Below are 100,220 nucleotides of genomic sequence, written 5' to 3'. Positions count from 1 at the left end.
CCCTTGCCCCGGGCCCGGCACATCAACCGTTTATTTGATGGAGAAATTCGACATGGCAACTGCGAAGAAAGCTCCCGCCAAAAAGGCGGCAGCGAAGAAGGCCCCGGCCAAGAAGGTCGCTCCGGCGAAGAAGGCAGCCCCGGCCAAGAAGGCCGCACCTGCGAAGAAGGCAGCCCCCGCGAAGAAGGCGGCTCCGGCGAAAAAGGCCGCTCCGGCCAAGAAGGTCGCCGCGAAGAAGGCCGCTCCGGCGAAGAAGGCGGCTGCCAAGGCCGCCAAGCCGAAGACCAAGCGCACGCCCAACGCCGCCTTCATGAAGGCCATGACGCCCAGCCCCGTGCTGGCCGCCGTGATCGGCGACAAGCCGCTGCCGCGCACCGAAGTGACCAAGAAGGTCTGGGACTACATCAAGAAGAACAAGCTGCAAGACGCAGAGAACAAGCGCATGATCAACGCCGACGCCAAGCTGAAGGAACTCTTCAAGAAGGACCAGGTGTCGATGTTCGAGATGACCAAGCTGATCAGCGCCCAGTTGAAGTAAGTCCTCGAGACCCTCTCTCAAAAGCCCGACGGTTCGCCGCCGGGCTTTTTTCTTGGGGAGCCCCCCCGTCCTGCAGAGGCCCGCCCTGCGTGCCCTTCCAGCACCTTCCAGGCGATCTTCGACCCCCTCGCCACCCGACCCATGTTGCGCTACCACACCGTCCCCGTCACCGCCTTCCAGCAGAACTGCTCCATCGTCTGGTGCGACGAGACCCGGCGTGCCGCCGTCATCGACCCCGGCGGCGACCTGCCGCGCCTGCTCGCCGAGGTGCAGCGCCTCGGCCTGGCCCTGGAGCAGATCTGGCTCACCCACGCCCACATCGACCACGCCGGCGGCACTGCGCAACTGGCGCGCGAGCACGGCCTGCCGATCGTCGGACCGCACCCGGGCGACCAGTTCTGGATCGACGCTCTGCCGCAGCAGAGCGCGATGTTCGGCTTCCCTGCGAGCGAGACCTTCACCCCGACACGCTGGCTGCACGACGGCGACAGAGTGAGCATCGGCCGCTGCACGCTGCAGGTCCGCCACTGCCCGGGCCACACGCCCGGCCACGTGGTGTTCTTCTCGCCGGAGGCGCGCCGCGCCTTCGTCGGCGACGTGCTGTTCGCCGGCAGCATCGGCCGCACGGACTTTCCCGGCGGCAACCACCAGGACCTGCTCGACGCCATCGCGCAGCGCCTCTGGCCCATGGGCAATGACGTGGTCTTCATCCCCGGGCATGGGCCCGAGAGCAGCTTCGGCGAGGAGCGCAAGACCAATCCCTATGTGCGTGGCACCTGACGGATCGATGGCGCGGCCGGCGCGACGACCTCGCCCTGCGGAACAATTTCACGCTTGGCGCCTTGCGATCGTTCTCTCGAGCGGAACAGATCTGGTTACATTGGTCGCATAAGAGGTCGGAGAGGACCACCACAGGTCAAGCACAGCGAGTCGCTGGGAAGCCCCTCGGACGCCCTTCATGGAGCGCCCGAGGGGCTTTCCTGTGCCTCTGTGCAGCGTCTCTCCGGTCGACGGACCACCCAACGGAGAGAGCGCGATGAGACAAACAAGACGGACCCGTCGTTATGCATGGCCGGCCCTCGCGGCCAGCCTGGCACTGCTGCAGGCCTGCGGCGGTGGCGGAGGCGGCGGCGATGACGGAGGCGGCACGGCGCAGACGGTCGCCCTGTCCGGCGTGGTGGCCGACGGCCCGCTGCAGGGCGCGACGGTCTGCTACGACCTCGACGACAACGGCGCCTGCGATGCCGGCGAGCCCACCTCGGACAGCACCGACGTCAACGGCCAGTACCAGCTGCAGGTGCCCGCCGGCGAGGCGGGCAAGCACGCCGTCATTGCACAGGTACCGGCCACCGCGGTGGACCAGGACGACGGCCAGCCGGTCGGCGTGGCCCTGACGCTGAAGGCGCCGGCCAGCGGCAGCAGCACCGTGTTCATCAGCCCGCTCACGACGCTGGTGCAGGACATCGTCGAGGACGACCCAGAGCAGGACGTGGCAGCCGCGGCCGCCCTGGTGCAGGAGCAGCTGGGCCTCGCCGCCTCGCCGCTCGCCAACTTCGTCGCCAGCGGCGATGCCGAGTCGGCCCAGCTCGCCAAGGTGGTGTTCACGGTGAGCAAGGCCATCACGCTGGTGGCCCAGGACGCCGAGCTGGACGCGGAGCAGACCCGGGCACTGGTCTCGGTCACCCTGCACAACCACCTCACGCAACTGCCCGTGCTGGCGGATGCGGCCACGGGCAGCACGGCGGCCGCGGTGGCAGCCGAAGTCTCGCAGGCCGTGCTCGAGCAGCAGCAACTGACCGCCGACACCGCGGCAGCCCAGGCCGACGCCGCGGTGAAGACCGAGCAAGCCCAGCCCGACGAGCCCTCGACGGCGCCGCTGCCTTCGGTCACGCTGCGCAGCTTCTTCTATGCCAACGCGGAAAACTACGACTACCGGGTGTTCGACAGCAGTGACGGCGCGACGGACGCGGACGGCGTCCGGTATGTGCACGAGATCCGCCACAGCGTGCGCAACGGCCAGGCCATCCCCTTCCAGCGCAACCAGGCCTATTGGGACGGCTCGCAGTGGTATGCCTGCCCCTCCAACGGCTACCACGTGATCGCGGCCACCAACAGCACCGCCTCCGGCAGCACCTCGGCCTATTGCCGCGGCTACAAGGACAGCAGCAAGAGCAGCGCGGTGGACATCGGCGGCCGCAAGATGGCCGACGTGGTGCGCGAGATCCGCGCCTACCCCTTCATGGACGGCCTGACGTCCTATGCCAACTGGGGACCGCAGCCTGAACTGCTGGGCGAGGCCGTGTTCCCGCAAGGCGCCCAGCTGGCGTACCGGCAGGTGACCCGCATCGCGTCGCCCGACGCCATCGCGCTGGCCGACAAGGTGCGCGTGCCCCCGGCCGGCGGAGCGGCACCGGCCTTCAGCGACTGGATGTTCGCCGCCAGCCTGGAGCAGATGATCAGCCGCTACCCGGCCGACTTCGGCGGCGCGGCGGTGAGCGGGCGCACCACCCTGCAAGTGGCCAACTACTTTCTCCCGACGGCCAGCCCTGGCTTTACGACCGAAGTGCGCCTTCGTGTCGGCTTCGATGCCGCCGGCTCCAAGGCCCGCTTCTTCACGTGCAAGGTCGAGGCGAGCACCGGCAACACGGCCGGCTGCGAGCCGCTCCTGGACACCACCTACACGGTGGCCGAACAGGGCGACGCCAAGGTGCTGCGCTTCGCGGCCCAGCCGAGCGAGATCCCGGCCAAGCGCGGCATCTACCGTCAGTTCGTGGAGCGTGACGGCACGGTCTTCTATGGCTTCCGGGATGCCGTCGGCGTGAGCTACCAGCAACGCCTCAACGACGTCGCCTGGGCGGCGCTGCGCGAGCAACTCGGCATCCCCGCCCACAGCCTGCCCAGCGCCCCGCCGGCACTGCAGCCCGACGTGGTGCTGCGTCGCTTGCAGTACACCGACGCCAACAACTACTTCGTGCGGCTTCTGAGCACCGACGACGTCACCCGGAGCGACGGCTACAAGGTGATGTCCGAGCAGCGCATCCAGCTGCTCAACGGCACCCAGGTCGTGCCGGCGCGCCGCTGGTTCTGGACCGGCACCGAGTGGTACGACTGCCCGCAGACCGGGGAGACGGTGCGCTTCAAGGCCGAGCCGGTGCGCGAATCCATCTACTGCAAGGCGCTGGTCGAGAACGCGAGCGCACCGGTACGCGTAGGCATCGCCGGCCGCACCCTGGCCGACATCGTGCGGGAGATCCAGCTCTACCCGGGCCGCGACGGCAGCTTCGCCTACGTCGGCTGGGGACCCTCGGTGAGCGCTTTCCCGGCGCTGGCGACCACCGTCTTCCCGCCCGGCTCGACGCTCAGCTACCACACCAACTGGGTCGTGGCCAAGGCGGACGGCTACGACACGCTGGAGCCGAACCGCCTGCGCGTGCCGCCGGCGGACGCCGCCACGGTGCCCTTCAACAACTGGCCCTATGCCGAAAACCTGGCGCAGGTCAGCGGCGCCTACCGCGGCGACTTCGACGGGGCCGGGGTGAGCGGCTTGAACACCCAGGGGGTGTACAGCTACAACCTGGCAACGCCGCCGGCCCCGGAGTACACCACGCAGATCCGCATCCGCGTGGCCTTCGACAGCAGCACGCAGCGCGCACGTTTCTACCGCTGCAACCAGAGCGCAAGCACCTTGTCGACGGTGAACTGCTCGGCGCAGCTGCTGGAGACCACCTACAGCATCGACACGCGCGGGGATGCGCAGGTGCTGCGCTTCGCGGCCCAGCCGGCCGAGCTGACCAACGCCAGCTTCATCCGCATCTTCGTCGCGCGCGGCGGCGCCGCGTACCTGGGCAGCAATGACACGTCGGAGCGACGCCATAGCGTGCGTCTCAACGGCGTTGCCTGGGAGGCGCTGCGCGGCGTGCTCGGGATCCCCGACCCGAGCTGAACACAGGACCGGCCGGCGAGGTGCGGCCCGTTCCTCCGCAAAACAACAGCCCGCATCCGCGGGCTGTTTTTCATCCTGGCGGACGGGGGCCGGGGCCGCGGCGGTCCTCAGGAAGCCACGTCGAAGCGCCGCGGCGGCTTCTCCGCGCGCTCGTAGAGCGGCAGCACGCGCGGCAGGTTGCGCTCGATGTCGCGGATGCGGGTGCTGCCGGCCGGGTGGGTGGACAGGAACTGCGGCGGGGCGCCCTTGCTGGCCTCCATCATCTTCTGCCACAAGGTGACACCCGCGCGCGGGTTGTAGCCGGCGCGCGCCGCGATGTCCATGCCGACCAGGTCGCTCTCGGACTCGTCCTCGCGGCTGAACTTCAGCGTCAGCAGCTGCCCGCCCATGTTGAGCAGGGTGTCGCCGGTGTTGCCCAGGCCCAGGATGCTGCTCAGCAGCCCGGCGCCGATGCGCGTGGCCGCCGTCTTGCCCATGCGCTCACGCGCGTGCTCGCGCAGCGCGTGGGCGATCTCGTGGCCCATGATCTGCGCCACCTCGTCGTCGCTGAGCTTGAGCTGCTGCAGGATCCCGCTGTAGAAGGCGATCTTGCCGCCCGGCATGCAGAAGGCATTGATCTGCTTGGAGCCGATCAGGTTGACTTCCCACTTCCACTGCTTGGCGCGCGGATTCCACTCGTCGGTCAGCGGGATCAGCCGCTTGGCGATCTCGCGCAGGCGCACCACCTGCGGGTGGTTGTCGGGCCCGAGCGCCTTTTGCGCGCGGGCCTGCTGCATCATCTCGGCGTACTGCTGGGACGCCGCGGCCTCGACCTGCTCGGCCGGCACCAGCTTGGAGAAGGACGACTGCTTGCCGACGTCCACCCCCTCCTGGGCCAGCGCCGGCAGCGCAGCGCTCGCACCGGCGGCGAGCAGCGCGCCGGTGAAGAGGCGCCGGCCCGGACGCGCGGGGCCCGCTGCAGCGGCGCCGTGGTTCAGCGCGGCCCACCCGGCGCACAGCGCGCAGTGGTGCATGGCTTCGAATTTCATGGCGGATCAGACCTCCTGACTGTCTTGTTGTTCCAACATGCGTCGCACCTGCGGCAACAGCAGGTAAGCCGGAAAGGACAGCCAGAAGGTCAGGAAGAAGTAGGCGGCAAAGCCCATCTCCTGCGCTCCGATGCCGCCGGCCCAGCCTGCCACTGCACGCGAGAAGGCGAAGATCGACGAGAGGATCGCATATTCCGTCGTGGCCCGGGCCCGCTGGGTCAGCGCCATCAGGAAGGCAAGGAAGGCGCCCGTGCCCAGCCCGGCCGTGAAGCTTTCGAGCGCGCTGGCCCCGTACACCGACAGATCGGCTGCGTTGAACGAGCTCAGCGATCTGCCTGCCAGCGCGAGCAAGGCACCGCCTTGTTCCAGCCAGCCGGCCGGGCCAACGGCACCGGCCGCCTGCCACCAGGCCGAGAACTCGCCCGCCAGGCTCGCGCTCGGCCCCAGCCCCTGGGCCGCCATGCGGTCCACCTGCCAGGCGGCCAGCGCGTAGCCGAGGTTGGAGGCGGCCTGCCACAGCCCCAGCACCCACAGCCCACGGAAGATGCCGACACGGTCGACATACCAGCCCCCCAGCAGGCCCCCGGCGATCGACAGCACCAGCCCGACCATCACGCTGACCAGGCCGATCTGCTGGTTGGAGAAGCCCGCGTCGACCCAGAAGGGCTTGACCATGAAACCCATCGCCGCGTCGCCCAGCTTGAACAGCAGGACGAACGCCAGCATCGCCAGCATGCCGCGGCGCGCCAGCAGCCCGACCCAGGCGCCGAACACCGGGCCTTCGCGCATCAGCGAGGCGCGCGGGCCCTGCGCGGCCTTCACCATCAGCCCGGCACCCAGAAACATCAGCGACACCGGGATCGCGCCGCGGAACCACCAGGCCTTGCCCACCTCCAGCAGCCCGTTCCAGCCGAAGGCCTGGGCCAGCGGCGGCAGCGCCGGCCACAGCAGACCGATCAGCACCAGCGCCAGCGCAAGCAGCCACAGGGGCTGCTCCTTCAGGAGCCGCAGCTCGCGCCCGACGCCGCCGCCCTCGGGCCGCTCGCGCACCGCCTCGCGCGGCGCCGCCAGCACCGCGAGGCCGTTGAGCAGGAACACGCTGCCGCCCAGCACATAGGCGGGACTCCAGCCGAACCAGCCGGAGACCATCAGCACCGCGCCGGCCGTCAACATGCCGACACGGTAGAAGCCGATGCGAAAGCCGTTGGCGAGGCCGTATTCGTGTTTGTCCAGCAGCTCGATGGTGTAGCCGTCGGTGGCGATGTCGTTGGTGGCCGAGAGCATCGTGAACAGGCCGATCGCGACCCACACCCAGGGGCCGAAACCGAGGCTGCCGGCGAACAGCCACATCACCAGCGCCATGCCGAAGTTGGCCGCCGCGATCCACCAGCGGTGGTTGCGCGTCCAGTCGATGGCGGGCGCCCACAGGAACTTGACGGTCCAGGCCAGCCCGAGCAGGCTCAGCAGCCCGATGTCGGCCAGCTCCACACCCTGCTGGCGGAAGTAGACCGGGAAGATGTCGTAGAAGATGCCGAGCGGCAGCCCCTCGGAGAAGTAGAGCAGCGCGACCCAGAACAGCTTGCGCTTGTAGACGGGGGTCGCCGGAGCACGCAGGGCAGGGTCGGTGGCGGTCTCGGTCATGCCGGCATTCTAGGGAGGCGCCCGCGGCCGGCGCGCGCCGCCTGCCTCAAGGCCGCTGCCGGTTGACCAGCCAGATCCCCGAGGCCACGCCGCCGAGCGCCAGCAGCAGCTGGGGCGTGATCGCCTCCTCCAGCAGCAGCCAGCCGAACAGCAGGCCGAACAAGGGCGTCAGGAAGGTGAAGGACGACAGCCGGGTCGCCGGGTAGTGGCGCACCAGCCAGAACCAGCCGAGATAGCTGGCGAAGGCCACCACCACCGACTGGAAGAACATCGAGGCCCAGAGCGCCGGCCCGGTCTGGGCCGGCCAGGGCTCGCCGCGCACCCAGGCCACCGCCGCCAAGGCGACGGCCGACACGGCCAGCTGGTAGAACAAGGTCTTCTCCGGCGGCGCCACGCTCAGGCGGGTGGCGCGTATGGTCAGCGTCGTGGCGCCCCACAGCAGCGCCCCCAGCACCGACAACAGATCGCCGATCCAGCGTTGGCCCTCGGCCGAGGCGCCGCTCAGCCCCTCGCTGAAGGCCAGCACGACGGCGGCGAAGCCCAGCACCAGCCCGCCCACCTGCGCCGGCGAAAGCCGCTCGGCGTGCGTGATGAAGGGCATGCCGGCCGCCACCACGAAGGGCGCCAGGTAGACCAGCACCACCAGCCGGGAGGCGTCGGTGTAGCCCAACCCGACGTAGATGCAGACGAACTCGGCCGCAAACAGCAGACCCGCGAGCAGGCCGCCGGGCAAGGTGCCGTCGCGCCGCCACAGCGGCGTGCCGCGGCTGGCGGCCCAGCCCCACACGAGCAGGGCGGCGATGGCGGAGCGCAGGGCCGCCTGGGTGATCGGGGGCATCAGGGGCAGGGTGGATTTGGCAACGATCTGCTGCAGGCCCCAGAGGACACAGCAGACCAGCAGAAGCGCGACGGCGCGGCTGTCGAGGTGGGTACGGCGTTCGGTCATCCGCGCGATTCTGCCCGGGGCACGGCGCACTTGCAGGCGTCCCCTCCGCGGCGGATGCCGCGCTCGCGCGGCCTTGCGACTTTCGACCCCGTGCCATTCAGCGCGTCTTCAGCATGGAACCCGTGCCGCCCCTGCGCTCAGCCCCTCACCCAACGCACCAGTTCCTGCGCCGGCAGGGTGCCGCTGCTGCGGCGACGCTCCTGGCCGCCCTCGAAAAGCAGCAGGGTGGGGATGCTGCGTATCCCGAGGCGCGCCGCGATGCGCGGGTTGTCGTCGCTGTTGAGCTTGGCGAGCAGGGCCTGCCCCTTCAGCTCGCGCGCGGCCTGCTCGAACTGCGGCGCCATCGCCCGGCAGGGGCCACACCAGGGGGCCCAGACGTCGACCAGCACCGGCAGCTCGGTCCGGCCGACCACGGCGTCGAAGCTGGCATCGCTCACGGTGACCGGGGCGTCGGGCAGCAAGCCTTGCTTGCAGCGCCCGCACACCGGGTCGTCGCGCAGGCGCTCGGCCGGCACGCGGTTTGGGGTCTGGCAATGGCAGCAGGCGATCAGCATGGTCCGTCCTCGTTGCGGGCATCAGCGCCGCAAGTGGCGGCAGGGGGGCCGCGCTTCAAGTCGGACAGCGCCTACACGCGCGGCGCGCCGCTACAGCGGCAGCTCGGTGAAATAGCGCCCGCCGTGGTAGATCAGCGGCGTGGCGTCGTCGCGGCGGCTGCAGTGCTCGACCTCGCCGACGAAGATGACGTGGTCGCCCTCCTCGTAGCGGCTGCGGTTGAAACACTCGAACACCGCGGCCGCCCCGGCCAGCACCGGCGCACCGGCCACCCCCTCCGAAAAGGAGACGCCGGCGAAGCGGTCGACGTTCTTGGCCGCGAAACGCTCGGCCAGCGCCATCTGGTCGGACGCCAGGATGTTGATCGCGTAGTGGGTGCCGGCCGAAAACACGGCCATCGAGCCGGCGCGCTGCGACAGGCTCCACAGCACCAGCGGCGGATCGAGCGAGACCGAATTGAAGGAGTTGGCGGTCAGCCCTATCAGGCCGCCCTGCACGTCGCGCGCCGTCACCACGGTGACGCCGGTGGCGAACATGCCGAGCGCCCGGCGGAACTGCAGCGAGGAGAAGCTGGGCGCGGCGGCCCGGAGGGGGGAGGTCACGGCGGAAAGCGAGTGGTGGTACCCGCATTATTCCCAATCCGCCGGTGACCTGCTGCCAGGGCGTCCCTCCGGCGCGGCGGGCGGCGCCCGGGCTCACGGCTGCGCGCGGCGCTCCATGTCCACGTCGATATAGCGCCAGAACTCGCGCATGAAGGGGTGGCGGCGGTAACCGATCACCCAGGGATGGGCCAGGTCGGTGGCGATGCGGTGCACGTGCACCTTGTAGGGCATGTAGGCGATGAGCAACTTCTTGGCCTGGTCCATCAGGGCCAGGCGCTGCTCGCCGTCGGGCAGCACCATCTGCTGCTCGAAGAGCCGGTTGAAGGCCGGCAGGTCGAAGCGGGCATGGTTGCCCGAGCCCTTGTTGGGACCGTAGCCGCTGGCGAGGAAATCCTCGCCGTCGGGCACCGTCGCGCTGAAGCCCACGCTCCACATCATCAGCTTGCCGGCGCGCGACATCTTGAGCTGCTCGGGCCACTGGGCCACCTTGAAGACGATGCGCACGCCGATGGCGTCCATGTTCTTTTTCCACAGCTCGTTGAACTCGCGCGCCAGCAGGTCGCTGCCGGTGCCCATCTCCAGCACCAGCGGACGGCCGTCGGGCAGGTCGCGCCAGCCGTCGCCGTTCTTGTCGACATAGCCGTACATGTCGAGCAGGGCCTTGGCGCGCGGGCGGCTGAATTCGCTGTTCTCGCTGCGGAAGTCGGGGTCGTAGCCGTAGGTCAAGGGCGGGATGATGGACTGCGCCACGGTCGCCTGCCCGCGCCGTGCGACCCGGATCTCCTCCTCGGTGTTGAAGGCCAGCGCGATGGCGCGCCGCAGCGCCACCTTCTCGGGCGTGTAGCCGCCCACCACCGGGTGCTCCATCTGGAAGTAGCTGAGCGTGACGTCGGAGGCGGCGCGGCGCTCCATGCGGATGCCCCGCCTGGCCAGGTTGGCCGCGAGCTCGCCATTGGGCGCCGCGATGTTGGCGAACTCCAGCGGCACCCCCGTCAGGTCGACCTCCGCGTTCAGGAAGGCCAGCCAGAGCGGCTGCGACTCGGTGATCACGGAGATCTCGACCCGGTCGAGCATGGGCAGCTTGCGCCCCTTGAGCCGGGCCAGGATCTCCTGGCCGCGGGTGTCGTCCGGGGGCGGCTCGCCGTCGAAGACCTCGTCGCGGAAGTTGGGGTTGCGCTCCAGCACCATGCGCGAGGAGCGCCGCCATTCCACCAGGCGGAAGGGCCCGGTACCGACCGGGTGGGCCATGATGTTGTCGCCGTAGGCCTCCACCACCTCGCGCGCCACCGCGCCCAGGATGCTGGAGTCGGTCAGCGCCAGATGGAAGCGCGGCGACGGGTCGACCAGCTGGATGCGGAAGGTGTAGCGGTCCAGCGCCTTCAGGCCCTCGACCTCGGTGTCGTAAGGGAAGGGCTTGTTCTCCTTGACGACCTGCTCGCGCAGCTCGTTCATGCCCACCAGCTTGGACCCTTCCAGCGCGTAGAGGCTGGGGCTCTTCCAGCGCGGGTCGTAGATGCGCTTGATCGAGTACACGTAGTCCTCGGCGGTCAGCTCGCGCCGCCGGCCCTTGAAGGCCGGGTCGTCGGCGAAATAGATGCCGGGGCGGATGCGGAAGGTGAAGGTCCGGAAGTCGGCCGAAATCTCCGGCAGCGAGGCGGCGGTGTTGGGACGCAGCTTGGCCGGACGCGCCAGGTAGTCGTAGGTCAACGGCGCGTCGAAGATGTGGCCGGTCACCGCGCGGGAGTAGGTGTCGGAGACCTGGGCCGGGTCGAAGCCGGTCTCGGCCACCCCGAACACATAGCGCAGCACCTTGGGCGCGGCGGCCGCCGCTGGCTGGGATGGCGCGGCTTGCGCTCCCGGCACCGCGGCGCCGAGCGCCGCCAGCGCCACCACAAACAGGCAGACCCGCCGCCGCAGGCCGCCCTCAAAACGGATTCGTTCACCCATGCACGTCTCTCCGGAACGTTGTCCGCCGCAGAGTCTACGTCGTCGGCTGGCGCGCCGGCGATCGGGTGGAATAGACTCCCAGGGCTTCATCTCGGAGTACGAGGAGCGAAGTCGGTATGACGGCGTATGTCTTGCGGCGCCTTTGGCAGATGATCCCCACCCTGGCGGGGGTCGTGCTGCTGGTGTTTTTCCTGTTCAAGTTTTTCGGCGGCGACCCGGCCGAGATCCTGGCCGGCCTGGCGGCGCGGCCCGAGCAGATCGCGGCGATCCGCCAGCAGCTGGGCCTGGACCGCCCGTTGCTGGAGCAGCTGTGGATCTTCGTGCGCCAGGCGGCCAGTTTCGACTGGGGCCGCAGCTGGGCCACCAACGAGGCCGTGTCCTCGCTGTTCGCGAGCCGCCTGCCGGCCACGCTGACGGTGATGCTGCCCATCCTGGTGCTGGAGGTGTTGCTCGCCACCCCGCTGGCGCTGGCCGTGGCGGCCGTGCGCGGCAGCCTGACGGACCGGGCCATCATGGTGCTGACCACCGTCGCGCTGTCGATCTCCTTCCTGGTCTATGTCATCGTGGGGCAGTGGCTGTTCGCCTTCAAGCTCGGCTGGTTCCCGGTGCAGGGCTGGACCGACAGCGTGGCGACCAATCTGCTCACCTATGCCCCGCTGCCGGTGCTGCTGGCCGTGGTGGTGTCGCTGGCACCCCAGACCCGGCTGTACCGCAGCTTTTTCCTCGACGAGATCGGTCACGACTACGTGCGCACCGCGCGGGCCAAGGGTCTGAGCGAGCGCGCCGTGCTGCTGCGCCACGTGCTGCGCAACGCGATGATCCCGATCCTGACCAACATCGGCGCCGGCCTGCCGGGGGTTTTCGTCGGCTCCTTCCTGATCGAAGTGTTCTTCTCCATCCCGGGCCTGGGGCGGGAGGTGCTGCTCGCCGTGAATCGCAGCGACTACCCGGTGATCCAGGCCGTCACGATCTATCTCGCGGTGCTGACGATGTTGATCAACCTGCTGACCGACCTGCTCTACCAGTGGGCCGACCCCCGGGTGGTGCTGAAGTGAGGGCCGGTCGCGATGCGTGAAGGCGTGTGGTTGCTGGCCTGGCGGCGCTTCCGCCGGGACCGCGTGGGCCTGGTCGCGCTGGCCGTCGTGCTGGCCTTCCTGCTCCTGGTGGTGCTGGCCGCGCTCGGCCTGGCGGCCAAGGACTGGCAGCGTGAGGTCGGCGTGCCCTATGCACCGCCCACCTGGCTGGGCACCGACGCGGCCCCGACCGTGCAGCCGGCGCAGCGCCCCCCGGCGGGGCCGGTCGCCGACCTGTCGGACATCGACCCGCTCGCGCCGCGTTACAAGGAATGGGCCGAGCGCGCGGCGCGGCTGGAGACCAGCGAGCCCGACCGCCTGGCCACCTTGCCGATGGGCGGCGACAAGCTGGGCCGGGACGTCCTGACCAAGGCGATCAAGGGGGCCCAGGTCTCGATCCTGGTCGGCGTGCTGGCGGCGCTGGTCGCCACCGCGATCGGCACGCTGCTCGGCGCGCTGGCGGGATTTTTCGGCGGGCGTACCGGCGACCTGCTGGAGTGGGTCTACAACGTCTTCACCTCGATTCCCGGCATCCTGCTGATCTTCGCCTTCGCCGCGGTGCTGGGCCGTGGCGTCACGACGGTGGTGATGATCCTCGGCCTGACCGGCTGGACCGGCGTCTACCGCCAGGTGCGCGCCGAGTTCATCAAGCACGCGGTGCGCGACTACGTGCGCGCCGCCCAGGCGATAGGCGCAAGCCGGCTGTCGCGCATGTTCCGCCACATCCTGCCCAACGTCAGCCACGTGATCCTGGTGCAGCTGTCCATCCTGGTGGTCGGCTTCATCAAGGCCGAGGTGATCCTGTCCTATCTCGGGCTCGGCGTGCCGGTGGACCAGGTCTCCTGGGGCATCCTGCTGGGCGAGGCACAAAGCGAGCTGATCCTCGGCTACTGGTGGCAGCTGTTCGCCGCGACGCTGTTCATGGCGGTGTTCGTCACCGCGTTTTCGCTGATGACCGACGCGCTGCGCGATGCGCTCGATCCCAGGCTGAGGGGGTTGGAATGAGCCGGCAAGACAGGCCGGGAGCACCGCTGCTCCTGGACATCCAGGACCTGCAGGTGTCCTTCCGCACCGGCCGCGAGCGCGGCCAGGTGCAACGCACGACCGCGGTGCAGGGCGTGAGCCTGCAGATCCCCGACAACACCACGGTCGCCCTGGTGGGCGAGTCGGGGTCGGGCAAGAGCGTCACGGCGATGTCGGTGCTCAAGCTGCTGCCCGACAACGCCGAGCGCAGCGGGCGCGTGCTGTTCGAGGGTCGCGACCTGCTGCAGGCCGGCCCGGCCGAACTGCGGGCCTTGCGTGGCCGGCAGATCGCCTGCGTGTTCCAGGAGCCGATGACCTCGCTCAACCCGGTCTTCACGGTCGGGCAGCAGATCGCCGAGCCGCTGCGCCTGCACCTCGGCCTGGGCCGGCGCGAGGCCTGGGCCAAGGCGGAGCACCTGCTCGCCGAGGTAGGCCTGAACGAGCCGCGCCGCCGTCTGTCGGCCTATCCGCACCAGCTCTCGGGCGGCCAGCAGCAGCGCGTGATGATTGCGATGGCGCTGTCCTGCGAGCCGCGCCTGCTGATCGCCGACGAGCCGACCACTGCGCTGGACGTGACGGTGCAGCGGCAGATCCTGGAGCTGCTGGCGCGGCTCAAGGAACAGCACCGCATGAGCATGCTGTTCATCAGCCACGACCTGGGGGTGGTGGGCGAGATCGCCGACGAGGTGGTCGTGATGCGCCACGGCAGGGTGCGCGAACACGGGCCGGCAAGGCAGGTTCTCGGGGCGCCCCGCGACGCCTACACCCGTGCCTTGCTGGGCTGCCGGCCGCGCCTGGAGTCGCCGCCGGTGCGGCTCATGACGGTCGAGGATGTGCCGGGTGCCGCCCGGCCCGAGCCCCGGGCCACCGCGCCTGCCGCGGCCAAGGACCCGGAGGCGCCGGTCGTGCTCGAAGTGACGGCGCTCGCCAAGAGTTTCTGGCTGCGCCACGGCGTGTTCGGCCGACGCGAGTTCAAGGCGGTGCAGGGGGTCGACTTCCGGCTCAGGCGCGGCCACACCCTGGGCATCGTCGGCGAGTCGGGATCGGGCAAGAGCACCCTGGCGCTGACCTTGCTGCGGCTGCACCAGCCCGCCAGCGGACCGGTGGCCGGCAGCGCGCTGTGCCGCGACGAACACGGCGCCCGCGACCTGCTGCGCCTGACCGAGGCCCAGTGGCAGCCGATGCGCCGCCGCCTGCAGATCGTGTTCCAGAACCCCTACGCCTCGCTCAACCCGCGCTTCACGGTGGGCCAGACGCTGCTGGAGCCGCTGCAGATCCACACCGTCGGCAGCTCGGCGGCCGAGCGCGAGGCACGCGCGCGCTCGCTGCTGGACAAGGTCGGCCTGCCGGCCGGCGCCTTCGACAAATACCCGCACGAATTTTCCGGGGGCCAGCGCCAACGCATCGCGATCGCGCGCTGCCTGACGCTGGAGCCCGAGGTGCTGGTGCTCGACGAGGCAGTCTCGGCCCTCGACGTCTCGGTCCAGGCCCAGGTCCTCAACCTGCTCAAGGACCTGCAGGACGAGCTGGGTCTGGCCTACCTTTTCGTCAGCCACGATCTGGCGGTGGTGCGTTTCATGGCCGACGACGTGCTCGTGATGAAGGATGGCCGTGTGGTCGAGCAGGCCGGCGCGGCCGAACTGCTGGCGGCTCCGAAGGAGGAGTACACGCGACGCCTGCTGGCGGCCGTGCCGCGTCTGCCCGCCCACGCTGTCGTCTGAGGCAGGCGGCAGCAGCCCGCCTGCCTTGCAATTTCGCACGTTCGTGCTAAATTGGTCACATGGAAGCAAAAACCGGCCGCAGTGAACTCACCCGCGCGGCCATCCTCGACACGGCCTTGCTGATGGCGGCCAACGACGGGCTGGAGAGCCTGACGATAGGCGAGGTGGCGAAGCGGCTGGGCATGTCCAAGAGTGGCGTGTTCTCACGCGTCGGCTCGCGCGAGGCCTTGCAGCGCGCGGTGATCGAAGAATACGACAGGCGTTTCCTGCAGGACGTCTTCGTGCCGGCGATGCGCGAGCCGCGCGGCCTGCCGCGGCTGAACGCCATCATGCGGCTGTGGCTGCAGCGCGCCCGGGAAGTGGAGATGCGCACCGGGTGCATCTATTGTGCCGGGGCCTTCGAGTTCGACGACCGCGAGGGCCCGCTGCGCGACCTGCTGCTCGACGGCGTAACCCGCTGGCGCGCCACCCTCAGGCGCACCGCGCTGCAGGCGGTGGACGCCGGGCATCTGCGCCCCGACACCGACGTCGAGCAACTCGTGTTCGAGATGGACGGGCTGTTCATCGCGCTGATGCGCGACGCGCGCTTTCTGCGCGACCCGCGCGCCGCCGATCGCGCCTGGGCCTCCTACCTGCGCCTCATCAGTACCTACCGCCCGGCGCGGGACGCCCGCGAAGAGGGCTGAGGCGGGACCGCCCGCAGCCACCCGGCCGTGTTTCGCCGACCAGCTTCGCACGATCGTGCTAAAAGAAGGTCGTCGTGGAAAAGACCTCTTGCTGGTGCTGCTGGCCGGGGCCGAGGCACCGGCGTCTGCCGAAGGACCGGGAGGTGGTGCGGCAGGTGGCCGACTTCCTGGCCGTCGGCTGAGCACGCAGCACTCAGAACCACCAGGTCAGCACGAAGATGCCGATCATCACGAAGCTCAGCACCAGCTTGACGAGCGTGCCGAACAGCAGGCCCACCCAGGTGGCGAGGCCCACGTGAGCGGCGCGCACGCTATCGCGGCGGGCCAGGTATTCGCCCGCCATCGCGCCCAGCAGCGGCATGAACAGCAGCCCGACGAAACCCGTGAAGATGCCCGCCACCGTACCGAGGGCCGCCCCCACCATGGCCTGCGGACTGGCCCCGACACGCTTGGCGCCCAGCAAGGCGGCGACGAAATCGGTCAGCCAGGCCAGCAGCGCGAGCGCGGCCACCACGCCGACCGAGAGCAGCGAGACGCGCTCGAAGCCATCGATCCAGGCGCCCAGCACGATGCCGCCCAGCACCAGCAGGGTTCCGGGCAGCACCGGCAGCACCGTGCCCGCCACGCCCAGGGCCATCAGGCTCACGCTCAAGACCCACCACAGGGTGGGTGTCGCCAGCTGGCCGAGTTCCATCATCGTGCGCTCCTTCCAGGATGGCAGACAGATGGGGCGCCCCGCCGCACTTTCCAGGCCGCACCTGCCGCCGCTTGTCGGCTGCTGGCCCCGCGGGACCGCCGCGACTTGACAGAAGATGCCCGCCTTCCTGATGCCGCGCTGACGAATCCCGCCACTGGTGTAACGAAATGCCTGGGGTTGTAAGTCCTCTTTCAATGAAAACAAGGAAATACGGCCGATCCGGTTACCAGATCGGAGGTGGCATGGAAGATGCGCTGTTTGAGGCATCGTCACGGCATACGGCCTACACCATGTCCCAACCCGCATCCAAAAAGCGTTTCGGCTCGCTGTCGCTGGCAGGCGAAATGGCACGCCGGAGCCGCGCCCAGGCGCCCGCCGTCCCGCAGCCGATGCGGGGCCGGGGTGGCTGGTCGTCGCTGATCAGGCTGACGCCCTGCAACGAGGAATCCGGCCGACGCAGCCCCTGGCCTTCGCTGGCCCGCTTGTGCCGCAAGCCCAGCGCGGCGCCGGCCTTCCTGTGTACCGATTTCGCGCCCAGCCAGTGGTTCAAGCCCTGACCTGAGCCGACCCAGACAACCGAACTCAGAGAACGCCACCCTCAGCCCAGCCCGAGACCACGTCATGAGACCCGTTGCCGCCTCCGCCATCGCATCGACCGTGCTTGCCCAACATGCCGTCGCGCAGCGAGAAGCTGCGCGTCCAGCCGCAGCATCCGAGCATGGCGCGGACGCGGCCCCCGTGTCGGGCAGCCTGCGGCAGTACCAGGTGCTGCAGTCGCGCAGCGAGCCCGCTCAGCGCACGCTGGCGTTCAAGATGCGCTGAGCGCGGAGCCAGGATCTGAAGTCGGAGCAAGGTTCAACACCACGCGAGATGCACTGAAGCATCCACACGAATTTGCAGCGGGCCGCCGCAAAGGCGCCCGCGCATGCCGAGCCCATACCCAGAGCTTGCAACATCTGGGACGTCGAGGGAGAAGAGGGTAGCGGCCGGGGTTAGAGAGAGAGCGAGAGGACCCCGGCCGCCGACCCCATCTCGGCACCATACGCGCCGCCGAACCGCCGGCGAACGCCCACTTCCCTTCCCTTTGCGTGAAGCTGCGCGCCGTCCCGTCGACGGCACCGTCCACCACGCCCCCTTCGCGCCTCCACCGCCTGGCTCGGCCGCCTCCGGCCCTTCCTGGGTGCCGAACTTGCTCCGCGGCACTACACTGCCGCCGCCGCCCATCGGGCGGCCCGGACCTACAACGAGGAGCTTCCATGAGCTTGTTCCCGCGCTGGCGCGAGAAAACCGAGGGTATCGTCGCGCCCGACGAACGCCTGCCCTGGCCCCAGACCATCGCGATGGGGGTGCAGCACGTCATCGCGATGTTCGGCGCCACGGTGCTGGCGCCGCTGCTGATGGGCTTCGATCCGAATGTCGCCATCCTGATGAGCGGCATCGGCACGCTGATCTTCTTTTTTGTCGTCGGCGGCCGCGTGCCCAGCTACCTCGGCTCCAGTTTCGCCTTCATCGGCGTCGTCATCACCGCCAGCGGCTACGCGGGCCAGGGGCCCAACCCCAACCTCGGCACGGCGCTCGGCGGCATCATCGCCTGCGGCGCGCTCTACACCGTGGTCGGCTTGCTGGTCAGTGCCACCGGCACGCGCTGGATCGAGGCTTACATGCCCCCGGTGGTCACCGGCGCCGTGGTGGCGGTGATCGGCCTGAACCTCGCCTCGGTGCCGATCAAGAACATGGCGCCGACCTCCTTCGACACCTGGATGCAGGCCATCACCTTCTTGTGTGTCGGTGCGGTGGCCGTGTTCACGCGCGGCATGCTGCAGCGCCTGCTGATCCTGGTCGGCCTGATCCTCGCGTCGCTGGTCCATGCGGTGCTGACCAACGGCCTGGGCCTCGGCCAGCCCATCGACCTCGGGAAGGTTGCCGCCGCCCCCTGGTTCGGCCTGCCCGGCTTCGCAAGCCCGGCGTTCGACCCCCGGGCGATGCTGTTGATCGCCCCGGTCGCGGTGATCCTGGTCGCCGAGAACCTGGGCCACATCAAGGCGGTCAGCGCGATGACCGGCCAGGACCTGGACCGCTACATGGGCCGCGCCTTCATCGGCGACGGTATCGCGACCATGGTCTCGGGCGCCGCGGGGGGCACGGGCGTCACCACCTATGCCGAGAACATCGGCGTGATGGCCGCGACCAAGATCTACTCGACCGCGGTGTTTGTCGTGGCGGCGCTGATCGCCGTGCTGCTCGGCTTCAGCCCCAAGTTCGGCGCCCTGATCCAGACCGTGCCGCTGGCCGTGATGGGCGGCGTCTCGATCGTGGTGTTCGGCCTGATCGCGGTGGCCGGCGCGAAGATCTGGGTCGACAACCGGGTCGACTTCTCGGACAACACCAACCTGATCGTGGCCGCGGTCACGCTGATCCTGGGCACCGGCGACTTCACCTTGCAGCTGGGCCAGTTCAAGCTGGGCGGCATCGGCACGGCCACCTTCGGCGCCATCGCGCTGTACGCGCTGCTGAAGCGTCGGTGAGTGTTCGCACCCCGCTGGGCGAGTACGCCCAGCGACCCTCCGAGAGGGCTGAGGCCCGCGGCTCCGTCAGTCCCTGCGGACTGACGGACGGGCCGAAGCGGCCGAGCTCTGCGAGGCCGTGGACCGGGCCTGGCTTGGGGCGGCCCGGGGAGATGAAGCACCCCGCTGGCCGGGTACGGCCAGCGGCCGCAGTGAGGAGGTTCAATCCTCGCGCGGCCTCACCCAGCGCTGCAAGGTCGCGTACAAGCGGCCCAGGTCGATGGGCTTGGCGACGAAGTCGTTCATGCCGACCGCCCGGGTGCGCTCCTGCTCGCTGACCAGTGCGGCCGCGGTCAGCGCGATGATGGGCAGGCGGCGCGCGTCCCAGCGCCGCCGCAGCGCCTGGGTGGCCTCGTAGCCGCTCATGCCCGGCATGTGCACGTCCATCAGCACCGCGTCGAAAGCGCCGCCACGGCGCTCGACCAGCTCGAGCGCCTCCTGGCCGTTGTGCGCCTGCTCCACCTGCACCCCCCACTGCTCCAGCATGCCGACGGCGATCAGCATGTTGACCGGGTTGTCCTCCACCACCAGCACGCGCACCCCCTGCAGGCTGCCGGGCACGGGCGCGGGCGTCGCGACGACGGCATCGGCCGGGTCGGCGGCCGGCAGCGGCAGCTCGGCCCAGAAGCAGCTGCCGGCGCCCGGCCGGCTGTCCACCCCGACGCCGCCCCCCATCAGCTGCGCCAGCTGGCGGCAGATCGACAAGCCCAGCCCGGTCCCGCCGAAGCGCCGCGAGATCGACTCGTCGGCCTGGGTGAAGGGCTCGAACAGGCGCTCCTGCACCTGCGCTGCGATGCCCGGGCCGCTGTCGCGCACCGCCAGCAGCACCGCGCCCGACGGACTGCGCCTGGCCTCGATCGCCACCTGCCCTTCGGCGGTGAACTTGAGCGCGTTGGCGGTGAAGTTGCCGACGATCTGCTGCACCCGCACCGGGTCGCCCATCACGTAGGACGGCAGATCGGCGGCGATCTCCAGCTCCAGCGCCAGGCCGCGCTGCTGGGCCAGCTCGACATAGGAGCTGTGCAAGGTGCGCAGCAGCGCCGGCAGGTCGAAGGCGATGGTCTCGAGGTGCACCCGGCCGGCTTCGATCTTCGACAGGTCGAGGATGTCGGAAATGATGGCAGACAGTGTCTGGGCGCTGTCGACGATACGGCGCAGGTAGTCGTCGCGGCGCGCCGCCTCGATGCCGGGCGCGAGGGCCAGCTGCGCCAGCCCGAGCACGCCGTGCAGCGGGGTGCGGATCTCGTGGCTCATGTTGGCCAGGAAGGCGCTCTTGGCATGGTTGGCCGCCTCGGCCTGTTCCTTGGCGGCCGCCAGGTCGCTCGCGACGCGGCGCTGCTCGGTGATGTCCTCGACGATCCAGATCGTCGGCCCGCGGCCGCTGTCCCCCTCGTCGACCAGGCGGGCCCGGCTGCGGGCCCAGAAACGCGAGCCGTCGCGGCGGAACATCTCCCACTCGAAATCGGCCTGCTCGCCGCGCTCCAGCACCGCCCGGGTGCGCGCCGAGACCTTCTCGAACTCCTCGTCGGAGGGCCAGATCTCGCGCACGCGGTGTCCCACCAGGCTGCCGGGCAGCCAGCCCAGCATCTCCTCGAAGCGCCGGTTGGCCTGGTGGAAGCAGCCGCGCTGCACCAGCGCGATGCCCACCGAGGCGTTGTCGAGGATGGCCTTGTACTCGGCTCGCGAGCGCTCGCGCTCGGTGACGTCGCGCGCCAGCACCAGCAGGTAGCGCGCGCCCTCGACTTCGAACATCGCGCCCGATATCTGCATCCAGACCGGGTCGCCATGACGGTCCGCATACGGGATCAGCATGTCGCGCACCGTGCCCTTGCTGCGTATCTCGGCCAGGAAACGGTCGCGCTGCAGCTGGGTGCGCAGCAGGCCCAGCTCGAGCACGGTGCGGCCGACCGCCTCCTCGGCGCTATAGCCGGTGGCCCGCGTGAAGCCGGGGTTGACCATCACGTAGCGGCCGGTTTCCGGGTCGGTCACGGTGATGACGTCCGGACTGGAGGAGAACAGGCTGGACAGCATCGCCTCCGAGCGCAGCAGCGCGGTCTCGGCCTCGCGCTTCTCGGTGGTGTCGAGGAAGATCGATTCGACGGCGGGGCCGTCCGGCCCGTCCACCCGCGAGGCCGTCGCCGCCACCGCGACCTTGCGGCCGTCGGGGCGCACGATGACGTGGTCCGCCAGCGGCAGGTTCTTGCCGGGCGGCAGCGCGGCGAGCTCCTGCAGGCGCAGCCGGCCGAGTTCGCGCGACGGCTCGTCGTAGAGCGCGAACAGCTCCAGATCCTGCATCGCGGCCGGGCCCGCGAAGCCGAACAACCGCGCGGCCGCCTCGTTGGCCGTGACGATGCGGCCGTGGCGGTGGATGATCAGGGCCGACGGCGAGCGCGCGAACAGGTTGCGGTAGCGGCTTTCGCTGGCTACCAGCGCGCGCTGGGCCTCGCGCTGGGCGGTGATGTCGTGGCCCACACCCCAATAGCCGCGGAAGCCGCCGCGGTCGTCGAACACCGGCTCGCCGCTGAGCGACAGCCACAACAGCCGGCCCCCGCCGCCGCGCGCGCTGACGACCAGCCCGCGGAACGGCCGGTGTGCCTGCAGCTCGGCCCGGTGCGGCGCCCACATCAGCTCGTCGCCCGGGGCGACACCGCCGATTTCCCAGCAGCGCCTGCCCAGGAAGGACAGGGCCGACAGCCCGTCGAGCCGGGCGAAGGAGTCGGAGAGGTAGGTGAAGCGGAACGCCTCGTCCTGCTCCCAGTACCAGTCGGCAGCCAGCCCGAGCAGGGCCCGGAAGCGGACCTGCTGTGCGCCGGCCTGACGCAGGGCACGGCGCGCGACGACCTCCAGCGCCCAGGCGAATCCCAGCCCGCAGCCGAGCACCAGGCTCTGGGTGATGACCCGGTTGCGCCAGGACTGGGCCACCGCCGAGCCGACCCCCGGCAGCACCCCGCTGCGCTCCAACTGGGCCAGCACGCCGATGACGACCAGCCCCACCAGGGTCAGCCCCGCGGCGACGCGCACGCCCAGCATCAGCCCGGCCAGCACCACCAGCAGGCTCATCATGCCCAGCGAAGGTGTGTGCACACCCTGCCCGGTGGCGACCGCGGCGGTCACCAGCACGCCCATGATCGCCAGCAGCGAGGCGGCCATGCGCCAGGTCGGACGGGCGCCGCGCGCCAGCAGGCCGGTGCCGAACACCGCGGTCGCAACCAGTCCGGCGGCCATCACGGCCAGCCGCTGCGGCGCCGCCATGCCGTCGTAGAGCGCGGCCACGATGGCGGTCGCGAACAGGCAGAGCAGGCAGCCGGTGGCAAAAAAATAGCGCGCCACATCCGCGTCGACGGCGGAAGAGGGCAGCGATTCAAAACGGCGCTGGCTGCTCACGGGGCGGGGAGGAAAGGCCGCCGGACGGCCTTCCTGCTGCAGGACAAGCGGCGATTCTAGGGAGACGGCCGGCTTGCGGGGCCCGCGTCAAACCCTAGGACCACCGTGCAGATAGCACACTCGTGCGCGAGCTGCAGCGCCGCGCGCGGCGGCCTGATGCAGCATCGGGCTGTTGTGCGGCCGCCCGGCGCGGGAACACCGGCCTGCCTAGCATTGCTGCCAGGCGACCGGGCTCACGGCCCGGGAAGTCCCGTTTCGGCGACCGGCGCCAAGCCCTCACACCTCACTTCTCAGGACCTGTCATGCCTGCCTTGTTCGACCCCATCCGCGTCGGCGACATCGAGCTCGCGACCCGCCTCGTGATGGCGCCGCTGACGCGCAATCGCGCCGGCGCCGGCCAGACCCCCACCGAACTCACGGTGGAGTACTACCGCCAGCGCGCCAACCCCGCCGATGGCGCCGGCCTCATCATCACCGAGGCCACGCAGATCTCGCCGATGGGCCAGGGTTACCTCGACACCCCCGGGATCCACAGCCCGGAGCAGGTCGCGGCCTGGAAGAAGGTGACCGATGCGGTGCATGCCGAGGGCGGCAAGATCATCGTGCAGCTGTGGCATGTGGGACGCATCTCACACGTCTCGCTGCTGCCGGGCGGGCAGGCTCCGGTGGCGCCTTCGGCCATCCCGGCCAAGACCAAGACCTTCACGCGCCAGGGCTTCGAGCCGGTGTCCGCACCGCGCGCGCTGGCCCTCGAGGAACTGCCGGGCATCGTCGAGGACTACCGGCGCGCGGCGCGCCTGGCGCTGCAGGCGGGTTTCGACGGCGTCGAGGTGCACGGCGCCAACGGCTACCTGCTGGACCAGTTCCTGCGCGACGGCAGCAACCATCGCACCGACGCCTATGGCGGCAGCATCGAGAACCGCGCGCGACTGCTGCTGGAGGTGATGCGTGCCGTGACCGCGGAGATCGGCAGCGGCCGCACCGGGCTGCGGCTGTCGCCGGTGACGCCGTCCAACGACGCCCACGACAGCAATCCCCAGCCCCTGTTCAACCACGTGGTGGAGCAGCTCGCGCCCCTGAAGCTGATGTACCTGCATGTCATCGAAGGCCAGACCGGCGGCCCGCGCGACCTCGGCGACCAGGGCGTGCGCTTCGACTACGAGCAGCTGCGCCAGCGCTTCAAGGGCGCGTGGATGGTCAACAACGGCTACGACCGCCAGATGGCGCTGGACGCGGTGGCACAGGGCGGCGCCGACCTGGTCGCGATCGGCCGGCCCTTCATCAGCAACCCGGACCTGGGGCGGCGCCTGCGCGAGGACGCGCCGCTGAACGTGCTCGACGCCAAGACGCTCTACGGCGGCGGCGCCGAGGGCTACACCGACTACCCGGCGCTGGAAACGGCCGCCGGCTGAGGCGGCGTCAGCCTCAGGCCCATCCACTCGCCCCAGGGGTGGGCCTGCAGCGTCTCGAAACCGAAACGACGGTAGAAGGCGATGGCGCGCGGATTGAGCGCCGACACGCCGAGATGCAGGCCCGGCACGCCGCGCTCGCGCAGCGCGGCGACAAAACGCTCCATCAGCCGACGGCCCAGCCCGTGGCCCTGGCCGCGCGGCAACAGGTCGATGTGGAGGTGGGCCGGGTGGCTGCCGAGGAAGGGCAGCTCCAGCGGGGCACCGGCGTGAATGCGGCGCACCACGTGGGCGCTGTCGCTGTCGTCCTCGGGGTCGGGCAGCGGGTAGCGGCGCCGCAGCGGCGGCCACCACAGGCGCTCGCAGCGCGCCGCGAAGGCCTCGCTGTCCCCCGTGCCCAGCACATAACCGCACACGCCCTCGCCGTCCTCGGCGACGAACACCAGCTCGGGTTCCAGCGCTGCGTAGGGACCGGCATACACCTCGCCGAGCAGGCGCGGATCGGCATAGCGCGCGCTCGCATCGGCGCCGTGGTCGCCGGTGCGCAGGCAGATCGCGTACAGCGCGTCCAGCTCTTCAGAGTTCTCGGGGCGATAGGGGCGGATGACAGTGCTCATGGTCGCAAAGCGAGATGTCGAGGCGCCAGCGAGGGCCGGGCCCCGATCTTAGGACGGGCACCGCCGTTTCAGCGGCAGCAGCCTTGCAACACCTGCCCATCGGGCAGCGACACCACCGCCGAGTGCGTGAACGGCAGGCCGGGGAAGGCGGCCAGGTCCTCGCCGGCGTCGCGGCAGGTCGCCTCGGTCACCACCGCCACCAGCGGCGCCACGCTGCGCCCCGCAGCCTGGCGCCACACCGAGACCGGTGGCCGGGCCGCGCCGGCACGCCGCCACTGCCCCTGCAGGGCCTGGGCCGGGCGCCCCGGCAGGCGAGCTTCACCGGCGGCATCGCCGAGGCGCAGCGACCAGCGCGGCCAGTCCCCACCACAGCTCAGGCCCGCCTCGACCGGGGCGCCGTCCCCTCGTGCGGGCGCCAGCGCCAGTCGCAAGGGCGCGGCCCGACGCAGGGCGCTGCCCGGGGTGCGGGCCTCGGCGGCATAGAGCAGACGTCCCTGGCGCGTCAGCCGTGCCACCACGGTGTAGTTCAGCCGCGCATCGATGCGGTCGCTTTCGTAGCTCAGCACGAGGCGGGGCAGCGCGCGTCCCGGCAAGGCGGTCCGGCGTCGCGCCACCACTTGCGCGGGGGTTCCCGCGCGGGCCGGCTCCAGCAGCTGCAGCGCCAGCTCGTCGCCGGGGCGCAGCGCCGGCCGCTGGCGGGCCGCCAGCGCCACCGGCAAGCGGGTCAACGGCCCGCCCTCCGACTCGCCCAGCAGCGAGAACAGCTGCTGCAGACGCTGCGGCGGCTGCGCCAGCGCGGCCCGCATCACCTCCAGCGTCTGGGCATCGGTCGAACCCTCCGGATAAGGGCGCCCTTCGGGCACCGCGCCGAGATAGACGTGCGTGGCGGTGCTGGCCAGCACCTGGGCCGCCGGCCGTGGGCCGGTCGACGCTGCCGCGCGCGGCAGCACGGCCAGCAGCAGCAGCGGCTGGCTGCGCAGCTCGCTCGACTGCGGCTGGTATTCCACGACATGGATCAGTTCGGCGCCGCTGTAGAGCAAGCCGGCGTCCTCGCCGCGCAGGGCATGCACGGCATAGCGCGCGGGCAGCCAGCTGGCGGGCAGCGCCAGGCGCAGCCGGGTGGGACGGTCGATCACCAGGCGCTGTGGCACGCCCTCGCCCTGGCAGGCCAGCGTCGCTGCGCCCTCCTGCTCCAGCCAGGCCGATGCCCCGCGGGTGCGCAGGCGCAGCCGGGCGTCCCCATAGCTCGCGCCCTCCGCCGGATCGCTCACCCCGGCCGCTGCGGGCAGCTCGAACACCCGGTCGTCGCGGCCCAGCCAGGCGCGTGAGGGTGTGCCGGCATGGTCGAAGCTCGCGACCAGGCGCGAGCCGTCCGCGCAGCGCCAGGCCATGCGCCAGGACGGCAGCTGCGGATCGCTCGCCGCGTGCGCGCGGCCGGCCAGCGCGCACGCGGCGAGCAGACAGACGGACCATCTCGGGAGGTGTCTCAACAAGGGCTCCGGCAGAAGGGCGAGGCGCGCACTTTCCGGCAAATTCCGCGCCACCGCAAGACACGGCCGGCCGGGACGGCCGCTTTACCAGGACAGCTGGCGCCGCGGCGCCCCCCGGCTCTGCCAGAGATAGGCGCGCCAGCCGCCCCAGGCGGTGATGTCCTCGGCGCCGTCCACGGCCCAGGCCTCGCACACCACCGCATGCACGGTGCGGCCGTCCTCCAGCTCCACCGAGCCCAGGCCCAGCGGCGGCACGATGCCGGCCAGGAAGGCGCCGACCTCGCGCAGGGGCATCTCGTAGACCTCGACCTCGATCGGTGCCCCGTCGGCGACGCGCGTCAGCCCGGGACCGACCGCCGGGCCGTCGCCCAGCGCATAGAGCCGGTAGCGCGGCGCGGTGCGGGTCTGCAGCAGCAGGCGGCAGCGCCGCTCCGCGAGCTGGTGGTGCAGCGGCATGCCCGCGAGGTGGGCGCCGGCCACGGCGAGCGCCAGTACCGGCTCCGCCTCCAGCGACTCCCCCAGGCACAGCTCGGACAGCTCGGCACGCCCCTGGGCGAAGCCCAGCGGCAGCCCGAGCGAGGCCTGCCAGCGGGCCCCCAGCTGGGCCAGCAAGGCGTCGGAGCCGCCGGGGCCGACAAAGCTGACGCCATAGGGCAGGCCGGCCATCGTGAAGCCCGCCGGCACCGACAGCACCGCCATGCCCAGCAGGTTGGCAAAACCGCAATAGCGGCCCAGCTCGCGCTCGACCGCGAGCGGCGCGGCCTGTGCCGCGGCCAGCGTCGGCAGGGTGGACGCACTCGGCAGCATCAGCACGTCGACCTCCTGCCACACGGCCTGGGCACGCTGCGCCAGCTCACTACGCCGGTACTGGGCGCGAAACACCGCCGCCGCGTCGAAACGGCGCGCCGCCTCGACCAGCTGGCGCACCGCCGGGTCGAGCGCCTCCGGCTCGCGCTCGACCAGCGCTTGCAGGGCCGCGTAGCGCTCTGCCAGCCAGGGGCCGTCGAGCAGCAGCTGCGCCGTCTCGTAGTGCGGCTGCAGGTCCACCTGCTTGACCAGCGCGCCGAGGTCGCGCAGGTCTTCCAGGGCCCGCTCGAAGGCGGCGGCATACACGGTGTCGACCGGGTCCGCCAGCCGGCGCGGCACCCCGACACGCACCGGCTGCGGCAGGCGTCCCAGGCCGGGCGGGCTGGCCGGGGCCACCGCCTCGCCCTCGTTGCCTTCGATGACCTTGAGAACGCGGGTGGTGTCGCGCACGCTGAGCGCGAACACCGAGATGCCGTCCAGGCTGCGGCACGAGGGCACCAGCCCGCGCGTGCTGAGGCGCCCAGGGGTGGGCTTGAAGCTGACGATGTTGTTGAAGCCGGCCGGCACGCCGCCTCCGCCGGCCGGATCGGCCCCCAGTGCGAAAGCCGCCAGCCCGCGCGTGACCACCGAGGCCGAGCCGGCGCTTGCGCCGCCGCACACGCGCTCGGGATCGAAGCTGTTCGGGACGGCGCCGTGCGGACTCCGGGTGCCGGTGGCACCGGCGGCAAACTGGTCGAGATTGGTCTTGCCCAGCAGCACCGCGCCGGCGCGGACCAGCGGATGCACGACCGCGGCGCTGCGCGCCGCGATGCGGCTGGCCGCCGGGCAGCCGGCGGTCGTCGGCAGTCCTTGCACATCGAAGCTGTCGTCCACCACGAAGGGCACGCCGTACAGCGGCAGGGCACGCGGGTCGATGGGATCCAGCGCGCTCAGCTGCGCCTCCATCGTCACCTCGTCGCACCGCAGGATCCAGGCCGGATCGCCGGCCGGGCAGCGGCCTCGCAGCACCGCCATCACCTCACGAGGCGCCAAGGCCCCGCTGCGGTAAGAGGCCAGCAGCTCGCCGATGGTGCGCGGCAGAAGGATCATGCTCGACTCCGGTGTGGCGCCCGGCGGCCGGTGCGCTGGCACGGTGCAGGCACCAGCGCGGCGTGTCCCGCTCCGCACGGACACCGGGATCCATGCATATCCCGGACCATGAAGGGCCGGTTCGCGCTGGCTGCCGCCCGCCAGGCAAAACGCCTGCGCGCTCTGCGCACCGGCATGCCGTCGGCCCGGGGTAGCCCGGGTGGTGGCAGCGGGCCGGGGTGTCCACACTGGGATTTCACAAGGAGATGCTTGCGATGCAGTCGATTTCGAGAAGAGCCCTGCTGGCCCTGCCGCTGGCGCTCGCCGCCGCTCCCGGATGGTCGCTGGCACAGGCGGCCTGGCCGTCCAGGCCGGTGCGTATCGTCGTGCCCTTCGCGCCGGGTGGTACCACCGACATTCTGGCCCGCGCCCTCGCGCCCGAGCTCAGCAAGGCGCTGGGCCAGCCCGTGGTGGTGGAGAACAAGGCGGGTGCCGGCGGCAATCTGGGCGCGGCGGAGGTGGCTCGCGCGCCCAACGACGGCCACACGCTGTTGATGGGCACCGTGGGCACCCACGGCATCAACCAGTCGCTCTATCCCAAGCTGCCCTACGAGCCGGTGAAAGACTTCGCGCCGGTCACCCTGGTGGCCGCCGTGCCCAATGTGCTGGTGTTCAACCCGGCCAAGGCGCAGGCCTTGGGCATCCGCGGCGTGTCGGACCTGATCCGCTATGCGCGCGCCAACCCCGGCAAGCTCAACATGGCCTCCAGCGGCAACGGCACCTCCATCCACCTGGCCGGCGAGCTGTTCAAGAGCCAGACCGGCAGCTACATGGTGCACTTCCCCTACCGCGGCTCGGGCCCGGCGCTGATGGACCTGATCGGCGGCAACGTGGACTTGATGTTCGACAACCTGCCGTCAGCGATGCCGCACATCAGGGCCGGCAAGCTGAAGGCGCTGGCCGTCACGAGCGCACAGCGCTCGGAAGCGCTGCCGGACCTGCCGACGATCGCCGAAGCGGGACCGGTGAAGGGCTACGAGGCGACCTCCTGGTTCGGCCTGCTGGCGCCGGCCGGCACGCCGGCCGCGGTGGTCGAGCGCCTGCAGCAGGAGACCGCGCGGGCGCTCGGCGCTGCGGCCCTCAAGGAGCGCCTGCTGTCGCAGGGGGCGGTGCCGAGCGGCATGCCGCCCGCGGACTTCGCGAAGCTGATCGCGAGCGAGACGCGCAAATGGGCCGAGGTCGTGAAGGCCTCGGGAGCCAAGGTCGATTGACCTGCAGGGCCGCCCTCCCGGGAGGCCCGGGGAGCGCTGCGCTCAGCTCGCCTTCGCCAGGCCCAGCGACTCGATCAGGGCCTTTTCCTTCTTGAAGGTGTCGGCGGCGAACTTGCTGTACTGCGAGGAGCTCATGTACATCAGCTCCTGGTCGTACTTGGCCAGCGCTTCCTTGTGGTTGGGCATCTCCATGCCCTTCTTGAAGGCGTCGTGCAGGGTCTTGACCAGCTTGGGGTCCATGCCCTTGGGCGCGCCCAGGCCATAAGGCGAGGCCTGCACGATGTTGTAGCCCAGCTCCTTGAGCGTGGGCGCGTCCGGGAAGGTCGGCAGGCGCTGGGCGCCCCAGGTGTTGAGCACCTTGAGCTTGCCGGCGGCGACGTGGGGAGCGAAGCCGGTGGAATCGGCCGCCGACATGATCTCGCCGCTGAGGATGGCCTGCATCAGGTGCGAGCTGCCGCGGTAGGGCACGTGGTTGAGCTGGATGCCGGCCTTGCGCGCGATGTCCTCCATCGTCAGGTGGGGGCTGGTCAGCATGCCGGTGGAGCCGTAGGTCAGGCGCCCCGGGTTGGCCTTGGCCCAGGCGACGAAGTGGGTCCAGCTCTGCAGCGGCGAGTTGGCCGGCACCACGACGCCGAAGGAGTAGCCGGTGATGCAGAGCAGGTAGGTGATGTCCTTGACCGGATCCCAGGTGATCTTGGTCGTGTACGGCAGGCGGAACACGCCGAGCGGGATCTGCGCCAGCGTGTAGCCGTCGGGCTGCGCAGTCTGCAGCGCCGTCGCCGGCAGGGTGCCGCCGCCGCCAGGGCGGTTCTCGACAACGACGGTCTGACCGAGGATCTTGCCAACGTTCTCGGCCAGCACGCGCATCGTGATGTCGGTGGGGCCGCCCGCGGGGAAGGCGATCATCAGCTTGATGGGCTGGCTCGGGAAGGCCTGCGCCCGGGCCGCGCCCGGCACGCCCAGGGAAACCGCGGAAGCGCCCAGCGCCTTGAGGATTTGTCGACGTTGCATGAGATGGAACCTTGTCCAGTGATCGAGTTGGGACCGAGGATCGCAGCCCGGCGTGCCCGACGACACCCGGATTTCACCTGAGCTTTTGTCGCTCTAGCGTCAATAGCGCACGATTTGTTCCATTACGCAGCACGCAACACGGCATGAGCGTCGTGTGCAGCCTCCAAAAAGCGTGCTTCATCCAGTTCGGCCAGGGTCGCGCTGGCCCGCACTGCAGCATCGACGGCCTCGGGCGCACGCAGCAGGTAGTGCGCCACCGCGGACAGTGCGCACAGCGGCCGCGCTCCGGGCTTGTCGGGCCACTCGCCGCCCGACTGCACCACGACGTGGTAGCGCACACAGGTGACCGCGGCCGGCGCCAGGGTCCAGGTGTCGCAGAGCGCCGCGCCCAGGGCATCGTGGCTGACACCGAAGGCCTGCATCTCCTGCAGCACCAGCAGGTCGTCGCTGGGAGCGTTTTTCATCATCGCGCCGTACTTCTCGGGCGCATGTTTGTACATCACCGCCTTGCCGCACTCCTCGAACAGGCCGGCGGAGTGGGCCGCGAAGGTCTGCATGCCGAGGCGCCGGGCCATCAGCGCCATCAGCATGCCGCGGCGGTTGGCGCGGAACCACAGCGCGTCGAGCTCGGGCGAGGCGGGGAAGACCGAGCGCAGACCCATCTCGTAGGTGATCGCGGCCACCTCGCTGGTGCCCAGGTACTGCAGCGCCTGCTGCACCGTGCGCACCGGCTGGCGCAGGCCGTAGATCGGCGAGTTGAGCGCCTTCAGCACCGCCGCCGCGAGCGCCATGTCGCCCTCGATGAGGCTGGCCAGGGCCCGGTAGTCCACCTCCTCCTCGGCCAGCAGCAGCGAAAGCTGCACCAGCACCTGGGGCTGGGCCGGGAGATCGATGTTCAGCGAGCGCAGGGTCGGATCGACGGGCATGGCGGCAAAACGGCAAGGCCGGTGGTGATGCGTCGGAGCATGTTAGCGCCCGTCCAGCCAAGCGGCCACGATGGCCCGGGTGCGCTCGTCGGCGGGATACAGCTGCTCGACGTGCAGCGACGCGGCCGTGATGTCCTGCGGCGCGACGAAACGCGCGCTGGATGCGAAAAAGTTGAGCCGCTCGCGGCTCAGCGCCGAGCGCCAGCGGGTCACGAACACCGGCGCGCCGGGCAGGGGCAGCAGCGGCGCCGCCGCCGCCGCGTCGGGCGCCGCCTCGGGCGGCTCAGGCGGCTCCTCGGGTTCCGCGACGCGCCGCTTGCGCCGGCGCAGGCGCGCCTGCAGGGTTTCCAGGGCCTCCAGCCGGGGCTGCAGCGCCGGCTCCTGCGGCAGCTCACGCGAGAGACGCTGGTGCAGCCCGGCCAGCACCTCGTCACGGTTGATGAGGCGCTGGTAAAGGCCGTCGGCGGCCAGCGTGACATCGAGCAGGTTGAGCTCGCCGCCCGAGTCGTACTGCTCGACCAGTGCGTCGCTGCCGCTGAGGCGGCGCAGCAGCGCCGACATGCCGCGGTTGAACAGGAGCACGTTCCAGGCCGAGTCCAGCACCATGGCCGGGCGCGGCTCGTGGGCCGTCAACAGGTAGAGCAGCGCCTCGCGCAGCGTCTGCATGTTGTGGCCTTCGAGCGGCGTGTTGGGGTAGTGGGCCTCGTGGCCGGCCTGCACCAGCAGCTCGTTGCGCTGCGCCAGCGGCACGTCCAGGACATCGAGCAGCGCGCGCAGCACCGCGGCCTCGGGCCGGGCGCGCCCGGTCTCGAACAGGCTGAGCTGGCGGGCCGCAACGCCGGCCCGGGCGGCCAGCGCCTGCTGGCTCAGCCGGCGCGCCTGGCGCAGCGCCTTGAGGCGCGCGCCGAAGGCCGCAGCCGACGCCGACACGTCGGCGATCAAGGTCTCACTCACGCTGCCGGGCCCGCTTCACCGGGGTTGCGGCGCCGGAACATGCCCCAGCCCTCCATCTGCAGCACCACGTCCTCGCGGCCGTCGCGGCGCCTGGCGATCGCCTCCCACTGGCTGCGGATCAGGCCCACATGCGGCTTGCTGTTCATCGGGCGGCTTTCGAGGATGGTCATGCGCACGCGCAGCACGTCACCGGGGTAGACCGGCTTGAGCCACTGCAGCTTCTCCAGCCCCGGCGAGCCCAGCGAAGCGGAGTCGAGCAGGTAGGCGTCGCACATCATGCGCATCACCATCGCGCAGGTGTGCCAGCCGCTGGCGGCCAGGCCGCCGAACAGCGAGGCACGCGCCGCGTCTTCGTCGAGGTGGAAGGGCTGGGGATCGAACTCGCTCGCGAACCGGATCACGTCGTCCTTGTTCACGAGGGTGCCGCCGAACTCGCGGACGGAACCGGCGGCAAAGTCTTCCCAGTAGTAGGTGGGAGTGGGGGCTGCGGTCATGGCAGGCGGGTGGGATGAAGAAGGGCCGAATGGTATAGCGGGCACTGCCGCCTTGCAGGGCGCCGAATCAGGCAGCCGCGCCGTCCCCCAGGCGTTGTTGCTGCTCGCCGAGCCGGTCCGGCTCGACCGGGGTGGCGCGCGCCAGCGCCATCCAGATGCCGAAGGGCAGGCGGCCGTCGGGAAAGGCCGGGCGCTTCGGCGCGGCACGCAGCAATTCCAGCGGCCCTTCGAAGCGCTCGCCGTGCGCGACCAGGACGCCGCATTCCGGCGGGATCTCCTCCGGCTGCGCAATGCCGGCGGCGATCACGTAGTAGCACTCCCGGCACAGCGACAGGTAGGCGGCGCGCTTGGCGGGCCGGCGCAGGTCGGCCAGCAGGTCCGAGCGCCGCACCTTGATCTCGTGCACGACGGGCTCGAGGTAGGCCTCGACGCTGGTGTGGCGGACCGAGTAGACGTCGGGCCGCGCGATGCACCAGCGACCCGGCGCGGCGGCGTCGCAAGGCGGCGCTTCCAGCCCGGGCATCAGCGGCAGCGGCTCCGGCGGCGCCAGATCGACTGCATCGCTCTCGACCCGTGCGCGCAGCGCCAGGCCCCGCCACGCCAGCCGCCCGTCACGCGCCAGCTGCTGCGCGACCCGCTCGACCAGCGCTTCGTGGGCGTCGTAGGCGGCGCGATTGCCTTGCAGGGCCCGGGCCAGCACTTCCAGCCCCGCCTGCGTGAGTCGCAGCCATTCGCGCCCGCCCGGGGCCGGCATGCGCTCCAGCAGGCCGGCCGCGAGCAGCTCGACCTCGACGGCATCCAAGCAGGGCCAGCCGGCGGAGCGGTAGATCTCGCGCAGGCGGCGATAGTGCAGCCGGGTCAGCACGGGGGCGGCGAGGGGAGGAATCGGGGCGTCGGCCATGGATCGCGCACGGTGGAACAGCAGACAACAGGCAGGGGGCTGGCAGGGCGGGCGCGCACAGGCGGGTACACGATCTGCTCTGGCAGCGGAGTGTGTGTCACCCACGAATCGACCAACAACCATGAATGCCATCGATCTTCTCACCAAGCAGCACCGCGAGCTGGAAGCGCGCCTGAAATCCTGGGGCGAAGCCGGGGACGACGCCGCGCGCAAGCGCATCTTCGCGGAGGTGGCCGACCATCTGACCGTGCATGTGACGGCCGAGGAACAGGTGTTCTACCCGGCCGTGAAGGCCCAGCGCACCGAGGACATCCTGCTGGAGTCGCTGGAAGAGCATCTGTCGCTCAAGCGCCTGCTCGCCGACCTGATGGCGCTGCAGCCCGGCGATGCCACCTTCGAGCCCAAGTTCAAGGTGCTCAAGGAGCAGACCGAGCACCACCACGAAGAAGAGGAAGAGCACCTTTTCCCCAAGGTGAAGCAGCTGCTGCCGCCCGGCGAGCTGGAGCGGCTGGGCCAGGAAATGGCGCAGCTGCAATTGAAACTGCGCCGCGAGGGCGAGCCGCGCGAGGCCGTCACCGAGCAGACCGACAAGGCTGCGCCGCTCTGAGCGACGCAGCCTGAGGAACCTCGCGCAGCGAGAGGGCGCACCAATGACGCCTCACCAGACGTGCCGGCGCCGCAGCGGCCCGCTCGCCACCCAGGCGAGCGCCGCCAGCCCGGCCACCACCACGGCGCCGGTGCTCTTGGGATGCAGCATGGCCTTGGTATAGAGGCTGGGGCGCACGACCTGCCCGGGATGGTCGCCACGCACGCGGCCGCCGCCGCCCGGCTCGTAGAGTGCGCCCTGGCGGTGCTGGGCCGCCTCGTCGCGCAGCTGCGCCTTGACCAGCAGCTTGCGGCCGATCCAGTCCAACAGGCCCGGCACGTGGTTGCTGGCGCTGCCCATCATCTTGCTGGCGCTGCCAATGAACAGGTCGCGGCGCGGATGCTCGGCCGCATAGAGGATCGCCTCAGCCACGTCCTCCGGCCGGTAGACCGGCGGCGGCAGCCTGGGCTCGTGGTCGGTGTAATTCTTGGCGTGCTCGGTGAAAGGCGTGCCGATGCCGGCCGGCTTGATCAAGGTCACCGAGATCGGCGCCCCTTCCTCCTCCAGCTCCATGCGCAGGCTGTCGGTGAAGCCCTTCACGGCGTGCTTGCTGGCGCTGTACATGCCCTGCAGCGGGATGGCCCGGTCCGAGGCCATGCTGCCGAGGTTGATGATGGCGCCGCCCTTGTCGCGCAAATGGGCCGCCGCGATGGTCGAGCCGTAGACCACGCCCCAGAAGTTGGTTTCGAAGAGCCGTTGGTGGTCGCGGTCGCGCACGTCCTCCAGCTTGCCCCAGATGGACACGCCGGCGTTGTTGACCCAGGTGTCGAAGCCGCCGAAGTTCTCGATCGCGGTATCGGCCGCCAGCTGCAGGTCCTCGCGCCGGCCGACGTCGGCCACGACGTACATCGCCTGCCCGCCTTCGTCGACGATCTGCCGGGTGGCCGCGGCAAGGCCGCTCTCGTCGCGTGCCACGAGCAGCACCCGGGCCCCCCGCCGCGCGGCCATCTGCGCGGTGGCGAGGCCGATGCCGCTGGAGGCGCCGGTGACGACAAGGGTCTGCTGGTGCAGCGGTTTCAGCGTCCTGGACATGAATCGTTCTCCCGAGAAGTAGGGCGCGCCGCGACAAGGGCGCGCCTGCCAGCCAGGTCGGCAACCAATGTGCCGGTCGGCGCCTGGCCGACAGCGCGGGTTGCTGGAACGCCACTGTTTTCGGGAATGGATCGTGCTTCGAGCCTGCCTCGCCTCGTCCGGCCCTACGCGAGTCCGCCATGCCCACCCTGTCCGCCAGCAGCTCCAGCGCCTCCGCCTCCGCCTCCGCCTCCACGCCGCCCTTGCCGGTGCCCGGGCCCGCGTCGCGGGACGCGGCGGTGCCGGCCGACACGCTGGCGGCCCTGATCAACCTCGCCGGGCGACAGCGCATGCTGTCGCAGCGCCTGGTGCTGCAGGCGCTGCTGGCCTCGATGGGACGTGAGCTGGCGCTCGCCGCGGCGCGCGAGGCACTGGCCTTGTTTGCCGACAGCCACACCACCCTGGTGCATGGCAAGGGGCGCCTGCCAGGCGCGCACTTCGCCGAGGTGCGTGAGGCCTATTTCGGCGCGGCCGGTGGCGATGGGCGCATCCGGGAGTTCATCTCGCTGGCCGAGCAGACGCTGCAGGCCCTGGAGTCCGGCGCTTCGCAGTCGGCTACGTTGCTGCAGGCCCTGATCGGCTCGGCCGGCGCGGTGCTGCCGCTGTTGAACCAGATCACCCAGATCTACGAGTCCGAGTCGCGCCGCTGCGCCGAGCATCTCAAGCGCCAGCTGCTGGCGCTGATGGGCGACATCAAGTCGGTCGCGAAGCAAGCCCGCATGGTCGCCTTCAATGCCCAGGTGCTGGCGGCGCGCTCGGGCGATTCAGGTCGGGAGTTCGCGGTCGTCGCGAAGGAGCTGACCCAGGTCACCGGCGAGATCGACGAACTGGCCGAGGTGGCGCTGCGCGTGTCGGGCGACTGAGCGGGCACTCACTCGACCACCTGCACGCCCTTCCAGAATGCGACCCGGCCCTTGATCTGCGCGGCGGCTTCCTTGGGCTCCGGGTAGTACCAGACCGCGTCGGGATTGGCGTCGCCGTTCACGAGCAGGTTGTAGTAGTGGGCGGTGCCCTTCCACGAACAGCTCGTGCGCAGGTTGCTGGGCATCAGGTAGTCGCGCTTGACGCTGTTCTCGGGGAAGTAGTGGTTGCCTTCCACCAGCACGATGTCATCGCTCTCGGCGATCACGGTGTTGTTCCAGATGGCCTTCATGGCGGGTCCTTGTCAGTGGGCTGAAGTCTGCCTATGTTAGGTGCCCGGCAGCTTAGGGATGGTGCGGCGGCGGCGCCGCCCCTTAAGCTCGCGGCGCGCCGGGCGAGCTTGCCGGCGCGTGGAGCATCCCCATGAGCAGTCCTTTTGTCGCCGGCAGCCGCGGCCCCCTGGGCGGGGAGTCGCACCGGCCCATCGTCGACACCGGCACCGTCAACCGCCAGCAGAACAGGCCGCCCGGGCCGTCGTGCAGCGCCTCGCCGCTGTTCTCGCTGACCGCCCACATGCTGCTGGGCGGCGTCCACGTCGTGATGGACGAGTATGCGCAGGAGATCTTCGACCTCTGGTTCAGCGGCAAGGCGCTCGGGGACGTCGTGATCGACAACGACAAGTGGGCCAACTACATGCGGGCCGACCCCGGCCTGGAACGGCACATCGTCAACACCCTCAGGACGCACGCCTGCGCCGACGAGGTGCGCGGCCCGCTCGATGCCGGCCAGAGCCGCCACGAAGGCGTCTTCAGCCTCGGCACGCAGGCCGAAGTGGGCGACAGCTACGGCGGCTACGCGACCGGCTATGCGGTGCTGCACGGCTCCAACAAGACGGTCGGCGGCTTCCAGATCAGCGGGCGTTTCAGCGCCGAGCGGGCCGGCCCGGCCGGCTCGCCCTACACGGTCGCCTACAGCGAGCTGGCCTATGTCTTCAACGACCTGGTCGACATCAACAAGAAGTACAAGGCCGACGTGCAGTTCGGCGTGCTCGCGGCGAATATGGCGCGCTGCCTGGGCGGGCTGCCGCCGCGCGACTTCACGCTGCGCATCAAGTGGCGCGACAAGGCGACGCGGCGCGTGAGCATCGGCGGGCCGGGATTCCTGCCGGAATTCCGGAAGCTGTAGGCAGGGACTCGCCGGCCCGGCAGCAAAGGCGTGGCGCTCGCGCGACAATAGCGGGTTCGCGCGGCGCTGCCGCCCGCCTCCCGCACCGGGGAGCGGCCTGCCGCGCGAGCCGGGAGCCGCGCGTGTTTTATCAAGTCAAGGAAATCTTCTACACCCTGCAGGGCGAGGGCGCCAATGCCGGCCGCCCCGCCGTCTTCTGCCGCTTCACGGGCTGCAATCTCTGGAGCGGCCGCGAGGCCGACCGGGCGCAGGCCGTGTGCCGCTTCTGCGACACCGACTTCGTCGGCACCGACGGCACGCTCGGCGGAAAGTATGCCGACGCCAAGCAGCTGGCCGCCACGGTGGCCGGCCAGTGGGGCGGCAGCGGGGGCCGGCGCCTGGTCGTGCTGACGGGGGGCGAGCCGCTGCTGCAGGTCGACCGCGCACTGATCGACGCGCTGCACGCCGAGCAGTTCGAGATCGCGGTCGAGACCAACGGCAGCATCGCGGCGCCCGAGGGCCTGGACTGGATCTGCGTCAGCCCCAAGGCCGGCGCGCCGCTGAAACAGACGCGCGGGCAGGAGCTGAAGGTCGTGGTGCCCCAGCCCGGGCTGGACCTGCAGGCGCTCGCGACGCTGGACTTCGAGCACCGCTTCGTGCAGGCGATGGACGGCCCGGAGGTCGCCGCGAACACGCGCTGGGCCATCGAGCACTGCCTGCAGGACCCGCGCTGGCGCCTCAGCGTGCAGACGCACAAGGTGCTGAACATCCGTTGAAGACGATGAACTACGAACTGACCCAGCGCTTCTACTTCGAAGCCGCCCACACGCTGGAACGCCGCATCGAGACGGAGTCGAGCCGGCGCATTCACGGCCACACCTACCTCGCGGAGGTGGCGGTGCGGGGCACCGCCGAGCCGGACAGCGGCATGGTGATGGACCTGGGCCACCTGCGTGCCGCCATTGCACGGGTGCGCGACGCGCTCGACCACCGCTTCCTGGACGAAGTGCCGGGCCTGGGGCGCGCCACGCTCGAAGGCCTGTGCGGCTACATCGCCGCGGCGCTGCGCGAGGAGGTGCCGGCGCTGGCCTGGGTCAAGGTCTCGCGCGAAGCCTCGGGCGACGCCTGCAAGCTGACACTCTGAAGCAGAGCTTGCCGCTCCAACCGGGCTTCCCCGGAAGGGCGGGAACGCGGCGTGCTGGTTGTGCCACAGCACAGAAGCCCGCTGCCCGCCCATGCCCGCCCTGCCTGCGCTCGAACATCTGCTGGTCGTCTCGCCCCACCTCGACGACGGCGTCTTTTCCTGCGGGCAGCTGCTGGCGGCACATCCCGGCAGCACGGTGCTGACGGTGTTTGCCGGCGCGCCGGCCGACGAGGCGCTGCGCACCGAGTGGGACCAGCGCTGTGGCTTCGCCAACAGCTGCGAAGCCGTCGCCGCGCGCCATCAGGAAGACCGCGAGGCGCTGGCCGTGCTGGGCGCGCGGCCGGTCTGGTTGAGCTTTCTCGACAGCCAGTACCTGGCCACGCCGGACCCCGAGGAGATCGCCAGCGCCTTGCTCGCCTGCCTCGATGCCCTGCCGTGCGACGCGGTGGTGGTGCCCATGGGGCTGTTCCATTCCGACCACACCCTGGTGCACGAGGCCTGCATGGCCGCCGCGCAGGCGCGTCCCGAGCGGCTGTGGCTGGCGTACGAGGACGCGCTGTACCGGCGCATGCCCGGACTGCTGCAGCAGCGCCTGCTCGCGCTGGCCAAAGCCGGCATCTGCGCCACGCCGGCCTTCCCCGGCGTGCCCGGCGCGCTGGCCGACAAGCAGCGCGCCGTGATGGCCTATGCCAGCCAGCTGCGCGCCTTCGGGCCGCACGGCTACGCCGACGTCCTGGCCGAGGAGCACTACTGGCACCTGGCGCCCTCCGACGCGCGGTCGATCCGGCCCCGGCCGCAGCGTGCGACCGCCTCCACCGCCCGTGCCCGGGTTGCCGACCGTGCCCTGTGACCCGCGCATCAGCCTGGTGGTACTGAGCCACAACCGCTGCGCCGAACTGCTGCGCACGCTGGAACGCCTCAGCGCCCTGCCCGAGCAGTTGCCCGTCATCGTGGTCGACAACGGCTCCCGGGACGGCACCGCCGCAGAGGTGGCGCGCCATTTCCCGCGGGTGCAGCTGGTGCGCAACGCCGAGAACCTCGGCGCGGCAGGCCGCAATGCGGGCGTCGAACGGGTGCGCACCCCCTATGTGGCTTTCTGCGACGACGACTGCTGGTGGACGCCAGGTGCGCTGCGGCATGCCGCCGACCTGCTGGACACGCATCCGCGTGTCGGCGCGCTTGCGGCGCGGGTGCTGGTGGGGCCGCAGGAGCGCGAGGACCCGACCTGCCAGCTGATGGCCGGCAGCCCGCTGGATGCGCGCGGCCTGCCGGGGCCGGCGCTGATCGGCTTCATGGCGGGTGCCGTCGTGATGCGCACCGACGCCTTCCGGGCGGCCGGCGGCTACCTGCCGCGGCTGTTCATCGGTTGCGAGGAGCGGCTGCTGGGACTGGACCTCGCCGCGCAGGGCTGGCGCATGAGCTACGTGCCCGAGCTGGTCTGCCACCACCACCCCTCGGCACAGCGCGACAGCGCCAGGCGCCGCGTGCTGAACGCCCGCAACACGCTGTGGATCGCCTGGCTGCGCCTGCCCTGGCGCAGCCTGGTGTACGAAACGCGGCGGGTCTGGCGTGAAGCCGCCGGCCAGGGCCTGCTGGCGCCCCTGCTGCGCGAGGCCCTGCCGGGCTTGCCCTGGGCGCTGCGGCACCGCAGCGTGCTGCCGCCCGAAGTGGAGGCGATGCGCCGCGCGGTGCTCGGCGGCCCGTCGCCACGCCGCCGCAAGCCCCCCTTGCCGGCCCGCGCCTGAGCCGGTCGTCCCCCGGAGAGGCCATGCCCCGACATCCTTCGCCCCAGCCGACGCCGCGCGCCGTCCCGCAGCCGGTCCCCGACGACCGCGCGAATGCCGTGCTGCCGCGGGCTGAGGCGGAAGACGGGCCGGAGCCCGCCGGCAACGTCGTCGGTCCGCCGCCCCAGCCGCCGCGGGTGCGGCTGCTCGGCCGCTCCGCGTCCGCGTTGCGCGCCTTGGCCGAGCAGGCCGCCGGCTGCCGCGAATGCCCGCTGGGCTTCATCGGCACGCAGACGGTGTGGGGCGAGGGCCGCGGGCCGGCCCGGCTGATGCTCGTCGGCGAGCAGCCGGGCGACCAGGAGGACCAGGCCGGCCGCCCCTTCGTCGGACCGGCCGGCCGGCTGCTGGACCGTGCCCTCGAAGAGCTCGGCTGGGACCGCGAGCAGCTCTACATCACCAATGCGGTGAAGCACTTCAAGTACGAGATGCGGGGCAAGCGACGGCTCCACAAGACGCCGGCGCAGAAGGAGGTGGCCGCCTGCCACCACTGGCTGGAGAGCGAGATCGAACGGGTCAGGCCCGAGGGCCTGGTGGCGCTCGGCGCCACCGCGGCGCGCTCGCTGCTGGCGCGCGCCGTGCCGGTGATGGCCGAGCGGGGCCACTGGATGCCGCGCGCCGACGGCCGGCCGGTGCTCATCACCCTGCACCCTTCGGCGCTGTTGCGGCTGCGCCCGCCCGAGCGCGAGGCCGCCTATGGCCTCTGGTTGGAAGACCTGCGGCTGGCAGCGCAGCTGATGGGCTAAGGCTGCCTGCCCGGCAGCTGCGCGAGCAGTCGTTCCAGCGTTTCCGGATCCACCGGCTTGACCATGTGGAAGTCGAAGCCCGCCTCCCGCGAGCGGCGCTTGTCTTCCTCCTGGCCCCAGCCGGTCATCGCGATCAGCACGGGGCGGTCGCCGCCGGGCTGGGCACGGATGCGGCGGCAGGCCTCGAAGCCGTTGACGCGCGGCAGGCCGAGGTCGAGCAGGATCACGTCGGGCGGCTCGGCCGCCGCGCTGGCCACTGCCGCCTCGCCGTCGTGCACGCAGACGCTGCGGTGGCCCATCAGCTCCAGCATCAGGGCCAGGCTGACCGCCGCATCGTGGTTGTCGTCAACCACCAACACGCGGTAGCTCGCGCCTGTCGCGCCCGGCTGGGTGTCCGCCACGATCGGCGGCACGGCGACGCCGTCGCCGGCCAGCGGCAGGCGCACCCGGAACTCGCTGCCCCGCCCGCGCCCCTCGCTGCGTGCCTCGACGGTGCCCTCGTGCAGAGCGACCAGGCCGCGCACCAGGCTGAGCCCGATGCCCAGACCCGGCTGGTCCGACCCGGGCAGCTGCTCGCCCTGGGTGTAGATCTCGAACAGGTGCGGCAGCAGCTCGGGCGGAATGCCCATGCCGTTGTCGCGCACGCTGATCGTCACCTCGGACTCGTGGCGCTCGACCAGCAGCCCGATCAGGCCGCCGGCCGGCGTGTACTTGGCGCTGTTGATGAGCAGGTTGGACACCACCTGGGCCAGGCGCGTGCGGTCGGCGAACAGGAACAGCGGGGTGGCGAGGTAGTGCAACTCCAGCCGGTGCTGCGCCGCTTCGATCTGCGGGCGGCTCGCCTCGACCGCGTCGCGCAGCACCTGGGCCAGCTCGACACGCTCGCGGCGCAACTCGATCTTGCCGCGCGTGATGCGCGAGAGGTCGAGCAGGTCGTCGATGAGCCGCACCATGTGGCCCATCTGGCGCTCCATCATGTCGCAGGCCTGGTTCGCCACCTCGGCGTTGCCGGGGGCCAGCCGCATGATGTGCAGCCCGTTGCGGATGGGTGCCAAGGGGTTGCGCAGCTCGTGCGAGAGCATCGCCAGGAACTCGTTCTTGTTGCGGTCGGCCTCGCGCAGCAAGGCCTCGGCGCGCTTGCGCTCGGTGATGTCGACCAGCACGTTGACCGCGCCGCACAGCACGCCTTGCTCGTCGTGGAAGGGGTTGGCGTGGGCCAGTGCGGTCCAGCGGCTGCCATCCTCCCGCTCGATCAGGATTTCCATGCCGTTGAACTCGCGCTGCTCGCGCAGGGCGCGCGCCATCCAGCAATCGGCGTGGGAGATCGGCGTGCCGTCCTGGCTGAAGAGCCGGAAGGAGCCGCAGTAGCGGTCGGCTGCGTCGTTGAGGCTCGGTGCCCGGCCCCACAGCCGCAAGGCCCGGTCGTTGTAGTGGGTGATCAGGCCCTCGGCGTCACAGGCATAGGCGGCGGCGGGAAGGCGGTCGAGCAGCCAGCGCATCTCTGGCGAGCCGGGCAGCGGCGGAGCGTGCCTGGCGGCGGCCAGCGCGCCGGCAGGCGCAAGGTAGCGGGTGGTGGACATGATGCAGGCCTGCCGGAGTGAGACGGAGATCAACACATCATGCGCCGCCTGGCGGATGGAACTGTATCCGAACCTCGCATTTCTGCGCCGAGCCCCAGCCGGCCTCAGATGCCTCACACGTGAACGAGACCGTTCACAAGCCGGGGCCGGCGCCGGAGAAGCTTTAGCATGCGCACAGAAGGGATGCCATGGACACGATAGACCACATCACCGAAGCCTGGCGCTTCGCCGCCAACGCCCATGTCGGGCAGACCGTGCCCGGCACCGAGCTGCCCTACCTGCTGCACCTCGGGCTGGTGGTGGCCGAGCTGTCGGAGGCGCTGGCGGCCGATCCCGTCCTGGACCGGCGCCTGGCCCTGTGCATCGCGCTGCTGCACGACACGCTGGAAGATACCGGCACCACCTACAGCCAGGTGCTGGAGCTGTTCGGCGAGCCGGTCGCCGCCGGCGTGCTCGCGCTGACGAAAAACCAGGCCCTGCCCAAGGCCGAGCGCATGCCCGACAGCCTGCAGCGCATCCGCCAGCAGCCGCGCGAGGTCTGGGTCGTGAAGCTGGCCGACCGCAGCGCCAACATGTCGGGCCCGCCCAGCTTCTGGTCCGAGGACAGGCGCCGCGCCTACCGCCAGGAAGCGGTGCGCATCGCCGACGAGCTCGGCGCCGCCTCGCCCCTGCTGGAGCGACGGCTGCGCGAGCGCATCCGGCTCTACCCGAACCACCTTTGACGCTTCGCGAGCGATCGAGCCGGGCTGGACTCGACCGTATCCGGCATGCCGGCTGCTGAGAGGCGGCATGGCCCGATCTCCGTCCCCGATGCCCGTGGCGCAAGCCGGCCGCCAGGGCGAGCTGTTCGGCGCGCCGGCGGCCTTGCCCGCCGGGCTCGTCTACCAGCCCGACTTCCTGACCGCTGCGCAGGAAGCCGACCTGCTCCGGATCCTGGCGGAACTGCCGCTGGCACCTGCCCGCTACAAGGGCTACACCGCGCGCCGCCGGGTCCTCAGCTTCGGCAGCCGCTACGACTTCGACGACAACCGCCTGCAGCCCGGCCTGCCGCTGCCCGACAGCCTGCTGCCGCTGCGCGCCCAAGTGGCGGCCTGGCGCCGGGTGGCACCGGAGGATTTCACCAACGTGCTGGTGGCGTCCTATGCGCCCGGCACGCCGCTGGGCTGGCACCGTGACGTGCCCGACTTCGAGATGGTGGTGGGTGTCTCGCTGGGCGGCTGGTGCGAGATGCGCTTGCGTCGCTATCCGCCGGCCGAGCCGCGCCACCGGGACAGCTGGACGCTGGAGCTGGCGCCGCGCTCGGCCTATGTGCTGGAAGGCGAAGCCCGCTGGGGCTGGCAGCACAGCGTGGCGCCGACCCCGGCGCTGCGCTACTCGGTCACCTTCCGCACCGCCGCCGCGGGCCGGCGGCGGCCGCCGGCCTGAGCCGCGGCTCAGCCGAGCGGCTGGGACTGCTCCAGCGTGCGCCGCAGCGCCGCCACGTCGGTGCGGCGGATGTAGCGCGGAATGTTGCGCCAGACGCTGTGCCAGCCGTAGCCGCCCCGCATCATCTCCTCGATCGCCTGCTCCTTGCTCCAGCCTTGCTCGACGATGCGGTACATCGCGCTCATCAGCCCGGTGCGGTCCGCGCCGTGCAGGCAGTGGATCAGGAAAGGCCCCTTGTCGGGCTGGCGCAGCACCCGCAGGACCGAGACGACATGCTCGTCCTCGACGTCCCAGGTGTTCATCCGCAGCCGCGTGTTCAGCAGGCCGGTCCCTGCGATCTCGTCGTCGTCGCTGTGGAAGGCGCGCAGGTTGATCACGGTGCGCACCCCCAGTCGGTAGAGCTCGGCCATGCCCTTCGCAGTCGGCTGCTCGCTGCGGTAGAGGCCCGCGTGCAGGCGGTGCAGATTGCGCACGCCAGGCAAGGTCAGCGGCTCGGCCCAGTGGGTCGGGCGTGCGGTCCCAGGGGAGCTCGCGGCGGGGTGCGCCAGGGCGCGCTCCAGCGGGGCCAGGGCCAGCAGGGCCAGGCAGTGGCGGCGCGAAGGGTGCACGGCGGATTTGCGGTTCATGCGGAGAGGGTCGGGGCGTGGGACAGGGACAGCGCGTGGACCACATGGTCCAGCACCTCGTGCGCGGCGCGCGGACGGGCGATGCGCACCGCGTGCGCCGCCATGCGGCCGAGTTGCTCGCGCTCGCGCAGCAGGCGGTCGAGCTTGAACTCGAAGCTCGCGGTGTCGAGCGCGATCTGGGCGGCACCGGCTTCGAGCAGGTAGTCGGCGTTGCGCTCCTCCTGCCCGGGGATGGGCGAGACCAGCAGCATCGGCAGCCCCTTGGCCAGGCATTCCGAGGTCGACAGGCCGCCCGGCTTGGTGACCACCAGGTCGGCACAGCTCATCACGCGCTCGACGGTGCGCGTGAAGCCAAGCGGGAACAGCTGGCCCGGGTGGCGCTGCTTCAGCTGCTCCAGGCGTTGCAGCAGCTCCTGGTTGCGCCCCGCCAGCGCGACCACCTGCAGGTCGTGCGGCAGCGCGAGGGCGCGCTCGGCCAGCGTGTCGAGGCTGCCGACGCCACCGCCGCCGGCCATCATCACGACAGTGAAGCGGCGCGGATCGAGGCCTAGCTCCTCGGCACAGACGCTGCGATCGAGCGGCTCGGCGAAACGCGGCATCACCGGGATGCCGGTGACGCGGATGCGCTCGCGCGCCATGCCCCGGTCGGCCAGGCGCCAGGCCACTTCATCGTTGGCGACGAAGTAGCCCTGCAGGCCGGCCTGCATCCACAGCCCGTGCACATCGAAGTCGGTCACCTGGACCCACACCGGCGGGGTGGCGATGCCGCGCTTGATGCGGCGCGCGAGCAGCTCGGCCGGCAGGAAGTGGGTGCAGACGATGGCGTCGGGGGCGATGTGTTCGATCTCGTCCCACAAGTTGCGCGTGTTGAGCCGTTCGACGCCGCGGCGCAGGCGGTCGAATACCGAGCGCTCGGCCCGCCGGTCGGTGCGCTGGTAGAGGTAGGCCCACAGCAGCGGCAGGCGCTCGACCAGTTCGATATAGGACTCCGAGTACAGCTTGCGGAAGCTGGCGGGCACGAGTTCCAGCACGTCCAGATGGGTGACACGCACCGGCGACGGCCGGCCGGCGGCGGCCGCCTCGATGGCCTGCGCGGCGCGCACGTGGCCGGCGCCGGCCGAGACGCTCAGCAGCAACAGGTGGGGGGGACGCATGGTCCGGGGCTCCCTCTCTCGTTGAATGCGCCCCTGCCGCGGAAGGCGGGGCGGGCTTATGCCGCTGCGGCTAGGGCGGCCTGCGCGGCAGGCGCCCAATGTCGCAGCGATTTGTTCAGGTGCGATAGTGTCCACATGTGCAGCCCGGCCGCATCCCCTCCAAATGGGGGAGAGCGGCAAGGCTGCCCGGGCCGGGCGGGCCCACACTTCACCGCGGGCGCAGCAGCCAGCTGGCGACGAACACGGCCGCCCAGGCGACGGGCAGGAGCGTGAAGACGCCCGCGCCGAGGACCGGCAGAGCCCCCAGCGCGCACGCCAGCGGCAAGGCGTACTGGGACGCGACGAGCTTTTGCAACTGCGCCTGCGCCTCCTCGCCGTCGCGGCGCCGCAGGGCGCGCTCGGGGCCCAGGCCCAGCAAGGCCACGGCCGCCGCCAACAGGGCGATCATCAGGGCGGCAATGCCTGCGGCTCCCGAGTAGCCGCCCACCGGTGCCGAATCCAACCAAAGCGCCAGCGATGCGATCCAGACGGCCGACACACCCAGCCAGTACAGGCCAAAGAACAGGTACAGCATGCCGGCGCCCCGGCTAGACCGGCTGGCCGCGGCGCTGCGCCTGCAGCCGGCGGAAGGCCAGATGGGTGACGCTGGCGCCGAGGACGGACGGTGCCAGCAGCGACAGCGGCGGGATCATCAGCACCGGCACCAGCAGCGCGCCGAGCACCATCATCTCGATGCGCGAGCCCTGGATGAGGCGGCGCACTTCTTCGTCCTTCGCGATGTCCTCCAGCGCATCGGGCACCAGGCCGCGCACATTGAGGTAGTTGAAGAGCAGGAACAGCGCGACCACGTTGAGCACCGGCACCAGCATCAGCGGCAGGGCCAGCAGCACCAGGGTGACGAGGGGTCCGACCGTGTTGCGCAGCGAGGCCTTCCAGGAGCCGCCGCCCCAGGCTTCCAGCGTCGGATAGCGCGGGCGCACGATGGCGCGGATGGTGCCCATCAGGAAAAAGTCGACCAGCAGGCGGGCCGTAATGAGGCACAGGAGGATGAAGGCGAGGAAAGACACGACACCCGCGGCGAAGTTGCTGGCGGTGCCCGGCGGGCCGGCCGGGCCGGTCGCCTCCGAGCGCACCAGCGCCCCGGCACCCCGCACGATCCAGTCGACCACATGCAGCGACAAGGCATGCACCGCATCGCTGAAGATCCAGAACACCAGGCTCCAGACGAGCAGCACCGCCGCCCAGATGGCCAGCGACTGCAGGATGAGCCGGGGCTTGAGACCGTCGCGCAGGCCCAGGCCGATGCAGGAGAGGGCGGCGGGGAAGGCGGCGACGAGGCGGGCGGGCCTGGAAGGAAGGGGGGTGTTCACGGGGCGAGGTGAGGGTGGAGGGTCGTCAGGGCAGCCGCGTTGCCAGGGCAGGTCTTCTGACACCGGCACGGGGTCGACATGCGTCGATGGTGCGGCATCGTATAGCGGTTCGAGGGTTTTCAGCGGGGCGCTCCCCTGGTTCGGGGGAAGGGCGGGTCCCGGCTCGGTACGACGCCGGGCCGTCTGCGGTCGCTTTCGAGCAGGGACCGCCGGAATGAGGGGCATCCATGACTCAGAGGGCTCCCTACACTCTCGTGCTGCGATCGAACCGGCCCGAGCGGCCTTTCTTGTTGATGGAACCTCACAAGCGCGCCACCACCGAGGCGCCTCCCGGTGGCTGCCATAGGCCGATGAAGTGGGCGCTGGCGCTCGCCTTGGTCGCTGTCAGCGGCTGCGGCAAGACGGAGAGCGGCCAAGTTGAAAGCCCCGACCTTTCGACCAAGCTTCCGGACCTCGTCGCCAGGGCGAGGAAAAACCTGGTGTTTGTGCAAGGCGGCAGCTTCGAGATGGGCGACTTCGGCCACAAGCACAACGAAGAGAAGCTGCCCTACAGCGGGCGCGCCGACGACGGTCCTCTGCACAAGGTCACGCTCGACAGCTTTTCGATCAGTGCCTACAAGACCACCTTTGCAGACTACGACGTCTACACCCAGGTGACGGGCAAGCCGAAGATTGCGATGGGCCGCCTGGACCGGCAGTTCCGCGACATCCCCGGTTCGCCCGCAGGAGTCAGCTGGCAGGGAGCGCGCGACTATTGCGTGTGGCTTGGTCAGCAGCTCGGCATACCCATGGATCTTCCGACCGAGGCGCAGTGGGAGTACGCAGCGCGCAACCGCGGTGAGTACCTCGTCTATCCGACCGACAATGGAAAACTGGAGTTCGGACGCAATGTTGCGAGCTTCGATCAGAGGGATGCCTATGCAGACAAGCACGGCATCTTCTCCTGGGCCGTCCCTGCCGCCGTGGGTCAGTTTCCGCCCAATCCCTTGGGGCTGCATGATCTCGTGACCAACGGGATGGAGTGGACGCTCGACTGGTATGACGAAAGCTATTACAGCGCCTCCCCCGAACGGAACCCCACAGGCCCGGCGGGAGGCACCCAGAAGACGCTTCGCGGCTATTACGTGACCGGAGAGAACGAATTGGGGTTCCTGTCGATGACCTTCACCAGGCAGCACAGCGATACGCAATTGCCCCCTGTTCTCGACAGCGACGATCGTCCGACCGATGACAATCCCCACACCGACACGACATTTCGCTGCGTCGCGAACCTTTCCGCACCCGTTCCCACCTGAGAAGCGCCCGGCAAGACGCGCCATCCCCAATGCCATGACTGTTGATCGTCCGCACCCCTTCCTTGCTGCCGGGGCCGTCGCCAGGTGGAGCGGACAAGCCGCGTTTTTCATTGCCATGGCGGCCTGTGGCAGGGAGCAAGGTCCTGAGCCAAGCGCTGCTCAGCCGAACCTCCGAGCCCAAGTGGACGCACTGAAGGCAAAGGCACGTCGGCATCTCGTTTTCGTCGAAGGCGGAACGTTTCAGATGGGCGACTTCGGGGAGATCCACCATGCGGACAAGCTGCCGTACAGCGCGTCGTCCGACGATGGCCCCTTGCACACGGTCTCCCTGACGAGCTACTCGTTGAGTGCCTTTCAAACCACATATGCCGACTTCGACGTCTACACGCTGGCGACGGGTAAACCGAAGATTGCGATGGGAAAGCGCGACACCTATCGGCGGCCCGATGCCCCGGCAGGCGTCAGCTGGCAGGAGGCACGCGGCTACTGCAGGTGGCTGGGAACGCAACTCGGGTTGCCCATGGATCTGCCCACCGAAGCCCAGTGGGAATACGCAGCTCGGAATCGAGGCGCCATGCAGGTCTACCCGACGGACAACGGAGAAATTGACGATGGACGCAACGTCCCCAGCTACGAGCAGCTCAAGGAACTGGCGAGAAAAGATCAACTTCTGACGTCGTCGGGACCGATGACCGGGGGGCTCTATCCGCCGAATCCGCTCGGGCTCCATGACCTCATCGCCAACGGCTACGAGTGGACGCTCGATTGGTATGACGCCGGGTACTACAAAAATTCGCCCCGGCAGAATCCTTCCGGCCCCGCGCAGGGCACGGAGAAAGTCCTCAGAAGCTACAGCAATGTCTCGGGAGAGACGCTGGCCATGGTCTCGATGTCATTCACACGCCAGCACCGGCCTCCTCGACCTCGCGCCGATCCTCACCAGGACGGGGCAGCCGAAGGAGTGAACGAGAACAGGCACACCACGGTCCGGTGCGCCAGCAACGACCCCCGGCCTCTCCAACCCTGAGCTGAGGGACCGGCAGTAACTTCAAGCTGCCACCACCGGCCCGGGAAACGCAGATCCGAAGCGGCCCTGCATAAAATCGGGCGAAGCAACTGAATTGAATGCGGCAACGCGGCCGTTCTCATGCATCTGCACCCGCCAGCTTTTCCCGATGCCCGTTCGAGATTCGGACTGCGTCAAATTTTCTGTGCGCTCGCCTTGATCGCCGTCAGCGGCTGCGGCAAGACGGAGACCGCCCAAATCGAAAGCCCCGACGTTTCAACGAAACTTCCGGACCTCGTCGCCAGAGCAAGGAAGACCCTGGTGTTGGTGCAAGGCGGCAGCTTCGAGATGGGCGACTTCGGTCACAAGCACAACGAAGAGAGGCTGCCCTACAGCGGGCGCGCCGACGACGGTCCTCTGCACAAGGTCACGCTGGACAGCTTTTCGATCAGTGCTTACAAGACCACCTTTGCGGACTACGACGTCTACACGCAGGTAACGGGCAAACCGAAGATTGCGATGGGCCGCCTGGACCGGCAGTTCCGCGACATTCCCGGTTCGCCCGCAGGAGTCAGCTGGCAGGGAGCGCGAGACTATTGCGTGTGGCTTGGTCAGCAGCTCGGCATACCCATGGATCTTCCGACCGAGGCGCAGTGGGAGTACGCAGCGCGCAACCGTGGCGAGTACCGCGTCTATCCGACCGACAATGGCCAACTCGACGACGGCCGCAATGTGGCGAGCTTCGACCAGAGGAAAGCCTATGCCAAGAAGCACAAGCTTTTCTCCTCCGCCGTCCCCGCAGCGGTGGGCCAGTTCCCTCCGAACCCGCTGGGTCTCTACGACCTGGTGACGGACGGCATGGAGTGGACGCTCGACTGGTATGACGAGAACTACTACAGCGCCTCGCCTGAACGCAACCCGTCAGGTCCGTCCAGTGGTACCCAGAAGGTCCTGCGAGGCTACAGCGTATCCGAAGGGGTGACACTGGGTTTTTTGTCGATGACCTTCACGAGGCAGCACAGCGATCCGCAATTGCCCCCTCTTCTCGACAGCGACGATCGCCCTATCGATATCGATCCTCACACCGATACGACATTCCGCTGCGTCGCGAACCTCTCTACACCTGTCCCCAAGTAGGAAGTCGCGAGGCAGGTAGGGACCGGTTGCTCGTGCCATCGACCTCGTCCGCTCAAGCAATTCCGCACCGCGTCTGCCGATATGCCCGTCGATCGACCGCGTTCCTTCTCGTTCTCCGCTGCCAGGCCCATCGTGATGGTGAAGCGCGCAGGTCGTGTTTTTGTTCGCGACGGCGGCCTGTGGCCGAGCGCAGGGTCCCGCCCCCCCAACGACTTCGGCAGTAACTTCAAGCTACCACCACCGGCCCGGGAAACGCAGATCCGAAGCGGCCCTGCATAAAATCGGGCGAAGCAACTGAACGCGGCAACGCGGCCGTTCTCATGCATCAGCACCAGCCAGCTTTTCCCGATGCCCGCCCGAGAGTCGGACTGGGTCGAATTTTTTGTGCGCTCGCCTTGATCGCTGTCAGCGGTTGCGGCAGGACGGAGACCGCCAGGATCGAAGGCCCCGATGTTTCAACGAAGCTTCCGGACCTCGTCGTCAGGGCGAGGAAAAACCTGGTGTTTGTGCAAGGCGGCAGCTTCGAGATGGGCGACTTCGGCCACAAGCACAACGAAGAGAAGCTGCCCTACAGCGGCCCCGCCGACGACGGCCCTCTGCACAAGGTCACGCTCGACAGCTTTTCGATCAGTGCCTACAAGACCACCTTTGCGGACTACGACGTCTACACCCAGGTGACGGGCAAGCCGAAGATTGCGATGGGTCACTTCGACAAGCAGTTCCGCGACATTCCCGGGTCGCCCGCGGGGGTCAGCTGGCAGGGAGCGCGAGACTATTGCGTGTGGCTGGGAAAACAACTCGGCATTCCCATGGATCTTCCGACCGAGGCGCAGTGGGAGTACGCAGCGCGCAACCGCGGTGAGTACCTCGTCTATCCGACCGACAACGGAAAACTGGAGTTCGGACGCAATGTCGCGAGCTTCGATCAGAGGAGGGCTTATGCAAAAAAGCATGGCATCTTCTCCTGGGCCGTCCCTGCCGCGGTGGGTCAGTTTCCTCCCAACCCCCTGGGGCTGCATGATCTCGTGACCAACGGGATGGAGTGGACGCTCGACTGGTATGACGAAAGCTATTACAGCGCCTCCCCCGAACGGAACCCCACAGGACCGGCGACGGGCACCCAGAAGACGCTTCGCGGCTATTACGTGACCGGAGAGAACGAACTGGGGTTCCTGTCGATGACCTTCACCAGGCAACACAGCGATCCGCAATTGCCCCCTGTTCTCGACAGCGACGATCGTCCTACCGATAGCAATCCTCACAGCGAAACGACATTTCGCTGCGTCGCCAACTCCCGGGAGCCGGTCGGGGGGCGGTAGGGCAGAGTTCCCGAACAGCGAGACCGGTCGTCGGTCGCCTGGGTTACGCCACCATCGTTCGGCCTTCGTCCAAAGTGTCTCGCAAGTGAGCAGGGTCTGCGAGAGCGAAGTGGGAATGAACCATCCCGTCCTTCATCGCGTACACGCTCCACGCAGGGGTGCCGTTCAACTGAGCCTTGTATCCCTTTGGAAACTCCTTGAGCAAGGCCTTGCGCATCTTGAGGAACTCATCGAGATAGTGGTTGCCGGTCTTCTCGCCACCCGGTTTCGCCGGGGTGTTGATATTGCGGATCAACTGGTTCAAGTCTTCCGTCAGCGACACCCCGTTGTTGAGGAATCGCATCACTTCGCCTTCGTTCTGTCCTCGCGGACGCTGGTCGTCTTTTTGGCCGTCCCGCGTCATGTGTTGCATGACGTTGTTCCATTCGTCAACAATCTGCACCGGCTTGAGAATGTTGATGATCGCTTGCTTATGCGAGTCCAGGTAGTGGACCTGGACGTCTGAGCGATCGCTCCCGGCAAGACCCGGAAACGCACGAAAGTGGCTGAACGTACTGTGCCGAGTGATCTCGTAAAGCAACATGCCGCGGGTTTCCGGCGTGGCGTGCACAAGCCAATGAGGCAGTTTGTTGATACCGGCGATCAGGCGGGCGCGCTTCTCTGCATTCTCGTATGAACGCAGTACCGTGTTGAACTGCTCGTCGATCGCCTTCACGCTCGCCTTCAACTGCCGTCCAATATCGCCGTCTTCGGCAATCACGAGGAAAAGCACTTTCGACAGCGCATCGAACACTTCCCGGCCCACATAGACCAGAATCTTGAATCCGGCGTGCAGCAACTGGTAGTAGAACCAGGCGACGAACTGCGCCATCTTGGCCGGATCGACCGCGAAGTCCACAGCCCCTTTCGCGCCCACCCCCCAGCAAAGGCGAGCCGAGGCCTTTACCATGAACTTGCCGTTGGCATAGTAGATCGTCAGCTCCGCTTTCGCACCTGCGCCCGCATTCACACCGCCAGTCACCGAAAGCTCCGCGAAACTCACGAAGGCCTTCTCTTCGGGCGGCAGCCACTGCAGCTTGCCGGCGGGCGTGATGCTGCCTTCGATACCGGCAAAGGCATCGACGTCGAACTTGGCGCCGTTCAGGTCCTTCGGGGGCTTGCTGTTCAGCGCGGCCGGCTCGAATTTCGGCAGCCCGGTCCGCGTGTCGACAGCCTCCGCGACGCTGTCGCTGCGATCGCGGCGCATCGCCTGGAACGCCGCCTTGCCTTGGTCGAAGGTGACACCCACCGACCCCGCCAACGTGGCCTTCGCACCGATGAACCCGGCGAGCTGGACTTCCATCGTGAAGCGGATGGCCCCGAGGTCGATCCCGCTGAAGCACATGAGCCATCCGTTGAGCGACGGCACCGCCCAGCGCCGCGTGTACTTCTGCTCGTACAGCACCAGCTTGCCCTGCAGGTTGCCCTGGACCTGCACCTTCTTTTTCCAGTCGACCTCCGCGCTCAGCCCGGCGCCGCCGACCAGGCGCAGCCACTGCGCCGCGTTCTCCACCTCGGAGGAGTCGCTGAGCGCTTCCACATAGCCGAACTGGTTGCCGGCGTAGTCGAACAGGTCGAACACCTTGGGGTCGCTGTTCCAGCTCTTTTTGGTCTCGTACTTGATCTTGGCCAGCGACTCCTTCAGGGCGGCCGTGTTGAGGCTCTTCGGGCTGGCGCCGACGGAGTGGTCGCCGGTCGGCGAGCCCTTGGACTTCAGGCCCAGGCTGACCTTGAACTCGTTGCGGTTCAGGCGCTTGTCCCACAGCTCCTTGTACTTCTTGGTGGGGAGGTAGCGCCTGCGGATGCCGATGCCCGGCTCCTTGCCCTTGCCCTTGTCGTAGCTCTCGAAGACGATCACTTCCTTGAGGTCGGCAAGCTTCTTGAAGTCCTTGTTGAGGGCCGTCTTGACACGGTCCTCCGCCAGCCCCAGGGCCTTCTCGGCCCTTTGCACGGCGGCCACGTCCTTGACCTCCAGCGCACGCGTGAGGTCGAGCTGCGCCCGGTGCGGCCCGGCCATGATGTTCTCGAGCTCGCCGCTCAGGCGTTCGAACTCGGCGAAATCCTTGGGCGGGATCATGATGAGTTCTTCGTCTTCCGCATTCAGCAGAAGCGGCAGGCTGGTCTTGCCGGCCAGCTGCATCCGGTGGTCCGGCTCCGCGGCAGTCACGGCCTGCACCGTCTTGAAGGCGCAGCGGTAGAAGTACGGCGTCTGACCCTTGCACAAGGGCTTCAGCGAAGCCGTCGCGACCTGCACGCTGGTGCCGGGCAGCTGGAACTTGAACACCAGTTCCTCGTTGAAGTGCAGCTCCGGCGTGAGCCCGTCAGCGTCGGTCGCGCCGTGGATCGGCCTGTCGCTGAACAGCTCGCGGGCCAGCACCTCGCCTCCGTTGTCCTGCACATAGGCCTTGAACTGGGCCCACGGCAGTGGCTTGTCGCCGCGCTGCGTCGTGAACAGCACCCGGAAGTACGGGCGGATGCGCAGCTTCCGGACCACGGTGCCGGCCGTTCCGGCGACCAGCTTCACCTTGTTCTCGTCGTCCTCGCCGAAGGGCGTGTCGGGCGCGTCGAAGTCGTTGCCGTCGAAGTCCTTCACGTCCAGCCGGCAGCTGCCGCCGTCGTCCTTGCTGAATTCGACCGTCTCGCCCTGGCTGTCGGTGACGCCGGTCACCACTGTCGTGCCCCTGCCGAGTTCGACCACGCGGTAGTGAACCTCGGTGCATGGCACCTCGTTGCCCAGTCCGTCCTTGTAGTAGAGCCGGAACTTTCCTCTTGCTGTGCTCACTGCAACTCCGCTGTTCTTTTCTTTCAGTCCTCGGACGACAGCAGGTGGAAACCTTCGTGGTCGCCGTCCTCCAGGTAAACCTCGACGCCCTGGGGGCCGTCCGTGGTGACCTTCTCGGTCTCGCCCCGCGCGTTGGTCCTGCCGGAGCGGATCTCGCCGTTGGGCAGGATCAGTGCATAGGGCACGTTTTTCAGCGGCAGGCCTTGCGCGTCGGTGGCGACATAACGCAACTCGTGCGGCTGGGCTTGGGGCATGCCCGCCGGCGTGAAGGTCTCGCGCCCCGGCCCCTGGAAGCTCTTTTTCGCGGCATGCACGGTGATCTTCCCCGGGCACTGCGTGACGATGCCGCCGGCATCGATCGTCAGGCTTGCGCCGCCCGCGGTGGCGAGCGTGATCTTTTTCGCCGCCGCCCAGTCGATGTGGGCGTTTTTGCTCTTCACGTCGATCGGCCCTTGCGCCGCGACCTGCAGCGTGCCGGCCTGCGCCTGCACGTCGATGTCGCCCTGGGCCGCGATCACCGTGAGACCGGAGCCGGCGGCGCCTTGGCCCGCCTTCAGGGCGCCCGCCAGCATGCCGATGGCCTGCCCTGTGTGCAGCCGCGCCTGACCGCCCACGGCGAGATGCGTGTCCTGGCCGCTGGCAGCGTGGATGCCCTCGCCGGCCGCCGTCTGCAGGTCCTGGCCCGCCACCACGGCGAGGCCCGCCTTGGCCGTGACGGCGACGACCGGGTCGGCGGTATGAGGCAGCTTGTCGGCGCCGCTGTGGGTGTTCTTCGCGCCGGCGTCGCTCACCGCCGCGTCGTGGCCCTGCTGGGCCACCATGCCGCTGAGCGTCTTGTGCAGGGCCTTCAGGGGCGCCGCCGCCTCGTCGAGGTGGCTGGACCCGGCTCGCGAACTGCCGAGGTGGCTGGCCTGCTGCACCGCCTGGTGTGTCCTGGCCGCATCGCTGAAGCTTTGCGCCAGCTGCTGGGCCTGCTTGGCCAGCGCCATGCCGGGTGTGTTGTCCCCGGCCGGCGTGGCGGCCGGCGTGCCGAAGCTGCTCAGCAGGACACCCCGGCCGCCCCGCAAGGCGCCGTAGGCGTCGGTGCGCAGCTCGAAGCCGGTGCCGCGGAAGCTGCCGCGGTGGTTGTCGGCGCTGTGCAGCAGATGGCCCAGGTTGAGCCAGCTGGCGTGCTGACTGGTGCCGGCCTGCACACGCAGCTGGGCATCGCTGTCGTCGAAGACCAGCTGGTTGTGCCCGGCACCGCCGAACTCCTGGGTCTTCACGCCACTCAGGGCGGCGGCGCTGCGCTGCTGCTGCTCGCCGGCCGCGGCGCCGTGCCAGGCCGGGCTGTGGCCGCCGGCGAGATTGCCCTGGCCGCTGGGCACGCCGTCGCAAGACTGGCCGAAGACGCTGGTGTCGGCCTCGGCGGCAAGGCCGCCGGGGGTGGCCGGCACACCGCCCTCGCCCCTGCCGTTGTAGAGCGCGGCGATGACCACCGGCCGGTCGATGTCCTGTTCCTCGAAATCGACCAGCACCTCCTGGCCAATGCGGGGGATGAACTGCGCCCCCATGCCGGCGCCGGCATAACGCTGCGCCACGCGCACCCAGATGCTGTGGGCGCTGCTGCCTTCGCCGCCGCCCTGGGCCTGCCAATGGAACTGCACCTTGATGCGACCCAGGCGGTCGGTGTGGATCTCGTCGGCGCCGCTGGCTTGGCTGCGGCCCTCGGGGCCCACCACACGCGCGCTCTGCGGGCCGCGCACGCTGGGCCGCGGGTTCAGGCGCTGCCCGGTGTCGTCGAGCAGGGCCGGGCGCCAGGGCCGCTGCGCCGGCACGCATTCGAACTCGTTGGCATAACCGCCGGCCTCGACCTGCCGGCGCGCGGCGTCGCTCAAGGCGTGTCCCGCGTCGGCCAGCTCGGCGCGGCCAAGGCGCTCGGCAATGCGCCGGTGAAGCTCGGCAGGGAGGTTGTTGATGCCGGCGTGGGTGACGGCCGTGACCAGGAAGGTCCCGTTCTCGCCACCGGGCAGTGGGGCATCGAGCAGCGCGAAGCGGGTGCCGGGGCGCAAGGTGCGCACGCTGCCCTGGCCGACGTAGCGCTGACGGCGCGCCTCGTGCGCTTCCATCTGCAGCCGCGCGTAGTGGGGCGCGGCGAAACGGCTCACGCCGTTGTGATGGTCGACGCCGCCGGACGGATCGTAGACCTCCAGGCGCGGCGCCTGCGGACCCCCGACGCTGCCCTCGGTGGGCACGCCGGCGGCGGCACTGCCTTTGTCCGCGTAGTGCCAGGCTTGCAGGCAAACGCTGGCCGGCCGCAACACCTGCCAGGCGCTGAAGCTTTGGATGGCATCCCGCTCCTCCTGGCTGTCGGCGCGATGGAACCGCAGGCCGCCGCCGGCCGCCGCGCTCGCGTCCTCGGGCAGGCGTGGGCTGTCGGCGAAAAGGCGCACGCGATGGCCGTGGGGCGCGGCCTCGTCTTCCTCGATGCACCAGCCGATGCCTTCCTCTGCCAGCACGCGGGCGACGAAGTCGTGGTCGCTCTCACGGAACTGATTGCAGTAATGGCGCGGCGGCAGCTGTGACAGGAAGCGGTCGACCTCGTCGGACCAGACCCAGGCCGCGATGTCGGCGTGGGCACGGAACACCGCCTCGACGATCTCGACCACCGTCTTGTCGATGAAGCTCTGGCTGCGCAGTTGCAGCTTCAAGGCGGCGAGCCAGGGCCGCACCACCAGCCGGTAGCGCGCCAGTCCGCCGTCGGACTGCAGGGCCGCAGCGTGCATCACGATGCCGCTGCGTGTCACGCGGCTGCCGTCCGCGAGCGAAATCGCCAGGCTGGCGCGCTGCCCCAGCATGGCCGGCAACGAGAGCTGGGCCTCGGTGCTTAACACCGTCAGCTGGTACTCGAAACAGGCGTCGAGCGCTTCATGGGCCGTCCACGACTCGACCAGCAGGCCGTCCAGGGCCGGGCTGCCGCTCAGTTCGAACAGTCTTGTTTCAGATGTAAACGATATGCCGAGCGCCCGTGCGAACGACTCGATGTTTGGCAAGGCCGTCCCCGACCGCTGGAACATGCGACCCCTCCCGATCTATTTTTGGCCTGCATTCCGAGCCGAAAAGCCGGGAGACAGCACCGTCAGTGTCGCGGGAGTTTCGCAAAACTTCGACAGCCGGTCTTCCCATCGAATGGGGGGCGCCGCAGGGGACTTCGCAACGAGACGTGACGGCAGCGGGGCGGTCAGAGCGGCGGTCTGTGATCGTCGGCGCGCAATCGAAGCAGGTACTCACCCACTCGATCGGCTCGATTCCCGGCGGCAGTGATGGCCTCCCGCAGGGCCTCCACGCTCACCGCGAGCTTCTCGGCCCAGCGGCGCACTTCGGCTTCGTCGGAGACATCGATCAATGCTGCGCCTGCCGCGCCGGCGTCGGTCGGAGGGACCATTCGCAGCGCCTCAATGCAGGGTCGGAATGACCGGCAGCAGACGCACGTCGCCGCAAGCGCATGGCAGCGGCGGGCTGCTCAGTTCGTAGGACATGTACTGGGTGCCACAAGCGGCACATTGCCAGCAGTGGCTCAGCACGTCGCCGGAAGCAATAACGCTTTCGGAGAACTCGTCCTCCAGCTCCTGCAAGGCGTCGAGAAAGTCTTCGCGGTTAAGGAGAAAGTGCATGGTGAAGACATTTCGCCACAGCCGGCGCCCGAGTGCAGTAGGTGAACCACCGACATGCGGGGGGGCCCTGCGGGGGGTTACAGGATCACGGATTGCTGCCGTGGCATCGGGCGCTATGCTGTTGCGACGTGTCGTCCGGCCCCACCGCATTCCGGCTGCCGGGCCGGGCGGCAGCAGAGAGACCGGCGGCGCCGGCGCCGGCCCGCCTCCGACAGACGAGCCACAACAATGCATGACACCCACGCGCCGACCCTCGCCACACCGCCTGCCTTCATCTCCTCGGGGATCCCGGAGCTGGACCTGATCCTCGGCGGCGGCATCACGCCGAACCGGCTCTACATGATCGAGGGCATCCCAGGTTCGGGCAAGACCACCCTGGGCCTGCAGTTCCTGCAGGCCGGCGCGCGCGCGGGGGAGTCGGTGCTCTACATCACCCTCTCGGAAACCGAGGAGGAGGTGCGGGCCATCGCCAACTCCCACCACTGGGACCTGGAGGGGGTCCAGATCCTGCAGGTGGTGCCCGACGAGCAGGCCCTGCTGCCGAGCGAGCAGTACACGGTGTTCCAGCCCGACGAGGTCGAGCTTGGCGAAGCCACCAAGTCGCTGCTGTCGGAAGTGGAGCGCCGCAAGCCGGCCCGCGTGGTGTTTGACTCGCTGTCCGAGCTGCGTCTGCTGGCGGGCAGTCCGCTGCGCTACCGCCGTCAGATGCTGGGACTGAAGCAGTTTTTCGCCGGCCGGCAGTGCACCGTCTTCGTGCTCGACGACCGCACCGCGACCGCCGAGGACCCGCAGCTGCAGAGCATCGCCCACGGCATCGTGGCACTGGAGCAGTGGTACCCGGCCTACGGCCGCGAGCGGCGCCGGCTGCGGGTGGTCAAGTACCGCGGCGTGCCCTTCATCGGCGGTTACCACGATTTCACGATCCGCCCTGGCGGCATGGTGGTGTTCCCTCGCCTGGTGGCCGCCGGCCTCCGGCGTGCGGCCGCCGAAGGCAGCCTGCGCAGCGGCGTGGCGGGTCTGGACGAGTTGCTCGGCGGCGGCCTGGAGCGCGGCACCAGCACGCTGGTGGCGGGCGCCCCCGGCACCGGGAAGTCCACCATCGCGACCTGTTTCGCGGCTGCAGCCGCGGCCGCCGGTGAGCGAGCCGCGATGTTCCTGTTCGACGAGAGCCTGGCCACCTTGCTCAAGCGCATGCGTGGTCTGGGCTGCGACCTCCAGCCTCACATCGACTCCGGCCGGCTGACAGTGCGGCAGATCGACCCGGCGGAGCTGTCGCCCGGCGAGTTCGCCCACCTGGTGGCGTGCACCTCCCGCGATGAGGGCGCGAGCGTCGTCGTCATCGACAGCCTCAACGGCTACCTCAATGCGATGCCGGACGAGAAGTTCCTCAACGCACAGCTGCACGAGATGCTGACCTACCTCGGGCAGATGGGCACCACGACGCTGCTGGTGGGCGTGCAGCAGGGCTTGATCGGCAACATGAGCAGCCCGGTCGACGCGAGCTACCTGGCCGACACCGTGGTCCTGATGCGCTACTTCGAAGCCGAGGGCATGGTGCGGCAGGCGGTGTCGGTGCTGAAAAAGCGCAGCGGCCTGCATGAGCGCGCGATCCGCGAGTTCAGCCTCGACGCTGCCGGCATACGGGTCAGCGAGCCGCTGCGCGGCTTCCACGGCGTGCTGACGGGTGTGCCGACCTACATCGGCAGCGACGATCCCCTGGTGAAAGAACGCAGCCGCTGACAGTCCCGACCATGGAACGACGTGTTTTCGTTCTCGCGCCCAGCGGCAAGGATGCGCGGCTGATCGAAGCCGCGCTGCAGCGCTCGCAGTTCGAGGTGCTGCGCTGCAGCAGCGCTTTCGACGTGGTGCAGCAGGCCGCGGCAGGCATCGGCGCGCTGCTGCTCGCCGAGGAGGCGGTGAACGACCTTGTGGCCATGCGCACATTGGAGCGCCTGGTCGAGCAGCAGCCCGCCTGGTCGGACCTGCCGGTGCTGCTGCTGAGCCAGCGCGGCCGGCTCAGCGAGCTCGCCAACAGCGCGGTGAGCCGGCTGGGCAACGTGACGGTGCTGGAGCGGCCCACCCAGGTCGCGACCCTGGTGAGCGCGGTGCGTACCGCCTTGCGCACGCGGGAGCGCCAGTACGAGAACCGCCAGGCCGATGTGCAGAAGGACATGTTCCTCGCCACCCTGGCACACGAGCTGCGCAATCCGCTGGCCCCGCTGTCGAACGCGCTGCACCTGTTGCGCAGCGGCCGCATCTCGGAGCAGCAACAGCACTGGGCCACCGGCGTGATGCAGCGCCAGGTGGACCAGCTCTCGCGCCTGGTCGATGACCTGCTCGACGTGGCCCGCATCACGCGCGGCAAGATCGTGCTTCAGAAGGAGCATTTCGACCTGCGCGAGGCAATTCATGCGGCGGCCGAGACGAGCGGACCGCAGATCGATGCGATGCAGCACACCTTGCGCATCGAGCTGCCGCCCGAGCCGCTCTGGGTGGACGCCGACCGTACCCGCATGGCGCAGTGCGTGTCCAACCTCCTGACCAACGCGGCCAAGTACACGCCGCGCGAAGGCCTGATCGTGCTCGAGGCGCACGAGGAAGGGCCGATGAACGGTCGCGAAGTGAGGGTCTCGGTGCGCGACAACGGCATCGGATTTCCGCCCCAGGAGGCGCGCCGCCTGTTCGAGGTGTTCGCCCAGGTCGACGGCGCAACCGGGCGGGCGCAGGGCGGGCTGGGCTTGGGCCTGTCCATCGTCAAGGCGCTGATCGAGTTGCACGGCGGCAGCGTGCATGCGGTCAGCGAGGGCGAGTCGCGCGGTGCGACCTTCACCTTGCGTGTCCCCGCCGTCCGGGCTGGCGTGGCCGCCGCCGAGGACCGAGCTGCGGCCACGGCGGCCCGGCCCGGCGGAAGCTGCCGGGTGCTGGTGGTCGACGACAACCGCGACAGCGCCGACTCGATGGCACAGCTGCTCAACAGCTGCGGCCACGAGACGCGCACCGCCTACAGTGCGACCGACGGACTGCGGCTGGCTGCGGAGTGGCGCCCGCAGCTGGCCTTGCTCGACATCGGCCTGCCCGACATGAGCGGCCACCTGCTGGCAGGCCGGCTGCGCGAAGCGCTGCCGGGCGAACAGCAGCCGGTGCTGGTCGCGCTGACCGGCTGGGGCCAGCCCATCGACATCACGCGGTCGGTCGAAGCGGGCTTCGACCACCATCTCACGAAGCCGGCCGACCTCGATGCCCTGCTCGGGCTCGTCGAGGGCCTTTGCCGCCGCAAGGACCCGCCCGGCCCGTGAACCGAGACGAGGCGACGTGCGCCCGAGCGCCGCGGCCACCCACGCCATCCCGAGGAGCGAATCATGAGCGCACGCATCCTGGTCGTCGATGACAACCCGCTGAACCTGGAGCTGGCCACCGAGCTGCTTCAGATGGAAGGCTACGAGGTCACGACGGCGACCGACTCCGAGCAGGCGCAGCAGAGCCTGGCAACGCAGCTTCCCGACCTGGTCTTGCTGGACCTGAGCCTGCCGCGCATGGACGGCCTGACGCTGACCCGGAAGCTCAAGGCCGACCCCCGTTACGCGGATGTTCCCGTGGTCGCCCTGACCGCCCTGGCGATGAAGGGCGACGAGGAAAAGGCGCTGGAGGCGGGCTGCAACGGCTACATCACCAAGCCCATCGACACGCTGCGCTTCGCTGCCCAGGTGCGGCAGACCCTGCGCCTGCGTCAGTCGGCAGCAGCGACCGGGCCCGGCTTGAAGGTGCTGGTGGTGGAAGACAGGGCGGTGGACATGCGGCTGGCGAGCGCCGTGCTCGCCGCCGGCGGCCACCGGGTTGCCGAAGCGGGCACGGCGGAGGCGGCGCTCGAAGCGGTGATGAGCGACCGCCCCGACGTGATCCTGCTCGACCTGGAACTGCCGGGCCAGGACGGCATGAGCCTGCTGCGCCGGCTCAAGGCCATGGACGAGCTGCGTCTGATTCCCGTCGTCGCGGTCACGGCCCTGCCGGAGCGGTACCGCGAGGGGGAGGTGCTGGCGGCCGGCTGCGACGCCTTCATCACCAGGCCGTTCAACACCCGGGAGCTGGGACAGCTGCTGGCGCGGGTGGCCGGGCCGCACGAAGGCGCCCGCGGGGAGTGAGCGGGGCCTCGCCGGTCACCACGCCGGACCCGAAGATCCGCACCGGGGTGGTGGCTGGTGAAGCACGGCGCCGCCGAGGGCGGAACGACCCCTTGATGGCCGCCGTCAGGACCGGCTGCCTGCCATCGGGCGGCCCGATACGGCGGCGGCCGCCGGCTGCTGTGGTGGCCCCGCGACCCGGGCGCCGCTGCTCGCAGGAGCAGCGGCCGAGCCGCGCTCCTGGCCCTTCAGCGAGCCATGGGTGTGCGCGTAGACCGAGGTGAACTCGGCGCCCAGCAGGAAGATCTGCGCCGAGTAATAGACCCACACCAGCAGCACCACCAGCGAGGCCGCGGCGCCGAAGCCCGAGGCCACGCCGCTCTTGCCGATGTAGAGCCCGATCAGGGTCTTGCCGACCGTGAACAGCAGCGCCGTCACCACCGCGCCGACCACCACGTCGCGCCAGTGGATGTGCAGCCGCGGCATGAACTTGTAGATCATCGCGAAGAAGGCCGTGATCACCGCGAAGCTGAGGATGAAGTTGAGCACCGTGGCCACCGCCTCCCAGGCACCCATCATCGGCCCCCACCACTTGCCCAGGGCTGCCAGCGCGGCACTCGCGATCAGCGACACCAGCAGCAGGAAGCCGAAGCCGAGGATGATGCCGAAGGACAGCACCCGTGAGCGCAGGAAACCCCAGATGCCACCGGCCAGGGCGGTCTCGGGAACCCGCCAGATGCGATCGAGCGCGTTCTGCAGTTCGGCGAACACGGTGGTGGCGCCGATCAGCAGGGCGGCGAGGCTGCCTATCGTCGCCAGCGTGCTGGTGACCGGCTTGTTGGCGCTTTCCAGCAGGCCCTCGATGGCATGCGCGCCGTCCTGGCCCAGCAGGCCCTGCAGCTCGCTCATCAGCTCGCCGCGCGCCGCCTCCTCACCGAACACCAGCCCCGCCACCGAGATCACGATGACCAGCAGCGGCGCCATCGAGAAGACCGTGTAGTAGGCCAGCGCGGCGCCCATGCTGGAGGCATTGTCGTCGATCCACTGCGAGACGGCCTGCTTGACCAGCGGCCAGACGTGCTTGAGGTTCATGGCGGGCTTCCGTGGCTGGGTGCCGGCGTGCGTACCGGCGGGCTGCCACCGATTCGGCAAGCCCCATGCCCGCCGGGTCCAGCGCGCGCAGCTCGGGCCGCTCCGGCAGGTGCTCGGGCAAGCGGAACGAGCTCGCCAGGCCGAGCCGCTCCAGGGCCTTCAGCGCCCACCAGCCCGGGTCCCACTCGCCGGCGAACAGGCCCAGGCGGGCCGAGCCGGGATAGGCGTGGTGGTTGTTGTGCCAGCACTCGCCCATGGTGAGCAGCGAGGTCAGCCGGATGTTGCGGCCCTGCACCGCAGCGCCTTGCACCTCGTAGTGCATCTGGCCGTGGTTGTGCGCGAAGTAGCCAATCAGCCAGTGCCCCGTGACGCCGGCCGTCACGCGCGCGCAGACACCCCAGAAGACGAAGGCCCAGCCGCCCCAGGCATAAAACAGCAGAGCCCAGGGCAGCTGCTGCAGCATCCAGGTGCGTTCGAGAAAGCGGTAGTAGCGGTCCTCGGCGATGCGCGGTTCGATGCGCACCTCGGGCGGCGTGTCGAGCTGCAGCTCGCAGTGGAGCTGCCACCAGGCGTCGTGCCAGAAGGAGCGGCCATGGCGGAGGTAGTCGTGGCAGTCCGGCAGGCGCTGGGCGTAGTCGCGCAGCTCGTGCTGGCGCAGCAGGCCCAGCGGGCCGGCCAGCCCCACCTGCACGCCCAGATAGACCAGCAGGCGCTCCAGCCAGCGGGGGCACTGGAAGCTGTCGTGGATCAGCTTGCGGTGGCTGCCCAGCGAGTGGCCGAGCAGCAGGACCGTGCCGGTCGTGACGAAAAACAGCAGCAGGGCCGGCAGGCTGAACGTGACGGCGCCGCCCACCACCGCACCGGCCGCCATGCCGGAAAACCAGAGCGACTTCGCTGGCGCCCAGCGCACCCGGCCGAGGCGGACCTCGTCGAGGGCGGCGGCGAGCACCCGGTGCGTGTGCAGGCCGGCAGGCAGGACGGGAGGGGGCGACAGGGGCGGCATGCAAGCTCCTCGGCTGAAGGGGGCTCGTCGGCATCGTGAGCCCGAAGTTGTTCGATAGGCAATTAGCTAATTGGTTAACAGATTAGTGCGCATCGGCCAGCGCCGTCAACCCCCCTGCATGGGAGTGACGAGGCCTTAGAGCAGCAGCACCTCGTGCGCCCTCACCACCAGGCTGTCCTGCCGGAAGCGCGCTTCCAGGGTGCGCCGGTAGGCCTGCCACCAGGGGCCCTCGAGGGTATCGGCCATGACTTCGTAGACCACCAGCTCGTCATGCACCGGCGGCTGCCGGCCGTCGTCGGGCTCCCAGACGCCGCTGGCGGGGGCCCGCGTGTAGGCGGTGAGCCCGCCGAAACGCTCCAGCAGCTCGGCGCGCGTGTCGGCATAAAGCTGCCGGTCGAAGCGCTGCCCGTGGCTGTCGAACAGAGGCAGCAGCAGCTGGACGAGGTGCATCGCGCGTCCTCCTCGCTGTGGCTCAGGCCAGCACGCGCAGCAGCCACTGGTTGAGGTCGGCGATCTCCTCCATGCAGACCGAGTGCTCCATGTCGTACTCGTGCCACTCCACCGGATAGCCGAGCGACTGCAGCGCATCGCGGGTGGCGACCGCGCGGTCGATGGGCACCACGCCGTCGTAGCGCCCATGCGCCAGGAAGACCGGAACGTCGGCATTGATGGAGCTGCGCTCGGCGGCAGTCTTGTCCGCCAGCGGCAGGTAGCCGGACAGGCCCACCAGCCCGGCCAGCCGCTCGCCGTGGCGCAGGCCGGCCATCAAGGTGACGGCACAGCCTTGCGAAAAGCCCGCCAGCACGATGCGAGAGGCCGGGATGCCGCGCGCCTGCTCGCGGGCGATCAGGCCCTGCACGGTGGTGTGCGACTCGCGCAGGCCGCCCTCGTCCTCGCGGCGGGCGAGGTCGGTGCCCAGGATGTCGTACCAGGCCGGCATCACGTAGCCGCCGTTGATCGTGACCGGCCGCACCGGTGCATGCGGAAAGACAAAACGGACCGGACCCACCGGGCCCAGCGAGAGTTCCTTGGCAATGGGCACAAAGTCGCTGCCGTCGGCGCCCAGGCCGTGCAGCACGATGACGGCGGCACGCGGGTTCGGGGCGGTTTCGATTTCGATGGCTTCGCGGGACATGGGGTCGGGCTCCGGAGAAGGTGGGTGGGTGGGGGCCGGAAGAGAAAGAAGGGCCGATCCCCGGAGGATAGAGTACGCACCATGAACCCCGACAGCCTGGCCCGATTGACCGCACGCCTGCGCGACTTTGCCGCCGCACGCGACTGGCAGCCTTTTCACTCGCCGAAAAACCTCGCGATGGCGCTGGCCGGCGAGACCGGCGAGCTGATCGCCGAGTTCCAGTGGCTCACCGAGGCCGAAAGCCACGCGCCCGACGCAGCGCGCCGCCAGCGCATCGAGGACGAGGCGGCCGACGTGATGATCTATCTGCTGCGCCTGGCCGACGGCCTGGGCATCGACCTCATCGCGGCGGCCAACGCGAAGATGGACCGCAACGAGACCCGCTATCCGGTCGAGCGTTCGCGCGGCAGTGCGAAGAAATACGACGAGGCCTGAGCCGCGGCCCTAGGCCGGCGCGAATTCCTCGCGCTGCTCGCGCAGGAAGGGCCGGTCGATCTGCTCGGCGTACAGCTCGATGTCGCGGGGGCGCACCCCGCAGGCGGTGAAGTGCGCCTGCCACTCGGCCACGATGCCGGCGACCTCGCGCACCTCCTTCACCGCCTGGTCCTGGCTCAGGCCGAAGTAGCGCACCATCGAGAGCGCGTTCTCCAGCGTGGAGTCGGCCGCCTCGGTGCCGACGCGCATCTGCTGGTAGCCCAGCGCTTGGCCGGCAGGCAGCACGTCGAAGGCCGGCGCCAGGCGGTAGTGCTGTGCGTCGTCGACCAGCAGCACGTGGTTCTTCTCGTGGTCGTCGGTGTTGTCCAGCAGGATGTTGAACACCATGCGGCGGAACAGCTCCTTCATCTGCGCGACCTGCAGGCCGCCCTGCGCGACGCCGCGGCGGCGCAGCAGCTGGGCCAGCTCCGGATAGCCCATCTCCTCGCCGGCCGCCTTCAGTGCGACGTTGGCCGACAGCGCATGCAACCGGCGCCCGCCCTCGCGGTCGAAACGCCGCACCGCCACTGCATGCCCGTCGACCAGCGGCAGGGCGCGGGTCTCGGCGGTGCGGATGCCGGCGCGCCGCGCCAGTGTCATCGAGGCGTGCTCGACGAGCGGCGTGTCGGCCGGCTCGCCGTCGGAGAACTTGACGATCCAGGGCTCGCCCTCGATCTCGATCAGTGCCTTCGGGCGCGCCCCGCCCATCGTGACGCCCGGCGAGATCAGCCGCTGCTGCTGGGCCGGGATGGGTTCGTTGGAGAGCACCTTGGCGACCAGCTCCTGGATCACGGCCGTGTCGGCCAGGCTGGGCAGCGGGCCGATGGTTCGCGGCAGGTAGCTGTCGGCCGAAGTGGACACGCCCAAGGCGCCGAAGCGGTCGTCGCCGGCGAAGTAGAGGAATTCGAGCAGCGACAGCCGCGGGGGTTTGTCGAGGAAGCGGATGACCCGTTCGCCCCAGCGGTCGGGGCGCGCGTCGTCGACGGCACCGGGGGCCGTGTCCTTGTCCGTCGGGAGGAACTCCTGGGGGTCCAGGGGCAGGTCCTCGCTGAGCGCGAAACCGTGACGCAGCCAGCTGTCGGCATACCGGAAGGACACCGCGCCGCGTCGTGTGCGGACCAGCTGGATCTCGCCGACCAGCACCGGCTGCGCGGGGTCGGTCAGCAGCCAGACGAACAGCTGGTCGCGGAGCTCGTAGCCCCCGGACGGGGCAGGGCGGCTGTTCATGGCTGGCCTTCTTTTTTCTTCCCGCGCAGGCGCGCCTCGACCGAGGCCGGCGAGCGGACCGCGCGCCGCTGCAGCGCCTCCCGCACGTCCATTTCCAGCGCCCCCCGGTCGTGTTCCGGCGCGGCGACCTCGGGCAGGGCCTGGATGCGGCCCATCATCCACAGCGCGGTGGCATAGATGCCGGCGCCCACCCCCGGGTCGCCCTGCTCCATGCGGATCAGGGTGGGCACCGACACGCCGATGCGCTGCGCCCAGACGCGCTGCGTCTCCTTGCGCCGCACCCGGGCGATGGCGAGGTTCTCACCCAGGCGGCGCAAACCGTCGGCGGCGGCGGGCGGCAGGGTAAGCAGAGCGGCCGGGGTTCTTGGCATAACAAAGAGTTTACTCCAAACCCATATTAAGTAAAGTCTTTGTCACCTCAGCACTTCGAGACGGCTGTCTCCGGTCCGCGTAACCGCCCCTCACATGCCCATCTTCATGCCGGCCGGCCGCTGCTTCAGGCGGTCGACATAGGCCTCGATGCGCGGCCGGTCGGGCGGGCCGCCCCACAGGCGCTTCCAGATGAACATCGAGCCGATCATCACATCGGCTGCGGTGAACCACTCGCCGAACAGCCACGGGCCCTCGCCCAGTTCCTTCTCGACCACGTCCTTGGCGGTTTCGAAGTCGGTCCAGCCGCGCGCGGGGGGCGTCTCGAGCTTGAGCAGGGCGTCGCCCATCGCGGGTTCGAGCTGGGTGGTGGCATAGACCATCAGCGAAAGATAGCGGCCCCGCTCGGGGGCGCCGACGGCGGGCGCGAGGCGCGCCTGCGGGTATTTCTCCGCCAGGTACAGGCAGATGGCGGAGTTCTCGAACATCCGCGTCTCGCCATCCACCAGCGCGGGCAGCTTGCCGGCCGGGTTGATCTCCAGGAACTCCGGCGTCTTGTGCTCACGCTTCTCGAAGTCGATGTGGACCAGTTCGTACTCCGCCCGGCATTCGTCGAGCATCCACTTGGCGATGGCGGCGCGGCTCTGCGGGTTGTAGTAAAGCTTCATCGGGGTCTCCTTGAGGGGTGTCGGAGCGGGATGAAAAAGGCGCGGCCCGCTCATGCTACGCAGCCGGCCCACCGTCCGGGCTTGACCCTCACGCAGGGTGAAGGTTCACACCGGAGCCCTGGCCGGGGGAGGCCGCACAGCCGCGAGGCCCAGCCCCCGGCGGCCTCAGGCCAGCCGCTCCACCGAAACCGGATGCAGCGGGCGGCCCCCGGTCTCGAAGGCCGAAAGGTTGCGGATGGTGGTCTCGGCAATCGCCGTCAACGCGTCTTCGGTGAAAAAGGCCTGGTGGGCCGTGACCACCACGTTGGGAAAGGTCAGCAGCCGGGCGAATACGTCGTCCTGGATCACCTGGGCCGAGAGGTCGCGGAAGAAAAGATCGGCTTCCTCCTCGTACACGTCCAGCCCCAGGCTGCCGATCCCCCCCGACTTCAGGCCCTCGATGACGGCGCGCGTGTCGATCACCGCACCCCGGCTGGTGTTGATCAGCATGGCGCCGCGTCGCATGCGCGCGATCGCCGCGGCGTCGATCAGGTGGCGTGTCTGCGGGGTCAGCGGGCAGTGCAAGGTGACGATGTCGCTGGCGGCCAGCAGCTCAGGCAGCGGCACGTAGCGGACACCGGCGCCGAGGCAGGCCTGGTCGGGCCGGGGATCGAAGGCGAGCACGCTGCAGCCGAAGCCCTGCAGGATGCGCGCGACGCACGCGCCGATCTTGCCGGTGCCGACCACGCCGGCGCTGCGGCCGTGCATGTCGAAGCCCAGCAGGCCTTCGAGCGAGAAGTTGCCTTCGCGCACGCGGGCATAGGCGCGGTGTGTCTTGCGGTTGAGCGCGAGCATCAGCGCGACCGTGTGCTCGGCGATGGCGTGCGGCGAATAGTCGGGCACTCGCGCCACACTCACCCCCAGGCGATCGGCGGCCGCGAGATCGACGTTGTTGAAACCGGCGCAGCGCAGCACCACCAGCCGCACACCCTGGCTGGCGAGCCGGGTCAGCACCTCGGCATCGACACGGTCGTTGACGAAAACGCAGACGGCCTGTGCGCCGGCGGCCGTGACGGCCGTGCTGGCCTCGAGCTTCAGCTCGAGGTAGCGAAGACGATGGCGGCCGGCTGTGTTGGCCGCGTCCAGAAAGCGGCGGTCATAGGGTTGGGTGCTGTACACCGCGACGTGCATGGCGGGCTCTCCGAGCGAACGGTCTCTCCCCTAGCAACTCAGGAGCCTGCCGCCGCGAGGACCGGGCGGCGAGCAGGCCCAGCATCCCGAGGCCGGCGCCCAAGAGGATCCCGGGCGCCGGCTCGGCACGCGTGAGGAGCAGTGCGCCCTGCCGGGACAACGTCGAGCCCTCCATCAGGATCTGGCCGGCATCATTGATATCGAGGGGCCTCAAGGTCCTCCACTCTGCAAGCACGGCCGGATCGATCAGGCTCTCCAGCCTGTGCACGACGCCGTTCGTGAAGAGGAAGCTGCCCTGTTCACTCCAGCCGACGATGTCGCCGTGGTTGTTGATGGCCGTTCCTGAACTCCGATCACCGACCAGCGGGCCAAGGTCCTGCATCCGCCCGTCGCTGTAGAGAAACGCACGCCCGCTCTCCCCCTCTGTTCCGAACGCGCCCGTCACCTGACCGCTGTCGTTGATGGAGTGGCCGGTGCTGTAGTCACCGTCCAGTGCACCGAGATCCTGGGTGCGGCCATCGCTGTAGATGAAAGCGTGTTGCTGACCACGCTGGGCCCTGCTCGGCGCTTGACCGGTGATCTGCCCGCTTTCGTTGATGTCGTAGGCCCTGCCGTGACCCAGCTTTGTCATCCGGCCCTGTCGGTAGAGAAAAAACTCCTGAGCGTTTCTGCCGGAGAAGTAGGTGGTGACATGACCCGTCACCTCTCCCTTTTCGTTGAGCGCCGTCGCTTCGGAAGCCGTCTCGCCGACGCTGCCCAGATCTTGCATCCGGCCATCCTCGTACAGAAAGGCATGCGTGTAAGGGATGCCGGCACCAAGGCCGGGGTGCGCCCACCCGGTCACCTGTCCACGGTCGTTGATGTCAACAGCCATGCTGTGGAAATCCCGCGCCACGACACCGAGGTCCTGCCACCTTCCTTTGCTGTAGAGGGCGGCGTTGTAGCCGAGAGACGTTCCCTGGACGGTGCCGACCACATCGCCTTTCCCGTTGAGCGCCTCGGGCCAGAACTCGTACCGTCCCGGGTAGGAATTGGGGGAGAAGAGCGGCATCGCGTGGTAGGCCATTGCGGCATGGACAGGCGGCACCGGCGCCAGCAACAGGCAGGCAGCAAGGCCGGTCCCGACAAGTGCAGTGGTTTGCATCGACGTGCTCCTCGAAAAGGCCGGCATCCGGTGCGATCGCGAGAAACCCCGCGCCCTCGTCGCACCCGAAGCTCCAGGCGATTCCTGAAAGCTAGCGCGCGATGGCATGCCTGCCCCCCGCGCTTACGGGGTGGGCCACTCAGACGGACCGCGAGATCTCGCTCAGTCCAGCCGCACCACCACCTTGCCGAAGTGCCCGCCCGAGGCCAGGCAGGCAAAAGCCTGCGGCACCTCGTCGAAGCCGAACACGCGGTCGATCACCGGCTCGATGCGTGTCATCGTCAAGAACCGCTGCAATTGCTGCTGGTGCTCCGCATTGCCGACCAGCACGCCTTCCAGGCGCTTGCCTCCGAAGAGGATAGGCAGGGGGTCGAAGGCCCGGCCCAGGCCCGCCAGCACACCGATCAGCGCCACCGCGCCGCCGTCGCGCGTCGCCGCCACGGAGCGCTCCAGGGTGCCGGCGCCGCCCACCTCCAGCACCAGATCCACGCCGCGGCCGCCGGTGCGGCGCAGCACCTCGTCCTGCCATTCGGGGTTGTCACGGTAGTTGATCAGCTCATCGGCGCCGAGGGTCCGGGCGCGCGCAAGCTTGGCATCGCTCGAGGAGGTGAGCAGCACGTGCAGGCCGGCCGCCTTGGCCAGCTGCAAGGCCCACACCGACACGCCGCCGGTGCCCAGCAGCAGCACGCTATCGCCCGCTCGGGCACGCCCGTGGACGAACAGCGAGGTCCACGCCGTCACGGCGGCCACCGGGAGGGTGGCGGCCTGCAGGAAGTCGAGCGACTCCGGCACCGGCAGCAGGCCGTTCTCGGACAGCACCACCTCCTCGGCCAGCACGCCGTCGATGCGCCCGCCGAGCGCCGTCTGCGCCACCCCGGCCGGCCGCTCGCCGGCTTGCCAGCCCTGGAAGAAGGTGGTCACCACCCGGTCGCCCGGCTGGAAGCGCTGCACGGCCGAGCCGACCTCCAGCACCTCGCCGGCACCGTCGGATACCGGCACCATCGGACGGTCGCTGCCCACCGGATAGTGGCCACGCACCACCATCAGGTCGCGGTAGTTCAGCGAAACGGCACGCACCCGGACCCGCACTTCGAGCGGCCCGAGCGGCCCGGACGCCAGGTCGACACGCTCCAGGCCAGCGATGTCCTGACCGGGAACGACGCGGTAAGCCTTCATGAAATTCCTCCTGTTTCTTGCGGCCTGTACGCCGCGGGTTGCAGACAGGAGAAAACTCTATCGATGCCCTGGAGGCAACAGTGGTGCATCTTCTTCGGCGATGTGTTTCCCATAAGGCGACAATCTTCTGCCTATCATCCGCGCATGAACGACCGACTCAGTGGCATCGACGTGTTTGTGCAGGCCGTCGAGGCCGGCAGCTTTTCGCTGGCGGCCGAGCGGCTGCTGCTGACCCGGTCGGCGGTCGCCAAGACCATCGCCCGGCTGGAGCAGCGCCTGGGCACGCGACTGTTTCACCGCACCACCCGCTCGCAAAGCCTGACCGACGACGGGCAGGCGTTTTTCGAGCGCTGCGTGCGCGCGCTGGGCGAGCTGGAGGCCGGCGAGGCCGAGCTCGACTCGGGCCGCCGCGAGCCGAGCGGCCGGCTGCGCGTGAGCGCGCCAGTGGTGTTCGGGCGGCACTGCGTGGCGCCGCTGCTGCTGCAGCTGGCGGCACGCCATCCGCGCCTCGACATCGAGATGCATTTCAGCGACCGGGTGGTGGACCTGGTGGACGACGGCTACGACCTGGCCGTGCGCATCGGGCCGCTGCCGGACAGCAGCAGCCTCGCGGCGCGTCGGCTGGGCCAGCAGCGCATGGGCATCTGCGCGGCACCGTCCTATCTGGCGCGCCACGGGCGGCCGGCGAACTTCGACGAGCTGTCGCACCACACCGGCATCCTCTACCACCGCGCCGACGGCGACAAACCCTGGCGGGTGCAGCACGAGGATGGGCAGACCCGTGAGGTGCGCGTCCAGGGGCGGGTGAGGCTGGACGACCTGCAGGCGATCGCCGATGCAGCGGTGGCCGGCGTGGGGCTGGCCTGGCTGCCGTGCTGGCTGATGGCACCCCACCTGGGGAGCGGCGCGCTGGAGCTGGTGTTCAGCAGCCGGCGCGTGGCCTCGGTCGACATCCAGGCGGTATGGCCTCAGTCGCGCTACCTGACGGCGAAGACGCGCGTGGCGATCGATACGCTGGTGGAGGGGATTCCGGCCTTGCTGAGCGCCAGGGCCGGCGCTCAGGGCGGGCCGTCTCATTGCGTTAAGGTAGCGGTTTGACCCGACGAGCGGCCCCATGCTCGCCCGCTCGTCATCTTGATCCGTCTACGCCATGACCCGACTCAACCGCAGAACCGTTCTCGCCGCCGCGCTGGCCAGCGCCGCACTGACCGCTTGCTCGCGCCAGGACAACAACGCCGCCCCGGCTGCCGCAACGCCTGCGGCAGCGGTGAATGCGGAGGAGGCCTACCAGCTGGTCTCCGGCGGCGCGGGCGTGCAGGTGGGCCAGATGATGGCGGCCCATACCGTGTATGTGCTGTTCGACCCGCAGTGTCCGCATTGCGCGACGCTCTGGGCCGAGGCCAAGCCACTGCTCGGCAAGCTGAAGATGGTGTGGATCCCCGTGCAGCTGCTGGGCGCGGATTCGGCGCCGATGGGGGCGGCCATCCTCGCGTCGCCGCAGCCCGTGGAGGCGCTGGAGCGGCATGAGGCGCTGGTCAACCAGCGCGTCAAGCTGACCCCGCCGCAGGCCGATGCGGCCTCGCTGGCGAAGGTGGCGGCCAACACGGAGTTGTTCAAGAAGCTGGGGGCCGAGAGCGTGCCCGTCGTCTATTTCCGCCATGCCAAGACGGGGCAATACGGATCGCATGCCGGCGCGATGCCGACGGCCCAGCTGCAGGAACTCACCGGCGTCTGAGCGGCCGCCTGCCACACAGCTTCAGCATTTTCTTCAAGCTGCCCGCGTGCTTGGGCGGCCTGCTCCGCCCTGACGAACGGCAGGGGCAGGGCACGCCAGTTGCCGCACTTCGATGACAACGGACCCTGCGCCGCGGCGCACGTCCCTGGATCACGACGGCAAGGAGCAGTCATGAAGAAGACCTGGGTACTGGTGGCCGACGAGGCCATCGTTCGCATCCTGCAGATGCCGCAAGACGGCGACGAGCTGGAGGATGTTGAACAGATTACCGACGCCGCGGCACACGCCGACAGCGCCGACCTGCGGCGCGATGCCTACGGCCGCCGCGCGGGCAGCGCCCCGCAAGGCGCGCGCCAGGGCAATGTGCACCGGCTGACCCCCACGTCCAGCATCACCGCCTCGGCCGGCGAGGAGCAGATGCACCTCGAAGCCGAAGGTTTTGCACGTCGCGTGGCCGAGCACCTGAGCGACGCGCTGCACCGCAAACGCTTCGACGAGTTGCGCATCGTCGCGGCACCGCGTTTCCTCGGCATGCTGCGCAAGGCGCTCAGCCATGAGGTGAGCCGCCTGGTGGTCGACGAAGTCGACAAGGACCTGATTCACGAGGCCAACCGCGACATCACGCAGCGGCTGTTCCCCCGGCCGTCGGCGGGGGGTGCGCCGCGTTGAAGGCCGTGTCGCCACGGTAATGCCACGCTGACGCCGCGCTTGCTGCGTCAGCGCTTCTTGCTCTCGTGACCTCGTGGAGGCGGAAGGGGCTGACGGTCGTGCCTCCGCAGCAAGCAGTTCACGAATTACTTGATACCCCAGCACACCTAGGCGAACCAGATGGATCCGACCTGCAGCGCGGCGGATCGGCTCGGTTTCTTCTTCACCTCACCACCTCGACCGCGCCAAAGCCCCACCGTACATCGACCAGATAGGGAATGATCGGTACGGTGCCAGCCGGGGTGTCGAGCAGGATCGGCACCGTTGCTTGCGCCTTGTGCCTCCGGTCTCCCTCACCGGTGCATGTGAAACTCAGCCCATCACATGGCTGGCGTGTACAGGGGGCCGACGCTGTGCCCACGGCAACGCCCTTTCGAGCTGCCCCGCCAACTGAAAGAGGGTCGCCTCATCGCCATACTGACCGACGATCTGCATGCCGATGGGCAGGCCTTCGTGGCTGCTGGCGAGGGGCAGACTCATGGCGGGCTGGCCGGTCATGTTGTAGAGCGCGGTGAAAGGGGCATGCTGGAACACCCGGCGGTAGTGGGCTTCGGCGCTCAAGCCTGCCTCGTTCGCGTTCAAGGTGCCCAGTGGCAGCGGCGGCGCGGCCATCACCGGGGTCAGCAGCACATCGTATTGGGAGAAGAAGGGGGCCACCTGCCGGCAGATGGCATTCATCCACGCCTGAGCTTCGGCCAACTCCAGGGCGGTCATGCGCTTGCCGGCGAGATAGCTGGACCAGCTGCTGGATTCGAGGTTCTCAGGCGACGGAACGCGGCCGACGACTGGAGACAAGGCCGCGACGCCGCTGGCAAGAAACGCGGTCCACAGGCGAAGGTTGGCGGCATGGAACAGCTCTTCGTCGTACTTCGGCTGGGCCTCCTCGACATGGTGACCGAGCGATTGCAGCAGGTTGGCGGTCTTGCGAACTGCGGATACCACTTGCGGGTCGGTGCTGCCCAGTTGCCCTGCATCGACGTGGAAAGCGACCTTGAGACGACGAGGCGCTGTGTGGACCTCGATCGCGTAGGGGCGCTGCGGCCTGGCGATGGTGTAGGGGTCACCGGGCGCAGGCCCTTCCACCGCATCGAGCAAGGCCGCACTGTCGCGCACGCTGCGGGACAGCGCGAAGTCGACGCCCATTCCGAACAGCGGGTCGGCCACCTCGGGCCCGGGTGACACCCGCCCGCGTGTCGGCTTGAGGCCGAACAGCCCGTTGTGGGCAGCGGGGATGCGGATGGAGCCGCCACCATCGGTCGCATGAGCCATCGGGACGATGCCGGCCGCGACAGCGGCTGCCGATCCACCCGAGGAGCCGCCTGCGCTGAGCCGCAGGTCCCAGGGGTTGCGTGTCGGGCCGAAGGCAGCCGGCTCGGTACTCACGTTGAACGCGAATTCAGGTGTATTGGTCCGGCCCAGGCTCACCAACCCTGCCTTCCGGAAGCGGGTCATCAAATAGCTGTCATGCTGCGAACGAAAGACGCCTTGCAGCAGACGGCTGCCCATTTCCCGCGGCACGCCCTGAGCGCCGATGGCGACGTCCTTGAGCAGAAACGGAACGCCTTGGAAGGGGCCGCTGGCGGCCTGCTGCAGCGCGCCGGCGTCCACGGCGATCAGCCCGATGACGGCGTTGATGCGCGGGTTCACGGTTGACATTGCGGCATGCGCGCACTGCGCCAGTTCCTGCGCACTGACCTCACCCTTGCGAACCAGGGCCGCCAGCCCGGTCGCGTCATGGCGTGTGTATTCGGCGGGCGACAGAGCCGCCCGGGCGCCGACCGGCATCAGGGGCAGACCGCTGACTCCCAGTGCGGCGGCGGATTGAACAAACTGGCGGCGTGTCGTGGAGCGAGGAGGGTTCATGGCTGTGGCACGGGTTGATGAGGATCGATCGAAAGGAAGGACCCGGCATGAGGGTGCGGGTGCTGCGGGGCCAGGCACTCGAGCGCCCGCTCCAGTCCTCCCGGCGGCGATCAAAGCGCCAGCTTAGAAGCGCCCCTCCTGATCACCCAGACCTCGCACGCCCGGACACTCTTGCGCAAAGTTGTAGTAATGTCGCGCCGCGACAATGGGGCGCACCTCGGGACCGCTGATGGACAAGTTCGCCGCGATGACAACCTTTGTGCGGGTGGTGGAAGCCGGCACGCTGACCAAAGCGGCCGACTCCATGGGCGTCGGCGCGCCGGCCGTCACGCGACTGATCAATCAGCTCGAAGCCGCGCTGCAGGTCAAGCTGCTGGTGCGCACGACACGCCGCGTCACGGTGACGCCGGCCGGTGCCGAGTACTACGAGCGAGCGCGCCGGGTGCTGTCCGACGTGGACCACCTGGAGTCGATGCTGCTGCAGTCGAAGACCAAACCACGTGGGCGGGTGCGGGTCGATGCCCCGGCCCTGCTGACGCATGCGGTGCTGATCCCGGCGCTGCCCGATTTCCACGCACGCTTTCCCGACATCCAACTCGACCTGGGTGTCAGCGACCGGTCGGTGGACGCGCTGCAAGAGGGCGTGGACTGCGTGGTGCGAGGCGGCCAGCCCACCCACCCCGAGATGGCGTCGCGTCGCATCGGCGAAGCCGCCGTGCTGGCGGTCGCGGCGCCCGACTATCTGGCGCGTCACGGGGTGCCGAAACATCCGCGCGATCTTGAGGCCGGCCACCGGGTCGTGAGCTACTTCCCCTCACGTCAGCGCCGGCCGCTGCCTTTCGACTTCACACGCGGTGATGAGCGCATCGAAGTGCAGGGCAGCTACTCCGTCTGTTTCGACGACACGCATGCCTGCTTGATCGCGACGCTCAATGGCTTGGGGGTGACTTTGGCCTTTCGATTCCTCGCTGAACCTCATTTGCGCACCGGTGCGTTGCGGCCTCTGCTGCTGGACTGGACCTCCGACCCGGTACCCCTGTATGCCGCCTATCCGCGCAACCGCCACCTCAGCCAGCGGGTCCGGGTGTTCATCGATTGGATCGTGGAGCTGATGCAGCGCGAGGGGCTGAACGGAGCCGGCGGCTCCGCTCCCTGAGCACAGACACCGCAAGTGTCCCCCGGCGCGGGGCAGCTGCCCGACTCAGCGCTGTGTCGCCGGTTTCATCCCCACCGCGATGGCTTCGTAGACCACGGCCACGACCTGGTCGCCCGCCTTCACGTCTGCCAGCGCCGCCTTGTCCTTCACCGTGAAGTCCGCCACGCGGCCTTGCGGCCCTTGCAGCCGCACCGTCTGCCGCTGTCGATCGACCGCCAGCACATGGGTCACCAGCGTCGTCCGCCTGTTGGCCTGCAGGCCCGGCTTGCCGTCCTGCGCAACGCGTGCCTCGGCTTCCGCTTCCACCTTTTCGCGGATGCCGTCTCCGCCTTTGCGCAAGGCCACCGCCACGGCGAGCTGGTAGTCCAGGCGCACGAGGTCGCCCGTCTTCACACTGTCCAGCGCCACCGAAGGATCGACCGCGTAGCTTCGATCCAGGCCTTGAGGGCCCTTCACGGTGACGGTGCGCTGCTCGGCATCGACAGCGACGACGGTCCCGGTGACGCTCGCCTGCATGCCAACGGCCCTGACACCGGTCTCGGAAGATGTGGCTTCCACGACCAGCGGTGCGGCCGCCACGAACAACACGGTCAGTGCAAGCGAGGTAAGGAAGGATGGCAAGGACGGCATAGGGTCTCCCGCAAAAAGGGCCGCAGTGGCCTGACAACTCACGATAGGTGCGCCACGCCCGTGCTGCCACTGCGCTCTAGACGGGCATGCGCGCAATGGGCTCCGAGGCGATCAGCCGCGTACCGGTGACGTTTTGAACCGCGTCCAGCTCGACCCCCGGCGCGAGCTCCTTGAGAACCAAGCCGCTCGCGGTCGGCTCCATCACCGCCATCTCGGTCACGATGAGGTCGACCCGACGCGCGGATGTCAACGGCAAGGTGCACTGCTCGACGATCTTCGGCTTGCCCTTGACGGTGTGCGTCATGGCCACGATCACGCGGCGAGCGCCTGTGACGAGGTCCATTGCGCCTCCCATGCCCGGGACCATGCTGCCCGGGACCATCCAATTGGCGAGCCTTCCCGTTTTGTCGACCTGCAAGCCGCCCAGGACGGTGACGTCCAGATGTCCTCCCCGGATCAGGCCGAACGACATGGCGCTGTCGAATGTCGCCGAGCCCGGCAACGCGCTGATCGGATTGCCTCCCGCGTCGGTCAGGTCGTCAGCCTCGAGGCCCTCCTCGGCAACGGCTTGCATGCCGACGATGCCGTTCTCGGACTGAAAGAAGATCTTGGCCTCGCGCGCCACCATCGCGGCCACCAGCGTCGGCAGACCGATGCCCAGGTTCACGAGATAGCCCTCGTGCAGTTCGAGCGCGACACGTCTGGCGATCAGCGTTTTTTCATCCACGGTCTGCCTCCCTGCCGACGAGATGGTCCACGAGCACGGCAGGGGTCATGACGTCATCCGGCGCGATCACCCCGACCGGGACGATCTCCTGCGGTTCTGCGACGACCCTGTCCGCGGCCATCGCCATCAAGGGGTTGAGGTTGCGGGCAGTCATTGCGTAGGCGAGGTTGCCGATGTGGTCGGCCCTTCTCGCGCACACCAAGGCGTACTGGGCGCGCAGCGGAAGCTCGAGCAGGAAGACCCGGCCTTCGATGTCGATCGTGCGCTTGCCCTGCGCCACGATGGTGCCGACTCCCGTCGGCGTGAGCACGCCCCCCAGTCCATAACCACCGGCCCTGATCCGTTCGGCGAGGGTGCCTTGGGGGGACAGCTCCACCTCGACCAGCCCGTCGAGCATCTGCCGCTGTGTCTCCGGGTTCGTACCAATGTGGCTGACGACGAGTCGACGAACCAGACGCGCCGAGATGAGTTTGCCGATCCCGACGCCCGGACGCGCCGTGTCGTTGGCGATGACGCTCAAGTCCTTCTTGCCTTGCCGGACCAGCTCATCGATCAGGCGGCGCGGCGAACCGACGCCCATGAAGCCGCCGATCATCAGCGTCGAGCCGTTCGCCACGGTCTCGATGAGATCGGCTGCCTTGACGGTCTTTCCCACAGCTGCCCTCCAAGGGTGATGAGCGTGTGCGCTCGACGACGCAGGCCTGCCCTGCCGAACGTCAGCGCGCGGTCCAGCCTCCATCCATCGGCAGGGCCGCCCCGGTGATGGAGGCGGCACTGTCCGAGCACAGGAACAGCACCAGGGCGGCGAGCTCCTGCGGCTGGATGAAACGCTTGTTCGGCTGCGAGGCGAGGATCACGTCCTTGACGACCTGCTGCTCCGACATGCGGTGCGCACGCGCCTGCTCCTTGATCTGGCCTTCGAGCAGCGGCGTGTGCACATAGCCTGGGCAGACGGCGTTGCAGGTGATGGCGGTCTCGGCGACTTCGAGCGCGACGGTCTTCGTCAAGCCGATCGTGCCGTGCTTCGCGGCGACATAGGCCGATTTGAAGGGTGACGCGATCAGGCCGTGGGCCGAAGCGATGTTGACGATGCGGCCTCGGTTGCGCCGCTTCATGCCCGGCAGTGCCGCCTTGATCGCAAGGAAGTTGGATGTCAGGTTGATCGCCAGGATCTGCGACCACTTCTCGTCCGGGAACTCGTCCACCGGCGCAATGAACTGGATGCCGGCGTTGTTCACCAGGATGTCGACCGTGCCGAACTGCTGCTCGGCCTCGCTCACCATGCGGCGGACCTGCTCGGCTTGCGCCATGTCGGCCGCCGAGTAGGCGATGCGGACACCCGCTTCAGCCTCGATCCTCGCGCGCAGCTGCTCGATCTGGCTCGCCTCGCCGAAACCGTTCAGCATCACCTTCGCGCCGGCCTGGGCCAGGGCCTCTGCAATGCCCAGCCCAATGCCGCTGGTCGACCCGGTCACGATGGCGGATAGGTCTTTCAGCATGATTGCTTCTCCAGGACAGTTCAGCGATGCATACGACAGCGGTGGCGGTGGTGGCTATTTCTTCGGCTGCTTCTCGACCCAAGTCTGGGTCTCGCGGTTGTACTCATGGGTGCGCACGAACTTCCTGGTGTCTTCGCGGACCTGTTCGCGCGAGAGCTTGTCCATGTCCTTGGGTGCGCCGTCGAGGGGCTTCCAGCTCTGGGATCGCTCGTCCCAGCGGTGTGTGCTCAGGAAGGCATCGCGTTCCGCCTTCATCTCCTCGCGGGTCTTCACACCCACGGGCGGCTCGACATCGTCCTTGAGCGACCAGGTGTTGTTGACCGGATCGAATTCATGGGTCTTCAGGAAATCGTCGCGCTCCATCGTCACGTGTTCACGCGTCTTGCCCGCTTGCGTCGAGGTCTGTGCGTCAGCACACGGGACGAGCCACACAAAGGCGCTGGCAAGCAACGATGCGACAAGACGTGGATATTTCATGTCTATCACTCCAGCAACGAAGGTCCGAGGGTTGGAAGCCCTCTTACGATAGGCGCTGAGGAGGGGCGACACATCAGCGCAAGGGGAAAGGTTGATCACCCGAGACCCAGAGGCCCGCAAGGCAGCCCTTCGGCCCGGACCGACACGCTGCAATGCACCGGTGGGCTCCAGCAAGCAAAGAACCTCAGGGCCGGTGTCACTTGACGGTGTAGCCCCGCCTTCGAGGCAGGCGGCACGAGCTCTTGCAAATGAAAGCTGCTGCTGTTGCAGCGCGGCTTGCTGCTGAGCGGAGGCCTGCTGTGCGGCGGCGTTCTGTCGCCTGCTCTGTCCGCGCGCCGCGACAGCGCCGGCTGCCGCGCCGGCGCCCGCGTCGTCAGCCACGATCTCGCCGACCACGGCTCCTCTCATGGCGCCACGAGCACCGGCACCGGGAGTGGTTTGCGTGGGCGTCGTCGGCGACGCGGCGGCTGCAGCGGCTGGAGGCTGCCGGGCGGGATCGAAGCCGCTCTGTTGGATGGCCCAGCTTTGGCATGCGGCTTCGTCGCTCTTCTGCTGCGCCGGTGTCTGTCCGCGGGCCGGATGGACAAACTGCTGCGCGTGGGCCTGGAGGACCAGCAGCGTGGACAAGGCCAAAAGGCACCAGGATGGTCGAGCCATGTCGTAGACCTCGCGCGATAGACGAAAAGGGAACGGTTGCCGCGACGGTCGCCACGGCAACGCCGATTTGTCATCGTGGCACCCCAGGCAGCAGCAGAACATGCGACCTTGGTCCAATGCCGGGTCGTGTCCTGCCTGCAGCCATGGGGGTCAGCCGGCTGTCGCGGCGGTGAGCGCTATTGAACCTCTGGATTCATTGCGGATCGCCGCTGCAGCGGGCGCAGCTCAGGGCGCCTTGCAGTTCCCCTTGGCGGGGAACTTGGTCGGGCTCTGCGGCTGGCCCCGGTGGATCGCGCGCAGGAAGCGCTGCGAGCAATAGGCCTTCGACGTACTCCAGCTGCCGGCCCACTTCTTGATTTCGAGGTGCAGGTGCGGCGCGCCGGACTGCCCGGTGTTGCCGGAGTAGAGGATCAATTGCCCGGGGCGAACGCGCTCTCCCGGCCCCACGCCCACATACCGGCTGCCATGACAGTAGAGATAGGACAGGCCGTCGTCGCCCTTGATGTTCATCCCGTTGCCGCAGCTGCCTTTCGAGTAGTTGCTGACGACACCGGCGCTGACTGAATAGACCGGTGTGCCGGTCGGCACCATCAGGTCGATGGCCCAGTAGTTGTTGCTCCAGTGGTGCTGCTTGAGCGAGCCGATGGTGCGCTCGAAGGCTGCGAGCGGCAGCGGCAGCACGTAGTCGCCCTTCGGCGGCGGGGGGGACGGTGGCTTGCTGGTGCTCGACGGGCACGCCGGGATGCTGTCGTAGGGGTCCTTGCGGGCATGGAGGTTGGTCGCGGGCATGTAGCCCCAGCCGCGGCGCGATTTGTACTGGGAGGTCGCGCGATCGCCTTGCGTGTAGTACCAGACATTGTTGCCGCCCGCATGGGTCGCGCCGCGCTTGTAGCAGACGAACCAGCTGGTCGTGCTGTCGAGGTAGCCGGTCGTGATCTTGGTGTCGGCATCGCGGTAGAGCTTGACGCCGGCGTCGTTGCGGCCGTACCAGACGGTGGACCAGCTCTTGCCGGTGTTCGGGTCGGAGACCTTCTTTTCCGCTTGCCACAGGTCGGGGCGGCACTCCGGCATGCCCGGGGCCGGATCGACGCTGGTCGTGAGTTTGACGGCCGGCATGTAACCCCAGGACTTGCGCGCGGCCCACCCCGAGCGCGAGGTATCGCCCTGGGAGTAGTACCAGACATTGTTGTTGCCCGCATGCCGCTCGCCACGACGCCAGCAGACGAACCAGCTCTGGGTCGTCTTCATCGTTGCCACCGGCGTGCTGTCGTTCGGGCCGGCATACATCGTCGCACCGGCGGCATTGGTGCAATGAAAGGCCTTTTGCCAGGTCTGGCCGGTGTTGGGGTCGGTATGGCGCTCGGTGCGCTGGGTGCAGGTCCCGGCCGCTGCCGGTGCGCTGTAGAGCAGCGTCAGCGGGAGGGACAGCGCGGCGAGCAGGCCGAGCCGTCTCCTGAGGTTTGTATCAGGCAGGGAAAGGTGCATGCGTGGCCTCCGTACTGTTGTATGTGAGAGTTGAGCCACCGGGGACAACCAACGCCCGACGGATACTGCGGATCTCAAAGTTGAGAACTGAAAACTTCTGATGTGAACTTCATGGCACGACAGAGCCAGCGGCAGGACGGTGTGCCGCGACGTCGTGCCGGGTACTCAGGGCGCGTCGCTGCCCGAGGGCGGTTCGCCTTCGGAGGGCGAGTCGCCCTCCGAGGCGGATTCGTCGTCGTCCGAGGGGGAGTCGCTGTCCCAGCTTGTGTCGCCTTCCGAAAGCGAGTCGCTGTCCCGAGGTTCTTGCGCCTGCAGTTCGAGCATCACCTGGGTGAAGGCGCTGGCTTCCATCTCGTCGAGCGGGATGCCCTGCAGCGCAAGCAAGGCAGCCTGGCGGGCGACCGGACTCTCGCTCGTGTTGCCGGCGACGGCCGTCAGGTCGGCCTTCATCGCTTCGGCGCGTCGCGTGTTGCCCGCGATGCTGTCGGCAGCGGCGATCCGGATGTCTTCACTGGGGTCCCACAAGGCCAGGCGCAGCGTGGCGTCGGTCTGCACGCTCGGGTCCCACACCGACAAGGCCTGCAGGCCCGCGCTGCGCACTGCCGTGTCAGGGTGCCCGGCCAGGACCTGGAGTTGCTGAACCAGCGCGTGCGCCTCGGTGGCGGGACCGTCCTCGGGTTTCGTCAGCGTGGCCATGGCGCTCAGCAGGACCCCGCGGTCCTGCTCGCGCCCCAGTGCCTGCGCCAGCTGCTGGTCCCGCTGCTGCGAGGCGGGCAGCTGCAGCACCAGCTCGAAACCGTCGCGCCGCTGCGTGGCGTCGGCGCTGGCGAGCAGCTGTTGCGAGAAGGCGAGCTGCTCGGGAGCGGGCAGGCCGGACAGCAGCGTCTTGATCAAGCGTTTTTCAATCGGGTCCGCGCCGGCCCTCAGGCGCTGCATCAGCGCTGTCTTCAGGGCCGGGTCGCGGGCCAGGCTGTCCTGCAGTTCGTCCAGGGCCACGCTGTCCGTTCCGGCCTTGTCCTGCCACTTTCCGGCGAGGCGCCGGTAACTTTGCAGGGCGCGGTCGTAGGCCACCTGGCCGGCAGGTGTGACCGGTTCCGCCCCCACCATCCCTCGGGGTCCCGCGGCGGCCGGGAAGGGCACGACGGCTGATCCAGGGGCCGCGGGCGTCGATCCTTGCGGCGGTGCCACAGGCGCGGGCGTCGCCGTCTCCTGGGTCAGCACATGCCAGGCGAGCGCTGCCGCCGCCCCGAAACTCAAGGCGAACAAAGGCAACCGTAGCGATGGTTTGGGAACGAGGGTCATGGTGTCTCGCTCTTCGTGCCGCGCCGGCAGCAAGAAGAGTCGCCTCCTGGTTCTTGTGCGTGATGGCGGCGAGCATGCGGGCTGCACCGTGCTCCCGGTAATGGCATGTATCGACGTCAGCGCCCTCTCGGGCGGCTGAGGCGGCAGCTCACCTGGCGAGCCGACCGGTGACCCGGCCCGCCGGTCCTGAAGCTGTGATACGAGTTTTTCGAACTGCTCCTTCGACCCGCAGGCCGCAGCTCACTGACGGTCGCTGGTGTTGGTGTTCGTAGCGCTGCCCGAGCTGCCTCCCGTCGTCCCGGTACCGCTGCCGGAAGGGCGCTTCTTCTTCGCGTTGCCCGCGGCAGCTGCGCCCTGCGAGCCGGAGCCCGCCGGGGTGGCCGAGTCCTGCGTACCGGTCGGACCGGAGGCGGCACCGCCGGTCGATCTGCCGCTGCCGGTGGTGGTGGTGCCCGCGCTGCCCTGCGTATTCATGCGGACGTTGGTGCCGGGCGCCGGGCCGCTTTCCATGCTGGTACCCGTGCTCTGGCCCGACTGAGCGGCGACCGTGGTGGTCAGCGCGGCGATGGTGACGGACAAGGAAAGTTGGAGGAGAGTTGGACGGATCATGCTGAGGCTCCTTGAATATCCCGGTGCAGGACGGGCGTGGGTGGAAGGTGGGACGCAAGCCTGTTCCCGCCGTGGCGATCAAGTCGACCTTGCGTGAGCGGGTGGCCGTATCGAGCATGCAAGCGGCGTGCTGGGACCGCTGCGCCGGAGCACTGTCAACCGACGACCTTGCGCCGCCAAGGAGCAAGCCGGCGATTGGCCGGGGGTACCTCGTACGAGCTACAGAAGAGGGTAGTTGGTACTTCTTCAGCATCGGGGAGTTGCTGCCCCTCGCTTCTCGCCCGGCAGCTCCGGCCGCCCCGGCATTCAAGTTGCCCAGAGATAATGCATACGAGCCCAGGGCACGGCCTGCTCGCGGGCCTTTCGACGACGACAGGAACTCAGCATGAACCCACCGGACCCCGTGGCACAGCCTGGAGGGAGTTCCGTGTCCATCGGCATCCCTTTCGACAACACCTACGCACGCGAGCTGCCGGGCTTCTACGCCCGCTGCCAGCCAGCGGCCGTGCCGGCCCCTCGGCTGCTGTTCCTGAACCGTGAATTGGCGGTCGAACTGGGGCTCGATGCGGCCGCGCTCGACAGCCCGGAGGGGGCCGCCATCTTCGCCGGCAATGCCGTCCCGGAGGGCGCGGAGCCTCTGGCGCAGGCCTATGCCGGACACCAGTTCGGCGGCTTTTCTCCTCAGCTGGGCGACGGCCGTGCGCTGCTGCTGGGGGAGGTGATCGACCGGCACGGCCGGCGCCGGGACATTGCGCTGAAGGGCTCCGGGCGCACGCCGTTCTCGCGTGGTGGCGACGGCAAGGCGGCGATCGGGCCGATGCTGCGGGAGGTGTTGATCGGCGAGGCGATGTTTGCGCTCGGCATACCCACGACGCGTGCCCTGGCCGCTGCGGCGACCGGCGAAGTGGTCTATCGGGAGGACTCGCTGCCCGGCGCTGTGCTGACGCGGGTCGCATCCAGCCATCTGCGCGTCGGCACCTTCGAGTTCTTTTCGGCACGCGGCGACATCGAGCGGCTGCGGACGCTGGCGGACTACACCATCGCGCGTCATGACGCCGAACTGGCCGGCATGCCCGACCGCTACCTCGGACTGCTGCGCCAGGTGGCGCAGCGGCAAGCCAGCCTCATTGCGCAGTGGATGAGCGTCGGCTTCATCCATGGCGTGATGAACACCGACAACATGTCACTCTCCGGGGAGACCATCGACTATGGGCCCTGCGCCTTCCTCGAGGCCTACGACCCGCAGACCGTGTTCAGCTCGATCGACACCAGGGGTCGCTACGCCTTCGGGAACCAGCCGCTCATCGCACGCTGGAACCTGGCGCGCTTCGCCGAGACGCTGCTGCCGCTGATCGCGGAGGACGAGTCCGAGCCGGCCGTGGCCCGGGCCGTGGCGCAGGCCACCGAGGTGATCGACGACTTCCCGGCGCTGTACCAGGCGGCTTTCCTGAAGCGCCAGCGTGACAAGCTCGGCCTCCAGCAATCCAGCCCGGACGATGACGATCACGACCTGGCGCTGGCCGACGATTGGCTGACCCTGCTGTCCGGGCAGGAGATCGATTTCACGCTGGGTTGGCGGCGGCTCGCCGACGCGGCCGAGGGCAACGAGGCACCGCTGCGCGGCCTGTTCGCCGACACTGCAGGACTCGATGCATGGCTGCAGCGCTGGCGAGCCCGTTGCGAACGCGAGGACCAGGACGCGGCGGCGGGCGGCAGCCGCCGCGCGGTGCGCATGCGGCGCGTCAACCCGTGGCTGATTCCGCGCAACCACCTGGTCGAGGAGGCGCTGGCGGCGGCCTCCGGCAGCGACGACCTTACGCTGTTCAACGCCATGCTGAAGGCCATCGCAGATCCGTATCGGGAAACGCCGGAGCACGCCCGGTATGCCGAGCCGGCACCTCAGGCACTGACGAGCTGCTACAAGACCTTCTGCGGAACCTGATCCGCTGGAGATCTCATGGGCCGGGCAGTCCGGCATGCCGTCCTCTCCCTAACCATGCATGCTTAGAAGGGCATGTCGCGGACCAACAGAATTGCCAGCGGTTTTTTGGGGGTGGCAATTCATGGACTGTCCCGAGGCCTTCGGCGTCGTCGTGCGCGAGCTGCGTCTACAGCGCGGGCTGACCCAAAACGATCTCGCCTTGCGATCCGGCTTGCACTTCAACCAGATCAGCCGCCTGGAGCGCGCCACATCGGTCCCTTCCTTGGTCACGGTCTTTGCGATTGCAGATGCCCTGGAGGTGCGACCGGATGCCCTCGTCACGAGGGTGATGGAGAAAATCACGGCCGGACGGCGGACTTCGAAGTTCTAGTGATGTAGGCCCTGCGGATCATTCGGCAGGCAGCGTGAGGCCAGCCCATCACCGATAGCACTGTTCGACCAACATTTTCTGGTCTGCCTTCGCCCATGAACTGCACTCAGGCCTTCGGCGATACCGTCCGTGTTGAACGCAGACAGCGCGGTCTCACGCAAGGGGATCTTGCGCTGCGCGCAGGCCTGCACCTGAACCAGGTCAGCCGCATCGAACGCGGCGAAGCGGTGCCCAGCTTGCTCACCATTTTTGCGCTCGCCGACGCCTTAGAGATGGGGTCGGATCAACTGATCGCGACAGCGATGCAAAAGATCACAACGGGTCGTCATTCCGGCCAGTAGAGCGACAAAGGCAACTTCCGCCGAACCTCCGATTCCCGCTGGCCCAGCGGAACCGGGAACCGGACTCGGCCTGAAGGGACAAAAGCCGCACGCCGAAGAGAACATCGCGATGTACCTCATCGAGCGGGGCGCGCGCGGCCTGCGCTGGAGCCGGGCGGTGGTCGGCGCGCACTACGACACGAAGTCGGGTTCCCGCTCCTATGTCTGCCAGACCTGCCGGGCATTGATCGAGAGGGTCGGCGGCCGGATCGAGCCGCCCTTCGGAATGTCCTGGTAAGAGGACTGCAACCACGAGTGCCGCACCGGTTCCGGAGCCCCAGACCTATGCCTTGCTGGCGACGGGTCTTGCAGCCCTCGGCGTGGTTGCCCGCCGCAGAGGCCGGGAGGGCGCCCTGGCGTCTTCGCTCACCTGAACTTGACGCGTCGGCGTCACCCGACGAGCCCTGCACGAACCCAGCCTGGCTCGCTGGCCCGCGCGCAGGCTGCCGGCGAACAGCCGGTTTGAGCGGCCGATTCAGGCCTTCGGCGCCGCTGCTGCCAAAGCGTCGTCCACCCGCCGCAACAGCGGACGGTGCAGCGAGCGGGCATGGCGGGGCCAGTGCTTCCAGGCCTGCTCCAGTTCCTGGCGCAAGGTGCGGGCGGTCTGAAGGTCACCGACCGAGGCGGCCCAGATCGCGTATTCCGCACGCGCGTCTACGCTGCCGAAGCGGTTGACGGCGGCCGCGAACTCCGTGCGCGCCGCGTCCGCTTGCCCACTCCGCGCCAGCGCTTGTGCCAGCTGCAGCGTCAGGGCCTCCACCCTGAACTCCGGATGTTCGAGGCGTATCCCGCTCAACATCTGGGCCGCGACCACCGGCTCACCGTTCGCCAGGCGTGCACGCGCCGCCGCGAAGCGGATTTCCGGATCCTTGGCAAACGGTCCTTGCAGGCAGAGGTCGAACTGCTGCACCGCTTCGGCCGTCGCACCGGCGTCGAGCAAGGCCTCGGCCAAGCGCATGTGGTTCTGCGCGGTCGGCGACAGCTCGAACGCTTGCCGGGCTTCGCGCAGCTCGCGTGTCGGGTCGAGCGTCCTGACCGCCAGCGCGGTCACGTTGCGCACACCGCGCTCGACGCGTGACGCGGGCAGGTATTCGACCAGGAAGTAAACGATGCTCCCGAGCAGGGGGAACGAGAACAGGATGAACAGCCAGTACATCTGGCGACCTGTCCTCACCGCATGCACGGCAAAAAACAAAGCCACCAGCATGTGCACGCCCAGACCAATGAACGGCATACCCCACCCCTCGTGCAATCACTGACACCGCGCGTCTTTGCGTAATTCAGGTCGCCCCAGTAGCGCCTTGCGCGGATCGGCTCAAAGTGTAATGCGACGTGACTGGATTGAGGAAGGCCGGCAAGCAGTGCTCCGAATGCTGCGGGCAGCCACCCGCACCTCCTGGTCTGCCTCGGTTCTGGGCGTTCCCTGCTGCCTTCGACAAAGCTGCCGGCTTGTCACGTTCGTGACAGTAAGCGCGGTTGTGAGGCATAGATTGAGGCGCTCGCCCCACGACAACTCAAGAGGAGACACCATGATCCGCAACAGCGTACGGCGACCCCTGAATTTATTGACTTCACTGGGCGTGGCCTTGGGCCTCGCTGCCTGCAGCGTGGCACCACCGACGCGGCCCGACCGCTGGTCGCCGCCGGAGGCCGTCGTCCCGGCATCGGCCTTCAAGGGCGTGCACGGCTTGGCCGTGGATGGCCAGGGGCGCCTGTTGGCGGGCTCTGTGGTCGGCAACGCGATCTGGGAAGTCGACCGCGCGAGCGGCGCCACCAAGGTGTTCATCGGCGCACCGCAGGGCCAGGCCGACGACATCGCCGTCGGCCCCGGCGGAGAGCTGGCCTGGACGGCCTATCTGCAGGGCGCGCTGCACTACCGGGAGCGCGACGAAACGCCGGTGCGCGTGCTCGCTTCCGGACTGCCCGGCTTGAATTCACTGGCCTTCGACCGCCGTAACGGGAAGCTGTATGCGACCCAGGTGTTCCTCGGCGATGCACTGTGGGAAATCGATGTTGCCGGGCAAAAGCCGCCGCGCCTGATCGCGAAGGACCTGGGTGGTCTGAACGGCTTCGAGGTGGGCCCCGACGGCCTGATCTACGGGCCTTTGTGGTTCAAGGGCCAGGTGGTCAAGGTCGATCCCAGCAATGGCAAGGTCACGACCATCAACCACGAGTTCAAGATCCCGGCAGCGGCCAACCTCGACGGCCAGGGCCACCTGTGGGTGGTCGACACCCAGACCGGCGAGCTGTCGAAGGTGGAGCTGGCCAGCGGGCGCAAGACGGTGGTGCAGCCCTTGAACACATCGATCGACAACCTCGCCATCGCCCCCGACGGCACCGTCTATGTCTCGAACATGGCCGACAACTCGGTGCAGGCCTATGACCCCGCCACGGGCCGGGTGCGCACGCTGACCAGCGGTAAGGTCGCGGTGCCCGGTGGGCTCGAGATCGACGGCGACACGCTCTACCTGGCCGACTTGTTCGCGTTTCGGCAGATCGATGTCAAGAGCGGTGCGGTGCGCGACATCTTCCGCATGCATGCGTCCGACATGGAGTACCCGTTCTCGCTCGGCGTGTCACCGCATGGGTTCGCGTTGACCTCGTGGTTCACCGGCACCTTGCAGATCATCGACCGCGCCACCCTCAAGACGCGGGCGATGATCCACGGCCTGAAGGCACCGTCCGACGTCGTGTGGCTGCCCGATGGCAGCCTGGTGTATGCGGAACTCGGGACCGGCACGCTGACGCAGGCCAGTGGGCCCGGGTTCGAGCAGCGCAAGGTGATTGCAACGGGCCTGGAGGGGCCGGTCCAGCTCGCGCTGGCACGCGACGGCGCGGTGTATGTGACGGAGGCCGCGGGCAAGCTGTGGCGCGTCATGCCGGGCGACGGCAGTAAGACGGTGGTGGCCAGCGGCCTCGCCTTGCCCGAGGGCGTCGCGCCGACGCCGTGGGGAACGGTCGTCGTTGCCGAAGCGGCCGCCCGGCGTTTGACCGAGATCGACCCGGCCACCGGCGCGAAGCACACGGTCGCCGAGGACCTGCCGATCGGCTTCGAGGCGGGGCCGGGGATGCCGGCGCCCTACATCCCGACTGGTGTGGCAGTCGGCGCCGACGGCACGGTCTATTTCAGTGCGGATCGGGACAGCGGCATTTACCGCGTGCGGCCCGGGCGGTGATTTGTCGAGGACGCGGCCACTGCGGCCGCGTCCTGGTGGTCAGACCGCCGCAATGGGCTCGGTACGGAAAAAGCAACTCGGCAGGATGGCCTGCTCCAGCATCTCGATGGAGCGAGGCTGGACGTCGTGCTTGGCGAAGTGCTCGCGCCAGCCCTTGACAACTTCAAGCATGCCGTCGATGACGGCCTGCGCCTCGTCGACCGTCAGGCCGAAGGCGCCGCACTCGGACAGCAGGTTGTAGAGACTGGCCGCCCGCCCGAAGCGCCCCACGTTCAGCGCCAGGTCGCGACGCTCTTGCGAAAGCAGCGGCACAGGAACGATGTCGTAGGCCGGCGAGAGACGCCAGCCGGCGGTGGTGCGCAGCAGCGCGTGATTGCGTGGGTGGTCGTCGTTGTTCGTCACCATCGCGTTGAAGACCATCCGGCGGTACAGCTCGAGGCGGTCGGCGGCGTGCTTGGCAGACCAGCGACGCAGCTCGTCGGCCAGCAGCAGGTAGGACCAGCGCTCGCGGCCGCTGTAGCCGTCCTCCGCATCGAGTACGGTCAGGCCCGAGACCAGGCCGTGCCGCGCGTAGGCTTTGGCGTCCGGATTCCACTCGCGGTCGAAGCGCAGCAGCAGGAGCGCCTCGGCCTTGCCGACACGCTCCAGGCGGGTGCCGCAGACGTTGAGCCCCGCGGCGCGGGCGAGCTCGAGGGTGGCGTACTCGATGCGTTGCATGTTGTGCTGGTCACGCTTCTCGGGCAGCTTGGCCAGGTAGATGCGGTGCCCGTCCTCGACGGTGACCTTTGGCCGCGCGCCACCCATGCTGGTACCAGGCTCCAGGTGCTCCAGAACCTCGTGTGGGAGCTTGCCGGTCTCCTCCAACTGGTCCGCTGCCTCGGTGAGCGCCTCGAGCTGGTGAGTTTGGTTGAACGGCCTCGCGGGCCCAGGCGGCGTGACAGAGAGGCCGAAGCGCAGATTGCCGGCGCCATCGTCAGGGCCCTTGATCAGGTACTCCATCTCCGAGATGTCGGACTCGGGGCGCTCCAGCCGGGCCTGAATGATGCGGCGCCCCCAGGCATCCGGGCTGGCGTCGCGTAGAGCGCCAGGGATGCCCTTGAGCTTGGTGAAGTCGATCGGCTGGGTCGTCAGCTTCAGGCCGTAAGGGTCGAGTTCGATGACGTTGGGTCGCTCGAGATAGCGCTTGCCATAGGTGAACGTGCCGCGGAAAGCGCCGGCGCCGATTTCACGCACGCGCAGCGAGGCGCAAGGCACCCACTCGAAGGTGCCGGGCAGCTGGATGTAGACATAGCAGGACTGCTCTTTGTCGGCCACGGCCGCCTCCCTCAGAAGTCGTTGTCAGGGGCCCGCGGGCGCACGCGCTGCGGCCGGCTGGCCGCCTCGAGAATCTTTCCGTGCTCATCCGCATCGGGGTCGGCCACCTTTTTCGCGGAATCGAGCAGGCCCAGTTTCCACAGCACCGCCAAGTAGGTGCCCAGCGCGACGCCCGGCTCACCGTTCTCGATGCGGTAGAGCGTGCGCCGGCCGATGCCGCAGGCATCCGCCAGGTCGTCGGTGGTCATGCGCCGGCGAACACGCGCCGTGCGTATGCGGCGCCCCAGTTCTTGCACGGTCTGGAGGACCTCCAGTGGAAGTTGTTCGGTGGACTCGCGAGTCATGTTTGGCCCCGTAAGGAGGTAGTGGGCCATATTAGGCTCACCTCTCTTCAACGTCAATTGAATGAGCCAAATCTGGCTCGCTGCTTGCCTTAATGTGCCATATACGGCACATCACCCTAGTCGGCCTGGAATGAGGGTCGCAATTGCTCGCGCTGGACCTCCAGGGCGAAATAGCCCGGAGACGAGCACGAGCGTGAACAACCGCCAAGCGGGGAGGCCCGGCCACCACGGCCGCCGGAACGGAGTCGAAGAAAGTCTGACTGCCTATCTCTGAAAAAACAGTCCAGTTATTTCGAGAGAAGTCCGGGCATTCCAATCTCCTCGCACAATGAGAGGTGACTGAACTCGCTGGACAGGGCTCGCTTATGGGGCTTCGTTGCTTTCTTCAAACTCTCATTCGATTTCATGCGGCTTCAATGGAAAATCTACGGGCTTCCGTAGTAGGCAGAGAACTGACACTCCAAAGAGCATAGTGATGCCATCTTCTCCCGACACCCAAGCCAACGATCAACAGCTTCTTCAACGGGCGCTTGCCGAGCTGCACGCTACAGCTGCCAATTTCGCCAACGTCTGCATTACGGATGCCCGTGTCCGCGCGCAATACGTGACCGATTCGGTCGCTGCTTCGAAAGAGATCGCCCAAGCAGTCCAGGCCGGCAAGATGACCGCTAAGGCCGGCGCCGAACTGGCGCAGGAAATGCGCAACGAGATCATGGAGCTGTCCCGCTTGCGCAGCAGCCCGGTGGGCCGCGCCTATGCCAAGAAGCTCAAGCTCAGCGGCAAGACGCTGGGCGAGCTCGCCGACAAATACGCCAAGGATCTGTTCAAGAAAGCATTTGCCGAGTTGGGCGAAGCGCAACAGGCCCGCGTCTACACCGAAATCGTCAATGCGGCCGGTCGACCGAATCCGAGCGTCATCGCCAAGGCCAAGTTCATCGGGAAGATAGGGCAGCGTCTGGTTCTGGTATCACTGGCCGTCGCGATCTACGAGATCTACGAAGCGGAAGACAAGCCGCGCGAAATCGCGCGCCAGAGTGTCATTGCAGGTGCCGGCGTGGCCGGCGGGGCAGCCGTTGGCGCAGGTGCGGTCGCCACGGGTGTCTGCGCGGCGACGGCGCCTGTTTGCGTTGGCGTCGCGGTGCTGATCGGCGGCCTGCTGTTCGCCACGGGGGCCGATCTGACCTTCGGCACGCTGTATCCGTCCCCCACGAGCCGCTAAGGCAACAGCCCGATGGCACTCACTCCAGAGGAACTGACGCGGCGAGCTCCAGTGTGGATCGCCTTGTCCGATCTGTTCGTCGGCAAGGAGCTTCAGGACTACGACATCCGGTCCATTGCAGATCGGTTGCTCGAGTCAGGATTCACGCTCGACGACATCGAATCGATTCTGCGCGACGAGGTAGCACCGGTTTTTGGTTCCAATCTCGGCGCGCTGGCAGTGACTGAGATGGAAGGCTGGAACGACGCGGCGGTCATCGAAGCCGTTAGTCAATATCTGTCCCATCCGCCCCGGTGGCTGCAACGACAGGTGCTCCAGTGGAAACCGGCAGACAAGTTGGTGGAGTCCCGCTGGCGGACGGTGTTATCCCTGATCACGCGCTGATCAGGGAGCGAAGAAAGTCCGACCATCCCTGAAAAAGCTGTCCTGCAATTTCAGGAAATCCAGACACTTCCGTTTCCTCGCAACCCGACCAGCTCACACATCAATATTCGCCGCCCTCAACGCATTGCTCTCAATAAACACCCGCCGCGGCTCCACCTCATCCCCCATCAGCATCGTGAACACCCGATCGGCCTCGATCGCATCCTCGATCTGCACGCGCAGCAGACGCCGCACGTTGGGGTCCATCGTGGTCTCCCACAGCTGCTCGGGGTTCATCTCGCCCAGGCCCTTGTAGCGCTGGCGGCCGACGCTGTTTTCGGCCTGGCTCATCAGCCATTGCATCGCTTCACGGAAGTCGCGGACCTTCTGCTCCTTCTGCTTGTCGCCTTCGCCCTTCTTGATCACCGCGTCTTCGCCCAGCAGGTTCTTGAAGGTCTTGCCGGCGGAGCTCAGCACCTCGTAGTCGGCACCGTGAACAAAGTCGGCGTTGATCACGCTGCTCTTGATGTTGCCGTGGTGCTTCCGGCTGATGCGCAGGATGTGCTTGTCCATGCGCGCATCGAACTCGGCCGCGACCTCGGCGCCGTGCAGGGCTCCCTTGAGCGCCAAGGCAGAGGCTTCGGCCTGCTCCAGCGTGTCGAGGTTGATCTCGGTGCCGCTGGCCAGCACGCGCAGGGCCTCGGCGTCCATCCAGTTGCCCAGGCGGTCGATGACGTTCTCGGCCAGCACATAACGGCGCGCCAGTTCCTCGAAGGCTTCGCCCTTGAGCACGGTGTCGCCGATACCCGTGTGCAGGGCCGCATCGGCCAAGGCCACCTTGAGCATGAAGCCGTCGAGCTCGTGTGCGTCCTTCAGGTACTGCTCGTGCTTGCCCTGCTTGACCTTGTAGAGCGGCGGCTGGGCGATGTAGATATGGCCGCGCTCGACCAGCTCGGGCATCTGGCGGTAGAAGAAGGTCAGCAGCAAGGTGCGGATGTGGGCGCCGTCGACGTCCGCATCGGTCATGATGATGATGCGGTGGTAGCGCAGCTTGTCCGGGTTGAAGTCGTCGCTGCCGTTGCCGGCGCCGGTCTTGCCGATGCCGGTGCCCAGCGCCGTGATCAGCGTGAGGATTTCGTTGCTGCTCAGCAGCTTCTCATACCGCGCCTTCTCGACGTTCAGGATCTTGCCGCGCAGCGGCAGGATCGCCTGGAACTTGCGGTCGCGGCCCTGCTTGGCGGAGCCGCCGGCAGAGTCACCCTCGACGATGTAGATCTCGCACAGGGCCGGGTCTTTCTCCTGGCAGTCGGCCAGCTTGCCGGGCAGGCCCAGGCCGTCCAGCACACCCTTGCGGCGCGTCATCTCGCGCGCCTTGCGCGCGGCTTCGCGGGCCCGGGCGGCTTCGACGATCTTGCCGCAGATGATCTTGGCGTCGGTCGGGTTCTCGAGCAGCCAGTCGGTCAGCAGGCGGCTGACGATGTCCTCGACCGGCGCGCGGACTTCGCTGGAGACCAGCTTGTCCTTGGTCTGGCTGCTGAACTTGGGCTCGGGCACCTTGACGCTGACCACGCAGGCCAGGCCTTCGCGCATGTCGTCGCCGCTGACCTCGACCTTGGCCTTCTTGGCCAGCTCGTTGTCTTCGATGTACTTGTTGATGACCCGGGTCATCGCCGCGCGCAGCCCGGTCAGGTGGGTACCGCCGTCACGCTGCGGGATGTTGTTGGTGAAGCAGAGGACGTTTTCGCTGTAGCCGTCGTTCCACTGCATCGCGACCTCGACACCGACATTGGTGTTCTGCTCGCTCATCTTGTCGCCCTGGGCATGGAAGACATTGGGGTGCAGGATCTTCTTGCCCTGGTTGATGAAGTCGACAAAGCCCTTCACGCCGCCGGCGAAGGCGAAGTTGTCTTCCTTGGCGTTGCGCTCGTCGATGAGGCGGATCTTGACGCCGTTGTTCAGGAAGCTCAGTTCGCGCAGGCGCTTGGCCAGCACGTCGTAGTGGAAGTCGATGTTGGTGAAGATCTCGTCGTCCGGCAGGAAGTGCACCTCGGTGCCGCGCTTTTCGGTCTCGCCGGTGATCTTCATCGGGCTGATCTCGACGCCGTCACGCTGCTCCAGCAGGCGATCCTGCGGCACGCCCTTGCGGAACTCCAGGTAATGCACCTTGCCGTCGCGGCGCACCGTCAGGCGCAGCCACTTGCTCAGCGCGTTGACGCAGCTGACGCCCACGCCGTGCAGGCCGCCCGAGACCTTGTAGCTGTTCTGGTTGAACTTGCCGCCGGCGTGCAGCTCGGTGAGCGCGATCTCGGCGGCACTGCGCTTGGGCTCGTGCTTGTCGTCCATCTTCACCCCGGTCGGGATGCCGCGGCCGTTGTCCACCACGCTGATGGAGTTGTCGGTGTGGATGGTGACGACGATGTCGTCGCAATGCCCCGCGAGCGCCTCGTCGATGGAGTTGTCGACCACCTCGAAAACCAGGTGGTGCAGGCCGGTGCCGTCGGAGGTGTCGCCGATGTACATGCCCGGCCGCTTGCGCACCGCCTCCAGGCCCTCGAGGATCTGGATGCTGCTCTCGCCATAGCCGGTGTCGGCCAGGGCAGGGGCTGCCGGTTGCAGGGGTTGGTCGTTGGCTTGATCGCTCATGAGGGGCTCGATTCTATCCGTCGGCCTGGGGCGGGGTCGCCGCGTCCATGCCTTGCACAAGACGCCACGGCGGGCCGGGCGGCCCGCCGGGTCGGTGGCGGCTCACTCCGCTGAGCCGCCACCTGGTTTTCAGATCCGCATCGGCATCACTACGTACTTGAAGCCGGTCTGCTCGGGAATGGTCAGCAGCGCGGAGCTGTTGGCGTCCTGCAGTTCGATTTGCACCATCTCCTGGCTCATGTTGGCCAGGGCGTCGACGAGGTAGGTCACGTTGAAGCCGATCTCGATGGTGTCGCCGCCGTAGTCGATTTCGAGTTCCTCCTTGGCCTCCTCCTGCTCGGCGTTGCTCGACGCGATGCGCAAGGTGCCGGGCTCGATGTTCAGGCGCACGCCCTTGAACTTCTCGCTGGTCAGGATGGCGGCGCGCTGCAGGCTGGCCAGCAGCGGCGCACGCCCCAGGATGACGTTGTTCTTGTGGTTCTTCGGGATCACGCGGTTGTAGTCGGGGAACTTGCCTTCAACCAGCTTGGTGACGAACTCCATGCCGCTGAAGCTGAACTTGGCCTGGTTGCCGGCAAAGCGCATCTCGATCGGCGTGTCTTCGTCCTTCAGCAGGCGCTGCAGCTCCAGCACGGTCTTGCGCGGCAGGATGACTTCCTGGCGCGGCATTTCCACTTCCAGCGTCGCGCTGGCCAGCGCCAGGCGGTGGCCGTCGGTCGCGACCAGGGTCAGCTGCTTGCCTTCGGCCACGAACAGGATGCCGTTCAGGTAGTAGCGGATGTCGTGCACCGCCATCGCGAAGTGCACCTGGCCGATCAGGCTCTTCAAGGTCTTCTGGGGCACGCCGAAGCTGGGGCCGAAGTCGGCCGCCTCCTGCACCAGCGGGAAGTCCTCCGCAGGCAGGGTCTGCAAGGTGAAGCGGCTCTTGCCGCCCTGCAGGGTCAGCTTGTTCTGGTTGGCGGTCAGCGAGACGGTCTGGTCGGTCGGCAGCGACTTCAGGATGTCGATCAGCTTGCGCGCGCCGACCGAGGTGTTGAAGCTGTCGGCGTCACCGTCGAACTCGGCGGTGGTACGGACCTGGATCTCGAGGTCGCTGGTGGTGAACTCCACCTGGGGGCCAGTCTTGCGGATCAGCACGTTGGCCAGGATGGGCAGCGTGTGGCGACGCTCCACGATGCCGGAGACGGCTTGCAGCGCGCCGAGCACTTTTTCCTGGGGTGCTTTCAACACAATCATATGAACCTCTTAGATTGGTAGCCGTAGTAGGTGTGGCCGGGTTTTTGTGGACAACGCTATTTTGTCTTGTGAACTCAAGGTTCTAGCTGCATGACAACCATGTGCAGCCGATCGCGGGAAGCAATGGTGCTGTCAGACAACAACTTCCGGAAACGGTCCGCGCCTGTGGATATGTCGACTCTTGTTCCAAAGTTGTCCCCAGCTTTGTCCCTTGACCCCTGGAGCGACTTGATGCTTGAGAGCGCCGAAACCCCCGTTCTACACCTTTCCGAGGTGAACCCCGCGAACGAGGAACGGGGCGCGCGAAGCGGGTCCCGTTTTTTTCGCCTGCTCTCTCTACACAATCGTATGAACCTTTCAGATTGGTCGTCGTAGTAGAAGGGGCCGCCCATCTGTGGAAAACGCGGTTTTATCCAGTGAGATCAAGCCTCTAGCGTCGTGACAAGCATGTGCAGCCGACCCCGTTTTGTCGAAGCGCCAACCGACAACAAGTTCGAAAACGGGCCTTGCCCTGTGGATAACCGGGCACTTGTTCGAAACTTGTCCCCAGCTTTGTCCCTTGACGGGCGGCAGCCCGTGATGCTTGAGAGGCCGCTGTGCATGCCGTTCAGCCCTTCAGCGTCTGCTCCAGCACATGCAGCTGCTGGTTGAGTTCGGTGTTTTTGGTGCGTTCGCCGCCGATCTTGCGCACGGCGTGCAGCACCGTGGTGTGGTCGCGGCCGCCGAACAGCTCGCCGATCTCCGGCAGGCTCTTCTGCGTCAGCTCCTTGGCCAGGTACATCGCGATCTGGCGCGGCCGGGCGATGCTGGCGGGCCGCTTTTTCGAGTACATGTCAGCGACCTTGATCTTGTAGAAATCGGCCACCGTCTTCTGGATGTTCTCCACCGAGATCTGCCGGTTCTGGATCGACAGCAGGTCTTTCAGCGCCTCGCGTGCCAGCTGGATGTTGATTTCCTTGTGCGAGAAGCGCGAGTAGGCCAGGATCTTGCGCAGCGCGCCTTCGAGCTCGCGCACGTTGGCGCGCACGTTCTTGGCGACGAAAAACGCCACGTCCTCGGGCATGACCGCCGCCTCGGCCTCGGCTTTTTTCATCAGGATGGCGACGCGCATCTCCAGTTCGGGCGGCTCGATCGCCACCGTGAGGCCGGAGTCGAAGCGTGAGGTCAGGCGTTCATCGATGTCGGCGAGGCCCTTGGGATAGGTGTCGCTGGTCATGATGATGTGGGCCCGCTTGGCCAGCAGCGCTTCGAAGGCGTTGAAAAACTCCTCCTGCGTGCGCTCCTTGCCGGCAAAAAACTGCACGTCGTCGATCAGCAGCAGGTCGAGCTGGTGGTACTTCGCCTTCAGCTCGTCGAAGGTCTTGCGCTGGTAGTTCTTGACGACGTCGGTGATGAACTGTTCGGCGTGCAGGTAGAGGATGCGCGCGTTGGGGTTGTCGGCCAGCAGGGCGTTGCCGACCGCGTTCATCAAGTGGGTCTTGCCCAGGCCGACCCCGCCGTAGATGAACAGCGGGTTGTACATCTGGCCCGGGGCGCCGGCCACATGCAGTGCGGCCGTGCGGGCCATCTGGTTGGCGCGGCCCGGCACCAGGGTGTCGAAGGTGAGGCTGGTGTTGAGCCGGCTGCGCGAGGCGGCCGACACGGCATGCGACACCTGCGGCGAGGACGGCGCGGGAACCGGTGCGACGACGGCCGCGGCCGGGGTGCCGTTGTAGGCGTGTAGGGCGAGCGCTGCGGAGGGCGCCGCCGCCATCGCGACCTCGGCGGCCGCCGCGACCGGACGCGGCGCGGGCTGACCGTCGCGCGGCGCGAGCGACAGCTCGAGCTTGACGGGCTGGCCGGCCAGGTCGGCCAGCAGCATCTCGATGCGGGGGGCGTACTGGTTGCGGATCCAGTCGAGCTTGAAACGGTTGGGGACGCGCACGGACACCACCTGGCCGGCCTCGGCGTCGGAAACGACGCCAGGCGGGAGGGGGCGGATCCAGGTGTTGAATTGCTGTTCTGGCATCTCCGCCGCGAGTCGCTCGCAGCAGCGCTGCCAAAGGTCGGAGCTCATGTATTTTGTGGAAAACTCTTTCTGGAGCGGCGCGATTCTACCCTCCCGCGGCGAGTTTTACGCCAGTTATCCACAAGGCTGTGCACTGCGTGAAGCCCTGCACAACCCTCTGTCTTGCCGGCTAAGTCGTTGACCACAAAGGAAGATTTTGCTGTAATCGAGGGTTTCCCGAATTCCGGCTTTTTGTTGTCCGAGCGTTGGGCCTCACGGCTCGTGCGTTACGGACAGCCGGGGCCCGCGCCCGTTTCGTCGGGCCGTCCTGAGAGGGGCTTGCGTGCGCCCAGGCGTCGCAGGAGCCGCCGGAGGTCGGAGAAAGCCCCTTGGCCCGCGCTGTGCGGGCCTCGCTTTGACGCCCCGTGAGGGCGTGGTTTGACGCCCTAACCATCCACATCGCGGGTGCGGTCGGGCGCTTGAGGAATCGAACATGAAACGCACCTACCAACCCTCCAAGGTCCGCCGCGCCCGTACCCACGGTTTCCTGGTCCGCATGAAGACGCGCGGTGGCCGCAAGGTCATCAACGCCCGTCGTGCCAAGGGCCGCAAGCGTCTGGCCGTCTGAGGTCGCTGAGCCGGGCCGCGGTTCCCCTTGGAACTGCCGCAAGGACAGCTCCGGCCGCGGCGGGATGAGGCTGTGACGGGCCCCGCCTCGATGCGGCGGCTC

The 100,220-nt window shown here is 68.6% G+C and carries 95 protein-coding genes and 1 pseudogene (1 of these 96 cut by a window edge); 44 read left to right on the top strand and 52 right to left on the bottom strand.

Going from position 1 to position 100,220, the window contains the following annotated elements; genetic code table 11:
* Positions 1-52: 52 nt before the first annotated feature.
* The 3 genes from OOT46_RS11710 to OOT46_RS11700 all read left to right on the top strand — a co-directional run bounded on the left by OOT46_RS11710 (position 53) and on the right by OOT46_RS11700 (position 4,481).
* Positions 53-538 carry an SWIB/MDM2 domain-containing protein gene (locus OOT46_RS11710; protein WP_265403779.1) on the top strand — a complete coding sequence of 162 codons (486 nt, stop codon included), beginning with the start codon at positions 53-55 and terminating at the stop codon, positions 536-538.
* 141 nt (positions 539-679) lie between these two features.
* Positions 680-1,318 (top strand): MBL fold metallo-hydrolase, encoded by a 639-nt coding sequence (locus tag OOT46_RS11705; RefSeq protein ID WP_265403778.1) that lies wholly within the window; start codon positions 680-682, stop codon positions 1,316-1,318.
* A gap of 256 nt (positions 1,319-1,574) precedes the next feature.
* Entirely contained in the window at positions 1,575-4,481 is a 2,907-nt protein-coding gene (locus OOT46_RS11700; RefSeq protein WP_265403777.1) for a hypothetical protein, read from the top strand.
* Positions 4,482-4,588: 107 nt separating this feature from the next.
* On the opposite strand, the gene OOT46_RS11695 is transcribed toward OOT46_RS11700, so the two are convergent.
* From OOT46_RS11695 to OOT46_RS11670, 6 genes are all read right to left on the bottom strand, one after another.
* Positions 4,589-5,494 (bottom strand): M48 family metallopeptidase, encoded by a 906-nt coding sequence (locus OOT46_RS11695; RefSeq protein WP_416136180.1) that lies wholly within the window; start codon positions 5,492-5,494, stop codon positions 4,589-4,591.
* Between the two features lie 21 nt (positions 5,495-5,515).
* A complete protein-coding gene (locus tag OOT46_RS11690) occupies positions 5,516-7,150 on the bottom strand; it encodes an MFS transporter (protein ID WP_265403775.1) in 1,635 nt (544 codons plus the stop codon).
* Between the two features lie 46 nt (positions 7,151-7,196).
* Positions 7,197-8,096 (bottom strand): DMT family transporter, encoded by a 900-nt coding sequence (locus OOT46_RS11685; RefSeq protein ID WP_265403774.1) that lies wholly within the window; start codon positions 8,094-8,096, stop codon positions 7,197-7,199.
* A gap of 137 nt (positions 8,097-8,233) precedes the next feature.
* Entirely contained in the window at positions 8,234-8,650 is a 417-nt protein-coding gene (trxC, locus tag OOT46_RS11680) for a thioredoxin TrxC (RefSeq protein ID WP_265403773.1), read from the bottom strand.
* A gap of 90 nt (positions 8,651-8,740) precedes the next feature.
* Positions 8,741-9,250 (bottom strand): flavin reductase family protein, encoded by a 510-nt coding sequence (locus OOT46_RS11675; RefSeq protein WP_265403772.1) that lies wholly within the window; start codon positions 9,248-9,250, stop codon positions 8,741-8,743.
* 93 nt (positions 9,251-9,343) lie between these two features.
* Positions 9,344-11,197: an ABC transporter substrate-binding protein gene (locus tag OOT46_RS11670; protein WP_265403771.1), complete on the bottom strand. Its 1,854-nt coding sequence runs from the start codon at positions 11,195-11,197 to the stop codon at positions 9,344-9,346.
* Between the two features lie 116 nt (positions 11,198-11,313).
* Between OOT46_RS11670 and OOT46_RS11665 the strand changes: the two genes are divergently transcribed.
* The 4 genes from OOT46_RS11665 to OOT46_RS11650 are packed head-to-tail and all read left to right on the top strand — an operon-like array spanning position 11,314 to position 15,700.
* Positions 11,314-12,252 (top strand): ABC transporter permease, encoded by a 939-nt coding sequence (locus OOT46_RS11665; protein WP_265403770.1) that lies wholly within the window; start codon positions 11,314-11,316, stop codon positions 12,250-12,252.
* A gap of 12 nt (positions 12,253-12,264) precedes the next feature.
* On the top strand, positions 12,265-13,275 hold the full coding sequence (locus OOT46_RS11660) for an ABC transporter permease (RefSeq protein WP_265403769.1): 1,011 nt from the start codon (positions 12,265-12,267) through the stop codon (positions 13,273-13,275).
* A complete protein-coding gene (locus OOT46_RS11655; protein ID WP_265403768.1) occupies positions 13,272-15,014 on the top strand; it encodes an ABC transporter ATP-binding protein in 1,743 nt (580 codons plus the stop codon). Before OOT46_RS11660 ends, OOT46_RS11655 begins: the two co-directional genes overlap by 4 nt.
* Positions 15,015-15,073: 59 nt before the next feature.
* Positions 15,074-15,700, top strand: coding sequence for a TetR/AcrR family transcriptional regulator (locus OOT46_RS11650; RefSeq protein WP_265403767.1), 627 nt, complete (start codon positions 15,074-15,076; stop codon positions 15,698-15,700).
* Positions 15,701-15,893: 193 nt separating this feature from the next.
* On the opposite strand, the gene OOT46_RS11645 is transcribed toward OOT46_RS11650, so the two are convergent.
* Entirely contained in the window at positions 15,894-16,397 is a 504-nt protein-coding gene (locus OOT46_RS11645; protein ID WP_265403766.1) for a DUF456 domain-containing protein, read from the bottom strand.
* 290 nt (positions 16,398-16,687) lie between these two features.
* On the opposite strand from OOT46_RS11645, the gene OOT46_RS11640 reads away from it, so the two are divergent.
* The 3 genes from OOT46_RS11640 (at position 16,688) to OOT46_RS11630 (ending at position 18,922) form a co-directional block, all read left to right on the top strand.
* Positions 16,688-16,954: a hypothetical protein gene (locus OOT46_RS11640; protein ID WP_265403765.1), complete on the top strand. Its 267-nt coding sequence runs from the start codon at positions 16,688-16,690 to the stop codon at positions 16,952-16,954.
* Positions 16,955-17,018: 64 nt separating this feature from the next.
* Positions 17,019-17,219, top strand: coding sequence for a hypothetical protein (locus OOT46_RS11635; protein ID WP_265403764.1), 201 nt, complete (start codon positions 17,019-17,021; stop codon positions 17,217-17,219).
* Between the two features lie 434 nt (positions 17,220-17,653).
* A complete protein-coding gene (locus OOT46_RS11630; protein WP_265403763.1) occupies positions 17,654-18,922 on the top strand; it encodes a solute carrier family 23 protein in 1,269 nt (422 codons plus the stop codon).
* A 201-nt stretch (positions 18,923-19,123) separates the two neighbouring features.
* Here the strand turns inward: OOT46_RS11630 and OOT46_RS11625 are convergent, their stop codons facing one another.
* Positions 19,124-22,345 (bottom strand): PAS domain S-box protein, encoded by a 3,222-nt coding sequence (locus tag OOT46_RS11625; protein WP_265403762.1) that lies wholly within the window; start codon positions 22,343-22,345, stop codon positions 19,124-19,126.
* A 302-nt stretch (positions 22,346-22,647) separates the two neighbouring features.
* Here OOT46_RS11625 and OOT46_RS11620 point away from each other — a divergent pair, with 302 nt between their 5' ends.
* Positions 22,648-23,757: an alkene reductase gene (locus tag OOT46_RS11620; protein WP_265403761.1), complete on the top strand. Its 1,110-nt coding sequence runs from the start codon at positions 22,648-22,650 to the stop codon at positions 23,755-23,757.
* Here OOT46_RS11620 and OOT46_RS11615 read toward each other — a convergent pair.
* From OOT46_RS11615 to atzF, 3 genes are all read right to left on the bottom strand, one after another.
* Positions 23,727-24,371, bottom strand: a complete 645-nt coding sequence (locus tag OOT46_RS11615; RefSeq protein WP_265403760.1) for a GNAT family N-acetyltransferase — start codon at positions 24,369-24,371, stop codon at positions 23,727-23,729. The genes OOT46_RS11620 and OOT46_RS11615 overlap by 31 nt on opposite strands.
* A 68-nt stretch (positions 24,372-24,439) precedes the next feature.
* Positions 24,440-25,861, bottom strand: a complete 1,422-nt coding sequence (locus tag OOT46_RS11610; RefSeq protein ID WP_265403759.1) for a YbaY family lipoprotein — start codon at positions 25,859-25,861, stop codon at positions 24,440-24,442.
* Positions 25,862-25,945: 84 nt separating this feature from the next.
* Positions 25,946-27,757 carry an allophanate hydrolase gene (gene atzF / locus OOT46_RS11605; protein WP_265403758.1) on the bottom strand — a complete coding sequence of 604 codons (1,812 nt, stop codon included), beginning with the start codon at positions 27,755-27,757 and terminating at the stop codon, positions 25,946-25,948.
* A gap of 254 nt (positions 27,758-28,011) precedes the next feature.
* Between atzF and OOT46_RS11600 the strand changes: the two genes are divergently transcribed.
* Positions 28,012-29,007, top strand: a complete 996-nt coding sequence (locus OOT46_RS11600) for a Bug family tripartite tricarboxylate transporter substrate binding protein (protein ID WP_265403757.1) — start codon at positions 28,012-28,014, stop codon at positions 29,005-29,007.
* A gap of 42 nt (positions 29,008-29,049) precedes the next feature.
* On the opposite strand, the gene OOT46_RS11595 is transcribed toward OOT46_RS11600, so the two are convergent.
* From OOT46_RS11595 to OOT46_RS11575, 5 genes are all read right to left on the bottom strand, one after another.
* Positions 29,050-30,018: a Bug family tripartite tricarboxylate transporter substrate binding protein gene (locus OOT46_RS11595; RefSeq protein ID WP_265403756.1), complete on the bottom strand. Its 969-nt coding sequence runs from the start codon at positions 30,016-30,018 to the stop codon at positions 29,050-29,052.
* Positions 30,019-30,140: 122 nt separating this feature from the next.
* Positions 30,141-30,944 carry an HDOD domain-containing protein gene (locus OOT46_RS11590; protein WP_265403755.1) on the bottom strand — a complete coding sequence of 268 codons (804 nt, stop codon included), beginning with the start codon at positions 30,942-30,944 and terminating at the stop codon, positions 30,141-30,143.
* Between the two features lie 42 nt (positions 30,945-30,986).
* Entirely contained in the window at positions 30,987-31,898 is a 912-nt protein-coding gene (locus OOT46_RS11585) for a helix-turn-helix domain-containing protein (RefSeq protein ID WP_265403754.1), read from the bottom strand.
* Positions 31,895-32,392 carry a MaoC family dehydratase gene (locus tag OOT46_RS11580; RefSeq protein ID WP_265403753.1) on the bottom strand — a complete coding sequence of 166 codons (498 nt, stop codon included), beginning with the start codon at positions 32,390-32,392 and terminating at the stop codon, positions 31,895-31,897. Before OOT46_RS11580 ends, OOT46_RS11585 begins: the two co-directional genes overlap by 4 nt.
* Before the next feature lie 67 nt (positions 32,393-32,459).
* Positions 32,460-33,293, bottom strand: a complete 834-nt coding sequence (locus OOT46_RS11575; protein ID WP_265403752.1) for a hypothetical protein — start codon at positions 33,291-33,293, stop codon at positions 32,460-32,462.
* Positions 33,294-33,414: 121 nt separating this feature from the next.
* On the opposite strand from OOT46_RS11575, the gene OOT46_RS11570 reads away from it, so the two are divergent.
* Positions 33,415-33,900 (top strand): hemerythrin domain-containing protein, encoded by a 486-nt coding sequence (locus tag OOT46_RS11570; protein ID WP_265403751.1) that lies wholly within the window; start codon positions 33,415-33,417, stop codon positions 33,898-33,900.
* Positions 33,901-33,951: 51 nt separating this feature from the next.
* On the opposite strand, the gene OOT46_RS11565 is transcribed toward OOT46_RS11570, so the two are convergent.
* Complete coding sequence (locus OOT46_RS11565; RefSeq protein WP_265403750.1) at positions 33,952-34,971, bottom strand: SDR family oxidoreductase; 1,020 nt, start codon at positions 34,969-34,971, stop codon at positions 33,952-33,954.
* Between the two features lie 179 nt (positions 34,972-35,150).
* Between OOT46_RS11565 and OOT46_RS11560 the strand changes: the two genes are divergently transcribed.
* Entirely contained in the window at positions 35,151-35,873 is a 723-nt protein-coding gene (locus OOT46_RS11560) for a type IV pili methyl-accepting chemotaxis transducer N-terminal domain-containing protein (RefSeq protein ID WP_265403749.1), read from the top strand.
* Between the two features lie 8 nt (positions 35,874-35,881).
* On the opposite strand, the gene OOT46_RS11555 is transcribed toward OOT46_RS11560, so the two are convergent.
* Positions 35,882-36,163 carry a DUF427 domain-containing protein gene (locus tag OOT46_RS11555; protein WP_265403748.1) on the bottom strand — a complete coding sequence of 94 codons (282 nt, stop codon included), beginning with the start codon at positions 36,161-36,163 and terminating at the stop codon, positions 35,882-35,884.
* A 131-nt stretch (positions 36,164-36,294) separates the two neighbouring features.
* On the opposite strand from OOT46_RS11555, the gene OOT46_RS11550 reads away from it, so the two are divergent.
* The 6 genes from OOT46_RS11550 to OOT46_RS11525 all read left to right on the top strand — a co-directional run bounded on the left by OOT46_RS11550 (position 36,295) and on the right by OOT46_RS11525 (position 40,706).
* Positions 36,295-37,056, top strand: a complete 762-nt coding sequence (locus OOT46_RS11550; protein ID WP_265403747.1) for a hypothetical protein — start codon at positions 36,295-36,297, stop codon at positions 37,054-37,056.
* A gap of 122 nt (positions 37,057-37,178) precedes the next feature.
* Entirely contained in the window at positions 37,179-37,811 is a 633-nt protein-coding gene (queE, locus tag OOT46_RS11545; protein ID WP_265403746.1) for a 7-carboxy-7-deazaguanine synthase, read from the top strand.
* A gap of 5 nt (positions 37,812-37,816) precedes the next feature.
* On the top strand, positions 37,817-38,179 hold the full coding sequence (locus tag OOT46_RS11540) for a 6-pyruvoyl trahydropterin synthase family protein (RefSeq protein WP_265403745.1): 363 nt from the start codon (positions 37,817-37,819) through the stop codon (positions 38,177-38,179).
* 91 nt (positions 38,180-38,270) lie between these two features.
* On the top strand, positions 38,271-39,029 hold the full coding sequence (locus tag OOT46_RS11535; protein ID WP_265403744.1) for a PIG-L deacetylase family protein: 759 nt from the start codon (positions 38,271-38,273) through the stop codon (positions 39,027-39,029).
* Positions 39,010-39,924 (top strand): glycosyltransferase family 2 protein, encoded by a 915-nt coding sequence (locus tag OOT46_RS11530; protein WP_265403784.1) that lies wholly within the window; start codon positions 39,010-39,012, stop codon positions 39,922-39,924. The genes OOT46_RS11535 and OOT46_RS11530 overlap by 20 nt, the downstream gene beginning before the upstream one ends.
* Positions 39,925-39,947: 23 nt before the next feature.
* Positions 39,948-40,706, top strand: a complete 759-nt coding sequence (locus OOT46_RS11525; protein ID WP_265403743.1) for a UdgX family uracil-DNA binding protein — start codon at positions 39,948-39,950, stop codon at positions 40,704-40,706.
* Here the strand turns inward: OOT46_RS11525 and OOT46_RS11520 are convergent.
* Positions 40,703-42,286, bottom strand: coding sequence for an ATP-binding protein (locus OOT46_RS11520; RefSeq protein ID WP_265403742.1), 1,584 nt, complete (start codon positions 42,284-42,286; stop codon positions 40,703-40,705). The genes OOT46_RS11525 and OOT46_RS11520 overlap by 4 nt on opposite strands.
* 188 nt (positions 42,287-42,474) lie before the next feature.
* Between OOT46_RS11520 and OOT46_RS11515 the strand changes: the two genes are divergently transcribed.
* Both OOT46_RS11515 and OOT46_RS11510 read left to right on the top strand, forming a co-directional pair.
* The gene (locus OOT46_RS11515; protein ID WP_265403741.1) at positions 42,475-43,008 is read left to right on the top strand and encodes an HD domain-containing protein; all 534 of its coding nucleotides are present in this window, start codon (positions 42,475-42,477) and stop codon (positions 43,006-43,008) included.
* 67 nt (positions 43,009-43,075) lie between these two features.
* A complete protein-coding gene (locus tag OOT46_RS11510; RefSeq protein ID WP_265403740.1) occupies positions 43,076-43,711 on the top strand; it encodes an alpha-ketoglutarate-dependent dioxygenase AlkB in 636 nt (211 codons plus the stop codon).
* Between the two features lie 8 nt (positions 43,712-43,719).
* Here OOT46_RS11510 and OOT46_RS11505 read toward each other — a convergent pair whose 3' ends face one another.
* The 4 genes from OOT46_RS11505 to OOT46_RS11490 form a co-directional block, all read right to left on the bottom strand.
* Positions 43,720-44,337, bottom strand: coding sequence for a fused DSP-PTPase phosphatase/NAD kinase-like protein (locus tag OOT46_RS11505; RefSeq protein ID WP_265403739.1), 618 nt, complete (start codon positions 44,335-44,337; stop codon positions 43,720-43,722).
* The gene (locus OOT46_RS11500; protein ID WP_265403738.1) at positions 44,334-45,491 is read right to left on the bottom strand and encodes an MGDG synthase family glycosyltransferase; all 1,158 of its coding nucleotides are present in this window, start codon (positions 45,489-45,491) and stop codon (positions 44,334-44,336) included. The genes OOT46_RS11505 and OOT46_RS11500 overlap by 4 nt, the downstream gene beginning before the upstream one ends.
* Before the next feature lie 208 nt (positions 45,492-45,699).
* On the bottom strand, positions 45,700-46,065 hold the full coding sequence (locus OOT46_RS11495) for a hypothetical protein (RefSeq protein ID WP_265403737.1): 366 nt from the start codon (positions 46,063-46,065) through the stop codon (positions 45,700-45,702).
* Positions 46,066-46,078: 13 nt separating this feature from the next.
* Positions 46,079-46,861: an EI24 domain-containing protein gene (locus OOT46_RS11490; protein ID WP_265403736.1), complete on the bottom strand. Its 783-nt coding sequence runs from the start codon at positions 46,859-46,861 to the stop codon at positions 46,079-46,081.
* A 350-nt stretch (positions 46,862-47,211) separates the two neighbouring features.
* Between OOT46_RS11490 and OOT46_RS11485 the strand changes: the two genes are divergently transcribed.
* The 4 genes from OOT46_RS11485 to OOT46_RS11470 all read left to right on the top strand — a co-directional run bounded on the left by OOT46_RS11485 (position 47,212) and on the right by OOT46_RS11470 (position 51,618).
* Positions 47,212-48,156 (top strand): formylglycine-generating enzyme family protein, encoded by a 945-nt coding sequence (locus OOT46_RS11485; protein WP_265403735.1) that lies wholly within the window; start codon positions 47,212-47,214, stop codon positions 48,154-48,156.
* A 181-nt stretch (positions 48,157-48,337) separates the two neighbouring features.
* Positions 48,338-49,183, top strand: a complete 846-nt coding sequence (locus tag OOT46_RS11480; protein WP_265403734.1) for a formylglycine-generating enzyme family protein — start codon at positions 48,338-48,340, stop codon at positions 49,181-49,183.
* Between the two features lie 120 nt (positions 49,184-49,303).
* Complete coding sequence (locus OOT46_RS11475; RefSeq protein ID WP_265403733.1) at positions 49,304-50,299, top strand: formylglycine-generating enzyme family protein; 996 nt, start codon at positions 49,304-49,306, stop codon at positions 50,297-50,299.
* A gap of 320 nt (positions 50,300-50,619) precedes the next feature.
* Positions 50,620-51,618, top strand: a complete 999-nt coding sequence (locus OOT46_RS11470) for a formylglycine-generating enzyme family protein (RefSeq protein WP_265403732.1) — start codon at positions 50,620-50,622, stop codon at positions 51,616-51,618.
* 43 nt (positions 51,619-51,661) lie between these two features.
* Here the strand turns inward: OOT46_RS11470 and OOT46_RS11465 are convergent, their stop codons facing one another.
* The 4 genes from OOT46_RS11465 to OOT46_RS11450 form a co-directional block, all read right to left on the bottom strand.
* On the bottom strand, positions 51,662-54,181 hold the full coding sequence (locus tag OOT46_RS11465) for a hypothetical protein (RefSeq protein WP_265403731.1): 2,520 nt from the start codon (positions 54,179-54,181) through the stop codon (positions 51,662-51,664).
* Positions 54,182-54,462: 281 nt separating this feature from the next.
* Positions 54,463-57,495, bottom strand: a complete 3,033-nt coding sequence (locus tag OOT46_RS11460; RefSeq protein ID WP_265403730.1) for a type VI secretion system Vgr family protein — start codon at positions 57,493-57,495, stop codon at positions 54,463-54,465.
* A gap of 164 nt (positions 57,496-57,659) precedes the next feature.
* Positions 57,660-57,863 (bottom strand): DUF3606 domain-containing protein, encoded by a 204-nt coding sequence (locus OOT46_RS11455; RefSeq protein ID WP_265403729.1) that lies wholly within the window; start codon positions 57,861-57,863, stop codon positions 57,660-57,662.
* Between the two features lie 10 nt (positions 57,864-57,873).
* Positions 57,874-58,092, bottom strand: a complete 219-nt coding sequence (locus OOT46_RS11450; protein ID WP_265403728.1) for a hypothetical protein — start codon at positions 58,090-58,092, stop codon at positions 57,874-57,876.
* Positions 58,093-58,320: 228 nt separating this feature from the next.
* Between OOT46_RS11450 and OOT46_RS11445 the strand changes: the two genes are divergently transcribed.
* From OOT46_RS11445 to OOT46_RS11435, 3 genes are all read left to right on the top strand, one after another.
* Positions 58,321-59,832: an ATPase domain-containing protein gene (locus tag OOT46_RS11445; protein ID WP_265403727.1), complete on the top strand. Its 1,512-nt coding sequence runs from the start codon at positions 58,321-58,323 to the stop codon at positions 59,830-59,832.
* Between the two features lie 11 nt (positions 59,833-59,843).
* Positions 59,844-61,388 carry an ATP-binding protein gene (locus OOT46_RS11440; protein ID WP_265403726.1) on the top strand — a complete coding sequence of 515 codons (1,545 nt, stop codon included), beginning with the start codon at positions 59,844-59,846 and terminating at the stop codon, positions 61,386-61,388.
* A 63-nt stretch (positions 61,389-61,451) separates the two neighbouring features.
* Positions 61,452-62,231, top strand: coding sequence for a response regulator (locus tag OOT46_RS11435; RefSeq protein WP_265403725.1), 780 nt, complete (start codon positions 61,452-61,454; stop codon positions 62,229-62,231).
* 105 nt (positions 62,232-62,336) lie between these two features.
* Here the strand turns inward: OOT46_RS11435 and OOT46_RS11430 are convergent, their stop codons facing one another.
* The 4 genes from OOT46_RS11430 to OOT46_RS11415 form a co-directional block, all read right to left on the bottom strand.
* Complete coding sequence (locus OOT46_RS11430; RefSeq protein ID WP_265403783.1) at positions 62,337-63,251, bottom strand: YihY/virulence factor BrkB family protein; 915 nt, start codon at positions 63,249-63,251, stop codon at positions 62,337-62,339.
* The gene (locus OOT46_RS11425; protein ID WP_265403724.1) at positions 63,142-64,305 is read right to left on the bottom strand and encodes an acyl-CoA desaturase; all 1,164 of its coding nucleotides are present in this window, start codon (positions 64,303-64,305) and stop codon (positions 63,142-63,144) included. The genes OOT46_RS11430 and OOT46_RS11425 overlap by 110 nt, the downstream gene beginning before the upstream one ends.
* A 135-nt stretch (positions 64,306-64,440) precedes the next feature.
* On the bottom strand, positions 64,441-64,755 hold the full coding sequence (locus OOT46_RS11420; protein WP_265403723.1) for a hypothetical protein: 315 nt from the start codon (positions 64,753-64,755) through the stop codon (positions 64,441-64,443).
* Positions 64,756-64,777: 22 nt separating this feature from the next.
* Positions 64,778-65,440 carry an alpha/beta hydrolase gene (locus OOT46_RS11415; protein ID WP_265403722.1) on the bottom strand — a complete coding sequence of 221 codons (663 nt, stop codon included), beginning with the start codon at positions 65,438-65,440 and terminating at the stop codon, positions 64,778-64,780.
* An 81-nt stretch (positions 65,441-65,521) separates the two neighbouring features.
* Between OOT46_RS11415 and OOT46_RS11410 the strand changes: the two genes are divergently transcribed.
* Positions 65,522-65,875, top strand: coding sequence for a nucleotide pyrophosphohydrolase (locus OOT46_RS11410; protein ID WP_265403721.1), 354 nt, complete (start codon positions 65,522-65,524; stop codon positions 65,873-65,875).
* 9 nt (positions 65,876-65,884) lie between these two features.
* Here OOT46_RS11410 and OOT46_RS11405 read toward each other — a convergent pair whose 3' ends face one another.
* The 6 genes from OOT46_RS11405 to OOT46_RS11380 all read right to left on the bottom strand — a co-directional run bounded on the left by OOT46_RS11405 (position 65,885) and on the right by OOT46_RS11380 (position 71,668).
* Entirely contained in the window at positions 65,885-67,141 is a 1,257-nt protein-coding gene (locus OOT46_RS11405; protein ID WP_265403720.1) for a type II toxin-antitoxin system HipA family toxin, read from the bottom strand.
* Positions 67,138-67,512, bottom strand: coding sequence for an XRE family transcriptional regulator (locus tag OOT46_RS11400; protein WP_265403719.1), 375 nt, complete (start codon positions 67,510-67,512; stop codon positions 67,138-67,140). The genes OOT46_RS11405 and OOT46_RS11400 overlap by 4 nt, the downstream gene beginning before the upstream one ends.
* Positions 67,513-67,602: 90 nt before the next feature.
* Entirely contained in the window at positions 67,603-68,178 is a 576-nt protein-coding gene (locus OOT46_RS11395; RefSeq protein ID WP_265403718.1) for a glutathione S-transferase family protein, read from the bottom strand.
* Positions 68,179-68,343: 165 nt separating this feature from the next.
* Complete coding sequence (locus tag OOT46_RS11390; protein WP_265403717.1) at positions 68,344-69,348, bottom strand: 2-hydroxyacid dehydrogenase; 1,005 nt, start codon at positions 69,346-69,348, stop codon at positions 68,344-68,346.
* Positions 69,314-70,492 carry a hypothetical protein gene (locus OOT46_RS11385; RefSeq protein ID WP_265403716.1) on the bottom strand — a complete coding sequence of 393 codons (1,179 nt, stop codon included), beginning with the start codon at positions 70,490-70,492 and terminating at the stop codon, positions 69,314-69,316. The genes OOT46_RS11390 and OOT46_RS11385 overlap by 35 nt, the downstream gene beginning before the upstream one ends.
* A 162-nt stretch (positions 70,493-70,654) precedes the next feature.
* Positions 70,655-71,668 (bottom strand): zinc-dependent alcohol dehydrogenase family protein, encoded by a 1,014-nt coding sequence (locus tag OOT46_RS11380; RefSeq protein WP_265403715.1) that lies wholly within the window; start codon positions 71,666-71,668, stop codon positions 70,655-70,657.
* A 144-nt stretch (positions 71,669-71,812) separates the two neighbouring features.
* On the opposite strand from OOT46_RS11380, the gene OOT46_RS11375 reads away from it, so the two are divergent.
* The 3 genes from OOT46_RS11375 to OOT46_RS11365 all read left to right on the top strand — a co-directional run bounded on the left by OOT46_RS11375 (position 71,813) and on the right by OOT46_RS11365 (position 74,072).
* Positions 71,813-72,766 (top strand): LysR family transcriptional regulator, encoded by a 954-nt coding sequence (locus OOT46_RS11375; RefSeq protein WP_265403714.1) that lies wholly within the window; start codon positions 71,813-71,815, stop codon positions 72,764-72,766.
* A gap of 52 nt (positions 72,767-72,818) precedes the next feature.
* Positions 72,819-73,403: a thioredoxin fold domain-containing protein gene (locus tag OOT46_RS11370; protein ID WP_265403713.1), complete on the top strand. Its 585-nt coding sequence runs from the start codon at positions 72,819-72,821 to the stop codon at positions 73,401-73,403.
* Positions 73,404-73,574: 171 nt separating this feature from the next.
* A complete protein-coding gene (locus tag OOT46_RS11365) occupies positions 73,575-74,072 on the top strand; it encodes a host attachment protein (RefSeq protein WP_265403712.1) in 498 nt (165 codons plus the stop codon).
* 351 nt (positions 74,073-74,423) lie between these two features.
* Here OOT46_RS11365 and OOT46_RS11360 read toward each other — a convergent pair whose 3' ends face one another.
* Positions 74,424-75,974, bottom strand: a complete 1,551-nt coding sequence (locus OOT46_RS11360) for an amidase (protein ID WP_265403711.1) — start codon at positions 75,972-75,974, stop codon at positions 74,424-74,426.
* A 229-nt stretch (positions 75,975-76,203) separates the two neighbouring features.
* Between OOT46_RS11360 and OOT46_RS11355 the strand changes: the two genes are divergently transcribed.
* Positions 76,204-77,130, top strand: coding sequence for a LysR family transcriptional regulator (locus tag OOT46_RS11355; RefSeq protein WP_265403710.1), 927 nt, complete (start codon positions 76,204-76,206; stop codon positions 77,128-77,130).
* Between the two features lie 45 nt (positions 77,131-77,175).
* Here OOT46_RS11355 and OOT46_RS11350 read toward each other — a convergent pair whose 3' ends face one another.
* From OOT46_RS11350 to OOT46_RS11315, 8 genes are all read right to left on the bottom strand, one after another.
* Positions 77,176-77,760, bottom strand: coding sequence for a hypothetical protein (locus tag OOT46_RS11350; RefSeq protein WP_265403709.1), 585 nt, complete (start codon positions 77,758-77,760; stop codon positions 77,176-77,178).
* A 76-nt stretch (positions 77,761-77,836) separates the two neighbouring features.
* Positions 77,837-78,487, bottom strand: a complete 651-nt coding sequence (locus OOT46_RS11345; protein WP_265403708.1) for a 3-oxoacid CoA-transferase subunit B — start codon at positions 78,485-78,487, stop codon at positions 77,837-77,839.
* Positions 78,480-79,142, bottom strand: a complete 663-nt coding sequence (locus tag OOT46_RS11340) for a CoA transferase subunit A (protein ID WP_265403707.1) — start codon at positions 79,140-79,142, stop codon at positions 78,480-78,482. Before OOT46_RS11340 ends, OOT46_RS11345 begins: the two co-directional genes overlap by 8 nt.
* A gap of 61 nt (positions 79,143-79,203) precedes the next feature.
* Positions 79,204-79,986, bottom strand: a complete 783-nt coding sequence (locus tag OOT46_RS11335) for a 3-hydroxybutyrate dehydrogenase (RefSeq protein WP_322114251.1) — start codon at positions 79,984-79,986, stop codon at positions 79,204-79,206.
* Positions 79,987-80,040: 54 nt separating this feature from the next.
* Positions 80,041-81,090, bottom strand: a complete 1,050-nt coding sequence (locus tag OOT46_RS11330; protein WP_265403706.1) for a hypothetical protein — start codon at positions 81,088-81,090, stop codon at positions 80,041-80,043.
* Between the two features lie 255 nt (positions 81,091-81,345).
* Positions 81,346-82,605 (bottom strand): M23 family metallopeptidase, encoded by a 1,260-nt coding sequence (locus tag OOT46_RS11325; RefSeq protein WP_265403705.1) that lies wholly within the window; start codon positions 82,603-82,605, stop codon positions 81,346-81,348.
* A 165-nt stretch (positions 82,606-82,770) separates the two neighbouring features.
* Positions 82,771-83,712: a hypothetical protein gene (locus OOT46_RS11320; protein ID WP_265403704.1), complete on the bottom strand. Its 942-nt coding sequence runs from the start codon at positions 83,710-83,712 to the stop codon at positions 82,771-82,773.
* A gap of 435 nt (positions 83,713-84,147) precedes the next feature.
* Positions 84,148-84,516, bottom strand: a complete 369-nt coding sequence (locus tag OOT46_RS11315) for a hypothetical protein (RefSeq protein ID WP_265403703.1) — start codon at positions 84,514-84,516, stop codon at positions 84,148-84,150.
* Positions 84,517-84,943: 427 nt separating this feature from the next.
* On the opposite strand from OOT46_RS11315, the gene OOT46_RS11310 reads away from it, so the two are divergent.
* From OOT46_RS11310 to OOT46_RS11290, 5 genes and pseudogenes are all read left to right on the top strand, one after another.
* Positions 84,944-86,458, top strand: coding sequence for a protein adenylyltransferase SelO (locus OOT46_RS11310; RefSeq protein WP_265403702.1), 1,515 nt, complete (start codon positions 84,944-84,946; stop codon positions 86,456-86,458).
* 121 nt (positions 86,459-86,579) lie between these two features.
* On the top strand, positions 86,580-86,828 hold the full coding sequence (locus OOT46_RS11305; RefSeq protein ID WP_265403701.1) for a helix-turn-helix domain-containing protein: 249 nt from the start codon (positions 86,580-86,582) through the stop codon (positions 86,826-86,828).
* A 95-nt stretch (positions 86,829-86,923) separates the two neighbouring features.
* Positions 86,924-87,169: a helix-turn-helix domain-containing protein gene (locus OOT46_RS11300; RefSeq protein WP_265403700.1), complete on the top strand. Its 246-nt coding sequence runs from the start codon at positions 86,924-86,926 to the stop codon at positions 87,167-87,169.
* A 109-nt stretch (positions 87,170-87,278) separates the two neighbouring features.
* Complete coding sequence (locus OOT46_RS11295) at positions 87,279-87,446, top strand: hypothetical protein (RefSeq protein WP_265403699.1); 168 nt, start codon at positions 87,279-87,281, stop codon at positions 87,444-87,446.
* A gap of 34 nt (positions 87,447-87,480) precedes the next feature.
* Positions 87,481-87,582 (top strand): annotated as a pseudogene (locus OOT46_RS11290) (PEP-CTERM sorting domain-containing protein); the annotation flags it as partial.
* 101 nt (positions 87,583-87,683) lie between these two features.
* Here the strand turns inward: OOT46_RS11290 and OOT46_RS11285 are convergent.
* On the bottom strand, positions 87,684-88,442 hold the full coding sequence (locus OOT46_RS11285; protein ID WP_265403698.1) for a hypothetical protein: 759 nt from the start codon (positions 88,440-88,442) through the stop codon (positions 87,684-87,686).
* 295 nt (positions 88,443-88,737) lie between these two features.
* On the opposite strand from OOT46_RS11285, the gene OOT46_RS11280 reads away from it, so the two are divergent.
* Positions 88,738-90,384, top strand: coding sequence for a PQQ-binding-like beta-propeller repeat protein (locus OOT46_RS11280; RefSeq protein ID WP_265403697.1), 1,647 nt, complete (start codon positions 88,738-88,740; stop codon positions 90,382-90,384).
* A 39-nt stretch (positions 90,385-90,423) separates the two neighbouring features.
* On the opposite strand, the gene OOT46_RS11275 is transcribed toward OOT46_RS11280, so the two are convergent.
* Together OOT46_RS11275 and OOT46_RS11270 are read right to left on the bottom strand one after the other, a co-directional pair.
* A complete protein-coding gene (locus tag OOT46_RS11275; protein WP_265403696.1) occupies positions 90,424-91,698 on the bottom strand; it encodes a type II toxin-antitoxin system HipA family toxin in 1,275 nt (424 codons plus the stop codon).
* Between the two features lie 11 nt (positions 91,699-91,709).
* Complete coding sequence (locus tag OOT46_RS11270) at positions 91,710-92,042, bottom strand: helix-turn-helix domain-containing protein (protein ID WP_265403695.1); 333 nt, start codon at positions 92,040-92,042, stop codon at positions 91,710-91,712.
* A 475-nt stretch (positions 92,043-92,517) separates the two neighbouring features.
* Between OOT46_RS11270 and OOT46_RS11265 the strand changes: the two genes are divergently transcribed.
* Together OOT46_RS11265 and OOT46_RS11260 are read left to right on the top strand one after the other, a co-directional pair.
* Positions 92,518-93,261, top strand: a complete 744-nt coding sequence (locus OOT46_RS11265) for a hypothetical protein (RefSeq protein WP_265403694.1) — start codon at positions 92,518-92,520, stop codon at positions 93,259-93,261.
* A gap of 12 nt (positions 93,262-93,273) precedes the next feature.
* Complete coding sequence (locus OOT46_RS11260) at positions 93,274-93,645, top strand: hypothetical protein (RefSeq protein WP_265403693.1); 372 nt, start codon at positions 93,274-93,276, stop codon at positions 93,643-93,645.
* Positions 93,646-93,738: 93 nt separating this feature from the next.
* Here OOT46_RS11260 and gyrB read toward each other — a convergent pair whose 3' ends face one another.
* The 3 genes from gyrB to dnaA all read right to left on the bottom strand — a co-directional run bounded on the left by gyrB (position 93,739) and on the right by dnaA (position 99,559).
* A complete protein-coding gene (gene gyrB, locus OOT46_RS11255) occupies positions 93,739-96,267 on the bottom strand; it encodes a DNA topoisomerase (ATP-hydrolyzing) subunit B (protein ID WP_265403692.1) in 2,529 nt (842 codons plus the stop codon).
* A 129-nt stretch (positions 96,268-96,396) separates the two neighbouring features.
* Positions 96,397-97,503, bottom strand: coding sequence for a DNA polymerase III subunit beta (dnaN, locus tag OOT46_RS11250; RefSeq protein WP_265403691.1), 1,107 nt, complete (start codon positions 97,501-97,503; stop codon positions 96,397-96,399).
* Positions 97,504-98,110: 607 nt separating this feature from the next.
* Positions 98,111-99,559: a chromosomal replication initiator protein DnaA gene (dnaA, locus tag OOT46_RS11245; RefSeq protein ID WP_265403690.1), complete on the bottom strand. Its 1,449-nt coding sequence runs from the start codon at positions 99,557-99,559 to the stop codon at positions 98,111-98,113.
* A 424-nt stretch (positions 99,560-99,983) separates the two neighbouring features.
* On the opposite strand from dnaA, the gene rpmH reads away from it, so the two are divergent.
* Together rpmH and OOT46_RS11235 are read left to right on the top strand one after the other, a co-directional pair.
* Complete coding sequence (gene rpmH / locus OOT46_RS11240; RefSeq protein ID WP_047197195.1) at positions 99,984-100,118, top strand: 50S ribosomal protein L34; 135 nt, start codon at positions 99,984-99,986, stop codon at positions 100,116-100,118.
* Positions 100,119-100,190: 72 nt separating this feature from the next.
* Positions 100,191-100,220, top strand: partial view of a ribonuclease P protein component gene (locus OOT46_RS11235; RefSeq protein WP_265403689.1) — the 5' end (the start) only. It continues 510 nt past the right edge of the window; the window shows 30 of its 540 coding nt (coding positions 1-30); it begins with the start codon at positions 100,191-100,193; the stop codon falls past the right edge of the window.

The organism is Aquabacterium sp. A7-Y, assembly GCF_026153205.1.
Taxonomy (GTDB): Bacteria; Pseudomonadota; Gammaproteobacteria; order Burkholderiales; family Burkholderiaceae_C; genus Caldimonas.
The sequence above is the reverse complement of the archived record's forward strand: the minus strand, read 5'-3'. Positions and strand labels throughout refer to the sequence as shown.

Excerpts from the sequence above, each read along its gene's own strand:
- OOT46_RS11710 (WP_265403779.1), top strand. The coding sequence starts at position 53 with ATGGCAACTGCGAAGAAAGCTCCCGCCAAAAAGGCGGCAGCGAAGAAG.
- OOT46_RS11705 (WP_265403778.1), top strand. The coding sequence starts at position 680 with ATGTTGCGCTACCACACCGTCCCCGTCACCGCCTTCCAGCAGAACTGC.
- OOT46_RS11700 (WP_265403777.1), top strand. The coding sequence starts at position 1,575 with ATGAGACAAACAAGACGGACCCGTCGTTATGCATGGCCGGCCCTCGCG.
- OOT46_RS11695 (WP_416136180.1), bottom strand. The coding sequence starts at position 5,494 with ATGCACCACTGCGCGCTGTGCGCCGGGTGGGCCGCGCTGAACCACGGC.
- OOT46_RS11690 (WP_265403775.1), bottom strand. The coding sequence starts at position 7,150 with ATGACCGAGACCGCCACCGACCCTGCCCTGCGTGCTCCGGCGACCCCC.
- OOT46_RS11685 (WP_265403774.1), bottom strand. The coding sequence starts at position 8,096 with ATGACCGAACGCCGTACCCACCTCGACAGCCGCGCCGTCGCGCTTCTG.
- trxC (WP_265403773.1), bottom strand. The coding sequence starts at position 8,650 with ATGCTGATCGCCTGCTGCCATTGCCAGACCCCAAACCGCGTGCCGGCC.
- OOT46_RS11670 (WP_265403771.1), bottom strand. The coding sequence starts at position 11,197 with ATGGGTGAACGAATCCGTTTTGAGGGCGGCCTGCGGCGGCGGGTCTGC.
- OOT46_RS11665 (WP_265403770.1), top strand. The coding sequence starts at position 11,314 with ATGACGGCGTATGTCTTGCGGCGCCTTTGGCAGATGATCCCCACCCTG.
- OOT46_RS11660 (WP_265403769.1), top strand. The coding sequence starts at position 12,265 with ATGCGTGAAGGCGTGTGGTTGCTGGCCTGGCGGCGCTTCCGCCGGGAC.
- OOT46_RS11655 (WP_265403768.1), top strand. The coding sequence starts at position 13,272 with ATGAGCCGGCAAGACAGGCCGGGAGCACCGCTGCTCCTGGACATCCAG.
- OOT46_RS11650 (WP_265403767.1), top strand. The coding sequence starts at position 15,074 with ATGGAAGCAAAAACCGGCCGCAGTGAACTCACCCGCGCGGCCATCCTC.
- OOT46_RS11645 (WP_265403766.1), bottom strand. The coding sequence starts at position 16,397 with ATGATGGAACTCGGCCAGCTGGCGACACCCACCCTGTGGTGGGTCTTG.
- OOT46_RS11640 (WP_265403765.1), top strand. The coding sequence starts at position 16,688 with ATGTCCCAACCCGCATCCAAAAAGCGTTTCGGCTCGCTGTCGCTGGCA.
- OOT46_RS11635 (WP_265403764.1), top strand. The coding sequence starts at position 17,019 with ATGAGACCCGTTGCCGCCTCCGCCATCGCATCGACCGTGCTTGCCCAA.
- OOT46_RS11630 (WP_265403763.1), top strand. The coding sequence starts at position 17,654 with ATGAGCTTGTTCCCGCGCTGGCGCGAGAAAACCGAGGGTATCGTCGCG.
- OOT46_RS11620 (WP_265403761.1), top strand. The coding sequence starts at position 22,648 with ATGCCTGCCTTGTTCGACCCCATCCGCGTCGGCGACATCGAGCTCGCG.
- OOT46_RS11615 (WP_265403760.1), bottom strand. The coding sequence starts at position 24,371 with ATGAGCACTGTCATCCGCCCCTATCGCCCCGAGAACTCTGAAGAGCTG.
- atzF (WP_265403758.1), bottom strand. The coding sequence starts at position 27,757 with ATGATCCTTCTGCCGCGCACCATCGGCGAGCTGCTGGCCTCTTACCGC.
- OOT46_RS11600 (WP_265403757.1), top strand. The coding sequence starts at position 28,012 with ATGCAGTCGATTTCGAGAAGAGCCCTGCTGGCCCTGCCGCTGGCGCTC.
- OOT46_RS11595 (WP_265403756.1), bottom strand. The coding sequence starts at position 30,018 with ATGCAACGTCGACAAATCCTCAAGGCGCTGGGCGCTTCCGCGGTTTCC.
- OOT46_RS11590 (WP_265403755.1), bottom strand. The coding sequence starts at position 30,944 with ATGCCCGTCGATCCGACCCTGCGCTCGCTGAACATCGATCTCCCGGCC.
- OOT46_RS11580 (WP_265403753.1), bottom strand. The coding sequence starts at position 32,392 with ATGACCGCAGCCCCCACTCCCACCTACTACTGGGAAGACTTTGCCGCC.
- OOT46_RS11575 (WP_265403752.1), bottom strand. The coding sequence starts at position 33,293 with ATGGCCGACGCCCCGATTCCTCCCCTCGCCGCCCCCGTGCTGACCCGG.
- OOT46_RS11570 (WP_265403751.1), top strand. The coding sequence starts at position 33,415 with ATGAATGCCATCGATCTTCTCACCAAGCAGCACCGCGAGCTGGAAGCG.
- OOT46_RS11565 (WP_265403750.1), bottom strand. The coding sequence starts at position 34,971 with ATGTCCAGGACGCTGAAACCGCTGCACCAGCAGACCCTTGTCGTCACC.
- OOT46_RS11560 (WP_265403749.1), top strand. The coding sequence starts at position 35,151 with ATGCCCACCCTGTCCGCCAGCAGCTCCAGCGCCTCCGCCTCCGCCTCC.
- OOT46_RS11555 (WP_265403748.1), bottom strand. The coding sequence starts at position 36,163 with ATGAAGGCCATCTGGAACAACACCGTGATCGCCGAGAGCGATGACATC.
- OOT46_RS11550 (WP_265403747.1), top strand. The coding sequence starts at position 36,295 with ATGAGCAGTCCTTTTGTCGCCGGCAGCCGCGGCCCCCTGGGCGGGGAG.
- OOT46_RS11540 (WP_265403745.1), top strand. The coding sequence starts at position 37,817 with ATGAACTACGAACTGACCCAGCGCTTCTACTTCGAAGCCGCCCACACG.
- OOT46_RS11535 (WP_265403744.1), top strand. The coding sequence starts at position 38,271 with ATGCCCGCCCTGCCTGCGCTCGAACATCTGCTGGTCGTCTCGCCCCAC.
- OOT46_RS11525 (WP_265403743.1), top strand. The coding sequence starts at position 39,948 with ATGCCCCGACATCCTTCGCCCCAGCCGACGCCGCGCGCCGTCCCGCAG.
- OOT46_RS11520 (WP_265403742.1), bottom strand. The coding sequence starts at position 42,286 with ATGTCCACCACCCGCTACCTTGCGCCTGCCGGCGCGCTGGCCGCCGCC.
- OOT46_RS11515 (WP_265403741.1), top strand. The coding sequence starts at position 42,475 with ATGGACACGATAGACCACATCACCGAAGCCTGGCGCTTCGCCGCCAAC.
- OOT46_RS11510 (WP_265403740.1), top strand. The coding sequence starts at position 43,076 with ATGGCCCGATCTCCGTCCCCGATGCCCGTGGCGCAAGCCGGCCGCCAG.
- OOT46_RS11505 (WP_265403739.1), bottom strand. The coding sequence starts at position 44,337 with ATGAACCGCAAATCCGCCGTGCACCCTTCGCGCCGCCACTGCCTGGCC.
- OOT46_RS11500 (WP_265403738.1), bottom strand. The coding sequence starts at position 45,491 with ATGCGTCCCCCCCACCTGTTGCTGCTGAGCGTCTCGGCCGGCGCCGGC.
- OOT46_RS11495 (WP_265403737.1), bottom strand. The coding sequence starts at position 46,065 with ATGCTGTACCTGTTCTTTGGCCTGTACTGGCTGGGTGTGTCGGCCGTC.
- OOT46_RS11485 (WP_265403735.1), top strand. The coding sequence starts at position 47,212 with ATGAAGTGGGCGCTGGCGCTCGCCTTGGTCGCTGTCAGCGGCTGCGGC.
- OOT46_RS11475 (WP_265403733.1), top strand. The coding sequence starts at position 49,304 with ATGCATCTGCACCCGCCAGCTTTTCCCGATGCCCGTTCGAGATTCGGA.
- OOT46_RS11470 (WP_265403732.1), top strand. The coding sequence starts at position 50,620 with ATGCATCAGCACCAGCCAGCTTTTCCCGATGCCCGCCCGAGAGTCGGA.
- OOT46_RS11460 (WP_265403730.1), bottom strand. The coding sequence starts at position 57,495 with ATGTTCCAGCGGTCGGGGACGGCCTTGCCAAACATCGAGTCGTTCGCA.
- OOT46_RS11455 (WP_265403729.1), bottom strand. The coding sequence starts at position 57,863 with ATGGTCCCTCCGACCGACGCCGGCGCGGCAGGCGCAGCATTGATCGAT.
- OOT46_RS11450 (WP_265403728.1), bottom strand. The coding sequence starts at position 58,092 with ATGCACTTTCTCCTTAACCGCGAAGACTTTCTCGACGCCTTGCAGGAG.
- OOT46_RS11445 (WP_265403727.1), top strand. The coding sequence starts at position 58,321 with ATGCATGACACCCACGCGCCGACCCTCGCCACACCGCCTGCCTTCATC.
- OOT46_RS11440 (WP_265403726.1), top strand. The coding sequence starts at position 59,844 with ATGGAACGACGTGTTTTCGTTCTCGCGCCCAGCGGCAAGGATGCGCGG.
- OOT46_RS11435 (WP_265403725.1), top strand. The coding sequence starts at position 61,452 with ATGAGCGCACGCATCCTGGTCGTCGATGACAACCCGCTGAACCTGGAG.
- OOT46_RS11425 (WP_265403724.1), bottom strand. The coding sequence starts at position 64,305 with ATGCCGCCCCTGTCGCCCCCTCCCGTCCTGCCTGCCGGCCTGCACACG.
- OOT46_RS11420 (WP_265403723.1), bottom strand. The coding sequence starts at position 64,755 with ATGCACCTCGTCCAGCTGCTGCTGCCTCTGTTCGACAGCCACGGGCAG.
- OOT46_RS11415 (WP_265403722.1), bottom strand. The coding sequence starts at position 65,440 with ATGTCCCGCGAAGCCATCGAAATCGAAACCGCCCCGAACCCGCGTGCC.
- OOT46_RS11410 (WP_265403721.1), top strand. The coding sequence starts at position 65,522 with ATGAACCCCGACAGCCTGGCCCGATTGACCGCACGCCTGCGCGACTTT.
- OOT46_RS11405 (WP_265403720.1), bottom strand. The coding sequence starts at position 67,141 with ATGAACAGCCGCCCTGCCCCGTCCGGGGGCTACGAGCTCCGCGACCAG.
- OOT46_RS11400 (WP_265403719.1), bottom strand. The coding sequence starts at position 67,512 with ATGCCAAGAACCCCGGCCGCTCTGCTTACCCTGCCGCCCGCCGCCGCC.
- OOT46_RS11395 (WP_265403718.1), bottom strand. The coding sequence starts at position 68,178 with ATGAAGCTTTACTACAACCCGCAGAGCCGCGCCGCCATCGCCAAGTGG.
- OOT46_RS11390 (WP_265403717.1), bottom strand. The coding sequence starts at position 69,348 with ATGCACGTCGCGGTGTACAGCACCCAACCCTATGACCGCCGCTTTCTG.
- OOT46_RS11385 (WP_265403716.1), bottom strand. The coding sequence starts at position 70,492 with ATGCAAACCACTGCACTTGTCGGGACCGGCCTTGCTGCCTGCCTGTTG.
- OOT46_RS11380 (WP_265403715.1), bottom strand. The coding sequence starts at position 71,668 with ATGAAGGCTTACCGCGTCGTTCCCGGTCAGGACATCGCTGGCCTGGAG.
- OOT46_RS11375 (WP_265403714.1), top strand. The coding sequence starts at position 71,813 with ATGAACGACCGACTCAGTGGCATCGACGTGTTTGTGCAGGCCGTCGAG.
- OOT46_RS11370 (WP_265403713.1), top strand. The coding sequence starts at position 72,819 with ATGACCCGACTCAACCGCAGAACCGTTCTCGCCGCCGCGCTGGCCAGC.
- OOT46_RS11365 (WP_265403712.1), top strand. The coding sequence starts at position 73,575 with ATGAAGAAGACCTGGGTACTGGTGGCCGACGAGGCCATCGTTCGCATC.
- OOT46_RS11360 (WP_265403711.1), bottom strand. The coding sequence starts at position 75,974 with ATGAACCCTCCTCGCTCCACGACACGCCGCCAGTTTGTTCAATCCGCC.
- OOT46_RS11355 (WP_265403710.1), top strand. The coding sequence starts at position 76,204 with ATGGACAAGTTCGCCGCGATGACAACCTTTGTGCGGGTGGTGGAAGCC.
- OOT46_RS11350 (WP_265403709.1), bottom strand. The coding sequence starts at position 77,760 with ATGCCGTCCTTGCCATCCTTCCTTACCTCGCTTGCACTGACCGTGTTG.
- OOT46_RS11335 (WP_322114251.1), bottom strand. The coding sequence starts at position 79,986 with ATGCTGAAAGACCTATCCGCCATCGTGACCGGGTCGACCAGCGGCATT.
- OOT46_RS11325 (WP_265403705.1), bottom strand. The coding sequence starts at position 82,605 with ATGCACCTTTCCCTGCCTGATACAAACCTCAGGAGACGGCTCGGCCTG.
- OOT46_RS11320 (WP_265403704.1), bottom strand. The coding sequence starts at position 83,712 with ATGGTGGGGGCGGAACCGGTCACACCTGCCGGCCAGGTGGCCTACGAC.
- OOT46_RS11315 (WP_265403703.1), bottom strand. The coding sequence starts at position 84,516 with ATGATCCGTCCAACTCTCCTCCAACTTTCCTTGTCCGTCACCATCGCC.
- OOT46_RS11305 (WP_265403701.1), top strand. The coding sequence starts at position 86,580 with ATGGACTGTCCCGAGGCCTTCGGCGTCGTCGTGCGCGAGCTGCGTCTA.
- OOT46_RS11300 (WP_265403700.1), top strand. The coding sequence starts at position 86,924 with ATGAACTGCACTCAGGCCTTCGGCGATACCGTCCGTGTTGAACGCAGA.
- OOT46_RS11295 (WP_265403699.1), top strand. The coding sequence starts at position 87,279 with ATGTACCTCATCGAGCGGGGCGCGCGCGGCCTGCGCTGGAGCCGGGCG.
- OOT46_RS11285 (WP_265403698.1), bottom strand. The coding sequence starts at position 88,442 with ATGCCGTTCATTGGTCTGGGCGTGCACATGCTGGTGGCTTTGTTTTTT.
- OOT46_RS11280 (WP_265403697.1), top strand. The coding sequence starts at position 88,738 with ATGATCCGCAACAGCGTACGGCGACCCCTGAATTTATTGACTTCACTG.
- OOT46_RS11270 (WP_265403695.1), bottom strand. The coding sequence starts at position 92,042 with ATGACTCGCGAGTCCACCGAACAACTTCCACTGGAGGTCCTCCAGACC.
- OOT46_RS11265 (WP_265403694.1), top strand. The coding sequence starts at position 92,518 with ATGCCATCTTCTCCCGACACCCAAGCCAACGATCAACAGCTTCTTCAA.
- OOT46_RS11260 (WP_265403693.1), top strand. The coding sequence starts at position 93,274 with ATGGCACTCACTCCAGAGGAACTGACGCGGCGAGCTCCAGTGTGGATC.
- gyrB (WP_265403692.1), bottom strand. The coding sequence starts at position 96,267 with ATGAGCGATCAAGCCAACGACCAACCCCTGCAACCGGCAGCCCCTGCC.
- dnaN (WP_265403691.1), bottom strand. The coding sequence starts at position 97,503 with ATGATTGTGTTGAAAGCACCCCAGGAAAAAGTGCTCGGCGCGCTGCAA.
- dnaA (WP_265403690.1), bottom strand. The coding sequence starts at position 99,559 with ATGAGCTCCGACCTTTGGCAGCGCTGCTGCGAGCGACTCGCGGCGGAG.
- rpmH (WP_047197195.1), top strand. The coding sequence starts at position 99,984 with ATGAAACGCACCTACCAACCCTCCAAGGTCCGCCGCGCCCGTACCCAC.